At 66.2% G+C, this 115,343-nt stretch carries 97 protein-coding genes and 1 riboswitch (2 of these 98 only partly in view); of the genes, 54 read left to right on the plus strand and 43 right to left on the minus strand.

Features of this window, described 5'->3' with window-relative positions; translation table 11 throughout:
- The 7 genes from AB4Z16_RS00485 to AB4Z16_RS00515 form a co-directional block, all read left to right on the plus strand.
- Positions 1–217, plus strand: the end of a protein-coding gene (locus AB4Z16_RS00485; protein ID WP_441509359.1) for an NAD(P)H-dependent oxidoreductase subunit E. It extends 257 nt beyond the left edge of the window; 217 of the gene's 474 nt are visible here — the last part of the coding sequence; its start codon lies off the left edge, out of view; the stop codon is at positions 215–217.
- On the plus strand, positions 214–1,782 hold the full coding sequence (locus AB4Z16_RS00490) for a formate dehydrogenase beta subunit (RefSeq protein WP_441509360.1): 1,569 nt from the start codon (positions 214–216) through the stop codon (positions 1,780–1,782). The genes AB4Z16_RS00485 and AB4Z16_RS00490 overlap by 4 nt, the downstream gene beginning before the upstream one ends.
- Positions 1,783–1,792: 10 nt before the next feature.
- Positions 1,793–4,675: a formate dehydrogenase subunit alpha gene (gene fdhF, locus AB4Z16_RS00495; protein WP_441509361.1), complete on the plus strand. Its 2,883-nt coding sequence runs from the start codon at positions 1,793–1,795 to the stop codon at positions 4,673–4,675.
- Positions 4,662–5,516, plus strand: a complete 855-nt coding sequence (fdhD, locus tag AB4Z16_RS00500) for a formate dehydrogenase accessory sulfurtransferase FdhD (RefSeq protein WP_441509362.1) — start codon at positions 4,662–4,664, stop codon at positions 5,514–5,516. Before fdhF ends, fdhD begins: the two co-directional genes overlap by 14 nt.
- Positions 5,513–5,785, plus strand: a complete 273-nt coding sequence (locus AB4Z16_RS00505; RefSeq protein WP_441509363.1) for a formate dehydrogenase subunit delta — start codon at positions 5,513–5,515, stop codon at positions 5,783–5,785. Before fdhD ends, AB4Z16_RS00505 begins: the two co-directional genes overlap by 4 nt.
- 96 nt (positions 5,786–5,881) lie before the next feature.
- Positions 5,882–7,540 (plus strand): OFA family MFS transporter, encoded by a 1,659-nt coding sequence (locus AB4Z16_RS00510; RefSeq protein WP_441509364.1) that lies wholly within the window; start codon positions 5,882–5,884, stop codon positions 7,538–7,540.
- Between the two features lie 582 nt (positions 7,541–8,122).
- The gene (locus AB4Z16_RS00515) at positions 8,123–8,554 is read left to right on the plus strand and encodes an OsmC family protein (RefSeq protein WP_441509365.1); all 432 of its coding nucleotides are present in this window, start codon (positions 8,123–8,125) and stop codon (positions 8,552–8,554) included.
- Between the two features lie 158 nt (positions 8,555–8,712).
- Here the strand turns inward: AB4Z16_RS00515 and AB4Z16_RS00520 are convergent, their stop codons facing one another.
- The 7 genes from AB4Z16_RS00520 to AB4Z16_RS00550 form a co-directional block, all read right to left on the minus strand.
- Complete coding sequence (locus tag AB4Z16_RS00520; protein ID WP_441509366.1) at positions 8,713–9,834, minus strand: ABC transporter ATP-binding protein; 1,122 nt, start codon at positions 9,832–9,834, stop codon at positions 8,713–8,715.
- Entirely contained in the window at positions 9,827–10,816 is a 990-nt protein-coding gene (locus tag AB4Z16_RS00525) for an ABC transporter ATP-binding protein (protein WP_441509367.1), read from the minus strand. Before AB4Z16_RS00525 ends, AB4Z16_RS00520 begins: the two co-directional genes overlap by 8 nt.
- Positions 10,813–12,276, minus strand: coding sequence for an amidohydrolase family protein (locus AB4Z16_RS00530; RefSeq protein WP_441510093.1), 1,464 nt, complete (start codon positions 12,274–12,276; stop codon positions 10,813–10,815). The genes AB4Z16_RS00525 and AB4Z16_RS00530 overlap by 4 nt, the downstream gene beginning before the upstream one ends.
- A gap of 38 nt (positions 12,277–12,314) precedes the next feature.
- The gene (locus AB4Z16_RS00535; protein ID WP_441509368.1) at positions 12,315–13,514 is read right to left on the minus strand and encodes an amidohydrolase family protein; all 1,200 of its coding nucleotides are present in this window, start codon (positions 13,512–13,514) and stop codon (positions 12,315–12,317) included.
- 26 nt (positions 13,515–13,540) lie between these two features.
- Complete coding sequence (locus AB4Z16_RS00540) at positions 13,541–14,494, minus strand: ABC transporter permease (protein WP_441509369.1); 954 nt, start codon at positions 14,492–14,494, stop codon at positions 13,541–13,543.
- Positions 14,484–15,476 (minus strand): ABC transporter permease, encoded by a 993-nt coding sequence (locus AB4Z16_RS00545; protein WP_441509370.1) that lies wholly within the window; start codon positions 15,474–15,476, stop codon positions 14,484–14,486. Before AB4Z16_RS00545 ends, AB4Z16_RS00540 begins: the two co-directional genes overlap by 11 nt.
- A 126-nt stretch (positions 15,477–15,602) precedes the next feature.
- Positions 15,603–17,171, minus strand: coding sequence for an ABC transporter substrate-binding protein (locus tag AB4Z16_RS00550; protein ID WP_441509371.1), 1,569 nt, complete (start codon positions 17,169–17,171; stop codon positions 15,603–15,605).
- A 238-nt stretch (positions 17,172–17,409) separates the two neighbouring features.
- Between AB4Z16_RS00550 and AB4Z16_RS00555 the strand changes: the two genes are divergently transcribed.
- The 9 genes from AB4Z16_RS00555 (at position 17,410) to AB4Z16_RS00595 (ending at position 26,546) form a co-directional block, all read left to right on the plus strand.
- A complete protein-coding gene (locus AB4Z16_RS00555; RefSeq protein ID WP_441509372.1) occupies positions 17,410–18,117 on the plus strand; it encodes a GntR family transcriptional regulator in 708 nt (235 codons plus the stop codon).
- Positions 18,114–18,812 carry a flavin reductase family protein gene (locus AB4Z16_RS00560; protein ID WP_441509373.1) on the plus strand — a complete coding sequence of 233 codons (699 nt, stop codon included), beginning with the start codon at positions 18,114–18,116 and terminating at the stop codon, positions 18,810–18,812. Before AB4Z16_RS00555 ends, AB4Z16_RS00560 begins: the two co-directional genes overlap by 4 nt.
- A gap of 310 nt (positions 18,813–19,122) precedes the next feature.
- The gene (locus tag AB4Z16_RS00565) at positions 19,123–19,938 is read left to right on the plus strand and encodes an alpha/beta fold hydrolase (protein WP_441509374.1); all 816 of its coding nucleotides are present in this window, start codon (positions 19,123–19,125) and stop codon (positions 19,936–19,938) included.
- Between the two features lie 95 nt (positions 19,939–20,033).
- The gene (locus tag AB4Z16_RS00570) at positions 20,034–20,420 is read left to right on the plus strand and encodes a c-type cytochrome (protein WP_441509375.1); all 387 of its coding nucleotides are present in this window, start codon (positions 20,034–20,036) and stop codon (positions 20,418–20,420) included.
- Positions 20,421–20,502: 82 nt separating this feature from the next.
- On the plus strand, positions 20,503–21,699 hold the full coding sequence (gene nhaA, locus AB4Z16_RS00575) for a Na+/H+ antiporter NhaA (protein ID WP_441509376.1): 1,197 nt from the start codon (positions 20,503–20,505) through the stop codon (positions 21,697–21,699).
- A gap of 128 nt (positions 21,700–21,827) precedes the next feature.
- Complete coding sequence (locus tag AB4Z16_RS00580) at positions 21,828–22,277, plus strand: NUDIX hydrolase (protein ID WP_441509377.1); 450 nt, start codon at positions 21,828–21,830, stop codon at positions 22,275–22,277.
- Between the two features lie 219 nt (positions 22,278–22,496).
- A complete protein-coding gene (locus AB4Z16_RS00585; RefSeq protein ID WP_441509378.1) occupies positions 22,497–23,303 on the plus strand; it encodes a class I SAM-dependent methyltransferase in 807 nt (268 codons plus the stop codon).
- Between the two features lie 1,645 nt (positions 23,304–24,948).
- Complete coding sequence (locus tag AB4Z16_RS00590; protein WP_441509379.1) at positions 24,949–25,974, plus strand: DUF262 domain-containing protein; 1,026 nt, start codon at positions 24,949–24,951, stop codon at positions 25,972–25,974.
- A 62-nt stretch (positions 25,975–26,036) separates the two neighbouring features.
- A complete protein-coding gene (locus AB4Z16_RS00595) occupies positions 26,037–26,546 on the plus strand; it encodes a hypothetical protein (RefSeq protein ID WP_441509380.1) in 510 nt (169 codons plus the stop codon).
- A 1-nt stretch (position 26,547) separates the two neighbouring features.
- On the opposite strand, the gene uvrB is transcribed toward AB4Z16_RS00595, so the two are convergent.
- On the minus strand, positions 26,548–29,217 hold the full coding sequence (uvrB, locus tag AB4Z16_RS00600) for an excinuclease ABC subunit UvrB (RefSeq protein ID WP_441509381.1): 2,670 nt from the start codon (positions 29,215–29,217) through the stop codon (positions 26,548–26,550).
- 159 nt (positions 29,218–29,376) lie between these two features.
- On the opposite strand from uvrB, the gene AB4Z16_RS00605 reads away from it, so the two are divergent.
- Positions 29,377–32,772, plus strand: a complete 3,396-nt coding sequence (locus AB4Z16_RS00605) for a class I SAM-dependent DNA methyltransferase (RefSeq protein ID WP_441509382.1) — start codon at positions 29,377–29,379, stop codon at positions 32,770–32,772.
- Positions 32,773–32,778: 6 nt separating this feature from the next.
- Here AB4Z16_RS00605 and AB4Z16_RS00610 read toward each other — a convergent pair whose 3' ends face one another.
- Both AB4Z16_RS00610 and AB4Z16_RS00615 read right to left on the minus strand, forming a co-directional pair.
- Positions 32,779–33,147 carry a hypothetical protein gene (locus AB4Z16_RS00610; protein WP_441509383.1) on the minus strand — a complete coding sequence of 123 codons (369 nt, stop codon included), beginning with the start codon at positions 33,145–33,147 and terminating at the stop codon, positions 32,779–32,781.
- Positions 33,148–33,202: 55 nt separating this feature from the next.
- The gene (locus tag AB4Z16_RS00615; protein ID WP_441509384.1) at positions 33,203–34,426 is read right to left on the minus strand and encodes a TIGR03862 family flavoprotein; all 1,224 of its coding nucleotides are present in this window, start codon (positions 34,424–34,426) and stop codon (positions 33,203–33,205) included.
- A 124-nt stretch (positions 34,427–34,550) separates the two neighbouring features.
- On the opposite strand from AB4Z16_RS00615, the gene AB4Z16_RS00620 reads away from it, so the two are divergent.
- On the plus strand, positions 34,551–34,871 hold the full coding sequence (locus AB4Z16_RS00620; protein WP_441509385.1) for a YnfA family protein: 321 nt from the start codon (positions 34,551–34,553) through the stop codon (positions 34,869–34,871).
- 9 nt (positions 34,872–34,880) lie between these two features.
- Here the strand turns inward: AB4Z16_RS00620 and AB4Z16_RS00625 are convergent, their stop codons facing one another.
- From AB4Z16_RS00625 to AB4Z16_RS00655, 7 genes are all read right to left on the minus strand, one after another.
- On the minus strand, positions 34,881–36,608 hold the full coding sequence (locus AB4Z16_RS00625; protein WP_441509386.1) for a Na/Pi cotransporter family protein: 1,728 nt from the start codon (positions 36,606–36,608) through the stop codon (positions 34,881–34,883).
- A gap of 152 nt (positions 36,609–36,760) precedes the next feature.
- Complete coding sequence (locus tag AB4Z16_RS00630) at positions 36,761–37,828, minus strand: ABC transporter ATP-binding protein (RefSeq protein ID WP_441510094.1); 1,068 nt, start codon at positions 37,826–37,828, stop codon at positions 36,761–36,763.
- The gene (locus AB4Z16_RS00635) at positions 37,822–40,041 is read right to left on the minus strand and encodes an ABC transporter permease (RefSeq protein ID WP_441509387.1); all 2,220 of its coding nucleotides are present in this window, start codon (positions 40,039–40,041) and stop codon (positions 37,822–37,824) included. The genes AB4Z16_RS00630 and AB4Z16_RS00635 overlap by 7 nt, the downstream gene beginning before the upstream one ends.
- A 230-nt stretch (positions 40,042–40,271) precedes the next feature.
- A complete protein-coding gene (locus tag AB4Z16_RS00640; RefSeq protein ID WP_441509388.1) occupies positions 40,272–41,309 on the minus strand; it encodes an ABC transporter substrate-binding protein in 1,038 nt (345 codons plus the stop codon).
- A 103-nt stretch (positions 41,310–41,412) separates the two neighbouring features.
- Positions 41,413–42,210 carry an inositol monophosphatase family protein gene (locus AB4Z16_RS00645; protein WP_441509389.1) on the minus strand — a complete coding sequence of 266 codons (798 nt, stop codon included), beginning with the start codon at positions 42,208–42,210 and terminating at the stop codon, positions 41,413–41,415.
- A complete protein-coding gene (gene iolG, locus AB4Z16_RS00650) occupies positions 42,210–43,232 on the minus strand; it encodes an inositol 2-dehydrogenase (RefSeq protein ID WP_441509390.1) in 1,023 nt (340 codons plus the stop codon). Before iolG ends, AB4Z16_RS00645 begins: the two co-directional genes overlap by 1 nt.
- Positions 43,233–43,267: 35 nt before the next feature.
- A complete protein-coding gene (locus AB4Z16_RS00655; RefSeq protein WP_441509391.1) occupies positions 43,268–44,068 on the minus strand; it encodes an SDR family oxidoreductase in 801 nt (266 codons plus the stop codon).
- 349 nt (positions 44,069–44,417) lie between these two features.
- On the opposite strand from AB4Z16_RS00655, the gene purU reads away from it, so the two are divergent.
- From purU to AB4Z16_RS00680, 5 genes are all read left to right on the plus strand, one after another.
- Positions 44,418–45,281: a formyltetrahydrofolate deformylase gene (gene purU / locus AB4Z16_RS00660; protein WP_441509392.1), complete on the plus strand. Its 864-nt coding sequence runs from the start codon at positions 44,418–44,420 to the stop codon at positions 45,279–45,281.
- 209 nt (positions 45,282–45,490) lie between these two features.
- Positions 45,491–47,278 (plus strand): peptide ABC transporter substrate-binding protein, encoded by a 1,788-nt coding sequence (locus tag AB4Z16_RS00665; protein ID WP_441509393.1) that lies wholly within the window; start codon positions 45,491–45,493, stop codon positions 47,276–47,278.
- A gap of 153 nt (positions 47,279–47,431) precedes the next feature.
- Complete coding sequence (locus tag AB4Z16_RS00670) at positions 47,432–48,391, plus strand: ABC transporter permease (RefSeq protein WP_441509394.1); 960 nt, start codon at positions 47,432–47,434, stop codon at positions 48,389–48,391.
- A complete protein-coding gene (locus AB4Z16_RS00675) occupies positions 48,357–49,298 on the plus strand; it encodes an ABC transporter permease (protein ID WP_441509395.1) in 942 nt (313 codons plus the stop codon). The genes AB4Z16_RS00670 and AB4Z16_RS00675 overlap by 35 nt, the downstream gene beginning before the upstream one ends.
- Before the next feature lie 18 nt (positions 49,299–49,316).
- Positions 49,317–51,167 (plus strand): ABC transporter ATP-binding protein, encoded by a 1,851-nt coding sequence (locus AB4Z16_RS00680; RefSeq protein ID WP_441509396.1) that lies wholly within the window; start codon positions 49,317–49,319, stop codon positions 51,165–51,167.
- A gap of 201 nt (positions 51,168–51,368) precedes the next feature.
- On the opposite strand, the gene AB4Z16_RS00685 is transcribed toward AB4Z16_RS00680, so the two are convergent.
- The 9 genes from AB4Z16_RS00685 to AB4Z16_RS00725 form a co-directional block, all read right to left on the minus strand.
- Positions 51,369–52,676, minus strand: a complete 1,308-nt coding sequence (locus AB4Z16_RS00685; RefSeq protein WP_441509397.1) for a TAXI family TRAP transporter solute-binding subunit — start codon at positions 52,674–52,676, stop codon at positions 51,369–51,371.
- Positions 52,677–53,060: 384 nt separating this feature from the next.
- Positions 53,061–55,100, minus strand: coding sequence for an NAD(+) synthase (locus AB4Z16_RS00690; RefSeq protein WP_441509398.1), 2,040 nt, complete (start codon positions 55,098–55,100; stop codon positions 53,061–53,063).
- Positions 55,101–55,348: 248 nt separating this feature from the next.
- The gene (locus tag AB4Z16_RS00695; protein ID WP_441509399.1) at positions 55,349–55,966 is read right to left on the minus strand and encodes a glutathione S-transferase; all 618 of its coding nucleotides are present in this window, start codon (positions 55,964–55,966) and stop codon (positions 55,349–55,351) included.
- Complete coding sequence (locus AB4Z16_RS00700) at positions 55,963–56,874, minus strand: glycosyltransferase family 2 protein (protein ID WP_441509400.1); 912 nt, start codon at positions 56,872–56,874, stop codon at positions 55,963–55,965. The genes AB4Z16_RS00695 and AB4Z16_RS00700 overlap by 4 nt, the downstream gene beginning before the upstream one ends.
- Positions 56,871–57,887 carry a glycosyltransferase gene (locus tag AB4Z16_RS00705; protein WP_441509401.1) on the minus strand — a complete coding sequence of 339 codons (1,017 nt, stop codon included), beginning with the start codon at positions 57,885–57,887 and terminating at the stop codon, positions 56,871–56,873. Before AB4Z16_RS00705 ends, AB4Z16_RS00700 begins: the two co-directional genes overlap by 4 nt.
- Positions 57,884–59,017, minus strand: coding sequence for a glycosyltransferase (locus AB4Z16_RS00710; protein ID WP_441509402.1), 1,134 nt, complete (start codon positions 59,015–59,017; stop codon positions 57,884–57,886). Before AB4Z16_RS00710 ends, AB4Z16_RS00705 begins: the two co-directional genes overlap by 4 nt.
- Positions 59,018–59,033: 16 nt before the next feature.
- A complete protein-coding gene (gene wecB, locus AB4Z16_RS00715; protein ID WP_441509403.1) occupies positions 59,034–60,158 on the minus strand; it encodes a non-hydrolyzing UDP-N-acetylglucosamine 2-epimerase in 1,125 nt (374 codons plus the stop codon).
- A gap of 2 nt (positions 60,159–60,160) precedes the next feature.
- Entirely contained in the window at positions 60,161–61,174 is a 1,014-nt protein-coding gene (locus tag AB4Z16_RS00720; protein ID WP_441510095.1) for a polysaccharide biosynthesis protein, read from the minus strand.
- A gap of 29 nt (positions 61,175–61,203) precedes the next feature.
- Positions 61,204–62,061, minus strand: coding sequence for a dTDP-4-dehydrorhamnose reductase family protein (locus AB4Z16_RS00725; protein ID WP_441509404.1), 858 nt, complete (start codon positions 62,059–62,061; stop codon positions 61,204–61,206).
- Here AB4Z16_RS00725 and AB4Z16_RS00730 point away from each other — a divergent pair.
- From AB4Z16_RS00730 to AB4Z16_RS00740, 3 genes are all read left to right on the plus strand, one after another.
- The gene (locus tag AB4Z16_RS00730) at positions 62,054–63,067 is read left to right on the plus strand and encodes an ABC transporter permease (protein ID WP_441509405.1); all 1,014 of its coding nucleotides are present in this window, start codon (positions 62,054–62,056) and stop codon (positions 63,065–63,067) included. The two genes, AB4Z16_RS00725 and AB4Z16_RS00730, sit on opposite strands and share 8 nt — an antisense overlap.
- On the plus strand, positions 63,057–64,505 hold the full coding sequence (locus AB4Z16_RS00735; RefSeq protein ID WP_441509406.1) for an ABC transporter ATP-binding protein: 1,449 nt from the start codon (positions 63,057–63,059) through the stop codon (positions 64,503–64,505). The genes AB4Z16_RS00730 and AB4Z16_RS00735 overlap by 11 nt, the downstream gene beginning before the upstream one ends.
- Before the next feature lie 236 nt (positions 64,506–64,741).
- Entirely contained in the window at positions 64,742–65,848 is a 1,107-nt protein-coding gene (locus AB4Z16_RS00740; RefSeq protein ID WP_441509407.1) for a TylF/MycF family methyltransferase, read from the plus strand.
- Between the two features lie 175 nt (positions 65,849–66,023).
- Here the strand turns inward: AB4Z16_RS00740 and AB4Z16_RS00745 are convergent, their stop codons facing one another.
- The 6 genes from AB4Z16_RS00745 to AB4Z16_RS00770 all read right to left on the minus strand — a co-directional run bounded on the left by AB4Z16_RS00745 (position 66,024) and on the right by AB4Z16_RS00770 (position 74,034).
- Positions 66,024–67,130 (minus strand): class I SAM-dependent methyltransferase, encoded by a 1,107-nt coding sequence (locus tag AB4Z16_RS00745; RefSeq protein ID WP_441509408.1) that lies wholly within the window; start codon positions 67,128–67,130, stop codon positions 66,024–66,026.
- Positions 67,131–67,441: 311 nt separating this feature from the next.
- A complete protein-coding gene (locus AB4Z16_RS00750) occupies positions 67,442–68,485 on the minus strand; it encodes a glycosyltransferase family protein (protein ID WP_441509409.1) in 1,044 nt (347 codons plus the stop codon).
- Positions 68,486–68,706: 221 nt separating this feature from the next.
- On the minus strand, positions 68,707–69,825 hold the full coding sequence (locus AB4Z16_RS00755; protein ID WP_441509410.1) for a glycosyltransferase: 1,119 nt from the start codon (positions 69,823–69,825) through the stop codon (positions 68,707–68,709).
- A gap of 101 nt (positions 69,826–69,926) precedes the next feature.
- Positions 69,927–71,279: a glycosyltransferase gene (locus tag AB4Z16_RS00760; RefSeq protein WP_441510096.1), complete on the minus strand. Its 1,353-nt coding sequence runs from the start codon at positions 71,277–71,279 to the stop codon at positions 69,927–69,929.
- 49 nt (positions 71,280–71,328) lie between these two features.
- The gene (locus tag AB4Z16_RS00765) at positions 71,329–72,567 is read right to left on the minus strand and encodes a glycosyltransferase (protein WP_441509411.1); all 1,239 of its coding nucleotides are present in this window, start codon (positions 72,565–72,567) and stop codon (positions 71,329–71,331) included.
- A 117-nt stretch (positions 72,568–72,684) separates the two neighbouring features.
- On the minus strand, positions 72,685–74,034 hold the full coding sequence (locus tag AB4Z16_RS00770; protein WP_441509412.1) for a nucleotide sugar dehydrogenase: 1,350 nt from the start codon (positions 74,032–74,034) through the stop codon (positions 72,685–72,687).
- A gap of 686 nt (positions 74,035–74,720) precedes the next feature.
- Here AB4Z16_RS00770 and AB4Z16_RS00775 point away from each other — a divergent pair.
- Positions 74,721–75,530 carry a hypothetical protein gene (locus AB4Z16_RS00775; RefSeq protein ID WP_441509413.1) on the plus strand — a complete coding sequence of 270 codons (810 nt, stop codon included), beginning with the start codon at positions 74,721–74,723 and terminating at the stop codon, positions 75,528–75,530.
- A 264-nt stretch (positions 75,531–75,794) separates the two neighbouring features.
- Here AB4Z16_RS00775 and AB4Z16_RS00780 read toward each other — a convergent pair whose 3' ends face one another.
- Entirely contained in the window at positions 75,795–76,298 is a 504-nt protein-coding gene (locus AB4Z16_RS00780; protein WP_441509414.1) for a class I SAM-dependent methyltransferase, read from the minus strand.
- Positions 76,299–77,255: 957 nt separating this feature from the next.
- Between AB4Z16_RS00780 and AB4Z16_RS00785 the strand changes: the two genes are divergently transcribed.
- Positions 77,256–78,920: a GMC family oxidoreductase gene (locus AB4Z16_RS00785; RefSeq protein WP_441509415.1), complete on the plus strand. Its 1,665-nt coding sequence runs from the start codon at positions 77,256–77,258 to the stop codon at positions 78,918–78,920.
- Positions 78,921–79,079: 159 nt separating this feature from the next.
- Complete coding sequence (locus AB4Z16_RS00790; protein ID WP_441509416.1) at positions 79,080–79,607, plus strand: hypothetical protein; 528 nt, start codon at positions 79,080–79,082, stop codon at positions 79,605–79,607.
- Positions 79,608–79,614: 7 nt separating this feature from the next.
- Here AB4Z16_RS00790 and AB4Z16_RS00795 read toward each other — a convergent pair whose 3' ends face one another.
- From AB4Z16_RS00795 to cobD, 3 genes are all read right to left on the minus strand, one after another.
- Positions 79,615–80,832: an MFS transporter gene (locus AB4Z16_RS00795; protein ID WP_441509417.1), complete on the minus strand. Its 1,218-nt coding sequence runs from the start codon at positions 80,830–80,832 to the stop codon at positions 79,615–79,617.
- Positions 80,833–80,851: 19 nt separating this feature from the next.
- A complete protein-coding gene (locus AB4Z16_RS00800; RefSeq protein ID WP_441509418.1) occupies positions 80,852–81,823 on the minus strand; it encodes a D-2-hydroxyacid dehydrogenase in 972 nt (323 codons plus the stop codon).
- An 81-nt stretch (positions 81,824–81,904) separates the two neighbouring features.
- The gene (gene cobD, locus AB4Z16_RS00805) at positions 81,905–82,936 is read right to left on the minus strand and encodes a threonine-phosphate decarboxylase CobD (protein WP_441509419.1); all 1,032 of its coding nucleotides are present in this window, start codon (positions 82,934–82,936) and stop codon (positions 81,905–81,907) included.
- Here cobD and cbiB point away from each other — a divergent pair.
- Entirely contained in the window at positions 82,935–83,909 is a 975-nt protein-coding gene (cbiB, locus tag AB4Z16_RS00810; protein WP_441509420.1) for an adenosylcobinamide-phosphate synthase CbiB, read from the plus strand. The two genes, cobD and cbiB, sit on opposite strands and share 2 nt — an antisense overlap.
- A 139-nt stretch (positions 83,910–84,048) precedes the next feature.
- Here cbiB and AB4Z16_RS00815 read toward each other — a convergent pair whose 3' ends face one another.
- The 3 genes from AB4Z16_RS00815 to AB4Z16_RS00825 form a co-directional block, all read right to left on the minus strand.
- Positions 84,049–85,704: an acyl-CoA dehydrogenase family protein gene (locus tag AB4Z16_RS00815; protein ID WP_441509421.1), complete on the minus strand. Its 1,656-nt coding sequence runs from the start codon at positions 85,702–85,704 to the stop codon at positions 84,049–84,051.
- Entirely contained in the window at positions 85,701–86,321 is a 621-nt protein-coding gene (locus AB4Z16_RS00820; protein WP_441509422.1) for a TetR/AcrR family transcriptional regulator, read from the minus strand. Before AB4Z16_RS00820 ends, AB4Z16_RS00815 begins: the two co-directional genes overlap by 4 nt.
- Before the next feature lie 365 nt (positions 86,322–86,686).
- Positions 86,687–87,571: a LysR family transcriptional regulator gene (locus AB4Z16_RS00825; RefSeq protein ID WP_441509423.1), complete on the minus strand. Its 885-nt coding sequence runs from the start codon at positions 87,569–87,571 to the stop codon at positions 86,687–86,689.
- Positions 87,572–87,730: 159 nt separating this feature from the next.
- On the opposite strand from AB4Z16_RS00825, the gene AB4Z16_RS00830 reads away from it, so the two are divergent.
- The 10 genes from AB4Z16_RS00830 to AB4Z16_RS00875 all read left to right on the plus strand — a co-directional run bounded on the left by AB4Z16_RS00830 (position 87,731) and on the right by AB4Z16_RS00875 (position 97,132).
- Complete coding sequence (locus tag AB4Z16_RS00830; protein WP_441509424.1) at positions 87,731–88,888, plus strand: NAD(P)/FAD-dependent oxidoreductase; 1,158 nt, start codon at positions 87,731–87,733, stop codon at positions 88,886–88,888.
- A complete protein-coding gene (locus tag AB4Z16_RS00835) occupies positions 88,885–89,148 on the plus strand; it encodes a 2Fe-2S iron-sulfur cluster-binding protein (RefSeq protein WP_441509425.1) in 264 nt (87 codons plus the stop codon). Before AB4Z16_RS00830 ends, AB4Z16_RS00835 begins: the two co-directional genes overlap by 4 nt.
- Positions 89,141–90,424, plus strand: a complete 1,284-nt coding sequence (locus AB4Z16_RS00840) for an FAD-dependent oxidoreductase (RefSeq protein ID WP_441509426.1) — start codon at positions 89,141–89,143, stop codon at positions 90,422–90,424. The genes AB4Z16_RS00835 and AB4Z16_RS00840 overlap by 8 nt, the downstream gene beginning before the upstream one ends.
- A gap of 13 nt (positions 90,425–90,437) precedes the next feature.
- Positions 90,438–91,835: an aldehyde dehydrogenase family protein gene (locus AB4Z16_RS00845; protein ID WP_441510097.1), complete on the plus strand. Its 1,398-nt coding sequence runs from the start codon at positions 90,438–90,440 to the stop codon at positions 91,833–91,835.
- Positions 91,836–91,855: 20 nt separating this feature from the next.
- Positions 91,856–92,764 (plus strand): 4-hydroxy-tetrahydrodipicolinate synthase, encoded by a 909-nt coding sequence (gene dapA, locus AB4Z16_RS00850; RefSeq protein ID WP_441509427.1) that lies wholly within the window; start codon positions 91,856–91,858, stop codon positions 92,762–92,764.
- A 124-nt stretch (positions 92,765–92,888) separates the two neighbouring features.
- Positions 92,889–93,716: a transporter substrate-binding domain-containing protein gene (locus AB4Z16_RS00855; RefSeq protein WP_441509428.1), complete on the plus strand. Its 828-nt coding sequence runs from the start codon at positions 92,889–92,891 to the stop codon at positions 93,714–93,716.
- Positions 93,717–93,812: 96 nt separating this feature from the next.
- Complete coding sequence (locus tag AB4Z16_RS00860; RefSeq protein ID WP_441509429.1) at positions 93,813–94,475, plus strand: amino acid ABC transporter permease; 663 nt, start codon at positions 93,813–93,815, stop codon at positions 94,473–94,475.
- Between the two features lie 14 nt (positions 94,476–94,489).
- Positions 94,490–95,269, plus strand: a complete 780-nt coding sequence (locus tag AB4Z16_RS00865; RefSeq protein WP_441509430.1) for an amino acid ABC transporter ATP-binding protein — start codon at positions 94,490–94,492, stop codon at positions 95,267–95,269.
- Positions 95,262–96,410 carry a saccharopine dehydrogenase family protein gene (locus AB4Z16_RS00870; protein WP_441509431.1) on the plus strand — a complete coding sequence of 383 codons (1,149 nt, stop codon included), beginning with the start codon at positions 95,262–95,264 and terminating at the stop codon, positions 96,408–96,410. Before AB4Z16_RS00865 ends, AB4Z16_RS00870 begins: the two co-directional genes overlap by 8 nt.
- Positions 96,407–97,132, plus strand: coding sequence for an aspartate/glutamate racemase family protein (locus tag AB4Z16_RS00875; RefSeq protein WP_441509432.1), 726 nt, complete (start codon positions 96,407–96,409; stop codon positions 97,130–97,132). The genes AB4Z16_RS00870 and AB4Z16_RS00875 overlap by 4 nt, the downstream gene beginning before the upstream one ends.
- 289 nt (positions 97,133–97,421) lie before the next feature.
- Here AB4Z16_RS00875 and cobO read toward each other — a convergent pair whose 3' ends face one another.
- Both cobO and cobU read right to left on the minus strand, forming a co-directional pair.
- Complete coding sequence (gene cobO, locus AB4Z16_RS00880) at positions 97,422–98,030, minus strand: cob(I)yrinic acid a,c-diamide adenosyltransferase (RefSeq protein WP_441509433.1); 609 nt, start codon at positions 98,028–98,030, stop codon at positions 97,422–97,424.
- Positions 98,030–98,542 carry a bifunctional adenosylcobinamide kinase/adenosylcobinamide-phosphate guanylyltransferase gene (gene cobU, locus AB4Z16_RS00885; protein WP_441509434.1) on the minus strand — a complete coding sequence of 171 codons (513 nt, stop codon included), beginning with the start codon at positions 98,540–98,542 and terminating at the stop codon, positions 98,030–98,032. The genes cobO and cobU overlap by 1 nt, the downstream gene beginning before the upstream one ends.
- Positions 98,543–98,689: 147 nt before the next feature.
- A riboswitch (cobalamin riboswitch) is annotated at positions 98,690–98,875 on the plus strand.
- 36 nt (positions 98,876–98,911) lie between these two features.
- Here cobU and AB4Z16_RS00890 point away from each other — a divergent pair.
- The 9 genes from AB4Z16_RS00890 to cobJ are packed head-to-tail and all read left to right on the plus strand — an operon-like array spanning position 98,912 to position 108,323.
- On the plus strand, positions 98,912–99,088 hold the full coding sequence (locus AB4Z16_RS00890) for a CbtB domain-containing protein (protein ID WP_441509435.1): 177 nt from the start codon (positions 98,912–98,914) through the stop codon (positions 99,086–99,088).
- A gap of 12 nt (positions 99,089–99,100) precedes the next feature.
- The gene (locus AB4Z16_RS00895) at positions 99,101–99,844 is read left to right on the plus strand and encodes a CbtA family protein (RefSeq protein WP_441509436.1); all 744 of its coding nucleotides are present in this window, start codon (positions 99,101–99,103) and stop codon (positions 99,842–99,844) included.
- Between the two features lie 39 nt (positions 99,845–99,883).
- Positions 99,884–100,273, plus strand: coding sequence for a DUF1636 family protein (locus AB4Z16_RS00900; RefSeq protein ID WP_441509437.1), 390 nt, complete (start codon positions 99,884–99,886; stop codon positions 100,271–100,273).
- Between the two features lie 4 nt (positions 100,274–100,277).
- Positions 100,278–101,333 (plus strand): cobalamin biosynthesis protein CobW, encoded by a 1,056-nt coding sequence (gene cobW, locus AB4Z16_RS00905; protein ID WP_441509438.1) that lies wholly within the window; start codon positions 100,278–100,280, stop codon positions 101,331–101,333.
- A 9-nt stretch (positions 101,334–101,342) separates the two neighbouring features.
- Complete coding sequence (cobN, locus tag AB4Z16_RS00910) at positions 101,343–104,855, plus strand: cobaltochelatase subunit CobN (RefSeq protein ID WP_441509439.1); 3,513 nt, start codon at positions 101,343–101,345, stop codon at positions 104,853–104,855.
- Positions 104,852–106,162, plus strand: coding sequence for a precorrin-3B synthase (gene cobG, locus AB4Z16_RS00915; RefSeq protein ID WP_441509440.1), 1,311 nt, complete (start codon positions 104,852–104,854; stop codon positions 106,160–106,162). The genes cobN and cobG overlap by 4 nt, the downstream gene beginning before the upstream one ends.
- Positions 106,159–106,791, plus strand: a complete 633-nt coding sequence (locus AB4Z16_RS00920) for a precorrin-8X methylmutase (RefSeq protein WP_441509441.1) — start codon at positions 106,159–106,161, stop codon at positions 106,789–106,791. Before cobG ends, AB4Z16_RS00920 begins: the two co-directional genes overlap by 4 nt.
- 3 nt (positions 106,792–106,794) lie before the next feature.
- Positions 106,795–107,535: a precorrin-2 C(20)-methyltransferase gene (locus tag AB4Z16_RS00925; RefSeq protein WP_441509442.1), complete on the plus strand. Its 741-nt coding sequence runs from the start codon at positions 106,795–106,797 to the stop codon at positions 107,533–107,535.
- A complete protein-coding gene (gene cobJ, locus AB4Z16_RS00930) occupies positions 107,532–108,323 on the plus strand; it encodes a precorrin-3B C(17)-methyltransferase (RefSeq protein WP_441509443.1) in 792 nt (263 codons plus the stop codon). The genes AB4Z16_RS00925 and cobJ overlap by 4 nt, the downstream gene beginning before the upstream one ends.
- On the opposite strand, the gene AB4Z16_RS00935 is transcribed toward cobJ, so the two are convergent.
- Positions 108,266–109,030, minus strand: coding sequence for a cobalt-precorrin-6A reductase (locus AB4Z16_RS00935; RefSeq protein ID WP_441509444.1), 765 nt, complete (start codon positions 109,028–109,030; stop codon positions 108,266–108,268). The two genes, cobJ and AB4Z16_RS00935, sit on opposite strands and share 58 nt — an antisense overlap.
- Here AB4Z16_RS00935 and cbiE point away from each other — a divergent pair.
- The 5 genes from cbiE to bluB all read left to right on the plus strand — a co-directional run bounded on the left by cbiE (position 109,029) and on the right by bluB (position 113,562).
- Positions 109,029–110,279 carry a precorrin-6y C5,15-methyltransferase (decarboxylating) subunit CbiE gene (gene cbiE / locus AB4Z16_RS00940; RefSeq protein ID WP_441509445.1) on the plus strand — a complete coding sequence of 417 codons (1,251 nt, stop codon included), beginning with the start codon at positions 109,029–109,031 and terminating at the stop codon, positions 110,277–110,279. The two genes, AB4Z16_RS00935 and cbiE, sit on opposite strands and share 2 nt — an antisense overlap.
- The gene (locus AB4Z16_RS00945; protein WP_441509446.1) at positions 110,276–110,668 is read left to right on the plus strand and encodes a cobalamin biosynthesis protein; all 393 of its coding nucleotides are present in this window, start codon (positions 110,276–110,278) and stop codon (positions 110,666–110,668) included. Before cbiE ends, AB4Z16_RS00945 begins: the two co-directional genes overlap by 4 nt.
- A gap of 196 nt (positions 110,669–110,864) precedes the next feature.
- The gene (gene cobM, locus AB4Z16_RS00950) at positions 110,865–111,629 is read left to right on the plus strand and encodes a precorrin-4 C(11)-methyltransferase (protein ID WP_441509447.1); all 765 of its coding nucleotides are present in this window, start codon (positions 110,865–110,867) and stop codon (positions 111,627–111,629) included.
- Positions 111,626–112,954: a cobyrinate a,c-diamide synthase gene (locus AB4Z16_RS00955; RefSeq protein WP_441509448.1), complete on the plus strand. Its 1,329-nt coding sequence runs from the start codon at positions 111,626–111,628 to the stop codon at positions 112,952–112,954. Before cobM ends, AB4Z16_RS00955 begins: the two co-directional genes overlap by 4 nt.
- Positions 112,951–113,562, plus strand: coding sequence for a 5,6-dimethylbenzimidazole synthase (gene bluB / locus AB4Z16_RS00960; RefSeq protein WP_441509449.1), 612 nt, complete (start codon positions 112,951–112,953; stop codon positions 113,560–113,562). Before AB4Z16_RS00955 ends, bluB begins: the two co-directional genes overlap by 4 nt.
- A gap of 145 nt (positions 113,563–113,707) precedes the next feature.
- Here the strand turns inward: bluB and AB4Z16_RS00965 are convergent, their stop codons facing one another.
- On the minus strand, positions 113,708–115,343 hold the 3' portion of the coding sequence (locus tag AB4Z16_RS00965) for a caspase family protein (RefSeq protein WP_441509450.1). It continues 11 nt past the right edge of the window; 1,636 of the gene's 1,647 nt are visible here — the last part of the coding sequence; its start codon lies off the right edge, out of view — the gene reads right to left on this strand; its stop codon occupies positions 113,708–113,710.

Genomic DNA, 115,343 nt, shown 5'->3' on the forward strand with positions numbered 1-115,343 from the left:
CTGCCAGTCGCTCGGCTGCGAAAAGATCGTCGCCGAGCTCGCCGCCGAGCACGGCATCACGGTCGACGACCACCACACCGGCGACGCCGTGGTCGAAACGGTCTATTGTCTCGGCAATTGCGCGCTCGGGCCTTCGGCCCTGGTCGATGGCGAACTGATCGGGCGCATCGACGCTGCCCGCATCGCCGGGCTCTGCCAGCACGGAAAGGCGCAATGATGAGCGCCGCCCCGGTTCGCATCTTCATCCCCGTCGACGCCGCCGCCCTTTCGGTCGGCGCAGAAGCCGTCGCGCAGGCGGCTGCCAGCGAAGCGGCCGCGCGCGGGCTTTCCGTCGAGATCATCCGCAACGGCTCGCGCGGCATGCTCTGGCTGGAGCCGCTGGTCGAGGTCGAGACGCCGGAAGGGCGTATCGCTTACGGGCCGGTCGCGGCCAAGGATGTGCCTTCGCTCTTCGATGCCGGCTTGATCGCCGGCGGGGCGCATGCACTGCGCCTCGGCAAGACCGAAGAGCTCGACTGGATGAAGCGCCAGCAGCGGCTGACTTTCGAGCGCGTCGGTGTCATCGACCCGCTGTCGATTGCGGATTATCGCGCCCATGGCGGCCTCATCGGGCTGAAGAAGGCGCTCGCCATGACCGGCGGCGAGATCGTCGAGGCCGTGAAAGCCTCTGGACTGCGCGGACGCGGCGGGGCGGGGTTCCCGACCGGCATCAAGTGGAAGACGGTGCACGACGCCAAGGCCGAGGAGAAATATATCGTCTGCAATGCCGACGAGGGCGACAGCGGCACTTTCGCAGACCGCATGCTGTTCGAAGGCGACCCCTATCTCACGATCGAGGGGATGGCGATCGCGGCCATCGCGGTCGGTGCGACACGCGGCTACATCTATCTGCGCTCGGAATATCCGCACGCCCATCGCATGCTCCAGCGCGCGATCCTCAAGGCGGAAGCGGCGGGGTTGATCGGCGCCTCGGTGCTTGGTTCGGAGCACGCCTTCCATCTCGAGGTACGGCTCGGCGCAGGCGCCTATATCTGCGGCGAGGAGACCTCGCTGCTCGAAAGCCTGGAAGGCAAGCGCGCCATCGTCCGCGCCAAGCCCCCACTGCCGGCCTTACAGGGTCTGTTCGGCAAACCGACCGTCGTCAACAATGTGCTGTCCTTCGCGGCCGTGCCGTGGATCATGAACCATGGCGCGCAGGCCTATGCGGATTACGGCATGGGCCGCTCGCGCGGCACGCTGCCGATCCAGCTTGGCGGCAACGTCAAGCGCGGCGGGCTGATCGAGCTCGCCTTCGGCATCAGCCTGCGCGAGATCATCGAGGATATGGGCGGCGGCACGCTGTCGGGCAGGCCGATCCGCGCGGTGCAGGTCGGCGGGCCGCTCGGCGCCTATCTCACGGCCGAACAGCTCGACGTGCAGATGGATTACGAGGCGCTCGCCTCCATGCGCGCCATGCTCGGCCATGGCGGCATCGTCGTCTTCGACGACAGCGTCGACATGGCCAGGCAGGCGCGCTTCGCCTTCGAATTCTGCGCCAAGGAATCCTGCGGCAAGTGCACGCCCTGCCGCATCGGCGCGACGCGCGGCGTCGAGACGATGGACCGCATTATCTCCGGCACAGAAGTGCCGAAGAACATCGCCGTGCTGCGCGATCTCTCGAAGCTGATGACCGACGCCTCGCTCTGCGCCATGGGCGGGCTGACGCCCATGCCGGTGCTCAGCGCGCTCAACCATTTCCCCGAGGATTTCGACCGTCCTCCGCTGCCTTTGGCGGCCGAGTGAGGAGGCTGAGATGAGCCTGATCAAGGAAATCGACTACGGCACGCCGATCCGGCTCTCCGAGAAGACGGTGACGCTGAGCATCGACGGCCAGAGCGTCACGGTGCCGGCCGGCACCTCGGTGATGGCGGCGGCGATGAGCCTCGGCACCAAGATCCCCAAGCTCTGCGCCACCGACTCGCTCGAACCCTTCGGCTCCTGTCGGCTCTGCCTCGTCGAGATCGAGGGGCGGCGCGGCACGCCGGCTTCCTGCACCACGCCGGCCGAAGAGGGCATGGTCGTGCGTACCCAATCGGAGAACCTCTCCGGCCTGCGCAAAGGCGTGATGGAGCTCTACATCTCCGACCATCCGCTGGACTGCCTGACCTGCTCGGCCAATGGCGATTGCGAATTGCAGGACATGGCCGGCGCGGTCGGCCTGCGCGAGGTGCGCTACGGCTACGAGGGCGAGAACCACATCTTCGCCAAAGGCAAGGACGGCGCAGTCAACGAGAACTGGCTCGCGAAGGACATCTCTAACCCGTATTTCACCTACGACCCCTCGAAATGCATCGTCTGCAATCGCTGCGTGCGCGCCTGCGAGGAGGTGCAGGGCACCTTCGCGCTGACGATCACGGGCCGGGGCTTCGAGTCTCGCGTCGCGGCGGGACCGACTGATTTCCTCGGCTCGGAATGCGTTTCTTGCGGCGCCTGCGTGCAGGCCTGCCCGACGGCGACGCTGATCGAGAACAAGGTCATCGAGCACGGCCAGCCGGAGCACTCCGTGGTCACGACCTGCGCCTATTGCGGCGTCGGCTGCTCGTTCAAGGCGGAGATGCAAGGCGACCGTGTCATCCGCATGGTGCCCTACAAGGACGGCAAGGCTAACGAGGGCCATTCCTGCGTGAAGGGCCGCTTCGCCTGGGGCTATGCGACCCATACCGACCGCATGACCAAGCCGATGATCCGGGCAGAGATCACCGACCCATGGCGCGAAGTGTCATGGGAAGAGGCGATCAACTACGCGGCCTCGGAATTCAAGCGCATCCAGGCGAAGTATGGCCGTGAATCGGTCGGCGCCATCACCTCGTCGCGCTGCACCAATGAGGAGGTCTTCCTCGTCCAGAAGCTGGTGCGCGCCGCCTTCCGCAACAATAATGTCGATACCTGCGCCCGCGTCTGCCATTCGCCGACCGGCTACGGTCTGCGGACGACGCTCGGCACCTCGGCCGGCACGCAGGATTTCAAGTCGGTCGCCAAATCCGACGTCATCCTCGTCATCGGCGCCAACCCGACCGACGGCCACCCGGTCTTCGCCTCGCGGATGAAGAAGCGCATTCGGGAGGGCGCCCGCCTGATCGTCGCCGATCCCCGCCGGATCGACATGGTGCAGTCGCCCCACATCAAGGCGGATTATCACCTGCCCCTGCGCCCCGGCACCAATGTCGCGCTGCTCAACGCGCTCAGCCATGTCGTCGTCACCGAGGGGCTGATCGACGAGGCCTATGTGCGCGAGCGCTGCGACCTCGGCGATTTCGAGCACTGGGCCCGCTTCGTCGCCCGCGAGGAGAACTCGCCCGAGGCGAGCGAGCAATATACCGGCGTGCCCGCGGCCGATGTCCGCGCCGCGGCGCGTCTCTACGCCACCGGCGGCAATGGCGCGATCTATTACGGGCTCGGCGTCACCGAGCACAGCCAGGGCTCGACCACGGTGATGGCGATGGCGAATTTGGCCATGGCGACCGGCAATATCGGGCGCGACGGCGTCGGCATCAATCCGCTGCGCGGGCAGAACAACGTCCAGGGTTCCTGCGACATGGGCTCGTTCCCGCACGAATTCTCGGGCTATCGCCACGTCTCCGACGATTCGACCCGCCAGGTCTTCGAGATGCTCTGGGGCGTGCCGCTCGATCCCGAGCAGGGCCTGCGCATCACCAACATGCTGGACGAGGCGGTCGGCGGCACGTTCAAGGGCCTCTATGTGCAGGGCGAGGACATCGCCCAGTCCGACCCCAACACCAAGCATGTCACGGCGGGGCTCGCCGCGATGGAGTGCGTCGTCATCCAGGACATCTTCCTGAACGAGACGGCGAAATACGCCCATGTCTTCCTGCCCGGCGCCTCCTTCCTGGAGAAGGACGGCACCTTCACCAATGCCGAGCGGCGCATCAACCGCGTGCGGCAGGTGATGGCGCCGCTTTCCGGCAAGGACGAGTGGCAAGTCACGATCGATCTTGCGCGGGCACTCGGCTACGAGATGGGCTACAGCCATCCGAGCGAGATCATGGACGAGATCGCGCGGCTGACGCCAAGCTTCGCCGGCGTCTCCTATGACAAGCTGGAGAAACTCGGCTCGGTGCAGTGGCCCTGTAACGACAAGGCGCCGACCGGCACGCCCTTGATGCATGTCGACCGCTTCGTGCGCGGCAAGGGCAAGTTCATGATCACGGAATATGTCCCGACCGAGGAACGGACCGGCCCGCGCTTCCCCCTGTTGCTCACCACCGGGCGCATCCTCTCGCAATACAATGTCGGCGCGCAGACGCGGCGCACCGAGAACGGCGCCTGGCATGACGAGGACGTGCTGGAAATCCACCCCTTCGACGCCGAGAGCCGCGGCATCCGCGACGGCGATCTCGTCGCGCTCGCCAGCCGCTCGGGCGACATCGCGCTGAGAGCCGAAATCTCCGAGCGCATGCAGCCGGGCGTGGTCTATACCACCTTCCACCACGCCAAGACCGGCGCCAACGTCATCACCACCGACTTCTCGGACTGGGCGACGAACTGCCCGGAATACAAGGTCACCGCCGTCGAGGTGCGCCGCACCAACGCCTGGTCGGCCTGGCAGGAGAAGAACTTCGAGGAGGACGTGACCCTGCGCCGGATCGCGGAGCGCCTGCCCGATGCCGCAGAATAACCCGCCCGATAACCCGCCCGCCCAGCCGCCGGCCTCGGCTGCCGTGAAGGCGCAGCCGCTGCGCTTCGGCGCGGCGCCGGAGTGTGGGCGCGAGATCGAGGTCGCGGTCGAGACTCCCATCAACATCGTCTACGGCAACATGCCCTATGCGGTGATGATGGCGAGCCCGTCCGATCTCGAGGATTTCGTCACCGGCTTCAGCCTGACCGAGGGCGTCGTCCGGGAGGCCTCCGAGATCCGCGGCATCGCCGTCGAGGCGAAAGACGAGGGCGTCGTCGTCACGGTCGAGCTCGCGCCCGGGCGCTTCCGCGAGCATCTGGCGCGGCGGCGCAATCTCTCGGGCCGCACCTCCTGCGGACTCTGCGGCGTCGAGACCATCGAGGAGATTCCGATGGCCGATGCCGCGACGCGAGCCTCGCGCGCCGTACCCGCCTCGGCGGTCGAAGCTGCGCTGGCCGCGCTCGACCGCCGTCAGCCGCTGAACCAGCTCACCCACGCCGTCCATGCCGCAGCCTGGTGCGATCTCCACGGCGCGATCCTCGCTGTTCGCGAGGATGTCGGCCGCCACAACGCGCTCGACAAGCTGATCGGCGCGCGGCTGCGCGCCGGGGCGGATGCCAGCGACGGCTTCCTGCTCGTCACCAGCCGCGCCTCCTTCGAAATGGTCGAGAAGGCCGCGATCTTCGGCGCGGCAACGCTGGTCGCGATCTCCGCGCCGACCTCGCTCGCGATCGAGCGTGCCCGGCATCTCGGCCTGACGCTCGCCGCTGTCGCACGGCGCGACGGCTGCATCGTCTTCACCGGGGCGCTCGCGCCCGAGCCCGAGACCATCGCCCAATGATGGAGGCTGCGCTGACGACCGGGCACGCCCCAGGCGACCATCACGACGAGAACATCGCGAAGCTCCGGCGCATGGCCGGGCAGATCGCGGATTTCTTCAAGGCCTATCCGGAAGAGGAGGCGGCCGCCTCCGTCGCCGATCACATCAACCAGTTCTGGACCGGGCGCATGCGCGGGGACTTCCTCGCCGCCTTCGCCACTTGTCCGGAGGACCTCCCGCCCCTGCTGCGGCGCGCCCTGCCGCGGATCAGGCCGGGGCGCGGCGGTTAGCAAGCAAGGCGCCGCCAGAGCGGTGCGCGGAGCAATTCAACGAGCCGGGAACCTACCCGGCCCGAACGGCGAAGCCATGGGGAAAGGAAACGGGGAATGAGCGTCGCACAGGATATCGGACAGATCGGGGGCGGCATCGGCCTGCTCGACCGCGAACGAACCATCGCCAAACCGGGCTTCAACCGCTGGCTCGTGCCGCCGGCCGCCCTGTGCATCCATCTTTGCATCGGCATGGCCTATGGCTTCTCGGTGTTCTGGCTGCCGCTCAGCCAGGCGATCGGCATCACCAAGCCGGTGGCCTGCGCCGCCGATGTCGGCCTCGTCGCCTCGCTGTTCACCACGGCCTGCGATTGGAAGGTCGCCGATCTCGGCTGGATGTACACGCTGTTCTTCGTCTTCCTCGGCTCCTCCGCCGCGATCTGGGGCGGGTGGCTCGAGCGCGTCGGCCCGCGCAAGGCGGCCTTCGTCTCGACCCTGTGCTGGTGCGGCGGCCTCATGATCTCGGCGCTCGGCGTCTACTGGCACCAGCTCTGGATGATGTGGCTCGGCTCGGGCGTCATCGGCGGCATCGGCCTGGGCCTCGGCTACATCTCGCCGGTCTCGACGCTGGTGAAGTGGTTCCCGGACCGGCGCGGCATGGCGACCGGCATGGCGATCATGGGCTTCGGCGGCGGCGCGATGATCGGCTCGCCGCTGGCGGACATGCTGATGAATTATTTCAAGACGCCCGCCTCGGTCGGCGTCTGGCAGACCTTCGTCGCGATGGCAGCGATCTACTTCGTCTTCATGATGGCCGGCACCTTCGGCTACCGTGTGCCGCCGTCGAACTGGCGCCCGGAAGGCTGGACGCCGCCCGCGACCCAGAACGCCATGATCACCTCGGGCCATGTCCATCTGAAGAACGCGCATAAGACGCCGCAGTTCTGGCTGATCTGGGCCGTGCTCTGCCTCAACGTCTCCGCCGGCATCGGCGTGCTCGGCATGGCTTCGCCGATGCTGCAGGAGATCTTCGCGGGCAAACTCATCGGGAAGCCGGAGATCGGCTTCGCCGCCCTCGACGCCGGGCAGAAGACGCAGATCGCCACAATCGCGGCGGCCTTCGTCGGGCTGCTCTCGCTGTTCAACATCGTCGGGCGCTTCTTCTGGGCCTCGCTGTCGGACAAGCTCGGCCGCAAGCTGACCTATGCCACCTTCTTCGGGCTCGGCATCCTGCTCTACGCGCTTTCGCCCTGGGCGGCGCATGCCGGGTCGCTGGCGCTCTTCGTCGGCTTCTTCTGCATCATCCTGTCGATGTATGGCGGCGGCTTCGCGACGGTGCCGGCCTATCTCGCCGACATGTTCGGCACGCAGTTCGTCGGCGCGATCCATGGCCGCCTGCTGACGGCGTGGTCGACCGCCGGCATCATCGGCCCGGTCGTCGTGAACTATATCCGCGAGGCGCAGATCAATGCCGGCGTGCCGCGCGCGCAGGTCTATGACCGCACCATGTACATCCTCGCCGGCATGCTGGTGCTCGGCTTCATATGCAACCTGCTGATCCGCCCCGTCGCGGCGAAGTGGTTCATGAAGGATGCCGAGGTCGCCTCCTTGCAGGCGAAGACCGCCAATGCCACCGCGACCACGCATTACGGCTCCTACGGCATCGGCAAGGGCGGCTTCGACGGCACGGCCCTGCTCGCCTGGGCAGTGGTCGGCCTGCCGATCGCCTGGGGCGTCTGGATCACGCTGTCGAAATCGCTGGCTCTGTTCCGCTGAGCGCACCGCAAACACCTGGCCCGCATCGAGCGATCGGTGCGGGCTTCCCTATTGGATGACAGGCGGCTCATCCGCGGAGACACGATCCACGCGCACGCCGGTTCCAGCGCCCGATCGGCGCCTAATAGTGGCTAAGATAAGGGTCTGAGGACGAATAGAACGACTGGCAGTCAAGCCAGTATGCGGATTGGATGGTTCGATTGACCGGAACGGCACAGACGGAAGCAAGCTCCGGGCTCCGATATTCTGTCACCGCGCAGCCCGACAGCAACATCCCGATGGCGATAAACAGGCATGCCCGTTGAATCGTTCTCATCTTCCTGTCTCCCGTTGCGAACTATGTTCAATCGTTTCGCTGCGAAGCCGCATTTGCGGATTTGACCCAGGCCGATGTCCGGGATGGGCTGGAAGCCGACTTACCTATCCTGCCTTTCCCGCTATGATCATCCCATTCGAACACATTTTTCGCCGCCTTCGAGTGCCGGTCACCAGCAAGTGAACCCGAGGCGCCCCGAAACCGTTATCGAAGGGTAGCTTTCCAGCCGCAGCATATCCACCCCAACCAGAACAGGAGATAGCGTCATGGCGATCAACAGGACCGGCTCGGCCCATTGGGAAGGTGGCATCAAGGACGGCAAGGGCACGATCTCGACCGAGAGCGGCGCGCTCAGCGCCTACCCTTACGGTTTCTCCAGCCGCTTCGAAGGCAAGCCCGGCAGCAACCCAGAGGAGATCATCGGCGCAGCGCATGCGGCCTGCTTCACGATGGCGCTCTCGCTCATTCTGGGCGAAGCCAATCTCAAGGCCGATGCGCTCGACACGAGCGCGCGCGTGACGCTGGACAAGCTCGACGACGGCTATGCGATCACCGCGATCCACCTGACGCTCAAGGGTAAGGTGCCGGGTGCCGACCAGGCGACGTTCGAGTCGCTGGCCGGCAAGGCCAAGGCCGGCTGCCCGGTCTCGAAGCTGTTCAAGGCGCCGATCACGCTGGAAGCGACGCTGGTCGGCTGAGTTTCACGAGCCGTGCTGTCATGCTCGCCCTTGTGGCGAGCATCCACGTCTTGAACACTGCCCTCGACCAGCGAAGACGTGGATGGTCGGGACAAGCCCGACCATGACGGGTGTTGCGTTCATGGGTTCCGCGGTGCCCGGGAACAACGCCTGGCCGGTCAGGCATAATGGCAGGCGACGCGGACGTCGCCCAGCATCCGCAACTCCGGCCGCTCGGCCCGGCAGCGCTCGGCTACACGCGAGCAGCGCGGGTTGAAGCTGCAGCCCGGCGGCGGGGCGATTGGGCTCGGCACCTCGCCGGACATCGGCCGGCGCTCCCGGTTCGGCCGCTCGACATCGGGAATCGTGTCGAGCAGCAGCCGCGTATAGGGGTGGCGCGGGTTGGTGAAAACGTCCTCAGCCGGCCCCGCCTCGACGAAGCGGCCGAGATACATGATGGCGAGATCGTCCGACATGTGCCGGACGACCGAGAGATTGTGGCTGATGAAGAGATAGGTCAGCCCGAACTGCTTCTGCAGCCGGACCATCAAATTGAGGATCTGCGCCTGCACGGAAACGTCGAGCGCCGAGGTCGGCTCGTCGCAGACGAGGAAATCCGCCTCGGTGGCGAGCGCGCGTGCGATTGAGATGCGCTGGCGCTGGCCTCCGGAGAAGGCATGCGGGTAGCGGCTCGCATCGGTGCGGGAGAGGCCAACGACCTCCAGTAGATCGCCGACACGCTGCTGGACCGCCGTCTCGTCGGGCCTGAGCTTCAGCTCCCGGATCGGCTCGGCGATGATGTCCCCGACCCGCCAGCGCGGGTTGAGCGAGGCATAAGGGTCCTGGAAGATCATCTGCACGCGCGGCGGGCCGAACGAGCCATCGCCGCGGCGGATGTCGCGGAAGCTGAGCTTGCCCTCGGTCGGACGCTGCAGCCCCACGACCATGCGCGCCAGCGTCGACTTTCCGCAGCCGGACTCGCCGACGATGCTGAAGGTGGTGCCACGCCTCACCGTGAAGGAGATGTTCTCGACCGCGCGCAGGATGCGGCGCGGCTCCTTCGAGAACAGCCGGGACAGGGCCGGCGCCGAGACATTGAAGCGGCAGGACGCCGCGGCGACGTCGAGAATGATATCGCTGCCTCCCCCAGACGATCGGCCAACTGAGCCCTCGTCCTGAGGCGCACGCGCAGCTTGCGTCTCGAAGGATGCCTCAGAGCGCACCGGAACATCCTTCGAGACGCCGCCGCGCGGCTCCTCAGGATGAGGGCTCGCGATAGGGGCTTCCATATGCTCACGCATGCGCCGCCTCCTTCAGCGGGAAATGGCAGGCTGCGGCATGGCCCATCACCGGCAGGCCCGGCTTGTGGTCCCGGCAGAAGGCCTCGGCCCGGCCGCAGCGCGGATTGAACGCGCAGCCGGGCGGGATGGCGTTGAGGCGCGGCATCGCGCCGTCGATCTGGTTGAGATGCTCGTGGCGGGCGTGGACGCTGGGGATCGAGGCCATCAGCCCGGCGGTGTACGGGTGGCGCGGGCGGCGCACGACCTCCTCGACCGGCCCCATCTCGACGATGCGGCCGGCATACATCACGGCGACCCGGTCGGCCGTCTCGGCGATCACGCCCATGTCGTGGGTGACCAGCATGATCGACGTGCCGTGCTCGCGGCAGAGCCGCTTCAGCAGCGTGGTGATCTGCGCCTGAATGGAGACATCGAGCGCGGTCGTCGGCTCGTCGGCGATGATCAGCGAGGGCTCGGCGCAAAGCGCGAACGCAATGACGACGCGCTGGCGCATGCCGCCCGAGAATTGGTGTGGGTAGGCGTCGATACGCGACTCGGCGGCGGGGATACCGACCTCCTTGAGCAGATCGAGCGCCCGCTTGCGGGCCTGCGCCCGGCTCACCGGCAGATGGGTCATGATCGTCTCGACGATCTGGTCGCCGACCCTGAGCAGCGGATGCAACGAGGTCAGCGGGTCCTGGAAGATCGCGCCGATGCGCCGCCCGCGCAGCTTGCGCATCGCTTCTGCCGGCAGGTTGTCGATGCGCTGGCCCGAGAGATGGATCTCGCCGCCGGCGACGCGCCCGGGCGGATCGAGCAGACCGATCACCGCGGTGCCCGTCAGCGACTTGCCCGCACCGGACTCGCCGACCATGCCGAGGATCTCCCCGGGCGCGATGTCGAAGCTGATGCCGTCCAGCGCCGTCAACGGGCCGTGGCGGCCGTCGAAGACGATGCGCAGGTCGCGCACGGACAGGAGAGGCGCGGCGGCGGAAGCGGTCATGCGATGGCCTCGCTGCGTTCGATCGCGTAGCTCGACGAGAAGATCTCGCTCATCGGCGGGTGGCCGAGCGTGCGCTCGGGATAACGCGCCATGACGCCCTCGAACTGCTTCTGGGCGCGGGCGTTGTCCGCAGCCTCGTCCTGGCCAGCGATTGCCCGGTTTTCCATGACGAAGCGCCCGTCGATCACCACCGTCGCGAAATCGCGGCCATGGCCGGTGAGCATCATCGTCTGGATGGGGTCGATGACCTGGCCGCTATGGGGCCGGTCGAGCTCGAAGACGGTGATGTCGGCCCGCGCACCCGGCTTGAGCCGCCCGAGATCGGGGCGCTGCAGCGCATCCGCGCCGCCGATGGTCGCTGCGTCGTAATAGTCCTCCGAGCGCACGGCGGCGACATTTCCCGCCATGGTGCGGGCGAGGATCATGCCGGTCTGAAGGTTCATCACCATGTCCGGCGGGCTGGTATCCGTGCCCATGGCGATGTTCAGCCCCATGGCGCGGTAGCGGCCGAAATGGTCGATGGCATTGCCGTGCCGGCCAGAGACCAGGGGGCAGTGGACGATGCTCGCGCCGGAATCCCGGATGATCTCAAGATCGCGGCCGGGCCGATCGATCAGCCTGCTGCCGGAGACGACCGTGCCGTGCGGCAGGAGGCAGCGCTCGCTGAGGAAGCCGAGGCTCTCCAGCCATTCCGGCGGGCTCATGCCGTGCTGGGCGAGGACGAGGTCGTATTCGATCTTCGACTGGCAGCAATGCAGCCGCAAGGGCACGTCGAGCTCGCGCGAGGCGGCAGCGGTGCGGCGCAGCAGCTCGGCGGTCGAGGTCTCGACCCGGTCGGGCGCGAACATGGCGCGGATGAGGCCTCCGGCCGCGCCTTCATGGCGCTTGGCGAAGTCGATGGCGGCGTCGAGCTCGGCGAGGCCGCGCGCCTCGTCATAGTGGGTGACGACGCGCCCATCGGTCTCGACGATCTGGTTGCCGGTGCGATAGGCCGGGCCGAGATAGGCGCGCAGGCCGAGATCGGCGGCAGCCTGCGCGGCATCCTCGAACTCCTGCACCGTCTCGCCCCAGGCGCGGTAGAACAGCGAGGCGATCGGCAGGGCGGTCGTGATGCCGTTGCGGATCAGCGAGGCGAAGGCATAGCGCTTTTGGAAGGCCAGCTCCTCGCGGGTATACATCTCGTAGGGGCCGGCCTCGAGATAGCTGCGCGGCCAGACCCGGCCCTTCTTCCAGGCCGGCTGATTGTCATAGGCGATGATCGTCGTATCGAGGTCCGAGAGTGCGTCGCAATCGACGAAGCCCGGCCCGATCAGGGCATTGCCATAGTCGATGCGCCTGCCGATCTCTCCGGGGAAGCCGTGGCCGACGAAGACGATTGCGCCGTTCTCGAACACGACCTCGCCGTTCTCGTAGAGACGATGGCGCCCGTCCTTGTGGCCGACGACCCAGCGCGCGGTCATCAGGACGCGGCCCTGCGGCCGTTTGGCTGCCTGCAGGCTCACGGGGCGGCCCTCACCGATACGCCGTCGCGGGCGACGACGCGGCCGCGCTTGACGACGCGGCGCTTCGGCGAACGGGTGACGATCAGCTCCGCCAGCGTCTCGCCGGGCATGATGACGAAATCGGCGGCCTTGCCCTCGGCGAGACCGTAATCGGCGATCTCCATGACCTTGGCGCCTTCGGTCGTGCAGACGTCGAAGGCGAGCTTCAGCTCGTCGTCACGGCGGAAGTTGTTGCGCAGGCCGACGAACATCGCGCGCTCGACCATGTCTGCATTGCCATAGGGGCCCCAGGTGTCGCGGATGCCATCCGAGCCGGAGCAGACGCGCACGCCGGCCTCGAGCAGCTTCCTGACCGGCGGCGCGGCGCTGCGGGATGGAGCCGTCGTCATGATCGCGATGTCCAGCTCGGCAAGCTGCTCGATCAGCGGATCGACCAGGGCCATGTCGGGCGAGCCGAGGCAGAAGGCGTGGCTGACCGTGACCTTGCCCTTCATGCCGAGCGCGCGGGTGCGCTCGATGATCAGGTCCATCGAGAAGGCGCCCATCTCGCCGGGCTCGTGCAGGTGGATGTCGAGCGGCTTGCCATAGGTCTGGCAGAGGCCGAAGACCGCATCGAGATGCCCCTTCGGGTCGCGGTCGATGCCACAGGGATCGAGTCCGCCGACGATCTCGCAACCGGCCTTCATCGCCTGGTCCATCAGCTCCAGCGTGCCGGGGCGGCGCAGCAGGCCCGATTGCGGGAAGGCGACGAGCTCGATGTCGACGATGTCGCGATAGCCGTCGCGGGTCTTCATCACGCCCTCGACGCCCCACTGCCCGTGCTCGGTGTCGATGTCGACATGGCTGCGGATATGGGTCGTGCCCATCAGCGAGGACTGGATCGCCTGCCGGGCCGACTGGCGCGCGGGATCGATGTCGAGGCGCTTCTTGCTCTCCCGCTCATTGTCGATCTTGTCGAGGAGCTTGGGGCCGACTTCGTTGACGTACCAGGACTGGCCCCAGAGGCTCTTGTCGAGATGGGTGTGCGCCTCGACGAGGCCGGGAATGACGATCTCGCCGCGACCATCCTCGACCGGCACACCTGCGGGCGCGGCGATATCCTTCGCCAGGCGGCTGATGCGGCCGTTCTCGACCAGGATGTCGACCGCCGCTCCGGCGTTCGGGCGGAGATTGCGGATCAGGAGGGAGGCAGTCATCGCGGGCGTATCCTCGTGGTTTCTTGTCAGCGGAGTTTCGGGTTGAGCGCATCGCGCAGCCAGTCGCCGAGCAGGTTGACCGAGAGCACGATCAGGCCGAGCTGCAGCGAGGGGAAAACGACGAGCCACCAGGAACCGGAGAACAGGTACTGGTTGCCGATGCGGATCAGCGTACCCAGCGAAGGCTGGGTGATCGGCATGCCGACCCCCAGGAAGGACAAAGTCGCCTCCGAGAGGATGGCGAGGCCGAGATTGAGTGTGGCCGAGACGAGCACCGGGGTCATGGTGTTGGGCAGGATATGGCGGCCCATGATCCGCGCCGCCGGCACGCGGATGATCCGGGCTGCCAGCACATATTCCTTGCGACGCTCGACCATGGTCAGCGCACGCACGGTGCGGGCGTATTGCACCCAGCTCGTCAGCGCGATCGAGAGCACCAGCACCACGGCGGCGAAGGGTTCGCGCAAAGCCGGCGGCAGCATCTCGCGGAAGATCGCCGAGACCAGGATCGCCATCAGCAGCGTCGGGATCGACAGTACGGTATCGCCGAGGCGCATCAGCAGGTTGTCGACGCGCCCGCCATAGAAGCCGGCGCAAAGCCCGATCGAGACGCCGATCAGCATCGAGACGACGACGGCGGAGAAACCGATGATCAGCGAGATGCGCGAGCCGTAGAGGATGGCGGAGAGCACGTCGCGGCCCTGCGGATCGGTGCCGAGCAGGAAGGGCCACTCGCCGCCCTCCTGCCAGATCGGCGGAATCTCCGCCTTGTCGATGAAGATCTGGGTGAGGTCGTAGGGGTTCTGCGGCGCGATCAGCGGCGCGAAGAGCGCGCTGAGCACGAGCAGCGCCAGCACCAGTGCCGAGAGCCAGGCGACCGGGGTGTGGCAGAAGCTCCAACCGATGTCGCTGTCGAGGAAGCGGCGCAGGCGGCCGGGTTTCCTGGCGGTGTCAGCGGGCCGGGTCTTCTCAACGAGCATTGGCGCCTCCCGTGAGGGCGTCTTCGCGCAGGCGCGGATCGACCCAGGCATAGGTGAGGTCGACCAGCGTGTTGAGCGTGACGAAGATGAGGGAGACGACGATCAGATAGGCCGCCATCACCGGGATATCGACGAAGGTGACGGCCTGGACGAAGAGCATGCCCATGCCCGGCCACTGGAACACCGTCTCCGTCACCAGCGCGAAGGCGATGAGATTGCCGATCTGCAGGCCGGTGACGGTGATCACCGGCATCAGGCAGTTGCGCAGCGCGTGGCCGAAATGGATGGCGCGCGACGGCAGGCCGCGGGCCCGGGCGAAGCGGATGAAATCGGTGCGCATGGTCTCGAGCATCTCGGCGCGGACGAGACGCATCACCAGCGTGATCTGGAAGAGCGAGAGCGTGATGCCGGGCAGGATCAGCGCCTTGCGGCCGGAAGCGGTGAGGAAGCCGGTGCTCCACCAGCCGAGCTGAACGACCTCGCCGCGGCCGAAGGCCGGCAGCCATTGCAGCGAGACCGAGAAGACCAGGATGAAGAGGATGCCGAGCGCGAAGCTCGGCAGCGAAACGCCGAGCACCGAGACGAACTCCAGCGCCCTGGCGAGAATGCTGTTTCGCCGGATGGCGGTATAGACGCCGAGCGGGATGCCGATGGCGAGCGACAGGAAGGTCGCGACGAGGACGAGCTCGAAGGTCGCCGGGAAGCGCTCCGATATCAGCGTGAAGACGTCCTGCTGGTTGCGGTAGGAGATGCCGAAATCGCCGCGCGCGGCATTGCCGACAAAGGTCGCGAACTGCATCGCGAAGCCCTTGTCGAGGCCGAGCCGGACGCGCAGCTCGTCGCGCTGCTGCTGGCTCGCCTGCTCGTTCAGCATCAGCTCGACGGGATCGCCGACGAAGCGGAAGATCAGGAAGGCGAGGAAGGCCACCGCCAGCATGACGCCGGCGGCGTTGAGCAGTCGCTTGAAGAGAAAGGCCGGCATGGAAAGCTCCTGCGTTCCGGCGTCATTCCCGGGCTTCGCAGAGCGAAGACCCCGGGAATCTCAGGACGAGAGGGCGCTGGTTTCCGAGATGGCCGGGTCAAGCCCGGCCATGACGTCGCGCCTGCCTCACTTCATCATGGTCAGCCAGAGGCGCGGCTTGTTGTCCGAGGCCTGCACGGTCGAGGCCACGGTCGAACGCATCGCCCAGGCCATCGGTTGCTGGTGCAGCGGGATGAAGAGGTGCTCGGCCTTGGCGATCTTGAGCGCTTCCTTCATCAGCTCGATGCGCTTGGGCGTGTCGAGTTCGACACCGGCCTTGTCGATCAGCGCGTCGATGCGCGGATCGCCCCAATTGCCCCAGTTGAAGACGCCGCCCGTGCCGCTCTTCGAGCGCATCACCTGCACCAGCAGCGAATAGGCGTCGATCATCGGCTCGTTGGCCCAGCCGAAGGAAATGACGTCGAAATCGCCCTTGACGCGCTTCGGCGCCTGCTGGCTGCGCGGGGCCATGCTGAGATTGGGTTTCAGGCCCGCGCGCGCCCACATCGAGGCGACCGCCTGACAGAACTCCTCCTCGTTGACGAGGGAGTCGCTCTGGCAGTTCAGCTGGAAGGAGAAGCCGTTGGGATAGCCGGCATCCGCCAGGAGTTTCTTGGCGCCGTTCAGGTCGAAGGGCAGGCGTTCGTCCTGCGAGGGCTCGTAGCCGGGGATTGCGGGGGCGACGAGCGCGCCGGTGTTGCGCGAGAGACCGCGCATCGCCCGCTTCTGGACGGCATCGATGTCGATGGCGCGGTAGAGCGCCTCGCGCACCTTGATGTCCTTGAAGGGGTTCTTGTCCTTCACGTCGCTCTCGAAGAGCTTGTCGGTCAGGTTGAAGGCGAAGAAGACCGAGCGCAGCTCGTTGGTCTGCAGCACCTTGACATCCGGGGAGGCGGACAGGCGCGGCAGGTCCTGCAGCGGGGCGACGTTGGTGAAGTCGATCTCGCCGGACAGCAGGGCCGCGACCCGCGTCGAGGACGAGGTGATCGGCGTGAACTCGATCTTATCGATGTTGTGCTTCGGCTTGTCCCACCAGTTCGGGTTCTTTGCGAAGACGGTCTTGGAGTCGGCGCGGCGGCTTTCGACGAAGAACGGGCCGGTGCCGTTGGCGTTGTCGGTGGCATAGCCCTTCACGCCCTTGCCGGAATCGGTGGGGAGCAGCGAGTTGTTGGCCTCCATCCACTCCTTGTCGAAGATGAAGATGTTGGTGAGGTCGTTGAGGAGCAGCGGATAGGGGCCGTTGACCTCGATCTCGACGGTGTAGTCGTCGATCTTCTTCGAGGATTTATAGGCCGGCAAATTGCCCTTGAGCGGGGAGTCGGGATGGGTGACGCGCGCCAGCGAGGCGATGACGTCATCGGCCGTGAAGGGATTGCCGTTGTGGAACTTGACGCCCTGGCGCAGCTTGAAGCGCCAGATCGTCGGCGACACCGTCTCCCACGACTCCGCCAGCGCCGGCTCGATCTTGAGGTCGCCGGTGTAGCGCACCAACCCCTCATAAACATGGTTCAGCACCGACAGGGTGAAGGTCTCACCGAAGGAGTAGGGATCGAGCGAGGCGATTTCGCGCGCCGACCCCCATTTCAGCGTCCTCGCCTCGGCGGCTCCCGTCAGGGCGAAAGCGGCAACGGCCGCCAGTAACCAGGCCTTCTTCATCCAACTCTCCCCTTTTGTGTTCGACCCCGCCGTAGCGGGCCCGGATCGTCGTTGCCGCCTGTTTGGGCACCGTGGCGTTTTGATCGCCATCTCGTGTGCGATTATTGAACAAACTTGCATACGATGAAAATATCGTATTGTATGCAATTATTGAACACAAGCAGAAACTGGATCGGAGCCCGCGATCGTGACATTGACGCCCCCGCAAATGGTCAGATCAGGACGAGGGAAAGCGGAGATGGGCGAGCGTCGTACGCCGGTTCTGCGGGCGGAATCCGTATACAGGGCGCTCCGGCGCGCGATCATCGAGCAGGCATTGAAGCCCGGCGTGAAGCTGCCGGAGGATTCGATCGGGGAGCAGCTCGGGGTCAGCCGCACGCTGGTGCGCGAGGCCTTCGGGCGCCTCGCCGTCGAAGGGCTGGTGGAACTCAAGCCCAATCGCGGCGCCTCCGTCGCCTATCCGACTCTGGAAGAAGCGCGCGACGTCTTCGAGGTCCGGCGCGGGCTGGAGCGGCTGGTCGCGGAGAACTTGGCCGGGCGCCTGACGGCGTCCCAGGCGGCCGAGCTCGAAGCCCATGTCGAGCAGGAAGAGAAGGCGCATGAACAGGACGGGCCGGAATCGATCCGCCTCTCCGGCGAGTTCCACATCAAGCTCGCAACGATGACCGGCAATGCGCTGCTGCTGCGCTATGTCCAGGAAGCATCGTCGCGCTGCTCGCTGATCCTGGCCATCTACGGCCGCCCGCACTCCAGCGAATGCGCGGTCTCCGAGCACCGCCAGTTGATCGAGGCCCTGCGCTCCGGCGATGCCGCCCGCGCCGCCGATCTCATGGACCACCATCTGCGCGCCGTCGTGACCCGCGCCTTGCTGACGCCACGCGTCGAGCGGGACATCCGCGACGTGCTCGCCCCCTACGCCCGCAGCGAAGGATTGACCCCATCGTGACCGCCCACCCGACCGGACAGCCGCGCGCCGAAACTGCCCCCGGCATCGTCACCTTCGACTTCGCAGCGCTGACCCCGCGCGAGCGCTACAAGCTGCTGATCGGCGCCGTCGTGCCGCGCCCGATCGCGCTGGTGACCACGGTCGACGAGCACGGCACGGTCAATGCTGCCCCCTTCTCCTTCTTCAACTGCCTGTCCGCCGACCCGGCCATCCTCGCGCTCGGGGTCGAATACCGACCGACCGGGGCGCAGAAGGACACCGGCCGCAATGTCAGGCAGACCCTGGCCTTCACCGTCAACATCGTCTCGGACGCGCTCCTGGAAGGCATGAATGTCTGCGCGGTGCCCTTCGAGCCCGGCGCCGACGAACTGGCCGAAGCCGGATTGACCGCGATGCCCGGCGTCAAGGTGCCCTGCCCGTGGATCGGACAGGCGCCGGCAGCCTTCGAATGCCGGCACCACACGACGCTCGGCATCGGCAATTCGCGCGAAATCATTCTCGGCGAGGTCGTCTACGCCCATTTCCGCGCCGACGCGGTCGATCCGCAGAAGCTCTATGTCGACCCGGCCGCGCTCGATGCCGTCGGCCGCATGGGCGGACATGGCTACGCGACCACGCGCGACTATTTCGACCTGCCGACCATGTCCGTGACGACCTGGCGCGAGGATCCGGCAGCGGCGAACCGGCGTCGCTGACACCTGTACGCCAAGCCTCTTCCCTGCTCGGCAGAATGGCTTGCGGCGATAAGGCACAAAGCCATGCACTAGACGCAGGCCAATTAGTCTTTGGTCTATTCGACCTGCGCCAGGAACATCCCGCCCCCTGCGCTCAAGCCATGGCAGGTGCGGCCCTGATGCGCCATCCTCGCACGAACCGGTCCTATCGGCCAGATCAAGGCCGAACGACCGGCGGGTGGGCGACCTAAGCTTTCAGGGAGGATGGGGCCATGTCCGGGATCCTGCGCGCCAGGCGCAACAACGCATGCCGCCTTTCGCGAGGTGACGCATGACAGCCACCACCGAGATCACCGATTTCAAGGTCGAAACGCCCGACGGCGCGACGCTGCACGCCTTCAAGGAAGGACATGGGCAGCCGCTTCTTCTGGTCAGCGGCCTCAGCGGCACAGCCGCGTTCTGGAAAGACATCGCGACGACGCTGTCGCGCTCCTTTCAGGTCATCCGCTTCGATCAGCGCGGCATCGGCGCCAGCACGCGCGGCGATGCTCCCTGCGACATGGAACTCCTGGCCCGCGACAGCCTTGCCGTGCTCGACGCAGCCGGCGTGGGGCGCGCCGTGGTGCTCGGCCATTCCACCGGCGGCTGCATCGCCCAGATGATCGCCAAACTCGCGCCGGAGCGCGTGGACGGACTCATCCTCAGCGCAAGCTGGCTTGCCCCCAGCCGTTTCCTGAGCGCGCTGTTCGGGGCGCGCCTCGCAATCCTCGAGGCGGACCCCTACGCCTATGCCGCCATTTCGGTGCTCAGCGGCTATCAGCCACGCTGGATCGAGCAGAATTGGCACGTCTATGACGATGCGCTGGAAGCGGCCCCGGTCAGCGAGCACGCGAAGATCGTGACCCGCGAGCGGCTCAACGCCCTCCTCGCCTTCGACGGCTCGGCCGATATCGGCTCGCTGCCGATGCCGATCCTGATCCTCGGCACGCGCGACGACATCGTCGTCCCCGTCTACCATCAGGAAGCGCTCGCTGCCGCTCTGCCCGGCTGCCGCCGGGCGATCATGGAGACCGGCGGGCATTTGTTCCCGGTGTCGCGGCCGGACGCCTTCACGGCGACCGTGGCGGAGTGGATCGGCGAACTCTGAGGCCGAACCTGGAGCAACGGCGCGGCGAAATGGCCCATGCGGCGCCGCGCGGCTTCGGGCTAAATGAGAACGCCTCCAAGTCGAAAGACCTGCCCATGCGCGTGATTCTCCCGAGCCTCCTCCTCATCCTGCCCTTTTTCGCGCAGCCTGCCGCAGCGCAGGACGCCGCTGCCGGCGAGCGATCCTTCAACAAATGCCGCGCCTGCCACCAGATCGGCGAAGGCGCGCGCAACCTCGTCGGCCCCGAGCTCAACGGCCTCATCGGCCGGCATTCGGGCGCGGTCGAAGCCTACAGCTATTCGACCGCCAACAAGACTTCCGGCCTGACCTGGGACGAGGCCACCTTCACCGACTACATCAAGGATCCCAGGGCCAAGATCCCCGGCACCAAGATGATCTTCGCGGGCATCAAGAGCGAGAAGGAGATCAAGGATCTGATCGTCTTCCTCAAGCAATTCGACAAGGACGGCCGGAAGCTCTGAACCGCGCTGCGACGACAGCGAATTTGGCCTTCGGCGCCGGCCTGTCGTATCTCCTTCTGCCTGATCGACAGAGGAGAGCCCGATGGCCGGCCCCGCCCCCCGGACGAGACCCCTTTCCGCATTGCGGGACTTCCTGCGCAGCGAGGCCGCCGGCGGCATCATCCTGATGGCGGTAGCGGCGCTTGCGCTCGTCATCGCCAACTCGCCAGCGGCGCCGCTCTATTTCGGCGCGCTGAAGAGCTATATGCTCGGCCTCTCCGTCCTGCACTGGATCAACGACGCGCTGATGGCGGTGTTCTTCTTGCTCGTCGGCCTCGAAATCAAGCGCGAGATGCTGGACGGCCAGCTTTCCAGCTGGGGGCGGCGGGTGCTGCCCGGCTTCGCCGCGCTCGGCGGCATGATCGCGCCGGCGCTGTTCTACCTCGCCTTCAACCTCGGCTCACCGGAAAGCCTGCGGGGCTGGGCGATCCCGACGGCGACCGACATCGCCTTCGCGCTCGGCGTGCTCTCGCTGCTCGGGCCGCGCGTGCCGGCCTCTCTCAAGGTCTTCCTGACGGCACTCGCCATCCTCGACGACCTCGGCGCGGTGATCATCATCGCGATCTTCTACACTGCCGAGCTGTCGGGCCTGTATCTCGGCCTCGCCGCGGCGACGCTTGTCGTCCTGACGGCGCTGAACCGCTTCGGCGTGACGCGGCTGGTGCCCTATCTCCTGCTCGGCGCGGCGCTCTGGTACTTCACCCTGAAGTCCGGCGTGCATGCGACGCTGGCGGGTGTCGCGCTGGCCTTGACCATCCCGCTGAAGCCTTCCCCGGCCCGGCCCGATGACGCCGCATCGCCGCTGCACAAGCTCGAACACGGGCTCCACCCTTATGTCGCCTTCCTGGTCATCCCCGTCTTCGGCTTCGCCAATGCGGGCGTCTCCTTCAGCGGCCTCGGGCTCGCGACGCTCGCCGCGCCGGTGCCGCTCGGCATCATGCTCGGCCTGTTCCTCGGCAAGCAGGTCGGCGTCTTCGGCTTCGGCTGGCTAGCGATCCGCGCCGGCCTCGCCGATCTGCCGGCTCGCGCCTCCTGGCCGCAGTTCTATGGCATCGCCCTGCTCTGCGGCATCGGCTTCACCATGAGCCTCTTCATCGGCCTGCTCGCCTTCCCGGATTCCGAGGCGCTCCAAAACCAGACCAAGATCGGTGTCCTGGCCGGCTCGCTGCTCTCCGGCATCGGCGGCTGGCTGCTGCTAAGGCTTTGTCCGGGCGAGGTTATGCACAAGAAGCAAGGCTGATCTGTTCACCTTTTTGGCAGAACGCCTCTTCCATTTTCGCGCAGCGATGCAATATTTATTCGGTCCGGCAGCCATTCCCGATTCGTAGCCGGAGCGAGCCCGCAAGCAGCGAGGAGCGTCCAGAGCCGATGAAGAAGGCCAAGCGGAAACCGGGGGAGAAGCGGTCGCAGATCGCCGCCATGCCGATCCGCCACGCTGCCGACGGCTCGCGGGAGATCCTGCTCGTCACCTCGCGCACGACGCGCCGGTGGATCGTGCCTAAGGGCTGGCCCATGAAGGGCCTGAAGGATCATGACGCGGCCGCCCGCGAGGCCTTCGAGGAGGCCGGCGTCGTCGGCCGCATCAGCAGCGAGCCGGCGGGGCGCTACAATTACTGGAAGCGCATGAGCGACCATTTCGTGCTCTGCGAGGTCAATCTCTATCTGCTCGAGGTCGAGGAGCAGTTCGAGAACTTCTCCGAGCAGCATCAGCGCGACCTGCACTGGTTCAAACTGGCCGACGCCGCCGATCTCGTCGACGAGCCGGAGCTCAGCACGGCCATCCGCAAGCTGGAACGCCTGCCCGCTTTGGCGGCGTGAGGCCGCCTCTCGATGCATGAGCGCAGCCGCGTCCACCTCGAATACGGCATATCGTTCTGATGGCACGGCTCGCGAATAAGTTGAAGCCAATAAAAAACGGAAACGAATTCGTGTAGATTCCGCCGAGGCATCGCCGCTTGCGCGCTGCAACACATCTTCAACTGGCAGAATCTGCCCAAATGACGTAAAGTCAGCCTTTCCGGACCAAAGGGCCAAAGAATGCCCGACCAGACTCGCCATGACGCATGGCAGGCCGGCGAGAATTACGATCGCTATATGGGGCGCTGGAGCCGCGAGCTCGCGCCTCTTTTCGTCGACTGGCTCAATCCCCTGCCCGGCTTCGAATGGCTCGATGTCGGCTGCGGCACCGGCGCGCTGACCGAGGCGCTGCTCGGCGGCGCCGTGCCGGTCAGCATCATCGGGATCGACCCTTCGGAGGGGCTCCTGGCACTGGCGCGCGAGCGCATCACCAACTGGCGCGTCAGCTTCCGGCAGGGCAGCGCCGAGGCGCTGCCGGTCGAGACCGCGAGTTGCGACGCCGTCGGCTCGGGGCTGATGCTCAACTTCGTGCCTGACCGGGGCAAGGCGCTGGCCGAGATGCGCCGCGCCGTGCGGCCGGGCGGGCTCGTCAGCTTCTATGTCTGGGACTATCCGGGCGGAGCCCCACAATTCGTGCACGCCTTCTGGACCGCGGCGACGGCGCTCGACCCGCAGGCGACGGACCTGGCCGTGGACAGGCGCTTTCCCTTCTGCACGCCTGAGGGGCTGACGGAACTCGCCGCCGCCGCCGGGCTGATCGACATCGCCTGCGAGCCGATCTCCGTGCCGACGCTGTTCCGCAGCTTCGACGATTTCTGGCAACCCTTCACGCTCGGCACCGGCCCGGCGCCCGGCTATTGCGCGAATCTGTCACTGGCCGCGCGCGAACTGCTGCGGCAGCGGCTGCGCGAAAGCCTGTGCTTCGCCTCCGACGGCACGATCCCGCTGGAGGCGCGCGCCTGGGCGGTGCAGGGCATCTCCCCCTGAGAGGGACCGCGCGTGGATCACCATGCGCCCGACCGGACGCGCTGGCGGCGATCGATGTATTTGTTGTCGCATCACACCCGGGCCTCCCTCCCGTCTCACGCCCGGGCTTGCCGCTCGCGTCATGCCCGGCCTTGACCCGGGCATCTCCGGGCAAGGAGTCTCCCGCAGGCTGTTCCGGCCTGAGATTCCCGGGTCTCCCGCCGGTCGCCCGAGAATGACGCGCGTGTTTTCACCCGCCCACGCTTCCGCGCGGGCGTTCGCGATCGAGGGGCAGCGGAGCGCCGCGAGGCGCGAGGTATCGGGCCGCTTCCGTTGAGCCAGGACGCGGCGCGGAAGGATTGAGCCACCTTCCGCACGCCCCGTGGCGCTCCGCTTGCCGGCGATTTGAAAGCCACGGGCCGCGCTTATCCGGCCGGGGTCTCCTCGTGCCCGACGCTTCGCGGATCAGTTCGGCTCATCGCCTCGTCATCCGCTCCGCGTCAAAGCTGGACGCCCCCAACCTTCCAGCGAGCTCCTCGCACAGGGGCCGTAGTACCCCCAGGGCGGTGCCCCGCAGCCTCCCGAGTCCGGGGTGCAAACCCGGCCGCAGGGCGCCGCCCCCACCCCGCCATGCAGCATGCCTCCGGATGGCCGCCCCTCGGGGTGAGGTGGGCCGAGGATAGGGCGATTTGGCAAGGCGGGGACAAGTTTCGTGCGGGGGACCGCGACGCCGGAGGGGACGGTCATCGCCGGAGGATGGGCGACGGGGCCTCCGCCGTCATGGTCGGGCTCGTCCCGACCTTCCACGTCTTTGCCCTGGCTGAGCGAGGCATTCCCGATGGGGCCGCCCGTCATCAGCGTCGCAAGACGTGGATGCTCGGCACAAGGCCGAGCATGACGGCAGAGCACATGAACCGCGACGCTATCCTTCTCCCGGATGGGAGAAGGTGGCGCGGAGCGCCGGATGAGGGTGTGCCGTATCCATAGAAGGCGCAGCGGCTCCGTTGCGCTCTGGTAGTCAGCGGCGGCCCCTCACCCCTGCCCCTCTCACTGACCTCGGGGTTGCCCGAGATCAACACTTCAAGTGGCGTAGTCGGCAACAGCCGACTACGCTGCGGGAGAGGGGTTCCCCGCGCCTCAACTCATCGCGTGCAGCGAGGTCGTTCGAGATCGCGTGAGGCGTAGACGAAGGTGGAGGGGATGTCATGGCGGGAGGATAAGCGATGGCGCCTCCTCCGCCATGGTCGGGCTCGTCCCGACCATCCACGTCTTTGCCCTGGCCGAGCGACGCATTCCCGATGGGGGCGCCCGTCATCAACGCCGCAAGACGTGGATGCTCGGCACAAGGCCGAGCATGACGGCAGAGCGCATGCACCGCGACGCTATCCTTCTCCCGCAGGAGAGAAGGTGATGCGGAGCGCCGGATGAGGGCGCGCCCTATCCGTAGAAGGCGCAGCGGCTCCGTTGCGGCTTGACGATCAGCGGCAGTCCCTCACCCCTGCCCCGCCCCCATCCGGGAGAGGGGTTCTCCGCGCTTCATTGCATCGCGCAGCGAGGTTGTTCGAGATCGCGCGAGGCGTAGACGAAGGTGGAGGTGGAGGTGCAGGGGACGGTCATGCGGGAGCCTCTTGACGGCCTTCACCCCACAACCTCCAATTGAGCGGAAATGCATTTCGAATCAGCGGGGCGATTAGTGGCTCATCTCTTTATTGAGGACATTGTTGGAAAACTGAAAAGGGGCGAACTTCGCATACCCGCGTTTCAACGTGGGTTTGTCTGGACGCCGGACGATGTAGCCTTTCTTATGGACAGCATCTATAAAGATTATCCATTCGGGAGCGTCCTACTCTGGCGAACAAAAATAAAACTCACGCAAGAGAGGAACTTAGGGCCCTTTGAGATACCGAAGCCAGAAGCTGATTACCCTATTGATTATGTCCTCGACGGGCAGCAAAGGCTAACGTCGATTTTGGGTGTTTTCGCAAATGACCTTCCAAGAACCAACATCATAGATTGGAAGGATATTTATTTTGATATGCAAGCGCCCGAGAACGCGCAGAACTCTCAGTTTATCGCGCTCGATCCTCCCGAAGTCGACCCTGAGAGGCACTTTCCGCTCAAGATTATCTTCGATTCAACTTCTTATAGAAGAACAACGCGAAATTTTAGCGATGAATTGAGCGCTCGTTTAGACGATCTACAGAAACGCTTCCAGCAGGCGCAATTTCCGTATTTTCTGATGGAAACGGAAGAAAAGCAAAAAATCGCAATCGTATTTGAACGCATCAATCGCAAAGGAATTCCGCTCGATACGTTTCAGCTTCTCACAGCTTGGACATGGAGTGAAGATTTCGAGCTTAAACAGCAGTTCGAAGAACTCGCCGACGAGCTTGAGCCTTTTGGATTTGAGTCAATCGGAGACGATACCGATTTGCTCCTTAGATGCGCAGCGGCAGTATTGCTAGGCAAGGAAAGCCCGGAAAGCCTTCTACTCGTCGATGGAGCAACCGTTAGAGACACATTGCCTCGAATAAAGAAAGGCATCAAAGCGTCTATCGATTTTCTTAAGCAAAACTTCGGAATCCAGCGACTAGGCAACCTGCCTTATCCAACAATGCTGATTCCTCTTACGGCCTTCTTTGAAGGGCCGGAAGGAGAGCAACTTTCGCTTACCGCAAGCAATCCGACGTAATTAAGCAATGGTTTTGGCGATCGGCATTCTCTCGGCGGTACAGCAGCGCGACCAAACGCAATTTGGAAGCCGACATCAGCGGAGCGAAAACCCTTCGTGCGGAAGGAGATAGCACGCTCGGAAATTTCGACGCGCCTATAAGCGAGAGCTACTTCAAGGATCGTCGATTCATTATCGGAACGGTCGATACACGCGTTTTTGTTTTGCTCCTTAGCCATCAAAACCCAAAATCTATTGTAAATGGCAATAGTATTAATATCTCAAAAGTCCTCACTGCCGGAAATCGAGCAGAGTTTCACCATCTTTATCCTCAGGCCTTCCTGCGATCAAAGGGAATCGACTCCGTAAGAATAAATGCTCTTGCAAATTTTTGCATCTTATCTGCTGCTGACAACAAAAAGGTCGGCAGCCTTCAACCATCTCAATACAAGCCAAGGCTCGCCGACAACGTTGAAAAAACACTCCCTGGAAATCTCATACCTATATCTATATTCGATGACGACTTTGAAAAATTCATCGACGAGCGCGCAAAGATCCTAGCTTCGGCGGCGAATAAGCTGATGGCGAAGTAGCCTACCTCCTCCGCCTCTCTCCCGCGCCCTTCGGCCGCGATTCCGGCACCGGGCCCATTTCGTCCAGGGTCGGCTTGCGGGCGCGTGAGGCGAGCGGGTCGCTCTTCGGCTTGCCCTCGCCACCGCCGAAATTATGGGGGCCCATATCGGCGTCGGTCGGTTTCCGCGCGCGGGTCGGCGGCAGGTTGGCGCTGGAGCCGTAAGAGCGCTCGCCCTTGTACTTGCCGGCGGAGGCCTCGACATCGCTCTGGCGGGCGAGCGGGTCGTCCGAGATCGCCAGCTCCGTCGCCTGCAGGCGCTTGATCTCGTCGCGCAGACGCGCGGCGGTCTCGAATTCGAGATCGGCCGCGGCCTCGCGCATGCGCTTCTCGAGATCGGCGATCGCGGCCTTGAGGTTGTGGCCCGAGGCCGGCGCCACCAGCCCCTTGTCGACCGTGACATGGTCGCGCTCATAGACCGAGCCGAGGATGTCGCCGATGGCGCGCTTGATCGTCTGCGGCGTGATGCCGTTGGCCTCGTTATAGGCGACCTGCTTCTCGCGGCGGCGATTGGTCTCCGCCATCGCCCGCTCCATCGAGCCGGTGATGTGATCGGCATAGAGGATGACCTTGCCGTCGACATTGCGCGCGGCGCGGCCGATGGTCTGGATCAGCGAGGTCTCAGAGCGCAGGAAGCCCTCCTTGTCGGCGTCCAAGATGGCGACGAAGCCGCATTCGGGGATGTCGAGGCCCTCGCGCAGCAGGTTGATGCCGACGAGGACATCGAACGCGCCCAGCCTGAGATCGCGGAGAATCTCGATGCGCTCGATCGTGTCGATGTCCGAGTGCATGTAGCGCACGCGAATACCGTTCTCGTGCAGGTATTCGGTCAGGTCCTCGGCCATGCGCTTGGTCAGCACGGTGACGAGGGTGCGGTAGCCGCTCGAAGTGACCTCCTTGACCTCGTCGAGGAGGTCCGCGACCTGATGCTTGGCCGGGCGGATCTCGACCGGCGGATCGATCAAACCTGTCGGGCGGATGACCTGCTCGGTGAAGACGCCGCCGGTCTGGTCCATCTCCCAGCCGCCGGGCGTGGCCGAGACATGCACCGACTGGGGCCGCATCGCGTCCCATTCCTCGAAGCGCAGCGGCCGGTTGTCCATGCAGGAGGGCAGGCGGAAGCCGTATTCGGCCAGCGTCGCCTTGCGGCGGAAGTCGCCCTTGTACATCGCGCCGATCTGCGGGACCGAGACATGGCTCTCATCGGTGAAGACCAGCGCGTTGTCGGGCAGGTATTCGAACAAAGTCGGCGGCGGCTCGCCCGGCTTGCGGCCGGTGAGATAGCGCGAATAGTTCTCGATGCCGTTGCAGGAGCCGGTGGCCTCGATCATCTCGATGTCGAAGGTGCAGCGCTGGTCGAGCCGCTGCGCCTCGAGATAGCGGCCCATGCGGTTGAGCTCGTCGAGGCGGGCCTTCAGCTCCTGCTTGATCGACTTGACGGCCTGGGTCAGCGTCGGGCGCGGCGTGGTGTAGTGCGAATTGCCGTAGACCTTGATGAACTCCAGCTCGCCGGTCTTCTGGCCGGTGAGCGGGTCGAACTCGCTGATGCTCTCGACCTCGTCGCCGAACAAGCCGATGCGCCAGGCGCGGTCTTCATAGTGCGCCGGGAACAGCTCGATGACATCGCCGCGCACGCGGAAGGTGCCGCGGGCGAAATCGCCGAGCGTGCGCTTGTATTGCAGGGCGACGAGATCGGCGATGAGCTGGCGCTGCTCGATGCGCTCGCCGAGCTTCACCGAGAAGGTCATCGCCGTATAGGTCTCGACCGAGCCGATACCGTAGATGCAGGAGACGGAGGCGACGATGATCACGTCGTCGCGTTCGAGCAGGGAGCGCGTCGCGGCGTGGCGCATCCGGTCGATCTGCTCGTTGATCGAGGATTCCTTCTCGATATAGGTGTCCGAGCGCGGAACATAGGCCTCCGGCTGGTAATAATCGTAGTAGGAGACGAAGTACTCGACCGCGTTGTCGGGGAAGAAGCTTTTGAATTCCCCGTAAAGCTGGGCCGCCAGCGTCTTGTTCGGCGCGAGCACCAGCGCCGGGCGCTGCGTCTCCTCGATCACCTTGGCCATGGTGAAGGTCTTGCCGGAGCCGGTGACGCCGAGCAGCACCTGGTCGCGCTCCTGACGGCGGATGCCGTCGACGAGATCGGCGATGGCGGTCGGCTGGTCGCCGGATGGGGAGAACTCCGATTTCATCGTGAAGGCGATGCCGCCTTCCGATTTCTCGGGGCGCGGCGGGCGATGCGGCGTCCAGGCCTTGCCCGGATCGATGAAGGGGCTGCCGGTTTCGAGGAGGTGCTGCAGCGAAGTCGCGGTCGCGGCCGCCGCCCCCTCGGCGCCGGCGAAAGCGGAATCGGCCTTCTTCGACAGCTTCTTCTTCGGCCGGGTGTCGCCATCGCCGGGGCGGGCCTCGGCCTCGGCCTCGTAGCCGGCCTGCGGCTGGTCACTGAAGCCCGAGGCGCCGCCCGGAACCGCCGTGCCGCGGTTGATCGCGGGGTTCAGCAGATCGGCGAGATAGCCTTCGAGCGGCTTCAGCTCCGGCTTCGACGCCTTCGAGTTCGGCGTGCGGGCGCTCGACGGCTTCTTCGCGGCCTTCGGCTTGGTGGTCGTGCTGTCGGGGCTTTTCGGCATGGCCGCAATATGGGGCGGAACGGCTGCGGATGCGAGAGGGCGCGGCGCCTCGCCAGCGCGATTGGTGACAGGAGTTGACAGGGGATCGTCTTGCTATTTTAAGTTGTATATAATCGATTCCAACAACCTGAAGGACGGGCCATATTGAGGAGTAGGTCCGTGCCGGCGGGCGATGAAATCGAGACCTTCATCGCCCGCTGGCGGGTTTCGGAGGGAGCGGAGCGCGCCGCCTATGCGCAGTTCCTCAGCGAGCTCTGCCGGCTGATCGGCGTCGAGCCGCCGCAGCCGCCGACCAGCGACTCCGACGCTGTGACCTATCGCTTCGAGTATCCCGTGCGCTTTCCCGATGGGCAGGGCGGCCACAGCACGGGGCGCATCGATCTTTACCGAAAGGGCGCCTTCGTCCTCGAAGCCAAGCAGAGCCGGCTGAAGGGGCAGGCGAAGGAGATATTGCCGGCACAGGGCGCCCTGCCCTTCGCGGAGCCGGCGGGACCGCGCGGCCGGCGCGGGGCCGATCGCGCCTGGGACGTGCTGATGCTCAACGCCAGGCGCCAGGCGGAGGACTATGCCAAGGACCTGCCGGCCCCGCATGGCTGGCCGCCCTTCCTGATCGTCTGCGACGTCGGCCACTGCTTCGAGTTCTACGCCGACTTCACCGGGCATGGTAAGAACTACGTCCAGTTCCCGGACCGGCAGCGCTACCGCGTCTATCTCGACGATCTGCGCGACGAGGCTGTGCGTCGCCGCCTCGCGATGGTCTGGACCGACCCGCTCTCGCTCGACCCGACCCGCCATGCGGCGCGCGTTACCCGCGCCATCGCCGAGAGGCTGGCGGCCGTCTCCAAGGCATTGGAGCGCGAGCACGACCCCGAGGAGGTCGCGCTCTTCCTGATGCGCTGCCTGTTCACGATGTTCGCCGAGGATGTCGGGCTGATCCGCAAGGACGCCTTCAAGACATTGCTGCGGGATTGTCGCGACGACCCCGCCTCCTTCCTGCCGCTGGTATCGGAGCTGTGGCAGGCGATGGACAAGGGCTCCTACTCGACCTCGGTGCGAGAGCGGATGAAGCGCTTCAACGGCAAGCTTTACGAGGACGCCAAGGTCTACCCGCTCGGGCGCGAGGAGATCGGCGAATTGCTCGCCGCCGCCGAGCATGACTGGAAGGAAGTCGAGCCCGCGATCTTCGGCACGCTGCTGGAGCAGGCGCTCGACGAGAAGGAGCGCGCCCGGCTGGGCGCGCATTACACGCCGCGGGCCTATGTCGAGCGGCTTGTCGTCGAGACGGTGATCGGCCCATTGCGGGACGATTGGCGGGCGGTGCTCGCCGCCGCCCAGCAGGCGCGCGATGGCGGCGACGCGAACAAGGCGCTGGCGCTGGTCGAAAGTTTTCACGAAGCCCTGTGCCGAACGCGCGTGCTCGATCCGGCCTGCGGAACCGGGAACTTCCTGCACGTTGCTCAGGAGCTGATGAAGAAGCTCGAAGGCGAGGTGCTCGACGCCGCAAGTGAGCTCGGCAGTGCCGAATCGCTCGGCGGCTTTGCGCGACATGCGGTAGGTCCGCACCAGTTCCTCGGCATGGAGATCAATCGCCGCGCTGTCGCCATTGCCGATCTCGTGCTCTGGATCGGTCATCTGCAATGGCATTTCCGCACGCGCGGCTTCGCTCCCAAGGAACCGATCCTCGAAAAGCTCAATCACATCCACAAGCGCGACGCCGTTCTGTCGTGGGACGACTGGCCGATCCCGGGCTGGCGCAATGGCAAGGAATTCCTGCCGAATCCGCGCCTTCCGGAATGGCCGGAGAGCGAGTTCATCGTCGGCAACCCGCCCTTCATCGGCGGCAAGGACCTGCGCGGCCGACTCACCGACGTCTATGCGGAGGCGCTGTGGGCGGTGCATCCGCAGATGAACGAGAGCGCCGATTTCGTGATGTATTGGTGGGACCGGGCCGCCGAGCTGCTGACGCGGCCGGACACCAAACTGCGGCGTTTCGGCTTCGTCACCACCAACTCGATCACGCAGCTCTTCCAGCGCCGCACGATCGAGCGGCATCTGGCGGCGCGACGGCCGCTCTCGCTGGTCATGGCGATCCCCGACCACCCCTGGACCAAGGCCGGCAAGGACACCGCCGCGGTGCGGATCGCGATGACGGTGGCGCAGGCGGGGCGGCGTGATGGAAGGCTTTGCGAGGTCACGTCCGAGGCGGCGCTCGACACCGACCAGCCTCATATCGAATTGCGCGCATGCGAGGGGCGGATCAACGCCGATCTGACGGTCGGCACCGATACCAGCCAGGCCATGGGCCTGCAGGCCAATGCAGGGCTGAGCTCACGCGGGATGATGCTGTTCGGCAAGGGGTTCATCGTGTCGCCTCAACAGGCGGAAGCGCTCGGCCTCGGACGCAGGGCAGGCCTGGAGGAGCACATCCGCCTCTATCGCAACGGCCGCGACCTGATGGCTCGCCCGCGAGGCGCGATGGCCATCGATCTCTATGGGCTGCGGCCCGACCATGTCCGGGAACAATACCCGGAGGTCTATCAGCATCTGCTCCGGACCGTGAAGGTCGAGCGTGACCGCAACAGGGATGCCGATATCAGGGCACGATGGTGGCTCTTCGGACGGACGCGCGATGAAATCCGCCCCGTCCTCGCGCCGCTTCAGCGCTATATCGCCACGGTCGAGACCGCCAAGCACCGGGTCTTCCAGTTCCTCGACGCGTCGATCCTGCCCGACAACATGCTGGTCGCGGTGGCGCTATCCGACGCGTTCCATCTCGGCGTGCTATCCTCGCGCATCCACGTCACCTGGTGCCTGGCGCAGGGCGCGACTCTGGAAGATCGCCCGCGCTACTCGAAATCCCGCTGCTTCGACCCCTTCCCTCTTCCCGATGCGGCGGAGCTTCAGAAGGAAGCCATCCGCCGACCCACGGAGAAACTGGACGCGCTGCGCAAACAGGTGCTGGCCGATCACCCCGATCTCACCCTGACCAAGCTCTACAATGTGCGCGAGGCGATCCGCGCCGGCCGCGCCCTGACGACGGCCGAAGCCGATATCCGCGACCGCGGGCTTGTTCTGATCCTCGACGAGCATCACGACGCCATCGATGCCGCGGTCGCCGCCGCCTATGGCTGGCCGGTCGATCTGGCCGCCGAGGAGATGCTGACGCGGCTCGTCGCCCTGAACCGGCAGCGCCTTCAGGAAGAGGCGCGCGGCATGGTGCGCTGGCTGAGACCGGACTATCAGCGCCCGCGCTTCGGCGATGCCGGCCGGGGCGGCGAGCAGATCGAGGCGGAAGGGCTGGCTGCTGCGCTGCCGGCTGGCACGCAGCGGCCGCTCTTCCCGCTCGATCCGGTGGAGAGGGTCGCCCGCGTGCTGTCGGTTCTCGTCTATGCTCCGACAGCGCTCGACGCTGCCGCAATCGCCGCGCGCTTCCGGCAGGGCCGCAAGGTCGAGCGCGCAATCCGCGGCATCCTGGTGTCGCTGGCCCGCGTCGGCGAAATCTCGACTGCCGATGGCGGGCGCCGCTTCGCGCGCCGCTTGAGCGCCACGGGATGAGCGGGCTCAGGCTGGCTTCTGCCCGTGTCCTTCGGCCCGGTCGAGTTCCGCCTGCTTGCGCTCGCACCAGACGCGGCCCTCGTCGCCGCCCCAGAGCAGCCAGGCGATCCAGCCAGCAGAGGGATTGTCCTTGTCGCCGAAGCCCTTGGCCTGGCAGTCGACAGCGTGGCGAGCGAAATAGCTCACCATGCGACGCACGGTTTCCTCGCTCAGGGGCCTGCGATGACTGAGATCGCGGGCGCGCGCGACGCCGATCTGCGTGCCGCCGCGGTTAAACTTCTGGCGCAATCTCAGACCTTTCGCAGCCGCCTTGGCGACGGTTTCAGGCGGCGTGAGGTCGAAATGCTGCATCGCAGCCGCTCCCCTCATGATCATCGCACGACACTCCCCTCCTTCGGTCTGGAAACAACGCCCAGGGGCAGGCAGAGGTTCAACCGGTGCGGCCTTCCTCCTGTAGCCAAGTTGCGATTCCGGCGGCAGCAGCGACGCCGGTCGCAAAGCTCGCCTGCAGCAGATAGCCGCCGGTCGGTGCCTCCCAGTCGAGCATCTCGCCGGCGGCGAAGACGCCCGGCAGGCGCTTCAGCATGAAGCCGGCATCGAGCTCGTTATGAACGATGCCGCCGGCCGTCGAGATGGCGCGTGCGATCGGCATCGGCGCGTCGAGGCGCAGCGGCACGGCCTTGATCAGCGATGCCAAACCCTCCGGTTCAGTCGGCAGTGCGTTACCAGTCGACTCGCGCAGGAGCGCGGCGGCGACGGGCGAAAGCCCCCCGGCCTTGCGCAGGTGGTTGCTCAGCGTCTCGCCCTTGCGGCGCTTCGCCAGGCGCATGGCAAGATCGCCCATCGCAAGATCCGGCCGCAGGTCGATCGCGATCCCAGCGGCGCCATCGCGCAGGATCGCCTCGCGGATCGGCGCCGAGAGCGCGTAGATCGCGCCGCCCTCAATGCCATCAGCATCGATCATCGCCTCGCCAGAGGCTGCCTCGCCGCCGAAACGGATCACGATGCGCTTGAGGGGGTGGCCGGCGAAGCGCTCCTTCATCAATGGCGACCAGGCGACCGCGAAGCCGCCATTTGCCAGCCGGAGCGGCGAGACAGCGACGCCGCGCTCGGCCAGCAAAGGCACCCAGCCGCCATCGGAGCCGAGCCGCGGCCAGCTCGCGCCGCCCAGCGCCAGCAACGCCGCATCGGGGCGGACAAGCTCCATGTCGCCGCTCGCAAGGCGAAAGTTCAGGGCGCCATCCACGTCCCAGCCGGTCCAGAGCCGGCCCGACGCGAGCGTCACGCCCAACCCTTCGAGACGCCGCAGCCAGGCGCGCAGCAGCGGCGAGGCCTTCATCGCGCGCGGAAAGACGCGGCCGCTCGAACCGATGAAGGTCTCGGCGCCGAGCGCATCGGCCCAGTCGCGCAAGGCCTGTGGCGGGAAGGCCCGCAGCGCCGGCTCCAGCCAGCCCTGCGCCTCGCGATAACGGCTGAGAAAGGCGTCGAACGGCTCGGAATGGGTGAGGTTCAGGCCGCCGCGCCCGGCGAGCAGGAGCTTGCGGGCCGGGGAGGCCATGCGCTCATAAATCGTGACGCGATGCCCGGCCTCTGCCAGCCGCTCGGCGGCGATCAGTCCGGCGGGGCCGGCGCCGATGATGGCGATGTCGGGCATGGGCTCTCGCATCCTGAGGCATCATCCCGGACGGAGCGAAGCGGAGATCCAGGACAGCGTTGTTTCCGCAAGGCTTGGCTTTAGACTGGCGCTCCCGCCGCGAGAAGCCCCACCAGGACGCTCCATGCCCACTATAGCCGCTTATATCGGCGCCGCGTTCTTCGAGATCGCCGGCTGCTTCGCCTTCTGGGGCTGGCTCAGGCTCGGCAAGCCGGTCTGGTGGCTGCTGCCGGGGCTGGTGTCGCTCGGGCTCTTCGCCTGGCTGCTGACGCTGGTGGAGAGCGCGGCGGCAGGGCGCGCCTTCGCCGCCTATGGCGGGGTCTACATTGCCGCCTCGCTGGGCTGGCTCTGGGCCGTCGAGGGCGTCAGGCCGGATCGTTGGGACCTGACCGGCGGCGCCATCTGCCTCGCCGGCGCCGCGATTATCCTGGCAGCGCCGCGGTAGGGCGGTGGATCACCTGCCCGAATGCGGGGCGGGGACGAGCACGGCCGGCGTCTCACGGTTGCGCGCCGCTTCCTTGTTCTCGCGCAGGCGGCTTTCGCGCAATTCGTTGGCGCTCTCGAGGATCGGATAGGCGATCGAGACGACATGGCCGTGGATGCGCTTGAGGTCCCGGATGATGTCGAGATGGATCGCGCTGGTCTCGATCGATTCCGGCCGGCCCGAACGCAGGCGCTGGAAATGGCTGTCAGCGGCATGCCGCTCGGCCTCGCGCATCGCCGCCTTGTCGGCGAAGAGCTGGCGGGCGAGCACGATGTCGCGGGTGGCGAAGACGTTGAGCGCCAGCGCCAGCGCCGAGGCGACGCGCTGATGGAAATCGCGGATCTCGGCCAGCCCCTCAGGCGAGAAGCTGTAGCGTTTGCGGATCTTCTTCTCGGCGAGCTCGCGCAGGTTCTTGTCGATGATGTCGCCGATATGCTCGAGATTGGTGATCAGGGTGATGATCTCGAACAAGCGGCGGCTCTCCTCCTCGGTCAGCTCGTTGCGCGAGACCTTGACCAGATAGAGCTTGATGGACTCGTGGATGGTGTCGACGCCGTCATCGGCCTGGGCGATGGCGCGGGAGAGCTTGAGCTCGTCCTTCTCCAGCAGGGTCATCGTGTCGCGCAGCATGGCCTCGACGCGGTCGCCCAGCCGCAGCGCCTCGCGCATCGCGCCGGCGAGCGCCTCGGTCGGGCTGTCGAGGGCGTTGGGGTCGAGATAGCGCGGCGTCACCGCCTCGGATTTCTCCTGCTTGCCGGGCATGAAACGCTCGACCAGGGCGGCGATCGGCCCGACGAAGGGCAGGAAGATCAGCGCGCCGACCAGATTCAGCCCGACATGGAACTCGATGGCGAAACGCTGGCCGGTGATCGGCAGGCTGGTGAGCCAGGCCGAGAGCGGGCCGACGAAGGGGATGACGGCCAGCGCCAGCAGGAGGCGCGTCAGCAGGTTGCCGACGGCGGCGCGGCGCTGGGCTGCGGGCGCGCCGAGCTGGTCGAGCACCGGGATCAGCGCATTGCCGAGATTGGCGCCGATGACCAGCGTCAGCGCGGTGGCCGGCGGGAACAGGCCCGACGCCGCGAAGGTCGCGACCAGCAGGATGATCGCGATGCTGGAATGCACCATCCAGGTCGCCGCGATGGCGACGAGGACGGCGAGCAGCGGCTCGCTGCCGAGAGCGCCGAGGACAACCCGGAAGGTCGGCGATTGGGCGAGCGGGGCCGCCGCCGTATTCAGCTCGATCAGCGAGAGCAGAATCAGGCCGATGCCGACGAGGACGCGGCCGATATTGCGCGGCCGCTCCATCGCCTCGCTCGAAAGATACATGGCGACGCCGATGGCGATGCAGAGGCCCCAGAGCCAGCCGAGATCCATCGAGATGACGAAGGCGGCGAGCGCCGTGCCGAGATTGGCGCCGAGCAGCACGGCGAGCGCCATGGCCGAGCCGATCAGCGCCTGACCGGCGAAGGAGGAGACCAGGAGCGTCGTTGCCGTCGAGCTCTGCAGCACCATGGTCACGACGACGCCGCTGCCAAAGGCGGCGAAGCGATTCCGTGTGAAACTCTGCAGGGCGTGCCTGAGCTGCGAGCCGAAGGCGCGCATCGCGCCGGTTCGCACCAATCTGACCGCCCAGATCAGCAGCGCGACGCCGCCCGCCAGATGGATCAGGATATTGGTTGCGCTCTCGCCCGTGGCCATTTTTGTGCGGTCTTTTCCCGATTCAGGTGACGATGACAGGCCGAATCTAACAGTTTTTGATTAGCCAACTCAACAGATATAAGCAGTGAAAGTGCTGAGAATGCGGCAGTTTCCTGCCGCATATGTGAGCGATTTCCTGTCTCTGGCGGCCTTCAGGCCGGCGGAATCAGCGTCACGCCCGATTTCGCGAAGGAAACCGCGACCGGAGCACCCTGCTCCAGCAAATCGCGAGCACCATACTGCACCACGAAAAGCTCGCCGACCTCGGTCTCGACCATGATGTCGAGGTGATTGCCGAGATAGGCGCATTTGCGGATCGTGCCCGGCAGCGAGCCAGCCAGACCGGTCTCGCCGAGCAGCAGGGATTCCGGCCGGATCGCGACCTTGGCCGGGCCGGGACCGAGCCCGCGCGCCGGCAGCGACACGGTCGCCGAACCGATGCCGACATCGGCGCGGCCGTCCGCCACCGCCTTCACGGTGACATCCACCAGATTGGCATCGCCGATGAAGTCCGCGACGAAGGCGTTGGAGGGCTGCTCATAGAGGTCGCGGGGGGCGCCCTCCTGCGCGATCCGCGAATTCGACATCACGATGATGCGGTCGGAGACGGCGAGCGCCTCCTCCTGGTCGTGGGTGACATAGGCGACGGTCAGGTTGAGATCCTGCTGCAATTCGCGGATCTCCTCGCGCACGCGGCGACGGAGTTTCGCATCGAGGTTGGAGAGCGGCTCGTCGAAGAGCAGCACTTGCGGCTCCAGCACGAGGGCGCGCGCCACTGCGACGCGCTGCTGCTGGCCGCCGGACAGCTCGGACGGGTAGCGGTTCTCGAAGCCCTTGAGGCCGACGAGCGCCAGCTTCTCCAGCGCCATCTGCTTCGCCTGCTCCTTGCCGAGACCCTTCACGGTCGGGCCGTAGGCCGCGTTCTCCAGCACGCTCATATGCGGAAAGAGTGCGTAGGACTGGAAGACCATGGAGACGTCGCGGTCAGCGGCGGAGAGCTTCGTCACGTCCTTGCCGCCGATCAGGATCTGGCCTTCGCTGGCGATCTCGAGCCCGGCGATCATGCGCAAAGTCGTGGTCTTGCCGCAGCCGGAGGGGCCAAGCAGCGTGACGAGCTTGCCGGCCTCGATGGTGAAATTGACGTTGTCGACCGCCGTCACCGCGCCGTAGCGCATGGAGACGTTGCGGAATTCGACGGAAGCGGGCCCGGCCTTCACGATGCGGCTACTCCTGGCTTGAGCGGCTCGGCGGCCGAACTCGACAGCGGGATGAGCTTGCGGCGGCCGAGCTTACGCTCGCCGACGCCGAGCTGGATGAGGCCGATGCCGAGCGCCATGAAGACGATCAGCACCGAGGAATAGGCGATGGCGAGACCGAACTCGCCGGCTTCCACACGCCCGACGATATAGGCCGTCGAGAGGTTGTACTCGGCCGAGACCAGGAAGATCACGGCGCTGACCGCCGTCATCGAGCGCACGAAGGAATAGACCAGCGCCGAGACCAGCGCGGGCTTCAGCAGCGGCAGCACGACGCGCCAGAGCGTGGTGAAGCTGCGAGCGCGCAGCGTGGTCGAAGCCTCGTCCAGGCTCTTGTCGATCTGCGACAGGCCGGCGATGCCCGAGCGGACGCCGACCGGCATGTTGCGGAAGACGAAGGCGATGATGAGGATCAACCCCGTGCCGGTGATCTCGATCGGCGGCACGTTGAAGGCGAGGATATAGGCGACGCCGAGCACTGTGCCGGGAATGGCGAAGGAGAGCATCGTCGCGAATTCGAGCGCGCCGCGGCCGCGGAAGCGCTGGCGCGTCAGCAGATAGGCGGTCAGCAGGCCGATGATCGCGGTCAGCGGCGCCGAGATGGCCGCGACCTTGATCGTGGTGAAGAAGGACGGCCAGGCGGAGCCCTGGAAATAGATGCCGTTGCTGAAATCGATGGCGAAACCGGTGAGATAATGCTGCAGCGTCGGCGTGAAGTCGCGGCCCATGTTGCGGACGAAGCCGCCGATGAGGATGACGATGTAGATCACCAGCGTCAGCGCGACCCAGGGCACGATCACAGCGACGGAGAGCCAGGTGATGCGGCGCGGCAAGGGCGTCGGCAGGCCGGCGTCACCCTTGCCGGTCACGGTGGTATAGGATTTGCCGCCGAGCCAGCGCTGCTGCACCCAGAAGGCGCCGAGCGTGAAGGCAAGCAGCACGATGGCGAGCACCGCCGCCTGCCCCTGATTGTAGGAAGCGCCGACCACCGCGAAGAAGATCTTGGTCGAAAGCACCTCGAAATTGCCGCCGAGCACCAGCGGATTGCCGAAATCGGCCATGCTCTCGACGAAGCCGAGCAGGAAGGCATTGGCGATGCCGGGCTTGAGCAGCGGCCAGGTCACGGTGCGGAAGGTCTGCCAGCGCTTGGCGCCGAGCGTCTGCGAGGCTTCCTCCAGGCTGGGCGAAATGCCCTGCACCACGCCGATCAGCACGAGGAAGGCGATCGGCGCGAAGGCGAGCACCTGCGCCAGAAGGACACCCGGCAGGCCGTAGAGCCAGCGCGAGCGCGGAATGTCGAACCACTCATACAGCAGCGTCGAGAAGGCGCCGGCGCGGCCGAAAAGCAGGATCAGCGCGAGGCCGATGACGAAGGGCGGGGTGATGATCGGCAGCACGGTGAGCGCGCGCATGATGCGCTTGCCCGGCATGCCGGTGCGCAGGATCAGCAGCGCGCAGGCGAGGCCGAGCAGCGTGGTGATGACGCCGCAGAGCACGGCCAGGACCAGCGTGTTCCAGGCGACGCCGCAATTGGTGTTGCTGGTGACGCAGCCAAGACCCCAGATCGAGGAATCCAGGAAGCGCGCGACGAAGGCCGAGAGGGCAAAGGCGCCGCTCTGGTCGACCAGCGCGCTCCTCAGGATGATCGCGACCGGGAAGAAGATGAAGACGCCGATCAGCAGGATGATCAGGCCGATCGTCGAGGTGGTGAAGAGATCGCCCCGGCAGACACCGCGATAGGCGAGGCCGTGACAGAGCAGGAAGAGCAGCGAGAGCAGCGTGACGAAGGCGCCGCCGCCAATGCCGCGCTGCGCGGCGCCGGCGCCGCCGAGCAAGGCGGCGAGCCAGCCGATGCCCTGATCCTTCAGCACGATGGCGAAGGCCTGGGCGAAGAACAGCAGCAGGCCGAGCGCGCCGGCCCAGATCAGCACGGCGGCCGTGCGCTGACGGTCCTGACTGCCCCAGAAGAACGTCGCCGCCGCGAGCGCGACGCCGACCGGCAGGAGCCAGGGCGTCTGACCGGAGAGGGCGAGCGCCAGCGCGCTACCGGCCTTGCCGAACGGATATTCCGCCAGCCAGCCCCAGCTCGTCAGGCTCATGCCTTCGACGAGATACCAGGGCATCAGCGCATAGCCGAGCCAGCCGATCAGCAGCACGAATCGCGTCGCCGGTGCCATGCTTGCCCTGCCCTCACAGTTTCCGTTGGCCCGAACCGGTTGCCCCGGCTTTCAGAGCCCAGCCCTTGTCCTGCGCCCGAATCTCCAGCGTCATACCGGACGCAGCGAAGCGGAGATCCGGGATCCATGCCGGAGCGCATCCGGCGGAGGTTCAGGCATGGATCCCGGGTCAAGCCCGGGATGACGACGTGTTTCCGCGATCATCCGGAAACACGCCGGAGAGACGCGCCTTACTTCGGCAGCGCCTTGACTTCCTTGTCCCACTTGGCGAGCAGGCGGTTGCGCTCGGCCGAGGAGCCGTATTTCACGAAGTCGTAGTTGATCAGCTTCATCTGATCCATCTTGGGCGACTGCGCCGGCACCGGCGCCGCCTTGTTCGACGGCACCTGATAGGACTTGGCCGGGGCGGCAAGCGCCTGGGCCGCCGGGGTCAGGGCCCAGTCGTAGAACTTCTTGGCGTTGTCGAGATTGCGCGCGCCCTTGACGATCGACATCGAGCCGATCTCGTAGCCCGTGCCCTCGCAGGGTGCGACCGGCTTGATCGGGTCGCCCTGCACGGCGAAGACCACCGCGTCATGGATGAAGACGATCCCGACCGCGGTCTCGCCGAGGCTCGCCGCCTTGGCCGGTGCCGCACCCGACTTGGTGTACTGGCTGACGTTCTTGTGGAGCTGCTTCAGATAGTCGAAGCCCTTCTCCTCGCCCATCAACTGCACGACGGTGGCGAGCAGGTTGTAGGCGGTGCCCGACGAATTGGGATCGGCGACCTGGACGTCGTCCTTGAGCTTGGGATTGAGCAGATCGGCCCAGCATTTCGGCTCCGGAATGCCCTTCGCCTTGATCTGCTCGGTGTTGTAGCCGAAGCCGAGCGCGCCGGCGTAGATGCCGATGGAGCGCTGCTTGGCCGCCTTCCACTGATCGAGCGCCCAGCTATGCAGCTCGGCGTTCTTCGGCGACTCGTATTCGAGGGTCAGCCCCTCTTCAGCCGCCTGCAGATGCGGATCGCCCGTGCCGCCCCACCAGATGTCGCCGCGCGGGTTGGAGGACTCGGCCTTGAGCTGGGCATAGATCTCGCCCGCCGATTTGCGGGTCATGGCGACCTTGATGCCGGTGTCCTTCTCGAAGGCCGTCGACATGGCGCGGCACCATTCCTCCTGGACACCGCAATACATGACGAGCGACCCTTGCGCGCGGGCCGGGGTGGCGGCGAAGGCCGCTGTGGCAAGCGCGGCGAAAAGCCCCGCCTTGAGCCAGGATTTCGATGACATGCTAACCTCCCTGATCGAAGAACCCGGCTTCTATGTCCGGTTCTTGTGACTGATGTGAAACTGAGACGAATGGTTGCGAAAGATCAACGAAATACAGCGCCGGCTAAGCGATTCCTGTGATCTCCTGGAGTGTCGGAGCCAGTTTCGGCGTGCAGCACAGGATCGGGTTGCCCTTCGCGATCCCCTCGCCCGCGAAGAAATCGTTGATGGAGGCACCCGCCTCGCTGGCGATGACGATGCCGGCCGCAACGTCCCAAGCGTTGATGTGCAGCTCGGCATAGGCATCGCTGCTGCCGTTGGCGACATGGCAGAGACCGAGCGTGCCCGAACCGCCGCGCTTCATCGCCGCGCCCGCGGTATAGCCACGCTCGATCACCTTGAGATAGTTCGCCGCGGGCACGCGGGTCGACCATCCCAGTTCCACCGAGGCGCGGGCGATGTCGGTGGCGCCGGAAACCTTGATCGGATCGCCGTTCAGGGTCGCGTCGGCACCGCGCCGGGCAGCATAGACCTCGCCCAGCGCCGGCGCCGCCACGACACCGATCTCGGGCGTGCGGTTCGCGAGGAAGCCGATCGAGATGCACCAGTTGCGGTCGCCATGGGCGAAGTTGGCGGTGCCGTCGATGGGATCGAGGATCCAGACCGCGTCCGAAGCCTGGCCCCCGCCCTCCTCGCCGATGACGGAGTCGTTCGGGAACAGCGTGGACAGGCGCTGGCGCAGGAAGTCCTCGACCTTGCCGTCGGCGACGGTGAGCCAGTCCTGCGCGCCTTTCATGGTGATGCCGAGCGACTCGCGCTTGTTGAAGTAGCCCAGCGCCAGATGGCTCGCCTCGGCCGCAAGGCCGAGCGCCGCATAGTAGCGCAGATCGCGTTCCGCCGGGGTCATCGAACCACCAGCCATCACTTGGCCCCCAGGTCGACGCGGACGGGCTTGCCGGTCTGCGCGGATTCGGTCGCGGCATCGGCGAGGATCTGCGCCTTCAGGCCATCGAGGCCGGTCGGCGAGGCCGCGGCCTTGCCGTGGCAGGCGGCGATGAAGGCGTCGAGCTCGGCGCGGTAGGCCGCAGCGTACCGCTCGAGGAAGAAATTCTGCACGGGATCGGCGCGGAAGCCGGAGGCGGTGGCAATTTCCACGGTCGTCTCGTGGATATTGCCGGCGCGCAGCATGCCCTGCGAGCCGTGGACCTCGATGCGCTGGTCGTAGCCATAGGTCGCGCGGCGGGAATTGGAGATCTGGGCGATCTTGCCGCTGGCCGTCTTCATCACCACCGCGGCGGTATCGACGTCGCCGGCCTCGCCGATCGCCTTGTCGACGAGGGCCGAGCCCAGCGCGAAGACCTCGATGGGATCCTCGGCCAAGAGGAAGCGGGCCATGTCGAAATCATGGATCATCATGTCGCGGAAGAGGCCGCCCGAGCGCTTGACGTAATCGACCGGCGGCGGCGACGGATCGCGCGAGATCACGGTGACGACCTCGATCGCGCCGGCCTCGCCCGCGCGCAGCCGCTTCTCCAGCGCGGCGAAGTTCGGGTCGAAGCGGCGGTTGAAGCCGATCATCAGCGGCTTGCCGGACTTCTCGACGGTGGCGAGGCAGCGGCGGATGCGGGCGGCGTCGAGATCGACCGGTTTCTCGCAGAAGACGGCCTTGCCGGCGGAAACCGCCTGCTCGATGAGATCGGCATGGGTGTCGGTCGGCGTGCAGATCAGCACGGCGTCAATCGCGGCATCCGCAAGGATCGCCTCGGTCGTCATCGCCTTGGCACCGGCAGCGGCGGCGAGCGAGGCGGCGGCCCCCGGCATCGCGTCGGTGACGGCGACCAACTCGGCATCGCCACGCGCGGCAACGTTCAGCCCGTGGATGCGCCCGATGCGGCCGGCGCCCAGCAATCCGATCTTCATGGTCGTCTTCAGTCCCGTGGTCATGTCAGGCGGCGCTCCTGCCGCGATTGGGGCCGGCGCTAGTCGTGCGCGCCGAGAATGTTCTGGTCGAAGTCGATATTGGCGCCGGTCATCAGCCCGGACTCGGCCGATGCGAGATAAGCGACGGCCTTGGCGACCTCGCGCGGATCGATCAGCCGGCCGAAGGGCTGACCGGCCTCGGCCTCCTCCAGCCACCCGTCCTTGGCGTCGTGGCGCAGCTTCATGATGGCATCCTCGCCCGGCGTCGCCATCCAGCCGATATTCAGGCCGTTGACGCGGATGCGGTGCTTGATCAGGCCGTAGGCGACGTTCTTCGTCAGCACCGCGAGCGCGCCCTTCGAGACGCTGTAGGCGGCGAGGAAGGGCTGGCCGCCATGGGCCGACATGGACTGGATATTGACGATGGCGCCCGCGATCTCCTGCCGGCGCATCAGCTCGGCCGCATCCTGAATCAGGAAGAAGGGCGCGCGCAGATTCACCGCCATGATGCGTTCGTAGAGCGCGGGCGAGGTGTCGAAGATCGTGCCGCGATCGGTGTCTCCCGCCGCGTTGACGAGGATGTCGAGCCGGCCGAAGGCTTTCTCGGCTGCCGGGACGATCTGCCTGACGGCATCGAGGTCGGCGAGATCGACCTGATGGAAGCGGGCATCGCAGCCCTCTGTGCGCAGGCTTTCCGCCACCGCCTCGCCGCGCGCGGCATTGCGCCCGGTCAGCAGCACCGCCTTGAGGCCGCGGCCGACGAATTCGCGCGCGATTGCCTCGCCGAGGCCCTGGCTGGCACCGGTGATGACGGCCGCCTTGCCATGAAGGTCACGGCTGAACGAACTGGCTTGCGGCAAGGTAGCTGTCTCCCGGAAACGGCAGGAATTTTTTAGGCTTCCCGCTCGATGGAATAAACATTCCATTTCCGGCATAGGCAAGTCAAGACGATCCGGACGCTCGCGTTGACAAAAAGCGGCGAAGGCGGTGTTTGGTCCGGCATGGTCCCCGACCAGCGAGCCCGTGCAAACCATACGATCATGACGACCGCGAGACCGAAGGCCCTTTCCCGGCCACAGCGTAGCTCAGAACCGGTCGCCTTCCGGCGCGCGACCGGACGAGGTTGACCGCAGCGCGCCGCGCGCAGCCGTCTTCGTTCCGCGTCGTTGTCGTTTCCTTGAAAGGGCCGCCCCCTCGGCGGCGTCAGCCATGCTCGATCTCAGCTCGACCCTCACCCTCGCCTGCCCGAACCGCCCGGGCATCGTTGCCGCCGTCTCGACCCTGCTGTTCGAAGCCGGCTGCAACATCCTCGACGCCCAGCAGTTCGACGACACCGAGTCCGACCGGTTCTTCATGCGCGTCGTGTTCAACCGGCTCGAAGGCAGCCAGCCGCACGAGGCCATCGCCGAAGCGCTCGCCGAACTCGGCCGGCGCTTCGGCATGGAGCTCAGCCTGCATGAGGCCAGCCGCCGGAAGCGCGTCATGCTGCTGGTCTCGAAATTCGACCATTGCCTCGCGGATCTGATCTATCGCTGGCGCATCGGCGAATTGCCGATGGACATCGCCGGCGTCGTCTCAAACCACGCGCGCGAGCACATCGCCTCGACCGATCTCGGCGACCTGCCCTTCTACCATCTGCCGGTCACCCGCCAGACCAAGATGGAGCAGGAAGGGCAGATCTGGCAGTTGATCCAAGAGACGCAGACCGACCTCGTCGTTCTCGCACGCTACATGCAGGTCCTGTCGGACGGGCTTTCGGCCAAGCTCGCCGGGCGCTGCATCAATATTCATCATTCCTTCCTGCCCGGCTTCAAAGGCGCCAAGCCCTATCATCAGGCGCATGAGCGCGGGGTGAAGCTGATCGGCGCCACCGCGCACTACGTGACCTCCGATCTCGACGAGGGTCCGATCATCGAGCAGGACGTCGAGCGGATTTCGCATCGCGACACGCCCGACGACCTCGTCCGCAAGGGCCGCGACATCGAGCGGCGGGTCCTGGCGGGTGCCGTCCTCCATCATCTGGAGGACCGCATCATTCTCAACGGAAAGAAAACTGTCGTCTTTACGGGGTGACCCGCATAAAATTGCGACATCGCGTGAATGGAAGGCACATTCATGCAAAGCTTACCGCTTCAAACCGCCCAAAGCCCTCACCGGGACCGAACGGTCCCGCGCCGCACAGTTGACGCTTTCGTTGGCACATGCCTTGCTGAGACCATCAACGAGAAAACGGCGCGAAAGCGCTGGGGATGACTTATTGTTTATATGGTGGAGGCAGTTCGATGAATGAGCAGGAAATCCGCGGCATGGTCGCGGATGTGAAGGGTGGCGCGCTGTCGCGACGATCCTTCATCCAGAAGATGGCGGCGGTGGGTATTGCCGCGCCGATCGCGAGCCAGATCCTCGTCTGGAACGGCGTTGCGATGGCGGATGCCACGCTGCCCTACAAGCCGACCAAGGCCGGTGGCGGCGGGCCGCTGAAGATCCTGCTCTGGCAGGCCCCGACCCTGCTCAACCCCCACTTCGCCTCCGGCACCAAGGATCAGATCGCCTCGCGCATCTTCTTCGAGCCGCTCGCCGGCTGGGACAAGGAAGGCAACCTCATTCCGCAGCTCGCGGCTGAAGTTCCGACCCGCGCCAATGGCGGCCTCTCGGAGGACGGCAAGTCCGTCACCTGGAAGCTGAAGCCGGGCGTGAAGTGGCATGACGGCAAGCCGCTCACCGCCGACGACGTCGTCTTCACCTGGGAATATGCCAAGGATCCGGCGACAGCCGCCTACACCACGGGCGCCTACAAGGACATCAAGGTCGAGAAGGTCAACGACCTCACCGTCAAGGTGATCTTCCCCGAGGCGACGCCGTTCTGGGCCGACGCCTTCGTCGGCGTGACAGGCCAGATCCTGCCGAAGCATCAGTTCGGCGATTACATCGGCGCCAAGTCGCGCGAGGCTCCAGGCAACCTGAAGCCCATCGGCACCGGCCCCTACAAGTTCGTCGAGTTCAAGCCGGGCGACATCATCACCGCCGAGCGCAATCCCGACTACCACGTCAAGAACCAGCCGCATTTCGACACGCTTGAGGTCAAGGGCGGCGGTGACGCGGTCTCGGCGGCGCGCGCCGTCCTCCAGACCGGCGAATACGACTACGCCTGGAACCTGCAGGTCGAGGACGAGGTCCTCAAGCGCATGGAGACCGGTGGACGCGGCAAGGTCAGCGCCGTGCCCTCGGGCGACATCGAGTTCATCATCCTGAACCCGACCGATCCGTGGACCGAGGTCGATGGCGAGCGCTCCAGCGTCAAGACCAAGCACCCGACGCTGTCCGACCCCAAGGTTCGCGAAGCGATCAACCTGCTGATCGACCGCGATTCGGTGCAGAAGTTCATCTATGGCCGCGGCGGCACCGCGACGGCGAGCTTCGTCAACGAGCCCAAGCAGTTCAAGTCGCAGAAGCTCAAATACGAGTTCAACATCGACAAGGCCAACAAGATCCTCGACGAGGCCGGCTGGAAGAAGGGTGCCGACGGCATCCGCGAAAAGGACGGCAAGAAGCTCAAATACGTCTTCCAGACCTCGATCAACGCCCCCCGCCAGAAGACCCAGGCCATCATCAAGCAGGCCTGCCAGCGCGCCGGCATTGACCTCGAGCTCAAGTCGGTCACGGCGTCGGTGTTCTTCTCGTCGGACGTCGCCAACCCCGACACCTACACCAAGCTCTATGTCGACATGGAGATGTATACGACGACGCAGCCGCAGCCTGACCCGGAGCGCTTCCTCAACCAGTTCACCTCCTGGGAGATCGCGACCAAGGAGAACAAGTGGCTCGGCCGCAACGTCTCGCGCTACTCGGACCCTGAGGCCGACAAGGCCTACAAGGCCGCGCAGAAGGAACTCGACCCGGCCAAGCGCGCAGCGCTCCTGATCAAGGTCAACGAGATCTTCTGCGAGGCCAACATCATCCTGCCGCTGCTCTCGCGCACCCGCGTGGCTGCAGCCTTGAACAATATCTCCCACGACCACTCCGGTTGGGACGTCGATACCTGGAACCTCGCGGCCTGGTATCGCAGCTAAGTGCCGATTAGCCCCTCGCGGAGAGGTGATCTTCGCGAGGGGCGCTTTTGCACCCGCTCATCCCCTCGGCTTTCGGTAGCTGCAAGGGGTGAGTAGGTTGCAATCGGCGTTCGGTCCGCGGCGACGCCGCGCACGCAAAGAGAAAAACACTACATGGCGACCTATCTCATACGGCGGCTTCTGATCGCCATTCCCAGCCTTCTCGGAATCAGCCTGATCCTGTTCACGGTGCTTGCATTGGCGCCGGGCGATCCCTTTTCCGAGATGGCGACGAATCCCAACGTGCCGCCCGAGGTGCGTGAAGCCATCCGTGCCAGCTTTGGCCTGAACGACCCGATCATGGTGCGCTATCTGCGCTGGCTCGGCGCGATGGTGCAGGGTGATTGGGGCTTCTCCTTCGCCAGCCGCATCAATGTCGACCAGCTCATTCTGCAGCGCGTGCCGACGACGCTGTTCGTGGTCGGTTCCTCGCAGATCCTGGCGCTATGCATCGCCCTGCCGGTCGGCATCTACGCGGCGACGCGGCCCTATTCGGTCTTCGACCAGATCGCCAACACGCTCGCCTTCGTCGGCTTCTCGCTGCCGACCTTCTTCACCGGCCTGCTCTTCATCCTGCTCTTCTCGGTGACGCTGGACTGGTTCCCCTTCGTCTATCGCTCCGACGTCGCCGCCACCGGCTGGCGCTGGTACTGGGAGATGTTCCGCCAGGCGATCATGCCGATCATGGTGCTCGGCCTGTTCCAGGCGGCTTCCTATACGCGCTATGTGCGCTCGGCCGTGCTCGACGTCATCCGGCTCGACTACGTCACCACGGCGCGCGCCAAGGGCCTCAGCGAACGCAAGGTCACGCTGCGGCACATCACGCGCAACGCGCTGATCCCGGTCGTGACGCTGGTCGCGCTGCAGATGCCCGCCGTCTTCGGCGGCGCCATCGTGACCGAGCAAATCTTCCGAATCCCCGGCATCGGTTCGCTTCTGATCGACGCGATCCTCGCCAACGACACACCTGTGATCATGGCCGTGACTTTCGTCTTCGCCTGCCTGGTGGTCCTGTTCAATCTCATCGCGGATGTCCTTTATGGCTGGCTCGACCCTCGCATCTCCTTCAGCTGATCCGATGGCAACCGCAGCAGCCACCACCGCCGTGGTCTCGCCGGGGCGCGAGACGTGGCGCCGGTTCCGCCGGCACAAGCTCGCCATGGCCAGCACCTTCGTGCTCGCCTTCCTGATCCTCGCTGTCGTCGTCGGGCCCTGGTTCTGGACCATCCCGATCAACGATATCGACTTCTCGGCACAGCTCCAGGGGCCGTCCTGGTCGCACCCGCTCGGCACGGACGACCTCGGCCAGGATATCCTGGCGCGGATGATGTATGGCGGGCGCATCTCGCTCGCCGTCGGCCTCGCCGCGATGATCGTGGCGACCATCGTCGGCGTCATCGTCGGCGCCTTCGCCGGCATGTCCCGCAAGGTCGCCGACCCCGTCCTGATGTGGGTGACCGACCTGTTCCTGTCGCTGCCGCAGCTGCCGCTGCTGCTGCTGATCATCTACCTGTTCCGCGAGCAGCTGAAGGCGGTGTTCGGCGTCGAGGGCGGTGTCTTCGTGCTGATCGTCGTCGTCATCGGCGGGCTGCGCTGGATGCCGGTGGCGCGGCTGGTGCGCGCGCAGTTCCTTTCGCTGCGCGAGAAGGAGTTCGTCGAGGCAGCCCGCGCCCAGGGCGCGACCAAGTTCCGCCAGATGACGCGCCACATCCTGCCCAACGCGCTCGGTCCGGTCATCGTCGCCTCGACGATCGAGGTGTCATCGGCGATCATCGCGGAATCGACGCTCTCCTTCCTTGGCCTCGGCTTCCCGCCGGACATCCCGACCTGGGGGCGTCTGCTGTTCGACGCCAAGGACCACCTCGACTCGGCGCCGCACTGGGCGCTGTTCCCCGGCGCCGCGATCTTCCTGACCGTGTTGTCGATCAACTTCATCGGCGACGGCCTGCGCGATGCGCTCGACCCGCGCCGCGTGATCTGATCCAGAGAAGGACCCGAAATGACCTCCCCGATCCTGTCGGTTTCGAACCTCTCGACCTCCTTCCGCGTGGAAGGCCAATGGAAATCCGTCGTCCGCAACATCTCCTTCGACATCAAGCCGAAGGAGACGCTGGCGGTCGTCGGTGAATCCGGCTCCGGCAAGAGCGTGACCGCGCTCTCGATCATGCGCCTCACCCCGCCCCAGTCGAGCAAGATCGAAGGCTCGATCAAGCTCAACGGGAAGGAGCTGTTGACGCTGCCGGATTCCGACATGCGCCACATCCGCGGCAACGAGATCGCGATGATCTTCCAGGAGCCGATGACCTCGCTGAACCCGGTGCTGACCATCGGCTTCCAGATCGCCGAGGCGCTGATCCTGCATCGCGGCCTGTCGCGCTCGGAGGCCGAGGCCGAGACGGTCCGCCTGCTCGAGAAGGTCCGCATTCCCGCGGCGAAGTCGCGCTTCCACGAATATCCGCACCGCTTCTCGGGCGGCATGCGCCAGCGCGTGATGATCGCGATGGCGCTGGCCTGCAAGCCGAAGCTCCTGATCGCCGACGAGCCGACCACCGCGCTCGACGTCACCATCCAGGCGCAGATCCTCGAGCTCATCAAGCAGTTGCAGGACGAAGAGGGCATGTCCGTCCTCTTCATCACCCATGACATGGGCGTCGTCGCCGAGATCGCCGACCGCACCGTCGTGATGTACAACGGCGACGAGATCGAGACGGGCAACACCGACGACATCTTCCGCAATCCGCAGAAGCCCTACACCAAGGCGCTGCTCTCGGCCGTGCCGAAGCTGGGCTCGATGGAGGGCCGCCGGCGGCCGATGCGCTTTCCGGTCGTCGACCGCGCGACCGGTCTCTCGGACGTGCCGACCGAGGTGCCCGATACCGTCCAGGCGGCCGAGCGCCCCGTGCTCGAGGTCGCCGGCCTCACCACCCGCTTCGAAATCCGCGGCGGCCTGCTCTCCTCGGTCAAGGGCCGGGTTCACGCGGTCGAGAACGTCTCCTTCAGCCTGAAGGCCGGCGAGACCCTGGCGCTGGTCGGCGAATCCGGCTGCGGCAAGTCGACCACCGGCCGCTCGGTGATGCGTCTGATCGAGCCGCTCGCCGGCTCGGTGCTGCTCGACGGCGTCGACGTCCTCAAGCTCAACCAGCATGACCTGCGCGAGCAGCGCAAGCGCATGCAGATGATCTTCCAGGACCCGTTCGCCTCGCTCAATCCGCGCATGAATGTCGGCACGGCCGTCGCCGAACCGCTGCTGATCAACAACCTCGCCACCCGCTCGGAAGCGCGCGACAAGGTCGCCGACCTGCTCAAGCGCGTCGGGCTGCTGCCTGAGATGGCCAACCGCTTCCCGCACGAATTCTCGGGCGGCCAGCGCCAACGCATCTGCATCGCGCGTGCGCTCGCGGTGGAGCCGCGCCTGATCGTGGCGGACGAGGCGGTCTCGGCGCTCGACGTCTCGGTGAAGGCGCAGGTCGTCAACCTGATGCTCGATCTGCAGGCCCGCATGGGTCTGGGTTATCTCTTCATCTCGCACGACATGGCGGTGGTGGAGCGCGTCAGCCACCGCGTCGCGGTGATGTATCTCGGCGAGATCGTCGAGATCGGCCCGCGCGAGGCGATCTTCCAGAACCCGCAGCATCCCTACACCAAGCGCCTGCTGGCGGCGGTGCCGATTGCCGACCCGGCCCGGCGCCTGGAAAAGCGCCCTGTCTCGAACGACGAGATCAAGAGCCCGGTGCGAGCGCCCGATTATGTCGTGCCCGTGCGCCAGTACCGCGAGGTCTCGCCCGGCCATGCCGTGATGATCTGGGGCGAGGAATGGGAAAAGAAGGAGCCCGCCGCCGTCGCGGCCTAAGTCCTTCGAAACTCGAAACGATCAGCCCGCGGCGCCAGCCGCGGGCTTTTTACTGGGCGGCGGGAATGTCCCAGTCGGGTGGGACGCGGAAGCTCGTTGGGCGCCGTCCCTGGGCCGGGTGGCGCCATGCGCCGACCTTGGCCTCGGGACCGTAAGCGGGCGCTCATGCGATCCTCCTGCCTGGGCCGGAGGCCCAGCCTTCTAGATCGACACCGAAGAATGCCCGGAGGCTCGCATGCCCCGGGAACTCAGCAGTGCCCGGCGCTCCCTGACGGAATAACGGGCGTGGTTGATCGCGAGGGCCATCGTGGAATCATTGCCAGAGCGGCCAGCGGAGGCAACGGCCTCGGCGATCAGGTGATGAAGTGAGCGATCAAGCGCCTCCAGTGCCTCGGCATCAGCGCTCTGCGCCTGGTCGGCGATCTGGATCAACTGCCCGATCCGCCCCTGTTCCTGATGCATGCGCCTCGACTTCACACTCCCCATGATAATCGTCGCAAGCGAAGCCAGGAGGCTGAACAGGGCCGCCGCAAGGTAGAAATAGCCCTGAAACTCATCGAAAAAGCTCTGTTCGCCGTTGTTGAGGTAATTGGCGACGCCGGGATGGATCGGCAGGATGGGGTTCTTCGCGTCGGGGTCTGGCGCTTCGATTTGGCTCGCCAGGGGGGTCAGCGCAGTCAGCTTTGACTTGGAGGTGAAGAGGGTCCGGCCTATGGCCCCGGCGACAAGATCGAGCATCGTGTCAGGCGCGACGAGCCGGTATGTCACGGCGAGCGTCGTGACCGTGTCGTCGGGCGTCGCCGGGCGAGACTTGAAGGCACCTTCCGGCACATCATACGACTCGAACGCCGGAAAGCGCCGATTGAAGGCATCCGCATCAGAGAACGCCAGGATCGTCGGTGTCCCCGCGGCCCCCTTGGCCATCGCCGTAACGGCGCCCACCACCTCCCCCGGCCCGATGGGCCCCACGGCAAGGATGGCGGCAACGTGCCGTAGGTGAACCGCCGCGACCAGCTCGTCGGGCGAGAGGAACAGGCGCTTCACCTCTTGAGGCGCGACATTGTAGTAGCTCAGGATCACGTCGAGCAGCACGGAGTTGGTGTCCTGCAGACGCCCTTGCGGAATTGCGATCGTCTTGCCGGCGAGTTTGCCGATGCTGTCGATGGCCGATTTCGGCGGGAGCACGAAAGCGACGACGTCTCGGCGCAGGATCGCGATCGTCTGGCCATTGGTCGGAGGCGAGACGTCACTGCGGATCAGCGCGAGGTCGACATCGCCGTTTTCGATCGCTTTTGAACTGGCAGCCAGATCGTTGACCTGAACGGGTTGGAGCCTGATGCGGGGGTGATCCTTGGCCGTCTCGGTGATGAGAGCGCCGATAAAGCGCTGAGCGTCGGTGCCGAAGGCCCCCGTTGTCACCCGCAAGGTCGCGTGCGGGGACCAGTAATGGATTGCCGCCGCGAGGGCGGCGACGATGAGGAGAGCCCCTGTCCATAGGACAAATCGCATCGACCTGTTCCCCCGTCTTCGGCTGGCTCAGCCGCTCTGTCCGGCGAGTAAGGCGCTCCCCTATTCTTGGACAGATCGGTGGGCTTTGCCCAGCTTGGTCGCGATCCCCGTCGTCGTCGTAGCCGCCTCCGGCGCCTGACCGCCCAAGGTGAATGTAGCCTCGATCAGCAACTCGGTAATCACCTTCGTTGAACGATGATCTCGACAAGGTGCCGCCGGGAGCCGATCAAGGCGCCGTCAGGAGGCCCGGCCGGGTTCGGATAGGTTGCCCGGCGCCTTGGGGAGATCGTTCCGAGCAAACGCGCGCCACGCAGGGTCGACCGCCGACGTGACGGGTTTCGCCGTTTGGGCTGGGATAGAGGCCGCCGGCCCCGGCTCCCTCCCTCAATCCGGAATCCGCTCCCAGTCCTTGAGCCATGGTGCTGCCGACGCATCGCTCGGCGCGCGCCAGTCGCCGCGCGGCGAGAGCGAGCCGCCGGACGAGACCTTCGGGCCGTTCGGCACGGCCGAACGCTTGAACTGGCTGGTCTCGAAGAAGCGGCGGATGAAGACACCGAGCCAGCGCTTGATCACCGGCAAATCGTAGGCGACGCGCTTGCCCGCTTCCATGTTCGGCGGCCAGTCGCCTGCTCCGGCATCGCGCCAGGCATGCTCGGACAGGAAAGCGATCTTGCTCGGGCGGAAGCCGTAGCGCGTCGTGTAGAACAGGTTGAAGTCCTGCAGCGCGTAGGGGCCGACGAAATCCTCGGTCTTCTGGGCGGGCTTGTCGCCATCGCCCGGCACCAGCTCCGGCGAGATCTCGGTGGCGAGGATATCGAGCATCACATCCGACGCCTCCGCTCCGAAGCGGCCGGACTGCGCCACCCAGCGGATCAGATGCTGGATCAACGTCTTCGGCACCGAGCCGTTGACGTTGTAATGCGACATGTGATCGCCGACGCCATAGGTGCACCAGCCGAGCGCGAGCTCCGAGAGGTCGCCGGTGCCCATCACCAGGCCATTGTGCCGGTTGGCGAGGCGGAACAGCACGGAGGTGCGCGCGCCGGCCTGCACGTTCTCGAAGGTGATGTCGTAGACCGGCTCGCCCTGCGCGAAGGGATGGCCGATATCGACCAGCATCTGCCGGCAGGCCGGCGTCATGTCGATCTCCTCGGCGCTGACGCCAAGCGCCCGCATCAGCCGCCAGGCATTGTCCTTGGTGTCCTTGCTGGTGGCGAAGGCCGGCAAGGTATAGGCGAGGATGTTCTCGCGGGGCAGGCCCAGCGCATCGAAGGTGTGGGCCGCAACGATCAGCGCCTGCGTCGAATCGAGACCGCCGGAAACGCCGATGACGACCTTGTCGAGCCGCGTGCTCTCCAGCCGCTTGCGCAGGCCGTGCGACTGGATGTTGTAGGCCTCGAAGCACAGTTCGTTCAGCCTGGCATCGTCGCTCGGCACGAAGGGGAAGCGCTCGACGGTGCGGGCGAGGCCGAGATCGTTCTCGCGGTCTGGTTCCAACGTGAAGTCGATGCGGCGGAAGCCGAGCCGGTCGCGGTTCACATCGGCGCTGTCGCCGAAGGTGTTCTGGCGGATGCGGTCCATGGCCAGCCGTTCGAGATCGATATCGGCGAGGGTGAGCTGCGGCTCGGCGGCGAAGCGCTCGGCTTCGGCCAGCAGCGCACCATTTTCGTAGATCATCGCCTGCCCGTCCCAGGCGAGGTCGGTGGTCGATTCGCCGGTGCCGGCAGCGGAATAGGCGTAAGCCGCGATGCAGCGGCCGGAATGGGCCTTGCAGAGCGCATGGCGCCAGTCCGACTTGCCGATGGTGACGTTGGATGCCGAGAGATTCAGCAGGACGGTCGCGCCCGCGAGCGCCGCAAAGGACGAGGGCGGGATCGGCGTCCAGACGTCCTCGCAGATCTCCATATGGACGACGAAATCCGGGATATCGGCCGCAGCCAGCAGGATATCGGTGCCGAACGGCACGTCCTGGCCGCAAAGATCGATATAGAGCGCGCTCGCCCGCTCGCCCGAGGCAAACTGCCGGCGCTCGTAGAATTCGCGATAGTTCGGCAGATAGGTCTTGGGCACAGCGGCGAGGATGCGCCCGCGATGAACAGCGACGGCGCAGTTGAACAGCCGCCCCTCGACCCGCAGCGGCGCCCCGACGACGACGACGCCACGCAGCGCGCGGCTCTCCTCGACGAGGCGACCCAAGGCGTCGCGCACGGCATCCAGCAATGCATTCTGCTGCAGCAGATCGTCGATCGCATAGGCGCTGATGCCGAGTTCGGGAAACAGGGTCAGCGACGCCCCGCTCTCATCCGCCCGCCGCAGCATCGCGATCGTCTCGGCCACGTTGAAGGCCGGATCAGCCACCTTGAGGCGCGGCGCGGCGCAAGCGATCCGGACGAGACCGTGCGAATGGATGTTGCGGAAACTCATGGAGACTCCGTTAGGCTCGGACGCCGACAACACGGCCACTGCTTATCGCGCAGACGATAATCCCAGAGCAATGCTGCTCCTGCATCCCGGCCCGGCTGACGGATCAAGAAACCCAAGGCAGGTCAATCCAGCCGCTAGCCGCTATTCCGCCAGTGTTGAGGCGATAGGCATCCGCCTGCCCAGATATCTCGACGGAAGCTTCGTCGCCGAGCAATACACATCCCGGCCACCTTCCAGGCAAGGACCGCTCAGCGCGAGGCTGCGGCAGGATCGCGATAGCGCGTCGCCTCGAAAGCAGGCACCTGTGCCGCGAAACGATCGAGCCAGCCCGTCAGCATAGGAAACTCCGTCCGCCAGGCGCCTTCAAAGCGCAGGTCGAGATAACCAAGCGCCGAGGCAAGGGCGAAATCACCGATCTGGAGCCCGTGATCAGGTCGGGAAACAATCTGAGCGGCGCGCGCCAGGCCGCGTGACATCTTGCCCTGCTGATGCGCTACCCAGCGCGGTTCGCGCTTTGCTTCTTCGCGCCAGCGCCGTTCGTAGACAACGAGGACGATCGCCTCCATCACGCCGTCGGCCAAAGCCTCGTAGGCTCGAGCGACGAAGCCGGCCTCCCCCTGCGGTGTCAGTGGGCTGCCGGCGCGGACGTCAAGATAGGCGGCGATCACGGCGGAATCGAAGAGTGCCTCACCCTGTGGCGTGACCAGCGTGGGAATTTTGGCGAGTGGATTGGCAGCAAGGAAGGCAGCGTCGGGCGCGCCCGTATCGACGAAACGCTCCTCGACCTGCCCATCCAATCCTAGATGGCGCGTCAGCATGCGCACCTTGCGGGCGAAGGGCGAAATCGGCGCGCAGTAGAGGATCATCCGCCGCGTCCTTTCATAGCACGCACCAGCCGCCCGCGAGCCACCGCCCCGGCCCCGGCCGCGAGGCGACCGAGCGTGTGCACGGGCCGCTGGGCGAAGGCTCCTGCCGCCGGGCGCAGGATGGCGCCGAGCTTGCCCTCGAAGGCATAGGTGCCGACCGCCTGCAACCAAACGTCGGCCACCGCCTTGCGGCGGTCGGCCGGTGCAAGGGCCGCGAAGACATCGCGATGCTTCGCGAGCAGCAGCTCGGCCGAACGCTCCACAACCTCCCCTAGTCGCGCGCGGCGATTATAGACGCGCGCCAGCGGTTCGCGAACCGCGACGATCGTGCCCTTGCGCGTATAGCGGATCAGCCAGTCCCAGTCCTCGAAACGGGGCAAGGTCTCATCAAGCGGGCCGATGGTGTCGAAAACCGCACGGCGCGTGAGCTGTGTCGTGCCGGGGCTCAGGTCGCAATCCATCGCCAGCCGCCGCGCCCAATCGGGGCTGTCCTCCAGTGGCTGCATTCGCGTGACCGCATGGTCGAGCAGATGCATCTCGACGCCGGTGCAGGAGACGGCGGCCTCGGCGGGCGCGGCTTCGAGCGCCGCAACCTGGATTTCGAGCTTGCGCGGGAACCATTCGTCGTCGGAGTCGAGAAAGGCGATCAAAGCTCCGCGCGCGTTGGCCACGCCGACATTGCGCGCGGCAGAGGCGCCGCCATTGCGCTCGCGGCGCAGCAGCCGCACACGCGGATCGTCGATAGCGGCGACGGTCGCGACGGAATCGTCACTCGAAGCGTCGTCGACGACGATCACCTCGATGTCGCGGAAGCTCTGCGTCAGGGCACTCTCCACCGCCCGCCGGATGGTGGCGGCGCGGTTGAACATCGGGATCACGACGCTGACATGCGGTGTCGATGCCGTCATGTCTCCTCCTTCCGCGGGATGGGATCGAGACCGAATGTCTGGTCGAGGACCGCTTGCCTGTTGAATCGGGCAGGCAGCAAGGGCGACGCGAGCGCGTGCAGCCAACCCGACAGAGGCTGCGCCGCAGCGTAGGCGAGATGGCCTGCCGCCCGGCGCTGCGTGGCCTCGACCGGCTCGGCCCAGCGCCATTTCAGAAGATAGGATTGCACGGCATAGCGCAGAGCCGGTGTGTCGGGCGCGCGAAGCCCGACGAGCGCAGCATGATAATAGGCGGCGCTGAGCGCCTGCGGCCCCAGCCTCCGCACATGTTGGGGAAGATCAGATCGGCCCAGGAGGCGCTTGATCGTTTCAATTTTCTGGAGCGCCAGCCGCGGACCTTGGCCGCGGCGGGTCGCGCCACCGGCGTGCAACCGCCAGGTAGCAAGCACGTGTGGGAGTCGCCTGACCTTGGCGCCACGCGAGCCGAAACGCAGCCAGAAGTCGTAATCGGAGATCAGTGAGGCGCGAGCGTCGCGGACAGGCTCGCCGGCGAGAACACTGACCCGAAAGAAGGCGCCCGGGCCGGGAATGCAGAAATGCTGGCCGAGCAGCACATCGTAGTCGTATTCGCGCGTCGCGATGCGCGCGAGTTGCCGCCCGTCCGCCTCGATCTTGAGCCAGTCGGGATACACAGCATCGAGGGTGGGATCGTCGTGGAAGGCGGCCCGCACCGCATCGAGGAGGCCAGGCAGGATCGGGTCGTCGGCGTTCACGATCCCGACGATGTCGCAGGCCGCATGTGCGATCCCGGCATTGACGGCCTGTGCCTCGCCTGCATTGGCCTGTGCGACGAGCTCGATCGGCAGATCGGCAGCGACGAGGCGCGCCCGCGTGTCATCGGTCGAACCGTCGTCGACCACGACGTAACGGTCGCCGGGACGCAGTTGCTCTGTGACGGAGCGCGCCGTCTCGACAATGTAGTCGGCGCCGTTGAAGACCGGCGTGACGACGGCGAGCCGAGGACCCGACGTCATGACACCTGCTCCTGCGCGGCAAGGCGGCGATAGAGCGCTTCATAGGCGCGCGTCATCGTGTCGAGCCCGTAATGCGTGCGGGCTTCGGCAAAGGACGCTGCCCAGCGCGGATCTCCGGCCCGCGCGAAGGACAAGGCAGAAGCCAGCGATCGCGGGTCGGCGGGCGGTGCCAGCGCCTCGGGCGGACAAGGCAGCCGCCCGACATCACCGATGCGGGTCGCGGCGATCGGCTTGCCCATCGCCAGCGCCTCGAGCAACGCCATGGGCATGGCCTCGCCATAGCGCGAGCCGAGCAGAACGGCGTCGGCGGCGTCGAGGAGGCCGGGCATGTCGGCGACTGCCCCGAGTGTCAGGACAGCGGCCTCAAGTCCGCGCGCGGCGATCATGGCGCCCAGCCCCACATCTGAACCGTCCATGCCGCGCCCCGCCAGCAGCAGCCGTGCCTGCGGCGCCTTGCTCCGGAATAGAGCGAAGGCGTCGAGGCAATTGGGCAAGTCCTTCTGTGGATCGTTACGGGCACTCAACAGTACGGCAAAGGCGTCGTCGGAAAGGCCCAAACCGGCGCGGCGCGCCACGCGCCGCGCCGCGTCAGGGCGGAAAAGAGCGAGATCGACACCGTTCTCGATGACGAGGCCGCGTTTCGCCGCATAGCCGCGCGCCTCGTGGAAGGCTCGCGCGGACGACGCGCAATAGACGATCGCATCGGGCGCCGCGCGTGAGCGCGTGGCGAGCGCGCGATCGACCAGATGCAGCAGAGGATTGGCGAGAAGCCGTGGAAAGGTGGTGTTGTGGATCGACCAGACGAGCGGCGCGCGTGCGCCGACGGCAAGGCTGAGGAACGCGCCGTAATAGAGCCAGCCCTGCACGACGTCGGGCTTGAGCCGTTCGATCAGGGCGCGCAGACGCCGACGTGACGCCGGCAGATGGGTCAAGGCCCCGAAGCGGTGCCCCAGGTCGAAGCCGAGATCCTCGACATGTAGGCTGGCCCGGTCGAAGAAGACCTCGTCCTGCATGAGCGCAACATGGTGGGTTACGCCGTCAGAAGGATGCGTCGCGAGCTCGAACAGCAGCCGTTCAGCACCGCCCTGGCGCAGATGGGGCGCAACATGCAGGATTTTCAGCCCGGCCATGCCGCGCCCTCTCGCCTCACGGTTTGCGCCACACCGTGCGATTTATGTAGTCGATATAGCTCAAAACGATAGCAACGACCTTGCGCGACACGGGGCCGGCGACATAGTCGGCGACCGGCCGCGGCGTGAGTCCGGCCACGTCGGCGTGCATGACGAAGCGCACGGAATCGAGAACCGACTCGCGCGTGAGGCCGCACATCACGAGCGTGCCCTCATCCATGCCCTCGGGACGCTCATGCGCCTGGCGGATGGTCACGGCCGGGAAACCCAAAAGCGAGCTTTCCTCGGTGATCGTGCCGCTGTCGGAAACGACACAGGCGGCTGTCATCTGCAGCTTGATGTAGTCGTGGAAGCCGAAGGGCGGCAGAAACCGGATGCGAGGATCGAGATCGGTCTCGCCCAGCGCCTCCAGCCGCTTGCGCGTCCGCGGGTGGGTCGAAACGATCACCGGCCAATCATAGGTTTCGGCGAGGCCCTTGAGCGAATCGAGCAGGTCGGCGAGATTCCGCTCGCTGTCGACATTTTCCTCGCGGTGGCTGGAGACGACGAAGAAGCGACGCTCGGTCAGACCGAGGCGATCGAGGACGTCGGAGGCCTCGTAGCGGGGGCGGAAATGCTCGAGCACCTCATGCATGTGCGAGCCAACATTGAACGTGAGCTCGGGCGGCAGCCCCTCGGCAACCAGATAGCGCCGCGCATGCTCCGTGAGCGTCATGTTGACGTCGGAGAGGTGGTCGATGACCTTGCGGTTGAGCTCCTCGGGAACACGCTGATCGAAGCAGCGATTGCCGGCCTCCATGTGGAAGACGGGAATCTTGCGCCGCTTCGCCGCGATCACCGCCAAGCCCGAATTGGTGTCGCCATAGATCATCAAGGCGTCGGGCTTCTCCTGCTCCATCACCGCGTCGGAGCGCTTGAGCACCTCAGCGATGGTGTCGATCGCCGAGCCGCCCGCCGCCTCTAGGAAATGATCGGGCTTGCGGATGTCGAGATCCTCGAAGAACACCTGATTGAGGCCATAGTCGTAATTCTGGCCGGTGTGGACGAGGACGTGCTGCGTCTGCTCGTCGAGCAGGGCGATGACGCGGCACATCTTGATCAGCTCGGGGCGGGTGCCCACGATCGACATTACCTTGCGCATGTCTAGCCTTGCAGCTCAGCCTGGATGTAATCGAGGCCGAGGAGCAACTTCTTCACCCCCTCGACGTCGAGAATCTCGGTGTTGTCGGAGGTATAGTCCTCCGCCATCGAGATCGCGCTTTCGCCTTCGACGAAATATTTGGCGTAGTTGAGATCGCGATCGTCCTGCGGCACGCGGTAATAGCCGCCATGATCGATGGAGCGCGCCATCTCCTCGCGCGAGACGAGCGACTCATAGCGCTTCTCGCCGTGGCGGGTGCCGATCACCTTGACTGGAACGCGCTTGTCGAAGATCTGCATCACCGCCTCGGCGAGATGGCCGATGGTCGAGGCGGGCGCCTTCTTGATGAAGATGTCGCCCTGCTCGGCGTTGCGATAAGCATAGATGACCAAATCGACCGATTCCTCGAGCGACATCAGGAAGCGGGTCATGTTCGGATCGGTGATGGTGATCGGCTGGCCCGCCTTCACCTGCGAGACGAAGAGCGGGATCACCGAGCCGCGCGAAGCCATGACGTTGCCATAGCGGGTGGCGCACAGCGTGGTATCGCTCTTGGAGAGCAGGCGGGCCCGAGCGACCGTGATCTTCTCCATCATCGCCTTGCTGATGCCCATGGCGTTGATCGGATAGACCGCCTTGTCGGTGGAGAGCACGACGACACGCCGAGCGCCGGCGTCGATGGCGGCTTCGAGCACGTTGCCCGCACCGAGGACGTTCGTGCGCACCGCCTCCATCGGATAGAACTCACAGGAGGGCACCTGCTTCAGCGCCGCAGCGTGAAAGACGAAATCGACGCCGCGCATCGGGGCGCGCAAGCTGCCGGGCTCGCGCACGTCGCCGATATAGAACTTGACGCGATCGTTCTTCAGCTCGAGGCGCATATCCTCCTGCTTCTTCTCGTCACGGCTGAAGACACGAATCTCGCCGATGCCCTCGCGCAGAAAGCGGCGCAGAACAACGTTACCGAAGGATCCGGTTCCGCCCGTGATGAGCAGGGTCTTGCCCTTGATATCCATGGGATAGGTCACTTTCTCCTAGCGTGCGCTCAGCGTGCGGCGTGCATGCGTGCGATCAGCTCCGGCCAGGCCGGGGCCACGTATCCCGTTGCCGCCTGGAAGCGCGAGCCGTCCATCGAACGGTCGATCGCGACCGCATCGTCGGGGATGATGTCGATCGTCTTCCCGTATTCCTGCGCCACCAGCTTCAGCAGCTCGAATTTATCGATCTTGCCAGCGGCGACATGCCAGAGGCCGCGCAGCTCCGGGCGCGGAATGACGACATCCCGAATGACGCGCGCGAGTTCGACCGTCGGCAGGCCGGTATAGATCGCCTTGCGATACCCCTTCACCGCGGGACCGGGCTGACTCAGGAACCAGTCAACCAGCGAATGGGCAGAATTGAGCTCATGCCCGATGATCGACGTGCGCAGCGTGATCGCGTTGGGATAGTCGACCTCGCCGAGAAACTTGCTCTTGCCATAGAGATCTTCGGCGTTCGAAAGGTCCGTTTCCTTGTAGTCACCCTTGCGGCCGTCGAAAACGCAATCCGTCGAGATATGCACGAAACGCGCCCCGGCCGCCGCACAGAGTTCAGCGAGACGGTGCGGCAGCAGCGAATTCAACGAGATGGAGACAAGCGGGTCCTTGGCGGCAGAAAGTTGCTTGACCACGCCGATGCAGTTGACCACCACGTCGGGCCGCGTCTCGCCAATCATCCGGACAAGGCCGTCCTGATCGGCCGCATTGACCCCTCCTAGCAGGCGGGCCGTCGCACTCTGCGGGAGCCCGACCGGCGCACCGCCACGGATCGTGCCGACGACGTCGAAGCCCGGCGACGCGGCAAAGAACCGGTAGGCGGCGTTGCCGAGCATGCCCGCCGCGCCGAGAATGAGGATTTTGGTCAAGGGCATCTCCGCTCAAACGGTGAAACGGCGTCTTTCCGTCGCAATCGCGTCCGCCGAGGCGAGCAGGATTTACTCAACCGATCCGGGATTGTCGAGCCGCCCGACCCGCACCACGACAGAACGCGTTTGCGGGACGCGGATACGAGGTGCTAAAGGGGCGCCGCGGCCGACCACCCGGTGCGGCTGGAGTCCAAGGATTAAAGCGTTGACGAGTTGGGGCGACCATCTGCGCCAAACGACAGAACTGACCCTGCGCCTAACAATGCGTGACTTCGAAGCGCGCTATCGTGGCAGTGTATTGGGCGTCGGCTGGGCTTTCCTGACGCCACTGCTGACGGCGCTGATCTTCACCTTCGTCTTCTCCGCCGTGTTTCGGGCTCGCTGGGGAACCGGGCAAGACGGGACCGATGCCAACTTCACCTTGATTCTGCTCGTCGGCGTTCTGCTGCACTCGATGCTCGCGGAGACGTTGAACCGGGCTGCGGGATTGATCCTCGCCCATAGCAGCTACGTCAAGAAGGTCGTCTTCCCGCTCGGCATCCTGCCCATCGTCGTCGTATTGGGGGCCCTGATCACCGCAGCCTTCGGCCTGCTGATCGTCGTGCTGGGCCATTTCCTGCATAGCGGTCACGTCGAGGCGACCGCGCCGCTCTTTATTCTGATCGTCATCCCCTATCTGCTGCTGCTGCTCGCGACGGCCTATGTGCTTTCAGCCCTGGGCGTCTATCTCCGCGATATCGGACAGATCGTGGCTTTCATCGTCACGGCCTCGATGTTCCTGACGCCGATCTTCTATCCGATCTCCTCGGTTCCTCCTGGTTTCCGGGCCGTGATGCAGCTCAATCCCCTGACCATCGTGGTCGAGGAGTCCCGCAATGTGCTACTGTTCGGCAGAGCTCCGGACTGGCAGGCCCTGGCATTTCTGTGGCTGGGAGCGCTGGTGAGCCTGCCCGCCGCGTTCTGGGTCTTCAATCGCCTGCGCGCGGGTTTCGCCGATGTCCTCTGAGATCGCGATCGAGGCCACACGGCTCGAAAAAGCCTATCACATCTATCAGAGCCCATCCGACCGGCTCGCCCAGGCCGTGATGCCGCGTCTGCGGCGGGCGATGGCGCCAGCCCTGCGCGCGTTCGGCGTGAAATGGCCGGAGAAGAACTACTACACCAATCACTGGGCTCTCAAATCCATCACCTTCGAGGTTCCGCGCGGCGACAGCATGGCGATCATCGGCCGCAACGGCTCCGGGAAATCCACGCTGCTGCAGCTCGTATGCGGGACCCTGGCCCCCACTGCGGGCGAGGCGCGCGTCAAGGGGCGCGTCGCTGCGCTGCTGGAACTGGGATCGGGTTTCAACCCGGAATTCACTGGCCGCGAGAACGTCTATCTCAATGCCTCAATCCTTGGCATGAGCCGCGAGGAAACGCAGGCCCGCTTCGACGACATCCTCGCCTTCGCCGATATCGGCGACTTCATCGAAAGACCGGTGAAGACCTATTCGACTGGCATGGCGATGCGCCTGGCCTTCGCGGTGATTGCCCATGTCGACGCCGACGTGCTGATCATCGACGAGGCGCTCGCGGTCGGCGACGCCTATTTCCAGCAGAAATGCTTGCGCTGGCTCCGGCAGTTCCGCGAACGCGGAACAGTCTTGTTCTGCGGCCATGACACCGGCGCGGTGATGAGCCTGTGCGACAGCGCGATCTGGATCGACAAGGGCGATCTGGTGATGCAGGGCTCCGCGAAGGATGTCTGCGAAGCTTATTCAGCGGCCATCATGAGCCAGGCGCAAGGATTGTCGGATCGGCCGGCCCCGCGGCCTCGCGTCAAGGCGAATGCGGGCCCGGCCGATGCGCCGGCGACGGCGGGCGAGGAGACTCCGCCCGCAGCGAAGCCGAAACGCGCTTCGCTCCCCGAGCCGCCCAGGCCGGACCGTCCGGCCATCTTCGACACCATGGCAGATAGCGCCGATTTCGGGAGCGGCAAGGCGCGCATCCAGCGCGTGAGCCTCACCCATGCCGACGGCTCACCGCTGCATTGGATAGAGGGTGGGGAGGACGTGCAGCTTGTCATAGACATCGCCGTCCTCGAGGATTTCGAGGCGCCGATCGTGGGCTTCCACGTCAAGGACCGTCTCGGCCAGCCGATCCTCGGCGACAACACCTTCCTCAAGACTCTCGCCAACCCGCTCACAGCTCGTGCCGGCCAGACACTCGAAACAACCTTCGCGTTCCGATTGCCCGCGCTCGCGTCCGGACGCTATTCGGTGACCGCCGCCTGCGCTTCCGGAACGTTGGAGAACCACGTGCAGCATCAATGGATGCACGACGCGTTGATGTTCGACGTCCATTCGCCGTTCCGGAACGGTGTTCTGCTCGCGATCGATATGGACCGCGTCGAGATCGCTCCTGTCGAGCCGCACCAGCCGAAGGAAACGACCGATGCTTGACGCCGATGAATGTCTAGCCGGGGCCACCACGGGTCGACACGGGCCGCCACCAAGGTCGTCGGTTCATTAATTAGCCAGTGCCGCTCCTGGATTCAGGATCTCGGCAATGGGTTGTATGGAACTGACAATATTTTGTAATCCACGAGTGGCGTCGAAAGTTTGGTCTTTCTCCGCCGGGTTGATGATGCGAGCGCTCGATTTTCCGCAGGGTTGGGTGCGCAGCGATGGGTAGTCCAGTGACGCAATCTTCTTTCACCAGCAGCCTTTTGCGCCGTCTTCCAATTTTGCGCGAGGAAGCGCGCAAGCGCGACGATTTGCGCGAGGCAGCTCGCAAGGCCGCCGAAGAGCGCGACGCCTGGCGCGAGACCGCGCGCAAGTCTGCAGAGGAGCGTAACGCCCTGGTCGAGCAGTTGGCCGCGAAGGCGACGCTGGAGGACCAAGTCAACCATTTGCTCCAGCGGATCGGCGCCTATCACGATTCCACATATCTGAAGCTGGACAATGTCTCCGCCCAGATCCTCGGCGTGAGTGCGCGTCAGGAGGAAGCTGTCGCTCGCCTCGGGCGCCGGCTGCGCGGCGACGGCGCCAGCCTTGGCGGCGATGGGCGCGCCGCGGAGCTCTACCTCGACCTGCTGGAAGCGTCGCTGACCGGCCTGCTGATCGAGGATGCTTCGCAGGCACCCTGGACGGAGCGGAAGTTCGACCCGTCGCTGCGCGCCATCGGCCGCGACTGGCCCGAGCAGGCGATCACGATGATCGGAACCGCGCGCATGCGCAATCTGCGGATGCTGGCGACACGGGCGTTGGAAGAAGGCGTTCCCGGCGATTTCATCGAGACCGGCGTATGGCGGGGTGGCGCCTGCATCTACGCTAAGGGAATCTTCGAGGCTTATGGCGCAAAGGATCGCAAGGTCTTCGTCGCCGATAGTTTCCGCGGCCTGCCCGAACCCGACTCAGCTCACAATCCGGCCGATACTGGCGACACCCACCACACCTATGGGCAGCTCGCTATTTCCCGTGAGGCCGTCTCCGGCAATTTCCGCCGCTACGGGTTGCTCGACGAGCAAGTCGTCTTTCTTGAAGGCTGGTTCAAGGACACGCTTCCCGCCGCGCCGATAGACCGGCTGGCGGTGCTGCGCCTCGACGGCGACATGTATGAGAGCACGATGGATGCGCTCAACGCGCTCTATCACAAAGTATCGCCGGGAGGCTTCGTCATCGTGGACGATTATGTGCTCGAGCCCTGTGCCAAGGCGATCCATGATTTTCGTGGTCAGCATGGCATCGAAGCGCCAATGGAGCCCGTGGACGGCGCTGCGGTCTGGTGGCGTGTTCCCCTATGAAGCATGACGCGGTTTCACAGCGCGAGGCGAGCATTCGACGCTGACCGTGCCTTTTAGCATCGGATTGAAAAGTGGAAGCCGCTTTTCGATCCGATGCCGAGTCCTCTTTGGGCACCAAGCGTTTGGCACCAGCGCCCTCGCCATTTCCCTTAGGCAGGCGACAGCATGACGCCTCTCAGGAAATCGTCGCGAAAAAGGCTCCCCCTTTGTGGTTTGCGCCATCAAGATTCGGATGGCGCCACATGGATGAGAAGATCGCGTGAAGCTCTGGCGTCTCGCCAATAAAATAGGCGGCGAAATCGGGCCTCAACTTATCACCGGCAAGCAGCCAGCAGGCCAGTAGATATTGTTCATTGAAATACCATTCCAACCACGCAGCCGGGTAGTCGTCCGGCAGGAATACGTCATGTATTCCAAATACGGTTCCGCTCTTGAGACGGGGGAGTATTTCGTTAAAAAATACGGTTACATCGCTATTCTGAAAAGACCGGTGACTACCGTCGAAAAATATCATATCGCTTGACGTAGCTTTCTCGAAAAATTCGATAGGAACATCCTCAAGCGGCGCTCGAATTACTTCATCGCAAATTGCGTCGATTTCGGTACGCGGCTCCGGATCAATTGATATCAGTTGCGTGTCAAGGCGATGATCGCGGATCGCGCGCCTGGCAAATTTGGTGGAAAAGCCCGAACCAATCTCGATCAGGCGCCGCGGCTTGTGGAGCGCTATCATTCCATAGAGCGCCATCGCGTCCAGGGCAGGGAAAGCCGGATTAACCCAATTCGGTTCAGTTGCATCCGCAACAGGATTGCTCGGGATCGTCAGCATCGGCTCCAGCAAAGGGAGCATCGTGCGCATTTGCGAAGCAAATTGATGCGAGCAAGCCTTTAGCCGAGCCAGCATGAGCGGCTCAGGTGGCTGACCATAGCCATGGCGCACTTTTGGAGTAACCGGAAAGTCCAGTTCAATGAGCTGACGGCGGTTCTTGAGATATAGCCAATGCGCGTTGCGGTCGCTTTCTTCGGCCGAGACCCCGGGACCAGAGCCGATTGCATCCTGCTTTGAATGCAACCCGTAGTGTGCAGTTGCGCTCGTCCGCCCTTCCGCATCCGACTGCGCAAGCAACGCGTTTAGCTCCGCAGCCAACCTGTCCGCTTCCTGCCTCGCTGCTATTCTCCCTGTCTCGGCCTGCAGGGCAAAATCATGCAGGCGACGAAAGGGCGGAAAGAGGCGGGCAGTGTCGCGAGCGATCCGACGCAATACCATCACAATTACTCGCATCCTGTTATCGAAGGCCGAAGCAACTGTCGTACGCAGGAGAAATTCAAGCTTCGTCGCTCGGAGAGCTCAGAGTTCCACAAAGCTGGATCAAAAGGCAAGGCGATTGCCGCTCTGATGAAGTGCAGCCTGGCTCAGGGCTTCGACGGCATTGAGCCTGGAGCTTCTTCAACAAGCTCAAGAAGGTCAGGGCTATCGCAGTCGGGTACGGCGCGTTTCTCGCGTACCCGTGAGCTTCGCAAAACTCGCCGCTTTGGTCACTTAACCCGGATAGCAAACTATCGCCGCCGCCTCAACATCAGCGCCGCCCATCGTCAGACGCCTCGGTCCCCGATGCTTGGGCCTGCTTCCGCCTCGCCATCTTTGTAACCAAGAAACCGGCGCACCACACGCTCCATCTGCGGCAGGGTGAAATCGGCGAGAAATGCCCGTCTCGCGGCCAACGCCGTCGCCTCATACAGCGCGCGATCCTCGACCAGATGGGCGAGGCCGTTATAGACCGCCGACGGCAGAAGGTCACGGCAGAGATAGGCTGCGCGCCGTTCCTTCAAATAGGCGTAAGGCGCCGAGTAAGACGGGCCGTGAAACAGGATCGGCCGCCCCGCCGCCAGATAGGTGGGAACCTTCGACGGAAAGCTGAGACGCGAGACCTCCGCCATCCTTTCCGCGAAAGGATAGGGGCAATAGGCGATGTCGCAATGCCGGGCGATCGTTCGGATCACGTCAGGTTGATCCATCCAGCCCATGAACCTGAGATGCTCATCAGGAACGTCGTTTGGCGGTCGCTCGTGGCCGAACGTCATTAAAACGACCTTCCGTTCACCGACCCGCCACTTTGCGATCTTGAGGGCTGCGACCAGTTGTGCCCACTCCTCGCTGGCATAGAACTGGCCGACCATGCCGATGACGACGCTGTCGTCGCTGACAAGCTTCGGCGGCGGCGCTTGGGCGAGCGCCGGGTCGATCGAGGCGATGACCGCTGTCGAGGGGACGCCATAGGTCTCCTCATAGTGCCGCGCCATCGGGTCCGATGCCGCGGCACAGCTCGCCGCCTGCCGCAAGGTGCGATCGAACATCGCGAGATCGAGCTGGCGATTGACCGGGTCGACCCCGTGGGCGTCGAGCCACCAGCGCAGCGGGTCCCAGACGTGAACGCGCAACGGCACGCCGAGCCCCCGCGCCACAGGCGCGGCGATACGCACCATCGTCTGCCCCTGGAGAATCGCCCACAGATCGGTCGCACCTACCACCCGGCCGTAGTCGATCGCTTGGCGGATGAGGCGGCGGGGCAAGGCTATGCGCCTCATCGCCTCGATCGCCGCCGCACCCGCTCTCCCCACCCTGATGCCGCGCAGCACCCGGCTCTGCAATTCGGTGGGCTTGCGGACAGTCTTCATCTCGATGCCCGCTAGATCGTCGTAGCGCTTCGGCTGAAGATGCGGATTCATGACGCAGAAGATCGCAAGCTCATCTTTCGGCAGGAAGCGGCACATCTGCGCCGTCACGATCCCCGCAGTTAGATTGCTGCATGGTGGGATGTCGGTCAGGAGAAGGATACGCTTCTTCGGAGCCTCCCGCGTCATCCCTGCACAACCTTTCGATAGAGCGCCGACATCTTGCGCGTGAAATCGACGTCGCTGTAATGCGCTTCGGCCCAGCGTCTGCCCGCAGCGCCCCGCCGCTCGCGCTCGTCGGGCGACCCGACGAGGCGTTCAATCGCTGCAGCTAGCGAGGCCGCATCCCGCATCGGGGTGGCGATCGCAACATCCGGCGCTCCCGCAACCTCGGGCAGCGAAGTGCCCTCAAAGACAATGATCGGCTTGGCGAAGGCGAGTGCCTCGATCGCCATCATGCCGAAGGCTTCGGCCGTCGAGGGCATCAGGAAAATATCCGTCGCAGCGAAGGTATCCATTATGGTCGCATTGTCATTGACCCAGCCGAGATCGATGATCTGATGACGCCCGATAAACTCGTTGAGGTGCCCTTTGCCGTGGGTCGTCAGAATGGTCAGAGGGACGCCCGTGTCGGGTAGCTGCCGCAACGCCTCGACGACATATTCGAACCCCTTGAACGGGCTGTCGGCAAAAGCACGCACGCCGAGCACCAGCCTGCCGGGCAGGACTCCCAGACGGGACCGCGCCGGTTCTGGATCGACGGGTCGGAAGCGTGTGAGATCGATGCCGAACGGAATAACCTCGATGTTTTTGCCCGCGGCGATAGGGGACCGTGCAGCCATGTCGCGCATGTAGCGTGAGGCGACGACGATCTGCGCGCGGCTTTTGGCGACGATGCGCTTCTTCCAGGCAAACTGCTCGGCCGTGCGATCCTTGCGCATAGCGAAGGGCAGGTCGAGCGACGGGCACCGCCCGCAACCATCCAGCCACCGCTCGCATTCCAGGGAGTAGATGCAATGGCCGGTCATCGGCCAGGGATCGTGCCAGGTCCATACGCTCGGCTTGCCGCGCGTTAGCCAAGGCAGGGCGTCCAGGCTGAAATAGCCGTCATGGACGATGTGGAAATGGACCAGATCGGCCTCGCGATAGGCTTTCGACAACGCCAGCGTATAAGCCTGCCATTGCAGCCGCGAATGGATCGACAGTCTGGATTCGATCCGGTTGATGGCCCTGTTGGCCAGGCGCGCGCCGGGCACGTCGAAGAAGAGCCGGGAGTCCGGGCTGTCGCTCAGCTTGCTCCACACAAGATGCGTCGAATCGATGCCTTCCGCGGCGAGCAGATGGCGAATGTCGAAATTATTGAAACGACTGCCGACGACATCGCTTGCGTTGACCTGGAGGACTTTCAGCGGGGTTCACTCCCCTCGTGACGGGACGGCATGCCGAGCGCTTGACGATAGAAGTCTCGGATGGCCGGTGTCATGACAGTCTGATCGAGGCGGGACCGTATGATATCGAGATTGCGTATCGCCGCTTCGTCGACCAGGGCGTCGTCCGTTAGCGCGCGTTCGAACTGCGTACAAATCTCATCGAAATCGTCGGGAGAAACGGCGAAACCGGTCTCCCCCTGCACGAACCATTCCTCACAACAAGACGTATTGGTCTGAATTGGAAAGGCACCCATCAGCATCGCCTCGAGCACCGAGGTCGAGATTCCGTCGGATATGCTAACGGCCAGATATGCTCGAGCACGTCCGAAGCATTCCAAAATCTCGTCATGCGTGGCGATATCGATGACGCGGATATTGAGGATACCGGCGGCCTTCAATTCGAGTGCACGGACGCGAGGACGGGAACCGACCGAAAACATGACGATCTCATAGTCTTTCAAGCGGTCGGCGAAACGCTCGAGCACGGCAAGAGAGACCATGGCGCGGCCGGCAAAGTGGTCGTAGCCCTTGACCATGATGAGCTTGCGCTGCGATGGGGGGACTTGGCTGCGCAGGCGCTGGGCGGCGTCGACATCGATGCCACCGGAATTGGCCAGAACCGGCAATTCCGGGCCCTGATAGCCGAAGCTGCGCCCAAGCGCGAGATCGCGCCGACATTCGCACGAATAGAGGTCGACCGCCTCGCATACCCGCCGAATCTGGCGCGCATGCGCTTCGTCCCGACCGAAGTAATAGATGTCACTGCCCCAGTTCGTCGCCAGCCAACGCGGGAAGCCACGGGACGGATCTGCCGCGAGCATGAGATCGCGCGCTGCCAGCACAAGGTAGGCGTTGTGCTGGAATTCCAGCGAGTGGATGAGGTCCGGCTGCACCTCGGCGATCACTTTGGCCAGCATCTGCGGACCGTGAAGCGCCATAATGGCTTCCTCGCTTTCGTCGGGGCGACCGAGCCGCACCCGTGCCTGCGGATCGTCGCCATCGAACGGAACCGGGCGAACGCGAAGAGGGTCTCCAGCGCGCGGCCGCGGCTCCGGCGCGGGCGTCGAGGCCGCATGGCGGGCGAGTTTCTCGCGCAGCAGGCGGATCGCGTCCAACGGATCCTGGAGAACATGCCGAAGAAAGCGTGCCACCCGCCGGCTGATCGAAACCGACGGTGCGGCGACAGGGGATGCCGGCGTCGGTCGATGTAGAGTCAGGCCGCGGATGTAAGCGTGTGGGGGAGCGGGGTCGACCGGATACAAGTGCAAGTCGAAGTCCGCGTCCAGAAGAGCTTCGATCCAACGTGCCGCATGCACGGAATGATGCATCGCCACGAATAGGATGCGGGGGCGTCTTCCGCCCGACAAAGGCTTCATTCTATGCGACCTCGCCAAGCGCGGCCGAAAAGGCCGCACGGGCGCGATCGACACCAAATTCCTTCGCCGCGACCCGCGCGTTGGCGACGAGATTGGCCCGCAGGGTCGCATCTTCGCTCAACCGAGTCAGGGCCTGTGCGAGTGTCTCGACATCCGGTTGATCGATCACCAGCCCCGCCTCGCGCTCCGTGAAAAACGACGATACGAACGACCCTCGCGGCGCGTGAACCACGACAGGCCGTCCCGAGGCGAGATATTCCGCGACTTTGGCGGGTGCCGATGAACGTACGACCTCAGGGATCGGAGATTCGAAAGCAAGCGGCAAAAACAAAATGTCGGCCTCGCGCTGCCGCACGAGCGCCTGCTCCTGCGGCAAGTGGTCAAAACGGCGAACGAAGGGGCCAACAAGACCGTTGTACCGAAGCTGCACTTCGCTCTGCGCCGTGTGGACATGAAGATGAAAGCGCCCCTCGGCCCGCTCCAGCGCACCGATCAGATTCCGGAACGCGCTCGCCTGCGCGCTATAAACTGAACCGGTGTACAGCACCGTCCAGGGAGATTGCGCACTCGGCAGGGGGACTTCCTGCGCCGCGCTGTCCGGACCGATCTCCCCATGCTCGATCCGCGCCAGATCCACCGGATTGCGGACGATGGCAATGGAGGCTTTAGGAACGCGGGCGCGCACATCCTGGGCCAGCACCTCATTCGGAACGATCACCTTCGCCGCAGCCACGGCCCACCGCCTTTCCCAGAACCGGGCCAGACTGCGGTAGGGACCCTCCTCCCATTGATAGACCGGATCATCGAACAGATAGGCTACAAAGGGGAGATGCAAACGCCTTGCAGCGATGGCAGCAGCCGGCAGATCGAAGGGGTTGCCGCTGCATCCAACGATCATCTGCACCGGGTGCCTCTTGACGGCAGCCACGATTTCGCCCGCGCGTGCCCAAACGTCCCGCACCAGCCCGGCGAAATTATTGAACCGCTGGATATGTTCATTTCCGAGAGTCCGCATGATCTGGAATCTCGGCGGCGACAAGGCGACGTAAACCCCAAATCCAGCTTCGCCTGCGTCGCGCGCATGAAGCTGATCGGATAGAAAAAGATGGCGTGACTCGCCGCGCTCTTGTGCCAGAAGCGCGCCCAGCACCCGCGCCTGACCGCTGGCGGAGGGCGGCACCGCAGTTGTGACAATCGCTAAGCGCTTCATTATACTGCGTACTACATCCTGAAAGGCCAAGACGCCTCAACCCAACCGGCGCAGCGAGCGCATAGCACCCGCCCGACAGCACGGTCAACGGCAGGAACCTCGCATGCCGAAGTCGACAATCAGTCAGACCTCGCGTGGCAGAACTCGTCAGGCTTTGATCACGTTAGCAGCCAAGACGCCGTGCCGCTCGCAAGCATTACGCGTGTCTATAACCAGACGAGCTTCCGTGACGAGTCTTTTGTAATCGACGGCGTCGTGGTCTGTCGCGATGAGAACGGCATCGAAATCGCCTATCGTACCGGGGGCGAGGTCAATGGATCGGCGCCCGGCTAGGCCCCCGTGCTCCCTGGTCTGCGGAATGATCGGAACATGCGGATCGTGATAGGACGTCTGGGCGCCGCGTTGCTCGATCAGCTCGATCAGGCGCAATGACGGGCTTTCGCGCATGTCATCGACGTTCTTCTTGTAGGAGGCGCCGAAGACGAGAATCCGCGCTCCGTTCAGTCCGCGCGCGAAACGCTGATCCAGCCCCTGCGCGAGCCGTTCGACCACAAGGTGCGGCATGGCCGTGTTGATTTCGCCCGCCAGTTCGATGAAGCGGGCCGTGATCCCGTATTCTCGGGCCTTCCATGAAAGATAGAATGGATCGATCGGGATGCAGTGCCCGCCCAACCCAGGGCCGGGATAGAACGGCATGAAGCCGAATGGTTTGGTTTTGGCGGCCTCAATAACCTCCCAAATATCGATGCCCATCGCCGCGTAGATCAATTTCAGCTCATTGACGAGCGCGATATTGACCGAGCGAAAGATGTTCTCCGTCAGCTTCACGGCTTCTGCAACGGAGGTCGACGAGACCGGCACGGTCTGAACGACGAATTCGCCATACAACGCCTGCGCTATCGCGAGCGCCTCGGGACCATCGCCGCCGACGACCTTGGGTATCGAGGCGGTTCCAAAGCGCAGGTTGCCCGGATCTTCCCGCTCGGGCGAGAAGGCCAGGTAGAAATCCTTCTGGCTTTTTAACCCGGTTCGTTCGAGAATCGGCTTGAGGATTTCCTCGGTCGTCCCCGGATACGTCGTGGACTCCAGCGCGATGAACTGCCCCTTTCGCAAACGTCCCGCGATGGCTTCCGCGGTCTGGACGACGAAGCTGAGATCCGGCTCGCGGTGGCGCGTGAGCGGTGTCGGCACGCAGATAATAAGGCCATCCGGCTCATCCAGCCGCGAAAAATCGTCCGTGGCGAGAAAGCGCCCTGCCCTCGCGGCCATGGCGAGATCGTCGGCTTGAATATGCTTGATCCCGGTTCTGCCCGCGTTGAGCTCGGACACCCTTGCAGGGTTGATATCGAAACCGAGTACGTCGAATCCGGCACGGAGAGCAGCCAAGGCGAGCGGGACGCCGACATACCCCAGGCCGATGACACCAACTCGAAAGCTACGGTCGCGCACGCGCTGCAGCAGCCTCTTCGCCGCCTCATCCGGCAGAATTTCATTCATAGCGATCATTCTCAGACGGACACAGCAGGAGTTTCGATGCTGGGCACCCGTTGCTGCTCCTCGCGAAATGGATGCATGCGAACGCCTAGCAACCCACTTTCGGCCACATCCTCGCGGCCATGACAAGTATGCTGGGTCCGTAACTTGCTTCCGGCGCGGCGACTCGCGATTGGCTTTCGAGCAAAGATGAACCGTAGGCAAGCCGTCCGGATGTGCGGCCCCACGCGCTGAGACACCGTTCCGACCTATGCCATACAAGATTGAGGGCAACGGCCAAATTGGTCATGCGCACGGTATCGGCTGAAAATGACGGATCGCTGCTGGCGAAAGTTCGCCAAGCCTGCCAAGCAGGCGGTACGAGCGAAATCAATAGGATTGCGCAGACGTAGGCACAGCGCCTTCCTTCGTTTGGGGTTCCACGGTAAAAAATGTTCGATCGAGGAGCGCAGTCTCCGAACTAGGAATGCCGGCCCCGAACGTCCGGTGGTCGAACAGTTGGGGGCCAGTTGGGCCGATCGAGTATGGTACGAATGCAACAATCTTGGAGCCGCTTCTCGGCGACTATACTTGTAACTATTGCCGTTGCGGTCGCAGCCACATGGCTTTTCACCTTGATGGCGGATCCGTATGATACGGGTCGCTTCGCGACCTTCGGTAAGCGACCGCTGTCGTCGATATCAACGCGGATGGCAATCGCCAGCCTCGGCCGAAATGATCGGTTCGATGCAGCGATCATCGGTAACTCCCATGTTGCTCCTCTATCGCCCCATCGGCTCTCCACCAAGACCAGGCTGGAGTTCGTATCTCTGACTCTTCCAGGAGCGTCGGTTCAACCCGAGTTGCAACTGCTGAAGTGGTTCCTCACCCATCGAAAAGCGCCGCCAAGGCTGATCGTCGTCGGCATCGACGATGTTTGGTGCCGACAATCGCCAAAATATGTGGAGGAGCCTGCGCTTCCCACTTGGCTCATCAGCGACAGTTCATTGTCGTATGCGGCAAAGCTGTTTCGCTACGACAGTGTGGAGCAGGCGGTACAGCGCTTCACCAACTCCGAGAGATCCGTCGCGCGGCCGCCTGATCCTCGCGGTTTTTGGGATCTCGAACTGGACTATAAATGGGACGAAGAGAAGATTCGCTCCGAGCTTTCCAAGCCTTGGATTCACTCGACCAACTTGTCCGGAACTTATCCCGCCTTGGGATTACTTCAGCAAACTCTATCGCTGGCACCACCCGATGTGGCCGTCGCGCTGATTATGCTCCCCGTTTGGGCCGAAACGCTGCCACAAGGAGGCGCCGAGCTGATCTCCGAGGGACTGTGCAAGCGCGCCTTCAAGAACTTCGCCGAGTCTCTTCACCGCGGAATATTCATTGACCGCAGAAAGGCGGATGCCCTCACGAAAACCCCCAAGAACTTTTTCGATAGAACCCATTATCGAGCGCCGATTGCCGAGCAGGTCGAAGCAGAGCTAATCCAGGAATTGCAGCGTCTCTTGTGAGCTTGCTCACTAGAAGGGCGTTCTAGCGCGCGACCGTAGGCCCGGCCATCGGGCTTTCCGAAGCTATGATCGCAATAGTTGTAGATCGTAGCGCGCGAGGACGCCGCGCCGCGCGCCGTGCTCAGCCATGCGCCGTAAGCCAGCTCTTCATTTGACGGGCAGTTGCTCGGAAGCCTCGGTGCTGGAGCGGCCCGCAAGCATGATCCCGCCAATACGGAGATCACGTTCTGCGTAATTCGCGAACACTGCATCAAGAACGCTCGGCTATGGGGCGTCTTCGCGTACGGCATCCCACAGAACCTCGACCTGCGCAGCCGGCATCGATCGGAAGATTCGTAGCCAATCTGATGCACGTAGCCGATTTCCGCGTGCATCCGCATCGCTTTCCCGCCAGTCGGTGTCGACTGCAAGAAAGGCATGCGGATTATGTCGGTAATCGAGATGGTCTTCAAGATGGATGGCATGCAAGGCAACCCCACCCGGGCGTAGCGCGGCCTGCGTGTTGGCGACGATGGCTCTGACATCGGCGAGCGGCAGATGCTCCAACACCGTGGCGGAGTGAATGAGATCGAAGGTGCCGGCGAATTCCGTCTCCCGGCCAAAATCAGCCGGGGCCAGGTAGTCGATCCCCTGCTCTGTGATGCGTTCCGCAACGGTCGCCCCCGACGCCGCCGGCGCCAAAGCGGCCAGCAACACATCGCGGTCGGCAGACGTAAACGCGCGGCGCGCGAAATGCAGGTGCAAGAGGGAGAAATAGTCGACAGCCACGACTCACGCGCCCCCCCGCGAGCCAGAAGACCAGCGCCTCCGAGCGCAAGTGCCCACGGCCGAATTCAAGGCAGGAACGGCCTTCAACGGAGCCACATGTGTCTCTAATCGAGGCGGCGAGCCCAGGGCCAATTCGGTCGATGCGCTTTTCGCCTCGGGCCCGGTGCCAAGCCCAGAGAGTGTGCGTCCAGTGTTGAGCATGGCCTTCGCCGCCGATGGCCCGCCGCAACGACCTGCGCAGCGGCGTAGGCAAGTGGCCTACCAAGTGAGCCAGAGTTTGCACTGGCACGAGCGAAAGCCTCCAAATAAGACTAAACGGCGCCCAAATCCGTTCGGCGGGGCGCGCGACAACCGTTCAATATCCGAGGCAAATGTCCAGAAGTAGTTGTAGCGTAGTATGCGTTTCTCAGTGAGGAACTTTGCGATTGCGCGGTTTCGAGCGATAGGCGGGATTAAAAAAGGGCGACCAGGTGTGTTTCGGCACGCAAGTTTTGGACGCCGTAAGTCGGCAAATGGAGTACCCACTGAGTTGGACAATATGCCTGCCAGCAATTGGTAGGAGCGCCGTGCTTTCGCAAGCAGACTGCACTCCGCGCTCAGCTATTTTGGGATCAACGCCCGGCTCACGACAAAAACGCGGCGTGATGCTGTCTAGCCGCGGAGTCGCGCATCAAAACGGATCGGCATGAAAACGACGCGGTCGCAATTGCAAGCAAGACCCCGTAATTCTCCACCGCATCTGGGTCGACGGACCTACCTTCGAACGGGAGAATGCGACGACCCTAATCTGTCCTAAGCAATCGCCTCGGAGAACGCCCGCGAGCACGCAAATCGATAGCGCCTCAATCGCCGCCAACGAGCTGTGCGTTTTCACCGACTGACACCGCACTCCGACCTATGCCAGATTGCTCCCGACTGCCGACAAAACGGGCAGGTAGCGAAGCCCCTGGACACGCCATGCCTGACGTCGCCTCCACCGCCCGCCGCCTGATCGGCACCTTCGACTACGTCGTCATCGGTGCGGGCTCGGCCGGCTGCGTGGTGGCGAACCGGCTCGCGGCCGATCCGGAGGCCAAGGTTCTGGTGCTGGAAGCCGGCGGCATGGACGACTGGATCTGGCTCCACATTCCGGTCGGCTATCTCTTCGCCATCGGCAGCCCCCGCGCCGACTGGCTGTTCCAGACCGAGCCCCAGCCCGGCCTCGGCGGGCGGGCGCTGGCCTATCCGCGCGGCAAGGTCGTCGGCGGCTCCTCGGCCATCAACGCCATGGTCTATATGCGCGGCCAGGCCGCCGATTATGACGGCTGGCGCCAGCGCGGCCTGACCGGCTGGGGCTGGGACGACGTGCTGCCGTACTTCCTGAAACACGAGGATCATATCGCGCCGTCGCCCGGCGGGATGCACAAGGCCGGCGGGGAATGGCGCGTCGAGCATCCGCGCGTGCGCTGGGCGATCCTCGACGCCATCCGCGATGCGGCGGAGGCAGCGGGCATCGCCAAGATTCCGGATTTCAACACCGGCGATAATGAAGGCTCCTCCTATTTCCAGGTGAACCAGCGGCGTGGACGCCGCCTCAGCGCCTATCGCGCCTTCCTGAAGCCGCTGCTCGACCAGCGCGAGCGCACCAATCTCCGGCTGGAGACGCGCGTCCATGTCGAGCGCATCGTCTTCGAGGACGGCCGGGCGAAAGCGGTCGAGTTCACCCATGGCCTGGGCACCCCCAGCGAAGAGAAGCTGCGGGTCGAGGTGGGCGGCGAGGTCGTGCTCTCGGCCGGCGCGGTCGCCTCCCCGCTTCTGCTCGAACGCTCCGGCATCGGCGCCGGTGCGCGGCTGCAGGGCCTCGGCATCGACACGCTGGTCGACGCCCCCGGCGTCGGTGAGAATCTGCAGGACCATCTCCAGATCCGGCCGGTCTACAAAGTCCACGGCGTCAAGACGCTGAACAGCGACTACGCCAGGATCTGGCGCCGGCCGCTGATGGCGCTGCAATGGGCAGCCCTGCGTTCCGGGCCGCTGACGATGGCGCCCTCGCAGGTCGGCGCCTTCGCCAAATCGTCACCGCGCTATGAGACAGCCAATCTGCAATATCATTTCCAGCCGCTCTCGCTCGACAGCTGGGGTTCCGGCCTGCACCCGTTCGATGCCTTCACCGCCAGCGTCTGCAATCTCCGGCCGACGAGCCGGGGCAGCATCCATCTGCGGTCCGCCGGTCCGTTCGACAACCCGGTGATCTCGCCGAACTACTTCGATACCGAGGAAGACCGGCAGGTCGCGATCGACGCGCTGAAACTGACGCGCCGAATCGTGGCGCAGCAGCCGCTGGCGCGCTTCCTGCCTGAGGAATATCTGCCGGGCGACACGGCTCAGTCCGACGAAGCGCTGCTGGAGGCGGCCGCCAAGCTCGGCACCACGATCTTCCATCCGGTCGGCACGGCGAAGATGGGTGCCGACGACGATCCGGGCGCCGTGCTGGACGAGCGGCTGCGCGTGCGCGGCGTCTCGGGCCTTCGCGTCATCGACGCCTCGGTGATGCCGACCATCACCTCCGGCAATACCGCCAACCCGACCATGATGATCGCCGAGAAGGGCGTGGCGATGCTGAAAGAGGATGCGCGCGGTTAGAGCGGGCAACTGAACCGTCATTTGCGAGCGGAGCGAAGCGATCCGGGCGAGAACCTTTCACCCTGCCCTCCTGGATCGCTTCTCAGCTGGAGCTCCTCGCGATGCGAGCAGCGCGCTGCATCGAAATGCCATAAATTCGGGCCAATGAGTCTGGCAGCAATGTCCAACAAAATCCCGCCCCCGCCCGCCCCGGAGCGCGGCCCGCTGAAGCGCGGGCTGCTTGCGGCACTGCGCGCGGTCCTCACCGTCTTCATCGTCCTCGACGAGTTGCTGCGGCCGCTCTACCGGCCGCTGATCCGCAGGCTCGCGGGCCTGCGTGTCATGCGCAGGCTTGAGGAGATTGTCGCCGGGCTGCCGCGTCCACTCGTCCTTCTGGCGTTGGCGATCCCCTTCGCCATCGCCGAGCCGCTGAAGCTCGTCGGCCTGCTGCTGTTCGCGCGCGGGCAGTTCTGGGCCGGGCTCGTGGTGACGGCCTTCGCGCATCTGATGAGCTTCGTCTTCGTCGAGCGCATCTACCATGCCGGCCGCGAGAAGCTGTTGAGCTATCGCTGGTTCGCCTGGATCATGGGGCAGGTGGTGCGCGTGCGCGATCAGGTGCTTGGCTGGGTTCGCGCCTCGGCCGCCTATGGCTTCGCCATCCGCACACGCAACGCCGCCCGGCGGTGGTGGCAGGGGCTCGTCGCCTGAGAGCGCGCTAGCGCCGGCTGCGCGCCAGCAGGACGAGCGCTGTCGCCGCAAGAGCGGAGAAGGCGATCAGCAGCAACGTCGAGACCGTGACGCCGCCGCGCTGCAGCGAAACGGCGAAGACGAGCGGCGCCGCCGCCTTGATCACGAGGCCGGGCGCCGAGAGCTTGCCCATCGTGGCGCCGAAGCCGACCGGGCCGAAGAGCTGGAGCGGAACGGTGCCGCGCACGATCGAGCTCAGCCCCATGCTGATGCCGAAGGCGATGGCGAAGAGGCCCGCGACCACCGGGAGCGAGCCGCCGACCAGGAGAAGCCCAAGGCCCAAGGGCATCAGCCAGGCCGAGACCCAGGCGGTGGTGACCGGCGAGAGCGCGCGGCCGAACAGCATCTCGGCGAGGCGCCCGGCGACCTGAGACGGCCCGAGCATGGCGCCGAGGCCGACCGCGACGGCGGCACTGAGCCCGAAGCCCTGGAGCAGGGCCAGCATGTGCACGGCCATGGCCGAGACCACGAAGCCCTGCAGCGAAAAGGTCAGCGCCAGCAGCAGAAAGGCGCGGCGACGGGCATCGCCCGTCAGATAGGCCGCTTCCGGCTCCTGCGGGGCTGTCGCCGCGGCATGAGCCGCCGGCGCCAAGAGCGGCCGTTTCACCCGCCCAGGCAGAAAGACGAGATGCAGCGGCATGCAGACCAGGATCTGCGCGAGGCCATAGAGCCGGTAGACACCGCGCCAGTCGAGAATGGCGAGCAGGCTGCTGGTGAGCGGCCAAAACAGCGTCGAGGCGAAGCCGCCGATCAGAGTGAGCTGGCTGATGGCGCGGCGCGCCTGGCTGCCGCGCGCCTGCGTCAGCGCGGCGAAGGCGGCATCGTAGAAGACCGCGGTGGTGACCGCCTGCAGAGCCACCATGGCGAGGACATAGCTGACGATGCCGCGCGCCTCGGCCAGCGCCAGCAGTGCGAGACCGGCCAGCGCGGAGCCCACGGTCATCACCAGCCGCGTGCCGTAGCGATCGATCAGGCTGCCGGTGACGGGCGCGACGGCACCACCGAGAAAAAGACCGGCCGCAAGACCACCATAGGTCCATTCCGGCGCCCAGCCGAAGCTTGCGGTGATGCGCGGCGCCAGCACCGTGAAGGCGTAGTACAGCGCGCCGTAGCCGAAGACCTGGGTGATGCCGAGCGCGAGAATGAGCGACGGCCCGCCGGGCCGCCCGAATTTGGGCCAGGGCATGGCCGCCCCCTGTTCCCGGTCAGACGATCTGGTTGCGCAACGCCGTCTCGCCACGGGCGAGGCGAGCGAGATTGTCGAATAGGATGTCGACCACATTGCCTTCATAGGCACGGGTCTCTCCGGCGCTGTGCGGCGTAACGATGACCTGCGGCAGGCGCCAGAGCGGTGAGGCGGCCGGCAGCGGCTCCTCATGGACGCAGTCGAGCCCGGCGCCGGCAATCCGGCCGTTGCCGAGGGCATCGAGCAGCGCCGCCTCGTCGACGACGCGGCCGCGCGCGACATTGACCAGGAAGGCGGAGGGCTTCATCGCCGCGAGGATGCGGGCATCGACCAACCCTTCGGTCTCGGGCGTCAGCGGGCAGGTCAGCGCGACGAAATCCGCGTTTGCCACGGCTTCTTCGAGCTTTTCGGGATGGACGACCGCCTCGACATGAGGCTGAGGCTCGGAGCTGCGCCGCACGCCGATGACGCGCATGTCGAAGGCATCTGCCAGCTTCGCCAGCCTCTGGCCGATGCGGCCGAGCCCGACGACGACCAATGTCTTGCCGCCGAGCTCGTCCTCGCGGCGAGCACGCTCTCCGATCATCGGGCGCCAGTGCTGCTTCGCCTGATTGTCGCGAGCGAGATGGATCTGACGGGCGAGCGCAAGGATCAGCGACATCGCATGCTCCGCCACCGCCCGTTCATTGCTCCCCTGCGCGCTGGCAAGGCGGACGCCGGCCGCGGCGATCGCCGCCTTGTCGAACTGGTCGGTACCGGCGCTGATCGACTGGATGAAACGCAGCTTCGGCAGGCGCGGCAGCAGCTCGTTGCGCCACAGGCCGGAAACGACGAGCACATCGGCCTCCGGCGCACGCTCGCGCAATTCGTCGAGGGTGCGGACCTCGAAGCTGCCGGCCGAATGGCCGCGCGTCGCGAACTCGTCACCCAGCTGATAGGCGGCGTGGGCGAAGCCGATCGTCAGTTCGCCTTCCGGCGGCAGGAGTGCCATGCGTTGTCTCTCCCCGAATCCTTTTCGGTGGACGTTAGCTGGCGCGCCGGCTCCCGTCCCCGCATCCGCCGCATGCAAGCTTCACGCTGGAGGCGATGCCTCCCGCGCATCGGCGGCCAGCGCCGCCCGCAAGCGCGACCAGCCGGCCTCGTCGCCCGGCAGGCCGAAGCGCAGACGAACCGGCGCGTTCTGGAAACGACGGACATAGATGCCGTGGCGACCGAGGCGGGCGAAGAGCGCCGGCGCCGCGGGCGTCTCGAGCAGCCGGAACAGGCTGGTGCCGCCGACGATGCGGCCATGCGGCGCGAGCAGCGCGTCGAGACGAGAGGCATCATGCGTCCGCGCTTCACCGGCCCTGGCAAGCCAGTCGGCATCCGCCAGAGCCTGGGCGCCGACATGAAGGGCTGGACCGGCCACCGACCAGGGGCCGAGCGCCGCCTTGAGCCTTGCCATCATGTCGGCGGCGCCGATGGCGAAGCCGAGACGCAGGCCCGCGAGCCCATAAGTCTTGCCGAAGGAGCGCAGCACGATCGCGCCTTCGGGCAAATCCGGCACGACGCTGGTCTCGGGCGTGAAATCGGCGAACGCCTCATCGATGACGAGCAGGCCGCCGCGCCTGGCGCAACGCGCGGCGAGGCTCACCAGTTCGGTGCGGGAGAGCTGCCGCCCATCGGGGTTGTTGGGATTGACCACGACGATGGTCGCGGCTGTCTCTTCAGGCGGCCCCGCCTCGGCGACCGAGAAGCCCGCCTTGCGCCAGGCATGGCCGTGCTCGGCATAGGTCGGGCCGAGGATGGCGACGGGACCAGACGGCGCAAGGCGCGGCAGCAGCTCGATCAGGATCTGCGTGCCGGGCGCTGCGACGATGCCGGCATGATCGGGCACGCGATAGGCCGCACGGGCAGCGGCGATCAGCGCCGCCTCGTCATCGGCACCGGGCAGGCGCGTCCAGAGGCTTAACGGCAGCGCCGGAAGCGGATAGGGGATCGGGTTGATCCCGGTGGAGAGATCGACCCAGGGCTGCGGCGCATCCGGAAAGAGCGCGCGGGCCCTGGCGAGATCGCCGCCATGCCAGATACCGTCCTCAGCCACGACCCTGCCCGCGCCCCGCATGAACCTCTCCGCCAGCCTGCCGCTGCTCGTGCTCGCGCTTACGATCGAGGCAGCCCTCGGCTATCCCGAGCGCTTCTATGCCGCAATCGGCCATCCCGTCACCTGGATCGGGCGCGTGATCGGCATGCTCGACCGGGCCCTCAACCGCGACGCTTCGTCCTTCATCACCCGCAGGGCCATGGGCGTGCTGGCGCTGGCGCTGTTGCTCGCCGTCACCATCGCATTGTCGGCATTGGTCCAGCGCCTGTGCCTATTCTTCGGACCGCTCGGTCTCATCCCGCTCGCGCTGATCGCCTCGACGCTGATCGCGCAGCGCAGCCTCTACGAGCATGTCGCGCGCGTTGCCGAAGGGCTGGAGCGGGATGGGCTGGAGGGCGGCCGCACGGCTGTGTCGATGATCGTCGGGCGCAATCCGCAGAGTTTGCACGAGGCGGGGGTGGCCCGCGCCGCGATCGAGAGCCTGGCGGAGAATTTCTCGGACGGCATCGTCGCGCCGGCCTTCTGGCTCGGCGTTGGCGGGCTACCGGGCATCACCGCCTACAAGGCGATCAATACCGCCGATTCGATGATCGGCCACCGCACGCCGCGCCATATCGCCTTCGGCTGGGCCGCTGCGCGCCTCGACGACCTCGTCAATCTCCCGGCTTCGCGGCTGACCGCGTTGCTGCTGGTTGCCTCGGCGGCGCTCGATCGGTCGGCGGATGCCGGCGGTGCCTGGCGGGCTGTGGGGCGCGATGCCGGCAGGCACCGCTCGCCCAATGCCGGCTGGCCGGAGGCGGCCATGGCGGGGGCGCTGGGCCTGCGTCTCGCCGGGCCGCGTGTCTACGGCCAGACCCGCATCGACGATCATTGGATGGGCGATGGCCGGGCCGAGGCAACGGCGGCCGATATCAGGCGCGCGCTTGCGCTCTACCGGCGCGCTTGCGGCCTGCTTTGGGTGCTGGCGGCGCTGCTGGCTGCCGCGCTGCTCTGACGCCCGCCCGTCATTCTCGGGCGGAGCGGCGCGCAGACCCGAGAATCTCTTGCAAATAAGGCACCGAAGCCCCTTTAGGCATGAGATGCTCGGGTCAAGCCCGAGCATGACGCGTGGCATGCATCTCGGTTTTTCGGCCTCAATCCGGAACCGGCACGGCGCGACGCGCGATCGCCTGGAGATCGGCTCCCGCAGGCAGCGAGCCGAAATGGCCGGACCAGCCACCGGCCAGCCGCGAGGCGACGAAAGCATCGGCGACCGCATGGGGCGCATGGCGGATCAGCAGCGCGGCCGACAAGGCCAGCGCCATGCGCTCGACGAAGCGGCGCGCCAGATGCTCATGCTTGAGCACGTCGACGAGATCGGTCTCCAACTCTGCGAGGAAAGCATCGTAGCGCGGATCGTTGCCGCGCGCGGCGCGCAACTCGTCGAGCAGGGCTGCCACGCAATCCGGATAGCGGCGGATCGAGCGGAGCACGTCGAGGCAGACGACATTGCCCGTGCCCTCCCAAATGCCGTTGAGCGGCGCCTCGCGATAGAGCCGCGCCATCAGATGGTCCTCGATGAAGCCGTTGCCGCCATGGCATTCGAGCGCCTCGGTGACGACCGGCGTGGCGCGCTTGCAGTTCCAGTATTTCGCGATCGGCGCGCCGATGCGGCCGATGAGCTTCTCGGCCTCGCTCTCGCCTTCGCGATCGAGCGCGTGGACAAAGCGGAAGGCGAGCCAGGCGGAGGCCTCTGCTTCCAGCGCGAGATCGGCGATGACATTCGTCATGATCGGCTGGTCGATCAGCGCCTTCTGGAACGCACGGCGATGCGCGGTGTGATGCGCCGCCTGCGCCACGGCGTGACGCATCAGCCCGGCCGAGCCGACGGCGAAATCGAGCCGCGTATAGTGGTTCATCTCCAGCCCGGCGCGGATGCCGTGACCGGGCTCGCCGATGAGATGGGCGATGACGCCACGGAATTCGACCTCGGAGGAGGCGTTCGACTTGTTGCCGCACTTGTCCTTGAGCCGCTGGATCTGCAGCCGGTTGCGCGAGCCGTCCGGCAGCCAGCCCGGCACGACGAAGCAGGAGACGCCTTCCTCCGTCCGCGCCAGTGTCAGGAACACATCCGAATGCGGGACCGAGAAGAACCATTTGTGGCCGGTGAGCGCATAGGTGCCGTCGGCATTGCGCGTCGCCACGGTCTGGGTCTGGCGGAGATCCGAGCCGCCCTGCTTCTCGGTCATCGCCATGCCGACCGTGCCGCCGCGCTTCTGCGCCGCCGGCAGCGGGCGCGGATCGTAGTCTGACGAGGTGACCAGCCGGCCGAACTCCGCCCAGCGCTCGGGATCGCGCTGCAGGACCGGGATTGCCGAATAGGTCATGCCGAGCGGGCAGCAGATGCCGTTCTCGCCCTGGTTCCAGAGATAGGAAACCGCGGCACGCGCCACCTGCGCGCCGGGCCGGGGCTTCGTCCAGCACAGCGAATGGAACTCGTCGCGCATCGCGAGCCCCATCAATTCGTGCCAGGCGGGATGAAACTCGATCTGGTCGACGCGCCGGCCCCAGCGGTCATGGGTGCGCAATTCCGGCAGGCTGCGATTGGCCTGCCGCGCCAGATCCTGCACGCGCTGCGAACCGACATGGCCGCCGACGACACTCGCCTGCTCGCGGAACCAGCCCGCGCCGAAGGCATTGAGGATGCGTCCGAGCGCGGGGTCCGCCGCGAAGGCATCGTAATCCGCCAGCGCCGGCGCCTGGTTCAGCACTTCATGGGTGTCGTAGCCGTAAGGGTCGAGAGCGGTCATGCAGCTTGTCCTTCACGGCTGATGAGGGCGGCAAGGGAGAGATCTGCCAGAGCCGCCGCGATCTCGCGGCCGCGCTCCGAGGTGATGGCACGCTCCGGCGAAAGCGGGCCGATCAGCGCCTCCATGAACCCGCCGACGATCATCGCCGCGGCGGCGTCGGGGTCGACGGGGCGGAAAGCGCCCTGTTCGCCGCCTTCGAGGACGAGTGCCCGGAAGATGCCGGCGATCTCGCGGCGATAGTCGAGCCGCGTCGCGTCGACCGCCGGATCGGCGGGCTCGGCAATCATCGACCATGCCAGGCGGCGATTGGCGAAGGCGCGCCGGGCGAAAGCCTCGACCGCGGCGGTCAGGCGTTCGGCAACGGGCGCATCGCTGGCGGCGATCTCGCGCAGCACGGCGAGTTCGCGCGCCGAAACGATGGCGACGATCTCAGCCATCAGCTCAGCCTTGGACGAGAAATAGGAATAGACGCTGCCTGTGGATACGCCGCTGGCGGCAGCGACGGCTGCGATTGATGTCTCCTGGAAGCCAACCTCCGAGACGATGCCCCGCGCGGCGGAGAGGATCGCCTCGCGCTTCCCGACCTTGCGCGGTTGTCTCGGTGTGGCAACAGGCATGGCCCGCCTCGAGTTTTGAATCTGAATTCAAATTCAATCTGAGAGCAAATCCAGCACCCGTCAAGCGGCGCGAAGCGTGCGGGCTCTGGGAGGGGTCCATTGAACCTGGCCTATTGCTGGCGCGGCCGGAGCGGACCTGAAAATAACGGGATGCGCTGTCGCATCAGCGAGTTCGACCGTGAGCCTGTGCGCTGCAGCCGCTATGCCATCCGACTGAAGCAGCCGCATTCGAGCCGCGAGCGCATCCGCGGCATCGCCGCCACGGCTGCACGGCAAGCTGCTGCGGTGCCGCCTTCCGATCTCGCAAGGCGCAGCAGCGGTTCGACGAGCCGGATCGGATCGCAGCGAGCCTAGGTGGCGCGTTGCTAGCCCATCGCGGATGTGAAACCGACGCAAAGTCGACGCAGCGCGACGACGTAGGGGTTTCGCGCCAAAAAGCTGGCTTCGCCGAAATAGATCGGAATTTCAGGCAGTTCCGGCAAATCGATCACGGTGATCGTGGTTTCGCTGCCATCCATGCACCAGGCGGGAATGATCGCGTAGCCGAGACCGGCTTCGACGCAGCGTTTCACGCTTGAGCTGCCCGATGTCGAGATCGCGATCTCCATCTCGGTATCGTCCGGCTGCAGATAATCGATGGCGAGGTTGCGCAGCAGTTGGCCGGGCTCATAGGTCACGAAGGGGCGCCCCTGCACCCATTGCCTGATCTCCCCCCGCGGCGGCGTCCCCCATTCGCGCGGCAGGACGAGCGCCGGCCGGTATGTGCAGACAAGGTGCTGCGGCACGTTGGGGTCGCCGAAATAGCGCTCCGTAATGCACAGGTCGAGGCTGCCGTCCCGGATCATCTCCGGAAGAGCGGTATCGCGCTCGAAGGCGATGATCTCGACCTGCGGGAAAAGCGTGCGGAACTGCGCCAGGATCGGCGGCATCAGATAGAAGAAGATCGCCTGCGGCAGGCCGATGCGCAGCACGGGACGCTCCTTCTGGAGCGTGCGGTCGAGCCGGGTCAGCACAGTATCGAGCTCGGGCAGCAACAGCTTGTAGAGGCTGCGCCCACGCGGCGTCAGGGTCACCGTCTTGGCGCCCTGCTCGGAGACGACCAGTCGCTCCGCCAGCAACTGCTCAAGGCGCCGCACATGGTTGGCGGCCGATTGGTAGCTCATGCCGAGCTTGCGCGCCGCGGCGGAATAGGAGCCGTCGCGCGCAACGATGAAGAACGTCTGGATGAGCGTCAGATTGGCTTCGCGCATGGTCCCTTCCGCCGGCCGGCCCGTCATTCCTTCCTACAACAGCTCTCCTTCCGCCACTTGCAAACAATGAGGCAAGTCGGCCCGGATCATTTGCATCGACCCGGCAGGAGAAGCGAACGAGGTTCTGGCCATCGCGTTACGGGACGAACCGCTCCGGGCATGGCCTCTTCTTCATCCATTCATGTCGCCGTGATCGGCGCCGGGATCGTGGGCGCAGCGGCCGCCCATTTTCTGGCTGCCGCCGGTGCGCGGGTGACGCTGCTCGACGCCTCTGGGCCAGCTGCGGGCGCGACCGGCGCGTCGGATGGCGCCGTCTCGGTCGCCAGCAAACGGCCGGGTCCGATGATGGATCTGGCCCGCCACGCCCGGGCCTTCTATGTCCGCAGCGAGCGGGATGGCCTGTTTCGCGGCCTGTTCCATCGCCGCTCGACTTTCCTCGTCGCACGAACGGCGATCGAGGCCGATCTCGTCGCCCAGCATGGCGCCGACCTCGCCGCGGTGGGCGAGCGCGTCGTCGAAATCAGCCGCACGGCTTTGCTGGATCGCATTCCGGGGCTGGGTGCCAGCGTCTGCGCAGCGCTCGAAATCCCCGATGACGGGCATGCGCTGGGCTATGAGATCACCGAGCGCCTCCTGCACAAGAGCGGCGTCAGCATCCGCCGCAATGCGCCCGTGTCCGAGATCGTCATGCGGGCTGGGCGCGTCGGCGGCGTCGCGATCCGGAACGAGCTGCTCGCAGCCGATGCCGTGCTCGTCGCCGCGGGGATCGGCTCGGCTCCGCTGCTCGGCCTTGGCGAGATTCTGATCCCGCGCAAGGGGCAGATGGTCGTCACCGACCGTGCCAGCACGGCAGGACCTGCGATCGACGGCCATCTGATGGCGGCTTCGTATCTCGCCGCCAAACGCGGCATCGTCCGCGACAACGCCCATATCGGCTTGGTGATCGACCCGCTGATGACGGGCCAGTTCCTGATCGGCGGCAGCCGCGAAGACCATCGCAGCGACCACGCCACCGATGCCGTGACCATCGCGGCGATCCTGCGTGAGGCGCTCGATCTCTACCCGCCGCTCGCCGGTCGCCGCGTCCTGCGCAGCTTCGCCGGGGTTAGGACCGCCTCCCGCGACGGCCTGCCGATCGTCGGCCTGCACCCGTATCGCGAAGGCGTCGTCATTGCGACTGGCTTCGAGGGCGACGGCATCTGCCTCGGACCGTTCATGGGTGCCTGCGCTGCCCGCCTGCTGCTGGGCGAGAAGCCGGAAACCGACCTGTCCGCTCTGTCGCCGCAACGCTTCGCTCGCGTCGAGGCCCACGCATGACCAGCCATTTTCTCTGGAACGGCGCGCCGGTGGCTTTCCAGCCGGGCGAGACGATCGCCGCAGCGCTGCTCCGGGTCGGGATCACCGATCTCGGCCAGTCCAACGACGCGCCCGGCGGACGGATGTTCTGCGGGATCGGCGCCTGCCAGGGCTGCGTCGTCGCGGTCGCAGGTGCGGCGCCGGTCGAGGCCTGCCTGACGCTCGCTAGCGAAGGCCTCCGGCTCGGCGCGCTACCTGCGGTCGGAGCCGATCATGCATAAGGGCCCTGTCCTCGTCGTGGGCGGCGGTCCGGCCGGCGCCAGCGCGGCTGCCGCCATCGCGGAGGCCGGCCTGCCCGTCATGCTGGTCGAGCAGCGGGATCAGCTCGGCGGCGCCATCCATCGCCAGCCGGCTGCCGGCGAAAACCATGTCTGGCGGCCCGCTCGTCACCGCCGCAACTGGACGGAGCTGACGGCGCGACTCCGGGGCTCCGCCGAGCGGATCGAGGTTCGGACGCAAACAGTGTTCCTCGGCGTCGACGGCGAGGGTCGCTTTTTGTTCGACGATCGTCGTGCCGGCCACGTCTTTGCGCACCGCCCCCGGGGAGCGATCATCGCGGTCGGTGCCGTCGAGACGATCTGTCCGTTCCCGGGCTGGGAACTGCCCGGCGTCATGACGGCCGGCGGTGCGCAGGTCCTGCTCAAGGAAACGGGCCGCCCTCCGGAGGGCCCGATCCTGGTGGCCGGCAGCGGACCGCTGCTGCCCGCCCTCGCGGCCCAGCTCGCAAAGGCCGGCAATCCCCCGGTCGCCGTGCTGGAGCGCGGCCGGCCATGGCGCGCCGCAAGGGCTCTGGCCCGCCTCGCCGCGTCATGGGCGCCGATGGCCGAGGCGGCTGCCTATGCAGCGACGCTTGCCATCAGCCGCGTGCCCTACCGCTGCGGAGCCGTCGTGACACGGGCTGAGCCTGATGGCCCAGGCCTCAAGGTCGGCATCCGCGTTGGGGAGACGCAGGACACCCTGCGCGTGCGGCATTTGCTCATCCATGACGGCATCGCCCCGAACCGCACCGGGATTCCGTTGCCGGCCCCCGACGCGGCCGTGCCCGTCCTGCTCGCCGGGGATGGGCGGGAAGCGCTCGGCGCCGATGCCGCGCTGCTCGACGGTCGACGCGCGGCGATGCAGATGCTTGCCCGCCTCGGCCTGGCAGGCACAGACGCTTCGCAAGTGCAACGCGGCCTGCAGCGTGCACGGGGCTTTCAGGCCGCTCTCGGACAAGCGCTCCACAGCGAGCCGGTGGTGCCTGCGCCCGAGACCGTGATCTGCCGTTGCGAAGGACGCAGCTGCGCGGATCTGGCCGCCCTGGCAGACGACGCTTCGCCGCGCGAGATCCGGCTGATGGGGCGCTTCGGCCTCGGTGCCTGCCAGGGCCGCTTCTGCGGCCCGATGATCGCAGCCCTGCGAGACCGGCCATTGCCGGCCGCAACTCCCCCGCGCTGGCCCTTGCGACCGGTTTCGGTCGCGGCGCTCGCCCGCCTGACAGATGATGAAACGGAGTGATCTGACCGTGACGATGTCCCTCGCCAAGCCTGCCCGGGCTATCGCCGCCTCCATGGTCGAGGTGACCAATCCGTTCGACGGCGCCCTCGTCGGCAAGGTCCGCGGAGCGGACGAGGTCGCGGTGGCCGAGGCCCTGCGCCGGGCGCGCAAGGCCTGGTCCAGCTTCCGCTTCAGCACGCCCGCGGAACGCAAGGAACTGCTCTATCGCCTGGCCGGCCGCCTCGAGGACGAGGCGGAGGCGATGGCCCGGACGATCTGCGCGGAGGTCGGCAAGACGATCGCCGAGGCACGCAACGAAGTCCGCCGCGCCCGCAACACGCTCCGGCTGAGCGGCGACGCCGTCACCGTCCTGCATGGCGAGGTCCTGCCCACTGCCATCGTGCCGGGAGCGCCGGACAAGCAGGCCGTGATCACGCATGAGCCTGCCGGGGTCCTGGGAGCGATCACGCCGTTCAACTATCCGCTCAACCTGCTCTGTCACAAACTCGGCCCCGCCATCGCGGCCGGCAATGCCGTCGTCGCCAAACCCTCGCCGAAGGCTCCGCTCGCTGCGCAGCGCCTCGCAGAGCTGGCCGAGGAGGCGGGCTTCCCGGACGGCCTGTTCGGTATCGTCCATGGCGGCGCCGATGTCGCGGCGATGATCGCGAGCGGCGACATCGATCTGCTCAGCTTCACGGGTGGGCCGACGGCGGGATTGGCGCTGAAGAACGCCTCTGGCCTTGTCCGCTGCCTGATGGAGCTTGGCGGCAACGACCCTCTGATCGTCATGCCGGACGCCGATCTCGACCGCGCCGCCGACGTCGCGATCGCGCACCGCTTCGAAATCGCCGGCCAGAGCTGCGCCGCCGTGAAGCGGCTCTATCTGCACGACGCCATCCGCGAGACGATGATCGAGCGCATCGCGGCGCGCGTCGCGAAGGTCACCACCGGCGATCCGGCCGATGCCGAGACTGCCATGGGCACCGTCATCGACGAGCCGGCGGCAGCGGAAGTCGAACGACGTGTGAAACTCGCCGTCGCGGACGGCGCCCGGATCGTCGCGGGCGGAAACCGCCGCGGCACGCTGTTCGCGCCGACCTTGCTCGACGCCGTTCCGGCCCAGACGGAACTCGTTCGTTCCGAGACGTTTGGGCCGGTGCTCGCCGTGCGCCGCTTCGACGATCCCGACGCTGTGATCGCCGAGATCAGTGGCGGCGCCTACGGGCTGCAGGCCGGGCTCTTCACCAACGACCATGCGCTCGTGAAGCGGGTCTCCCGCCGGCTCCGCGTCGGCGGCGTCATGATCAATGAAGGGCCGGATTTCCGCGCCGAGAATGTGCCGTTCGGCGGCATCAAGTCGAGCGGACTGGGCCGCGAGGGCATCCACATGACCCTGCGCGAGATGAGCGAAACCAAGGTCGTCATCGACTGATGATGCAAGGAGCCAACAAGATGATCGATCCCGAACTGCGCCGGCGCCTGACTGGCGTCTTCACCGCGCTGGTCACGCCCTTCCGCGACGGAGCGCTCGATATTCCCGCGCTCGAGAAGCTCGTCGCTGCGCAGATCGCGGCCGGTGTGTCCGGGCTCGTCCCGGTCGGCACGACAGGCGAAGCCGCGACGCTGAGCGAGGATGAGGCCGACGCTGTGATCCGCACCACGGTGAAGGCGGCTGCCGGACGCGTCTTCGTCATGGCCGGCGCCGGCTCGAACGCGACGCGGCTCGCCATCGGCAAGGCCGAGCGTGCCCAGGCGGCGGGCGCCGACGGCCTCCTGCTCGTGACCCCCTATTACAACAAGCCCTCGCAAGAGGGGCTGTTCGACCATTTCTCCGCCATCGCCGGCGCGGTTAGCCTGCCCATCATGCTCTACAGCGTGCCGGGACGCGCCGGCGTCGAGATCGCGCCGGAGACCGCAGCGCGGCTTGCGGCGGCGCATTCCAATGTCGTCGCCATCAAGGAGGCAGGGGGCAAGGCGGAACGGATCACGGAGCTGCGGCTGGCACTCGGCGAGGATTTCGTCATCCATTCCGGCGACGACGGCCTGACGCTGCCTTTCCTCGCGCTCGGCGCCGACGGCGTGACGAGCGTCGCCTCGAACCTGCTGCCCGCCGAGGTCGTCGCGCTGTGCCGGGCCTGGTACGCCGGAGACCCGCGCGAGGCGCGCCGCATCCACAACGCCTTGTTCGACCTCGTCGGCCATCTCTTCATCGAGAGCAACCCGGTGCCGGTGAAGACGGCACTCGCGCGCGCCGGCCTGATCGGCCCGGAGCTGCGGGCGCCGCTCGCAGCGCTGCGCCCGGAAAGCCGCAAGGCGCTGGAAGCAAGCCTGCAATCGTTCGAGAGCCGAGCGAACATATAAGAAAGCCGGTAGGACGACGACCTACTCTCGCATTGTCCACGCAAGTGCGTCGCCTAGGCTCTCGTCGTCCTAACCACCAGCGCAAGACCGAAAAACATCGGCAAGGGAACGGAGTGGAAAGCTCATGAAATCGATCATTCGCGCCATCTGCGCAGCCAGCCTGGGATTGCTGGCACTTCAAGCCTCGGCCCGGGCCGAAGACACCATCGACGCCATACGCTCGCGCGGCGTGCTGCGCATACCGGGGATCATCAACGAGGATCCCTACTTCAACAAGGACCCGCGGTCCGGCGAATGGCGCGGTTTCGCCATCGAGATGGCCCGCGACATCGCCACCACCCTCGGCGTCAAGCTGGAGGTCGTCGAGTCGAGCTGGCCGAATTCCATCCTCGACGTGCAGAGCGGCAAGGTCGATCTGGCGCTTGGCGTCACGGCGACGCCGCAGCGCTCCCTCTCCGTCGCGTTCTCGAACCCGACCTACTTCAACAGCTTCGTCATCGTCTCGCCCAAGGCGGAGCTCTCGAAGCTGAGCTGGGCCGAGCTCAACGACCCGAAATACACCTTCGCGGTCGACCTGGGCTCCTCGCAGGACCTGATCGCCCAGCAATACCTGCCGAAGGCCAAGATGCTGCGCTTCAAGTCCCGCGACGAGGCGATCGTGGCGGTGGTCACAGGCAAGGCAGACGGTCTCGTCAACACCATGTTGAACGGCCTCGTCATGAGCAAGAAGGCGAGCGGCATCGGCAAGGTGATGGTGCCGTCTCCGGTTCTGTCGACGCCCTCCGTGGTCGCCATGAACTGGAAGGCCGACGAGAAGTCGCGCGCCTTCATCTCGGCCTGGGCCGAATACAACCGCCGCATCGGCAACAACCAGACCTGGATCGTGAAGAGCCTCGCGCCCTTCGGCATCACGCTCGACGACATGCCCGAAGGCTTCGGCTTCGGCGGTTAAGGCAGGAGCAGCCCCCAGAGCAGGATATTCGCGAAAACCGGCTTCCGGCTTTTCGCATCCTGCTCGAGGGCTGCCTTCACAAAAGGCTGGCATGATATGTACACGTGGAGCTTCGCCCCGATCTTCCAGGCGAGTGATCTGTTCCTCTGGGGCGCGTGGATCACCATCGTCTACACCGTGGCCTCCATCGCCATCGGGCTGGTCCTCGGGCTGCTCCTCTGCTTCGCGCGGCTTTCCGGCATCGGGCCGCTGAGCTGGCTGGCGCAGGGCTTCCAGGAGCTGTTCCGCTGCACGCCGCTGCTGGTGCAGCTGCTATGGATCTACTACGCCCTGCCGCTGCTGCTCGGCTTCGATCTCGCGAATTGGGCGGCGGCGCTGATCACGCTCTCGCTCTATGCCGCGGCCTTCTACGCCGAGGTCTTCCGCGGCGGCATCGTCTCGATCGACAAGGGGCAATCCGAGGCGGGCGCCGCCATCGGCATGTCGGGCTGGCAGGTCATGCGGCGCATCGTGCTGCCGCAGGCCATCCGCCGGATGATGCCGGCCTTCATCAACCAGTCGGTGACGCAGTTCAAGAACACCTCGCTCATCTCCGTGATCTCGGTGGCGGAACTCACCTACATGGCCAGCATCGTCAACGGGCAGACCTATCGCCCGCTGGAATCCTACACCATCCTCGCGCTGCTCTACTTCGCCATCCTGTTCCCGATCACGAAGTTCGCCGACATCGTCGAGAGCCGGACGCGCGGCAGCCATTGAGCGAGAGCCATTCCATGAACTCCGTTGCCATGCCCGGCCTGCGCGAGACCGTTCTCGAAGCGCGCGGCATCACCAAGCGCTTCGGCGCGCTCACCGTCCTTCACGGGATCGATCTCTCGCTGACCAGCGGTGAGGTCGTCTCGATCATCGGGCCCTCCGGCTCCGGCAAATCGACCTTCATTCGCTGCATGAACATGCTGGAGGTGCCGGACACCGGCGAGGTCCTGTTCCGCGGCCGCCGCGTCGGCCCGACATTCCGCGGCACGGGCCAGCTTCTCGGTCTTGGCGAATTGCGGCGCCATGTCGGCATGGTGTTCCAGCACTTCAACCTGTTCCCGCACATGACCGTGCTGGAGAACGTGATCGAAGGCCCCATGACCGTGCAGCGCAAGCCGCGCGGCGAGGCCATCGACATCGCGATGGACTACATCGCCAAGGTCGGCCTCGCCGATAAGCGCGACGCGCGGCCGGACCAGCTCTCGGGCGGGCAGAAGCAGCGCGTGGCCATCGCCAGGGCCCTCGCGATGCAGCCGGACGCTCTGTTGCTCGACGAGATCACCAGCGCGCTCGATCCTGAGCTCGTAGGAGAGGTTCTGGGCGTCGTGCGCAACCTTGCCGAACAGGGCATGACCATGGTCCTCGTCACCCATGAGATCTCGTTTGCGGCCGGGGTTTCCGATCGTGTCGTCTTCATGGAAACCGGGCGCATCGCCGAGCAGGGCAGCCCGGACCGCATCCTGCACAACCCGGACAACGAGCGTCTCAAGACCTTTCTCGCGCGCTTCCATGGCTGATCCGCAGGCAAGCAACGCCCGGCCCTTCAAGGTCGTCATCGTCGGTGCAGGCCGGATCGGCACGGCGCTGGCGCTCCTCCTGCGCGGAAAGCCGGAATTCGAGTTCCTGCTCGCGGACCCGACCGAGCCCGGCCGCAGGCGAGCCAAGGACCTTGCGCTGCCGCTGACGGAAGCCGATCCGGCCAACGCAGCCCAGCTCGACCGGCTCTTGACCGGGGCCGATGCCGTGGTCGCGGCATTGCCGTCCTCGGCGACGCCCATGGTGGCCGCGGCCGCCCGCCGCAGCGGAAGCAACTATCTCGACCTTGGCGATGACGGAGCCGCGCTCGAAGCCGTCCAGCACGAGGCCAACGCCGCCGCAGGCTGCTTCATCGCGCAATGCGGCATCTCGCCGGGGCTCGTCTCGGGCCTGGTTCTCGATCTCGCCTCGCGCTGCCCGGGCCTGCCGGATATCGACGTCCGGATCGGCGCTCTGCCGCGAACGGCCGCCGGGCGCCTGGGCTACGGGCTGGTCTGGGATGTCGACGCCACCCTGCGCGAATATACGCGCGCCTCGCTTGCGCTCGTCGACGGCCGCGAGTCCGGGCTGGCGCCGCTGTCCCGCTGCAGCCCCTTGCATCTCGGATCGCGCGACTACGAGGTTTTCGTCTCAGGCGCGATCCCGGCTACGCTTCGCGAGCGCCTGGCCGGCAAGGTCGGGAATCTGATCTCGCATACCATCCGCTATCCCGGGCACGCCGAACAGATGGCGTTCCTGCTGGACGAGTTGAAATTGCGCGACCGCGTCTATCTGCTGCGCAATCTCTTCCTCAACGCGCTGCCCGAGATCACCGATGATCGTCTGCTGATCTCGATCACCGCAGCGTCTCGTGACGCGGATGGTGCGCCCCACGAACACTTCCTGCGCGAGGTCGAGCCGCTAGAGATCGGCGACGCCGCGATCGGCGCCATGCGGCGCACCGCTGCCTCCCATGTCGCCGCGGTGCTCGATCTGTTGCGCCTCGGGCAAATAGGCCGCCAAGGCCTCCTTGCGCAGGAGGACATTCCTCTGGATCTCCTGCGCGAAAACCGTTTCCTTGCCTGGTTCTTCGAGACGCCGGCACCTGTCCCCGGTCGCGTTTTGCAGGGAGTGCATCCATGAACGGCTCTGGGTCCGGACGGCTGGGCGCGGTCGTGAACGATCTGAGCATCGGGGTCCTGATGCTCGACACCCATTTTCAACGCCTGCCGGGCGATATCGGCAACGGCCGCACCTGGCCTTTCCCGGTCCAGTTCCGGGTCGTCCGCGGCGCCGATCCCGCGGCCATCGTCCATGGTCGCCCGGAAGAATTCCTCGAGCCCTTCATCGCCGCCGCCCTCGATCTCGTCGCTTGCGGGGTGCGCGGCATCGCTACCAGCTGCGGTTTTCTGGCGCTGCTGCAGCGAGAGCTGGCCGCCGCACTCCCGGTTCCCGTGGCCACGAGCAGCCTGCTGCAGGCACCGTTGATCGAGGCCATGCTGCCCGCCGGCCAGCAAGTCGGCATCCTCACCTTCGCCGCGGAGGCGTTGACGGCGCGCCATCTGGCCGCCGTCGGGGTGCGTCCCGACACTCCCATCGAGGGGCTGCCTCCGGACAGCCTGTTCCGCCAGGTCTATGGCAATCGCGGCGGCGTGTCCGACGTCGCAAAGCTCGAGGAAGAAGTCGTGACAGCCGCCCGCGCGCTGGTCCGCCGCCATCCGAATGTCGGCGCGATCCTCTGCGAATGCACGAATCTTCCGCCGCATTCGGCGGCGGTCGCTGCTGCCACCGGGCGGCCGGTCTTCGACGTCATCGGGTTCGTTGAATGGTTCGGGCATGCGATCGCGCCGCCGCGCTTCCGCTAAGGTTTGACGAGGAGCGCCGCTGGCTTTTGGTCTCGCTATTGATTGAAGTGCTCGCAAGGCGGGACTAGGCATGTCCCTAGGCGCGAGACTGCAGCGGAGATGCGGGGGTCGCGCTCGGCCTTCAGCGATGGCGTCCATCTGCGGGACTACGCAAGTTTCGTGCGGGACCGGGAGGCGGAGATGTGCCGCAGCCTCGGCATCCAGGCTCCGCGGTAGCTTGCGCCACCCCGCGCCGTGTCCCGGCCCTCCGCTGCCATGGGCCAATCGGCGCGCGAGATGGGCCGAGTGACTAAAACTCGATGCCCTGCTGCGCCTTCACGCCGGCGGCGAAGTGGTGCTTCACCAACGTCATCTCGGTGACGAGGTCGGCCGCCTCGATCAACTCCGGCTTGGCGTTGCGGCCGGTGACGACGACGTGCAGGTCTGGGCGGCGAGCGACCAGCGTCGACACGACGTCGGCGAGCGGCAGATAGTCGTAGCGCAGGGCGATGTTGAGCTCATCGAGCACCAGGAGCCGGATTTCGGGGTCGGCCATCAGCTCCCTCGCCTTCGCGAAGGCGCGCTCGGCGGCAGCGATGTCACGGGCCTTGTCCTGCGTTTCCCAGGTGAAGCCCTCGCCCATGCTGTGCCAGGCGACCTGATCGCCGAAGGTTTCCAGCGCCTTGCGCTCGCCGGTCGACCAGGCGCCCTTGATGAATTGCACCACGCCGATGCGCCAGCCATGTCCGAGCGCGCGCAAGATCAGGCCGAAGGCCGCCGTTGACTTGCCCTTGCCGGGGCCGGTGTTGACGATGAGAAGGCCCTTCTCGACGGTCTTGGAAGCGACCTCGGCGTCCTGCACCGCCTTGCGCTTCTCCATCTTGGCCTTGTGGCGGGCGGTGTCTTCGGTGTCGGTCATCATTTCACTCGCATCGGCAATCCGGCGACCATGAAGACCACGCGGCCGGCGCGCGCCGCAAGCGCCTGATGCAGCCGCCCGGCCTCGTCGCGGAAGCGGCGGGCGAGCGCATTCTCCGGGACGATGCCGAGGCCGACCTCGTTGCCGACCAGCACGAGCGGCGCGGAGACGCTTTCGCAGGCGGCGATCAGGGCCTGGCGCGCCGCGGCCGTATCGCGCTCGGCGAGGATGAGGTTGGTCAGCCAGAGCGTCAGGCAATCGACAAGGATGGGCCGGCCGGCCGGACGGACGGCGATGGCCTCGGCGAGATCGAGCGGCGCATCGACGGTCTGCCAGCCCTCCGGGCGGCGTGCGCGATGCTCGGCGATGCGCTCGCGCATCTCGTCGTCATAGGCCTGGGCGGTGGCGATGTAGCTCCAGGGGGCCGGGCAAGCCTCGATCAGCGCCTCGGCATGGCGGCTCTTGCCGGAGCGGGCGCCGCCGAGGACGAGGGTGAGGTGGGGCAATTCCATCGAAAAGTCCTATGCCGTCATGCTCGGGCTCGACCCGAGCATCTCCATCCGAAAGGGCGAGCCTCTTCCTGTACGAGATTCTCGGGTCAAGCCCGAGAATGACGTTTCTGCCACGGCGCACTGCATTGCACAGCGGCACGCCGATAGCTAATGATGGTCCATGACGGTGCCTCCGCAAGGAGGTGAAAAGGGAACGCGGTGAGATACCGCGGCTGCCCCCGCAACTGTAAGCGGGTGTTTCCCGCCATCGGCCACTGGAGCGCTCGCTCCGGGAAGGCGGTGGGGAACATCAGACCCGCGAGCCAGGAGACCTGCCGTCGACCCGCAACGATCCAACCGGCTGCCGGCGGGGCGGCCACGGAGAGCCCCATGAACACCGCTTCGGTTTCCACCACTCAACTCAGCGTCTCGGAACGCGTCAAGGCAGCCGCCGCCGCGCTCGTGATCGGCGTCGCGCTGATCTACACGACCGGCTTCGCGGCCTCGACGAACGTTCACAACGCCGGGCACGATACCCGCCACGGTCTCGCCTTCCCCTGCCACTGAGGGAAAGCATCCATGGTTACGCGTGTTCTCACGGTCAGCATTCTGGCCGGGCTTCTGGCTGGGCTGATCGTCGCCGCCCTCCAGCATGTCACCACCACCCCGCTGATCCTCAAGGCCGAGACCTATGAGGCGGCGTTGCGCCTGCAGGCGCCGACGCTCGCCGCCTTCGACGGCGAGGCGAAGATCATCCTCGCGCATGGCCCCGCTGGCGATGCGCCCGGCCACGACCATGCCGAATGGAAGCCGCAGGACGGCCTCCAGCGCACGCTCTTCACCAGCGCAGTGACGATCGCGACCGCAATCGGCTTCGCCGCGCTGCTGCTCGCGGGAATGATCGCGGCCGGCGATACGATCGACCAACGTAGCGCCCTGGTCTGGGGCGCCTGCGGCTTCCTGGCGCTCGGGCTCGCCCCCGCGATGGGGCTCGCGCCGGAATTGCCGGGCGCGGCTTCCGCAGCGCTGGAGCAGCGGCAGTTCTGGTGGCTGGTCACCGCTATCGCCACGGCGCTTGGGCTCTTCCTGTTCCTGCGCTTCGAGCAGCCCTGGCTCAAGCTGCTGGCCGTCGTCGTGATCCTGCTCCCGCATGTGATCGGCGCCCCGCATCCGGCTGCGCCGGAGAGCAAGGTGCCGGCCGAGGTTGCGGCGCATTTCGCGGCTCTGTCACTCGGCATCCAGGCTGCGCTCTGGCTCGCCACCGCCTTCATGGTCGGCGTGCTCTGGCCCTGGGCCAGCCGGCGCGCCGCGCTCGCGCGCTGAAGGCAGCGGAGCCTCCGGGCTCCGCGCGAAAGGCAAGTCATGTCCGAGGGCGACCTCACTATCCATGTCTGCACCGCCTGCAGGCGGGCGCGCGCCGATCTCCCGGAGGGTTACGACCAGCCGGGGCTGGCGCTCGCGGAGCGTCTCACCGCTCAACTCGCAGCAAAGGGCAGCACCATCCCGGTGCTGCCTGTCGAATGCCTCGCCGTCTGCAAGCGGCCCTGCACCATCGCGCTCAGCGCCGATGGCAAATGGACCTATCTGATCGGCGACCTCGACACCGACACCCATCTCGACGAGATCGTCGGCGCGGCGGAGGCCTATGCCGCCAGCGCCAACGGCATCGTTCCCTGGAAAGAGCGGCCGCAGTCCTTCCGCAAGGGCGTGGTCGCACGCGTGCCGCCTTTGCCGGCGCGCCAGCAAGGATGACATCATGAACGCTCCGCAAACCACGAACCTGGGCAAGACGCCCTGCACGATCATCACCGGCTTCCTCGGCGCCGGTAAGACGACGCTGGTGCGCCATCTCCTCGAGAATGCGCAGGGCAAGAAGCTCGCCGTGCTCGTCAACGAGTTCGGCGATCTCGGCTTCGACGGCGAGTTCCTGAAGGGCTGCGGCATCGCCGGCTGCAGCGACGAGGACGTGGTCGAGCTGCCGAATGGCTGCATCTGCTGCACCGTCGCCGATGATTTCGTGCCGGCGCTGGAGAAGCTCCTGAACCGGCCGAACCCGCCCGAGCATATCCTGATCGAGACCTCCGGCCTCGCCTTGCCGAAGCCGCTGGTGCAGGCCTTCAACTGGCCTGCAATCCGCGCCCGCGTCACCGTCGACGGCGTCATCGCCGTGGTCGACGGACCGGCCGTGGCCGATGGCCAGTTCGCCGATGATCCCGAGGCGCTCGCGGCGCAGAAGGCGGCCGATGTCTCCGTCGAGCACGACAACCCTCTGGAGGAGGTATTCGAGGACCAGATCCTCTGCGCCGACCTTATCCTGCTCAACAAGAGCGACCTCGTCGACGAGGCCGGCCGCGCACGGGTCAAGGCCGAGATCGCCGAGCACCTGCCCAAGGCGATCAAAATCGTCGAGACCGCCCATGGCAAGGTCGAGCCGGCGCTGATCGTGGGCTTGGGTGCCGCGGCCGAAAGCGATCTCGCCGCCCGCCCCTCGCATCATGGCGAGGGCGAGCATGATCACGACCATGACGATTTCGACTCGGTCGCCGTGCCGCTGCCGGCGGGGCTTTCACCGGAGGAGCTGACGGCGCGTGTCGCCAAGGCCGCCGAAGCCGAGGGCGTGCTGCGGCTGAAGGGCTTCAGCGCCGTGCCGGGCAAGCCGATGCGCCTCGTCGTGCAGGGCGTGGGCCGGCGCGTCGGGCATCATTTCGACCGCCCCTGGGGCGCGAGCGAGCCGCGCGACGGGCGCCTCACCGTGATCGGCCTCAAGGGCTTCGACCTCACGGCCGTGGAAGCGGCTCTCGCGGGGGCGTAAACCGGACCGATGCATCTTCTCCCGACCAGCGAGATCAGGCTCGACGACGGCGAGGACGCCGTCGATCTCGCCTTGCCGCCGGGAGACGTGCTCATGCTCTCCTTCACCGACAGCGACCTCTCCGCGCTGGCGGTGGCGGCCCGCGTCGACGCGGAACCGCCCTCGTCATGGTCGGGCTTGTCCCGACCATCCACGCCTTCCCCTATCGAAGGTCGTGTTAAAGACGTGGATCCTCGCCACAAGGGCGAGCATGACGGACAGAGCCTGTCGGTGCGGCTCGCTCCGCTCAGGCGGCTGAGACATCCGCTCTCGGTCGATTTGTTGATCGAGAAGACGGCGGCGCAATGCCGCTTCGTGCTGGTGCGCTGCCTCGGCGGGCTCGACTACTGGCGCTATGGCATCGAGCAGCTCGGCATCGCCTGCCGCGCGCGCGGCATTCCGCTCGCGATCCTCCCCGGCGACGAGCGCGACGATCCGAGACTGGGCGAGCAGGCGACCGTCCCGGCTGAGTTCGCGGCGGAACTGCTAGCCTATTTCCAGGCGGGCGGCGGCGCCGAGAACATGCGGCGGCTGCTGGGGCGGATCGCAGGATATATCGCGCGGGCGCCAAGAGCATCCAACCTGACGCCACTCCCGCTGCCATCGTTCTTCGCGCTCGGCAGCGACGGCAAACCCCTGCCATGGCTCGACGCGCTCGCTACGATCCCGGCCGACAAACCACTCGTCCCGATCCTGCTTTACCGATCCGGCGTCGCGGCTGGCGACACGGCCATGGCCGAGGCCCTCGCCACCGCCCTCGCCGCGCGCGACCTCGCACCCCTCCCGCTCGCGGTGACCAGCCTGAAGGACCCCGCGGTCACCGCCGAACTCGCAGCGCTGATCGCAGTGCGAAAGCCGGCGCTGATCGTCACCAGCACCGCCTTCTCCGCTCGCGAAGGCGCGGATTTCGTGCTCGACGGCGCCGATTGCCCGATCCTGCAGGCCGTGCCGGTGGGCAGCCCGCGCGAAGCCTGGGAAGCCTCGCCGCGTGGCCTCTCCGCCGCCGATCTCGCCATGCAGGTGGCGCTGCCGGAATTCGACGGGCGCATCGGGGCAATTCCGGTGGCGTTCAAGGCCGAAGCAACCGACCCGGCGACCGGGCTCAGTATCCGCCGGCTCGTGCCGGATGCAGAGGGCATCTCTGCGCTTGCCGATTTGGCGAAGGGCTGGATCGCTCTCGCCCGGAGACCGGCGGCCGAGCGAAAGCTGGCACTGGTGATGTCGGACTATCCCGCGCGCGGCGGCCGGGCCGGCTTCGCCGTCGGGCTCGATACGCCTGCCAGCGTGACGGCGATCCGGGAATTGTTGGCGGGGGTGGGATACGCTGTTGCCGCTCTCAACCCTCATCCTGAGGAGCCGCGCAGCGGCGTCTCGAAGGATGATCCAGCGCGCTCTGGAGCATCCTTCGAGACGCTAGGCTCGCGCCTTGCTCCTCAGGATGAGGGCTCGCTCTTGATGGCCGCACTGACTGCCGGGCCAACCAATCTCTCCATGCCTCTCACGGCCTATCGCGAATGGCTCGCCACCATCCCCGCTGCGGCGCGCGAGTCCCTTCTTGCCAGCCACGGTGCGCCCGAAGCCGATCCCACCTGCCGCGAGAGCGCCTTCCGCTTCCGCGCCGTACGCTATGGATGCCTCACCGTAGCCCTGCAGCCGCCGCGCGATACCACGCCCGACCGCAAGGCGCGCTATCACGACCCCGACGCGCCACCCGGCCACACCTACCTCGCCTTCTACCTCGCGCTGCGCCAATCCGAGGCCATCGACGCGCTGATCCATCTCGGCACGCACGGCACCACGGAATGGCTGCCGGGCAAGGCCGTGGCGCTCTCGGCCGGCTGCTGGCCGCGCCTTGCCGTCGGCGGGCTGCCGGTGATCTACCCCTATGTCGTCGACGACCCCGGCGAGGCGGCGCCGGCCAAGCGACGGCTCTCGGCCGTCACCCTCGGCCACCTCCCGCCGCCGCTGGCCGAGACGGAGGACGCCGGCGAAACCGCCTTGCTGCGCGATCTCGTCGAGGAGTTCTCGCAGGCGCAGGTGCTCGATCCGCGCCGCGCCGACCTCGTCGCCAGCGAAATCCGGGCGCGGGCCGAGGCGAGCGGGCTCGCGGCCTCCTGCGGCGTCGCAGCCGACATGGAGATGAGCGAGGCCCTGACCCGGCTCGACGCCCATCTCTGCGACATCGCCGAATTGCCCTTCCGCGACGGGCTGCACGTCTTCGGTCGGTCCGACGCCGACCCGGCTTCCGCCCGCAACGAGCGCGAGAACCTCCTGCGCTCCCTAGATGGCCGCTTCGTTCCGCCGGGCCCGGCCGGCTCGCCGCATCGCGGCCGTCCTGACGTGCTGCCGACCGGGCGCAACCTCTCGACGCTCGATCCCCGCGCGATCCCGACACGCGCCGCCACACGGCTGGGCCAACTGGCGGCGCAGGCTGTGGTCTCGCGCCATCTGCAGGATCATGGCGACTATCCGCGCCGGATCATCATGGACCTCTGGGCCTCACCAACGCTGCGCTCCGGCGGCGAAGACATCTCCCATGCGCTGGCATTGATGGGCGTCGAGCCGCTCTGGGACAATGCCTCGACCCGCATCACTGGTTTCAGTATTCTGCCACAGCCGAAGCTCGCCTATCCGCGTCTCGACGTGACCGTGCGCATTTCCGGCACCTTCCGCGACACCTTTCCGGGGCAGATCGCGCTGATCGACCAGGCGGCGCGGGCTGTCGCCGCGCTGGACGAGCCCGACGACTGGAACGAGCCGGCCGCTGCCCGCCGCCGCGGCGGGCATGGCGCGCGCATTTTCGGTGCGGCTCCCGGCCGCTATGGCGCCGCCATGGCGGACCGAGCGCTCGACGGCGACTGGACCGAGCGCCAGGAGCTGGGGGCCGCCTATCTCGCCGCCTCCGACCATGCCTATGGCGGCCCGGAAGGCATGGCCACGGCCGACCCCGGCTTTATCGACCGCATCAAGGCTTCCGACGCTTTCATCCATGTCAGTGACACCGCCGGGCGTGACATTCTCGAAGCCAGCAGCGCCGCCGATGTGATCGGCGGGCTCGCGGCAGCTGCGAAGGCGCTCGGCGCCGATCCTGCCCTCTACAGCCTCGACAGCTCGAACCCCGAAGCGCCGAAGGCGCGGACGCTGGCCGAGGACATCGCTCGCATCGTGCACGGCCGGCTGACGCATCCGCGCTGGATCGCTTCCCAACTCGCCCATGGCTGGCGCGGGGCGGCGGAGCTGGCCGAGGCGGTCGATACGCTCTTCGTCTTCGCGGCGAGCACGGAGGCCGTCGCGGACGGGCTGTTCGAAGCGGTCTTCCAGGCCTATTGCGCCGATCCGCAGATCTGGTCCGCTCTCGAAAGCGCCAATGCGCCGGCCGCCGCTTCGATCCGCTCGCGACTGGCCGAGGCGGCGCGACGCGGCCTCTGGACCAGCCGGCGCAACTCGGTCGGCGCCTTCCTGGCGCGGGAGGCGGCGGAATGAGCGCGCTCCCGCAAAAAGCGCCGCAGGCCGGAAAGGAAGCGCTGCGACGCGGCTGGTGCCCGAGCACCCTCAGGCCGATGGAGACCGGCGACGGCTGGCTGGTGCGCCTCCATCCGCCCGGCGCGATGCTGACACCTTCACAACTGAGGCGGATCGCGGCTCTGGCAGCCGAGCACGGCAACGGACTCGTCGAAATCTCCGCCCGCGCCAATCTGCAAATCCGGGGGGTGACGCCCGCGAGCCATCCGGCGCTGGTCGAGCGCCTGCTGGCGGAGCATCTCGTCGATGAGCATGCGGGTGATGGACCACAGCGGCTGACGCTGGTCTCGCCGCTGGCGGGCAGCGATTCGAACGGCCTGATCGACGCAGCCGCATTGGCCGGGCAGATCGAGCTGCGCGCCCGCAGGATTCCCGGCCTGCCGGCCAAGCTCAGCGTTATCGTCGATGATGGCGGCACGCAGGCTCTGGACAGCCTTTCAGCCGACATCCGAATCGTCGGCGTCGGGGCCGGGGGTGTCACCCTGTGTCTGGCGGACCATCTGTGGCGTGGGCCAATCCCCGAAGCGGATGCCGCAGCGACGGTTGACACCATCCTGCGCGGCTTCGCAGCGCTGCGCAGCGCCGCTCCCGACCGTATCCGCCGCCTGCGCGACCTGCCATCCGAGAGGTTGACCGGCCTGAGCACGCTCCCGGAAGCGCCTGCACATGCCTACCGCCCCCGGGGGCTGCGCGCCGGGCTGCTCGCTCTGGGGGAGGACCGGTTCGCGGCGGTCATCGGCCTACCCTTCGGCCGGTGCGATGCGGCCACCCTCGACAAGCTCGGCGCCGATATTGAGACCAGCGCAGGCGACATCCGGCTTTCGCCCTGGCGAGGGCTTGCCTTCCGCAATCTCCGCCGCGCCGAAGCCGACAAGCTGATGACACGGGCGAACGGCCTCGGCCTGATCACGCGGGAAGAGGATCCGCGCCTTTCCGTGCAGGCCTGCGCCGGCAGCCCCGCCTGCTCGCGCGCCAAGGCACCGGCAACGGCGGATGCGGCTATCCTCGCCGACGCGGCCGCCGATCTGCTCGCGCGAGGCGTGACGCTGCATGTCTCCGGCTGTGTCAAATCCTGCGCCCATCCGGCGGCCACCGATCTCACTCTGGTCGGGCGTGACGGGCGCTACGACGTCGTGTTCGGCGGCACGGCGCGGGACAAGCCGGTCGCGACGCTTGACCTTTCGACGCTGCTGGCGCGATTGCAGCCGGGAGAAGAGTTTCACGCGCGGCTGGCCAATGTCGCGCGTTCAACGGGATCGCAGGGTTGAGCAGGGCATACGATTACATTCAGGACGGGGCGGCGATCTATGAGCGCTCCTTCGCAATCATCCGTGCGGAAGCTGATCTCGCCCGCTTCAACGGTGTGGCCGAGCGCGTCGTCGTGCGGATGATCCATGCCTGCGGCATGACCGACCTGCCCGGTGACGTCGAGATGTCGGCGGATTTCGCGAAAGCCGCACAGGCCGCGCTCAGGAGCGGCGCGCCGATCCTCTGCGATGCCAAGATGGTCGCCAATGGCGTGACGCGCGCGCGCCTGCCGGCCGGCAACGAGGTCATTTGCACGCTCGACGCCCCTCAGGTCCCCGCGCTCGCGGCTGAGATGGGCACGACCCGTTCCGCCGCCGCGATGGAGCTGTGGAAGTCCCGGCTTGCCGGCGCCATCGTCGTGATCGGCAATGCGCCGACCTCGCTCTTTCGCTTGCTTGAAATGCTCGATGCCGGCGCGCCCAAGCCGGCGGCCGTGATCGGCATCCCCGTGGGCTTCGTCGGCGCGGCGGAATCGAAGGCAGCGCTGGCGGAGGATGGGCGCGTGCCGTGCCTCGTCGTGCATGGACGGCGCGGCGGTTCGGCCATGGCGGCAGCGGCCGTCAATGCGCTCGCGCAGGACAAGGAATAGGCGATGAGCGGGACACAACGGCCCCTGCTCTACGGCGTCGGCCTCGGGCCCGGCGCCCCGGACCTGATGACGGTCAGGGCGCGCGAGATCATCCTTTCGGCCGATCGTCTCGTGCATTTCTGCAAGCGCGGCCGGCGCGGCAATGCCCGCAGCACGGCCGACGCCATCATCGCGCCCGATCCGGCCCGCGAGATCGAACTCGCCTTCCCCGTCACGACCGAGGCCAATGTCGGCGAGCCCGACTATGACGGGCCGATCGCGACATTCTACGAGGAGGCAGCGGAACGTCTGGCGGCGGAGATGCAGGCCGGGCGGTCGCTCGCCGTGCTCTGCGATGGCGACCCGTTCTTCTACGGCTCCTTCATGCATCTGTGGCGGCGGCTCTCCCAGCGCTTTCCGACCGAGGTGGTGCCCGGCGTCACCGGCATGACCGGCGCCTGGGGCGAAGCCGGGGCGCCGATCACCTGGGGCGACGACGTCATGACCGTGCTGCCGGGCACGCTGCCGGAGGCGGAGCTGGCGCGACGGCTGGCCGATACCGACGCCGCCGTCATCATGAAGCTCGGCCGCAATCTCCCGAAGGTGCGCCGTGCCTTGGCGGCCGCCGGGCTGGCGGGCCGAGCGATCTATGTCGAGCGGGCGACGATGGCGCGGCAAGTGGTGGCGCGCCTCGCCGACAAGGCCGATGACGAGGCGCCCTATTTCGCCATGGTGCTGGTGCCCGGCGAGGGACGGCGCCTGTGACGGGCTCGCTCACCATCGTCGGCCTGGGCCCGGGCACGCCGGAGTGGATCACGCCAGCGGCGCAGGCCTCTCTCGACTCCGCAACCGACATTGTCGGCTACGGCCCTTATGTCGACCGGGTGCCCGAGCGGGCCGGATTGACCAAGCACGCCTCGGACAACCGCGTCGAGGTCGAGCGCGCCTCGCACGCCCTGCGGCTGGCGGCGGAAGGCCGGACAGTCGCGGTGGTCTCGGGCGGGGATCCTGGCGTCTTCGCCATGGCGGCGGCGGTGTTCGAGGCGCTGGAAGCCGGCCCCGCGGCGTGGCTGGCCATTCCCATCGGGGTCGAACCCGGCATCACCGCGATGCTGGCGGCCGCCGCGAAGGCCGGCGCTCCTCTCGGCGGGGATTTCTGCGCGATCTCGCTCTCGGACAATCTCAAGCCCTGGGATGTGGTGACGGCGCGGCTCGACGCTGTGCTCGCCGCCGATCTGGTGATCTGCCTCTACAATCCGATCTCGAAGGCCCGGCCCTGGCAGCTCGGCAAGGCGCTGGAACTGGCGGCCAAGCAGCGCGAGGCCGGAACGCCGGTGCTCTTCGCCCGCGCCGTCGGGCGCCCTGACGAAAACCTGCGCGTGCTGACGCTGGCGGAGGCTGTTGCTGCCGCGAGCACGGCGGACATGGCGACGCTGGTGATGATCGGCGCGTCGAGCACGCGCCTGATCGCGCGCGAGGGCGCCGCGCCTTACGTCTACACGCCGCGCTCGGTCGCGAAGATGCCCTGCGCCACCAGCCAGGGCAGGACCTGATCGATATGATCGACGGTCTCGACATCGGGCTTGGGCGGGCGCTCCACCATCACCACCGGCAGGGAGAGCCGGCGCGCCGCCACGAGCTTGCCGACCGTCGCCGGCCCGCCCGAATTCTTGCTGACCAGGATCTCGACGCCCTCGCGGCGCATCAAATCTTCCTCGTCGTCGACGTCGAAGGGGCCGCGCTGCTGGATAACGTCGACATGCGGCACCGGCAGGCGATCGCCGATCGGCTCGATGGCGCGGACGAGATAGCGATGCTGGGGAGCGTCGGCGAAGGCCGGCAGTTCCAAGCGCCCCACGGTGAGGAAGACGCGCCGCGGCGCGTCGCCCAACGCCTGCGCGGCAGCCTCGATATCCTGCACGGATTTCCAGCGGTCGCCGGCGCGCGGCTTCCAGGACTCGCGGCGGATCGCCAGAAGCGGCACGCCTTCGGCCTTGCAGGCATGCTCGGCATGGAAGGGCATGATCGCGGCGAAGGGATGGGTCGCATCGACGACGGCGACGATGCCTTCCTCGACCAGATAGCGCCTCAAGCCCTCGACGCCGCCGAAGCCGCCAGTGCGGACCGGCAGATTGGTCGGGCGGGGATCGACGGTGTGCCCCGCCAGCGAGATAATGGCGCGAATATCGGGAGCCTGATCAGCCAAGTGCTGGTCAAGCGCAGCAGCTTCAGTCGTTCCGCCAAGGATGAGGACGGTCATGTCGACAGTTTTGCGTGAATCGGATGCTCTGTCGAGCGGCGAAGCGCCGGCGCCCTGGCTCTCGCTGATCGGCCTCGGCGAGGACGGTTCCGCAGGCCTCTGTCGTGAAGCGCTGGCAGCGTTGAACGAGGCCGAGATCGTCTTCGGCGGCGAGCGGCATATCGCGCTCGTCGGCTCCGTGCCGGGGGAGCTGCGCTCCTGGCCGCAACCCTTCCGCAACGCGCTGCCGCAGATCCTCAAGGAGCGCGGCCGCAAGGTCTGCGTGCTCGCGACCAGCGACCCGTTCCATTACGGCATCGGCAACAGCCTGAGCCGCGCGATCCCGGCCGAGGAGATGCGGATCATCCCGCAGCTCTCCTCTTTCTCGATGGCCTGCACGCGGATGCGCTGGCCGCAGGAGGAATGCGCGCTGGTGTCGCTGCACGGCCGCACGCTCTACCGCATCGTCCCGCACCTCCAGCCCGATGCGCGCATCCTTGCCCTCTCCTGGGACGAGAGCACACCGCGCGCCGTCGCCGAGCTGATGGTCGCACGCGGCCTCGGTGCGAGCCGTATCGTCGTGATGGAATCGCTCGGCGGGCCGCAAGAGCGCATCCGCGAGGCCCGCGCCGACGCCTTCGCCATCGATGATATCGTGCCGCTCAACCTGATCGCGGTCGAGGTTGCCGCGACCCACGACTCGCGCATCCTGCCGCTGACGCCCGGGCTCGACGAGGAATGGTTCGCCCATGACGGGCAAATCACCAAATCGGAGATCCGCGCCATCACGCTGTCGGCGCTGGCGCCGCGCGGCGGCGAGCTGCTCTGGGACGTCGGCGCGGGCTCCGGCTCGGTCGCCGTCGAATGGTGCCAGCGCCATGTCCGCAACCGGGCTGTCGCCTTCGAGGCTCGGGCCGACCGGGCCGAGCGGATCGCGCGCAACAAGCTCGAACTCGGCGGCCTCGACGTGACCGTCGTTGGTGCGGCGCCCGCCGGCTTCGTCGGGCGCGAGGCGCCGGATGCGGTCTTCATCGGCGGCGGGCTGACCGAGGAAGGCCTGTTCGTCGCGGCCTGGGCGGCGCTGAAGCCGGGCGGACGGCTCGTCGCCAATGTCGTCACCATCGAGGGCGAAGCGAAGCTCGCGGCGCTACACGCCGAACATGGTGGCTCGCTGCGCCGCATCTCGATCGATCGGCTCGCCCCCGTCGGCGGCAAGCATGGCTGGCGCCCGGCGATGCCGGTGACGCAATGGCGGGTCGAGAAGCCTTGAGCGCCGGCCGCCTGGTCGCCGGCATCGGCATCCGGCCCGGCACGGAAGCAGTCGACATCCTGGCCTGTCTGGACGAAGCGCTGGCGATTGCCGGCCTCAGCGGCACTGCGACGCCGCGCTTCGCCACGCTCGCGAGCCGTGTCGGGGAAGCCGGCATGATTGCCGCGGCGGCAGACCGCGCGGCCGAGCTCGTCGCCATACCCGACGAGGCGCTGAAGGGCTTCGAGGCCGCCTGCGCGACGCGTTCGACCCGCATCGCTTCCCTCTACGGCGTCGGCTCGGTGGCGGAGGCTGCGGCGCTGGCTGGAGCTGGCCCAGGCGGCCAGCTGGTGCAGCCGCGCATCGCGACGGGCCGCGTCACCTGCGCGCTGGCCAGGACGGTATCGTGATGCACCCGAACCTCCCCGTCATTCCGGGGCATGCCGCAGGCATGAGCCCGGAACCCATGAACTCGACATTGCCGCGTTTGCCGCACCGATCGCTGCCCGCGCCTCTTTGGTTCCGTGACGTGCTCATGGGTTCCGGGCTCGCAGCTTCGCTGCGTCCCGGAATGACGGCGGCGCAGAACCGCAAGGCATCGCCCTTATGACCGTCCATTTCATCGGTGCCGGCCCCGGCGCGCCCGATCTCATCACGCTGCGCGGGCGCGACCTCATCGCCGCCTGCCCGGTCTGCCTCTATGCGGGATCGCTGATCCCGACGGCTATGCTCGACTGGTGCCCGCCGGGCGCCCGCATCGTCGACACCGCCCCGCTCGATCTCGACGCGATCATCGCGGAGATGGAAGCCGCCCATCTCGCCGAACAGGACGTGGCGCGGCTGCATTCCGGCGATCTCTCGATCTGGAGCGCCTGTGGCGAGCAGATGCGCCGGCTCGACCGATCAGGCATTCCCTACACGGTGACGCCGGGCGTGCCGGCCTTCGCCGCCGCCGCCGCCGCGCTGAAGCGCGAGCTCACCCTGCCGGGCGTGGCGCAATCGCTGGTGCTGACGCGCACGTCCGGCCGCGCCTCGGCTATGCCGCCGAAGGAAAAGCTCGCGACCTTCGCCGCCTCCGGCGCGACCCTCGCCATCCATCTTTCGATCCACGTCATCGAGCAGGTCGTGGCGGAGTTGACCCCGTTCTATGGTGCCGACTGCCCCGTCGCGGTGGTGTTCCGCGCGACATGGCCGGACGAGACCGTGCTGCAAGGGGCGCTCGCCGACATCGCTGTCAAGGTCCGCGCCAGCGAACTCGAACGCTCCGCGCTGATCCTGGTGGGGCCGGCGCTCGCAGCCGATGATTTCGGCGAAAGCGCGCTCTATTCGATCGACTACGACCGCCGCTTCCGGCCGCGGGGCGGGCTGTGAGCGCGCGCGGCCTGCTCATCGCCGCGCCGCGCTCCGGCTCCGGCAAGACCACGATCACGCTCGGGCTGCAGCGTGCGCTGGCACGCCGCGGTCTGACCGTGCGCGGACTGAAATGCGGGCCCGATTACATCGACCCCGCCTTCCACGCCGCCGCGACCGGGGCGCCAAGCGCCAATCTCGACAGCTACGCGATGTCGGACCGCCTGCTCGGGCGGATCGCGGCCGAGGCGGCGCGCGCTACCGACATGGTCATCGCCGAAGGTTCCATGGGGCTGTTCGACGCCGTGCCGGGTCCTGAGGGCCATACAGGCGCCAGCGCGGACATCGCGGCACGGACCGGCTGGCCGGTCGTGCTCGTCATCGACGTCTCCGGGCAGGCGCAGTCGGCGGCGGCGGTCGCGCTCGGCTGCAAAGCCTACGATCCGCGCATCCGCATTGCCGGCGTCATCCTCAACAAAGTCGCGAGCGCCCGCCATGAGCGGCTGGTGCGGCAGGGCATGGAGCGCATTGGCCTCTCCGTGCTCGGCGCGCTGCCACGCGAGGCGAGCCTGATCCTGCCCGAGCGCCATCTCGGTCTGGTGCAGGCCGGCGAGACCGCCGACCTGCATGCCCGGCTCGACGCGCTGGCCGACGCCGTCGCGGCTGCTGTCGATCTCGATGCAATCGCAGCGGCAGCCGGCGACACCGTTCCCATGGCCGCAGCCGATGGCGATACCCCGCCGCTGCCCGCACCGGGACGGCGGATCGCAATCGCCCGCGACGCCGCGTTCTCGTTCGTCTATCCGCATGTCGAGGCCGGATGGCGTGCGGTGGGCGCCGAACTCGTGCCCTTCTCGCCGCTCGCGGACGAGGCCCCGCCGGAGGATTGCGACGCCTGCTGGCTGCCGGGGGGCTATCCCGAGCTCCATGCCGGCACGATAGCGGCAGCAAGCGGTTTCCTCGGCGGCCTGCGCAGCTTCGCCGAGACCCGGCCCGTGCATGGCGAGTGCGGAGGCTACATGGTTCTCGGGCGCAGCTTGATCGATACCGACGGCGTCGCTCATGCCATGGCCGGGCTGCTCTCGGTCGAGACCTCCTTCGCCAAGCGCAAGATGAATCTGGGCTATCGCCGCGCCATCCTGGAAGCGGACGGACCGCTCGGGCCGGCGGGTTCCGCGCTGACCGGGCACGAGTTCCACTATGCCAGCATCGCCGCTCAGGGAGAGGATCCGCCATTCGCTGTGGTGACGGACCCGCATGGCTCGGCTCCTGCCCCGGCCGGAAGCCGGCGCAGGCTGGTGACAGGTTCGTTCTTCCATGCCATCGCGGCGGCGGAAGCAAGATGAGCCGGGCTCCGGCCTTCGACGAGACCTTCGCCGGGCAATTCGAGGAATTGCTGCGCTGGCGGCGCGATGTCCGACGGTTCCGGCGCGATCCGGTCCCCGCCGATCTCATCGAACGTCTCATCGCCCAGACGCAGCTCTCGCCCTCCGTCGGGCATTCGCAACCCTGGCGCTGGCTCGCCGTCGAGGAGCCGGCTCAGCGCGAAGCTGCACAGGCCAGCTTCAGCCGCTGCAATGTCGAGGCTCTGGCGTCCTATGAGGGCGAGCGCGCCGCGCTCTATGCGCGCCTCAAGCTCGAAGGTCTGCGCGAGGCTCCGGTGCAACTCGCCGTGTTCTGCGACCATGGCACCGAGCGCGGCCATGGCCTCGGCCGTCGGACCATGCCGGAGATGCTCGACTACTCGGTCGTCGCGGCCATCACGCAGTTCTGGCTGGCAGCCCGCATTCACGGTCTCGGCGTCGGCTGGGTCTCGATCCTCGAGCCCGCCGAGATCACCGCAGCTCTCGACGCACCGCCCGACTGGAAGCTGATCGCCTATCTCTGCGTGGGCTGGCCCGAACAGGATTGCGACGTGCCGGATCTGGTCAGAGCCGGCTGGGAACAGGGCTGAGGGCTCAGGCACTTCCCCATCAGACGCCGCCCTGCCGCAGCCGCACGACGAGGCCGCGCAAGGCCATGGCCACCATGCTGCAACAGAAAGAAAAAGCCGGCCCGAGGGGCCGGCCTTCCGGATGATATAAGCGGGAGACGGCGCCTCAGCGGCGGAATCCGCCACCGATCACCCCGCCCAGAGCGCCGCCGACGATGCCGCCGAAGATCGCGGCACCCGTGCTGTCCCCGGTATCACTCTCACGCGTCCGGACGCGGCCCTGATAGCCGGTGCTGGTTGTGCCGCGCGGCTGCGTACCCGAGCTGGCGGTGCCACGCTCGCGAGCGAGATCGCGCCGGTACATTTCCTCGCCCTCATCGGCGACCTTGCGTGTGCTGCGGCTGCCTTGCGGTGTATCCGCGACAGCCTTCCGCGTCTTCTTTTCGGCGGCCGCCTTCTGCTCCTCGGCCAGGAGCTGTTGGTAGGCAAGCTCGCTCTGGGCGCGCAACGCCGTCGCCTGCATGGCCGTCAGGAAGCCGGTTTCCGGGATGCTGCGCGACTTCTGCCATTCCTGAATCGCCTTGCGCTGGCTCGGCCCGAAGGTTGCGGCGGCCTTGCCGGGCTGGAAGCCGGCGACGCGCAGACGGGCTTGCAATTCGCGGCGATCCTTCGCCTCGAGCTTCATCGCCGTCTCGGTCTGCACAGTGCCGACCTCCTTCTTGAGCGCCTCGTCAGTGACGCCGGGAGGCGCCTCCGTGGCGCTCGCAGCGGGCTTCGCCGCTTCGAGGCTGGCGAGGCGATTGCGCGCGAAGGTGGCAAACTGACCGGACGGGAAGGCATCGAGATAGGCGCGGTAATCGGCCGCGGAATTACCGCGCTCGGCGACTTCCCAGGTCTTCACGTCGAGCTGGGCGCGATCGAGGGAGGGCGCAGCCGGCATGGCCGGAACCGGCACGGCCGCATCGATGGTCTTGGTCGCGGCAGCCGAAGCATCGACCGAGGCGAGCTTCAGCGTCGGGTTCAGCCTGAATTCGCCGATGATCGAGGAATTCGTCCAGGGCTTCTGCTTCTTGCCCGTCGTTTCCCATACATCGGCGCGGACGCGGTCCATCACCGTGGTGATGGAAACCTCGGGCGTCTCGATGTGCTTGAGCAGCGCGGAGGTGAAGGGGCTGTTGCCATCACGCTCACCATCGAGCGCAGTCGCACGCGGATCGGTGGCGAAGGCGATCAGGATGCCCGAGGCCGACTGGGTCTCGATCGCGGTCAAGCCGCGGGAGACGGAGCGGGACTTTGCGGCGAGCTGGGTCGCGAAGGGGTTGTCGCGGCAGGCGTCGAGAATGACGATATTGACGCGCTCGTCGCGCTGCATCTGGCGCAGGACCAGCTGGACGTTGACCGCCCTGAAGTCGAGATCCGCCTCCGAACGCAGCGAAGCGTCGACCGGGATGAGATAGTTCTCGTCGCCGATGGCGATGCCGTGGCCGGCATAGTAGACGAGGCCAGCCTTGGCGCCGTCGAGCTTCTGCGCGAACTCGCGCACCATGCCCGTCATCTCCTCCATCTTGAGATCGTAGCCTTCGACAACCTCGAAGCCGAGGCGCTTCAGCGCCGCCGAGACGCCCTTGGCGTCCCGCATCGGATTGGCGAGAGGCGGCACCGCCGTATAGGCGCTGTTGCCGATCACCAATGCGACCCGCCGCTCCGGCGCGGCCGCAAGGCCAGGGGAAGCCAAGGCAATGGCCCAGAGCACCAGCGCAAAGGTCGAAGCCAAGCGGGCTTGGAACACCGAAACCAGAGAC

It is taken from the genome of Allobosea sp. TAF32, from assembly GCF_052113585.1.
Lineage (GTDB): Bacteria > Pseudomonadota > Alphaproteobacteria > Rhizobiales > Beijerinckiaceae > Allobosea.

Coding starts and splice junctions, on each gene's coding strand:
- AB4Z16_RS00490 (WP_441509360.1), top strand. CDS start 214: ATGATGAGCGCCGCCCCGGTTCGCATCTTCATCCCCGTCGACGCCGCC.
- fdhF (WP_441509361.1), top strand. CDS start 1,793: ATGAGCCTGATCAAGGAAATCGACTACGGCACGCCGATCCGGCTCTCC.
- fdhD (WP_441509362.1), top strand. CDS start 4,662: ATGCCGCAGAATAACCCGCCCGATAACCCGCCCGCCCAGCCGCCGGCC.
- AB4Z16_RS00505 (WP_441509363.1), top strand. CDS start 5,513: ATGATGGAGGCTGCGCTGACGACCGGGCACGCCCCAGGCGACCATCAC.
- AB4Z16_RS00510 (WP_441509364.1), top strand. CDS start 5,882: ATGAGCGTCGCACAGGATATCGGACAGATCGGGGGCGGCATCGGCCTG.
- AB4Z16_RS00515 (WP_441509365.1), top strand. CDS start 8,123: ATGGCGATCAACAGGACCGGCTCGGCCCATTGGGAAGGTGGCATCAAG.
- AB4Z16_RS00520 (WP_441509366.1), bottom strand. CDS start 9,834: ATGCGTGAGCATATGGAAGCCCCTATCGCGAGCCCTCATCCTGAGGAG.
- AB4Z16_RS00525 (WP_441509367.1), bottom strand. CDS start 10,816: ATGACCGCTTCCGCCGCCGCGCCTCTCCTGTCCGTGCGCGACCTGCGC.
- AB4Z16_RS00530 (WP_441510093.1), bottom strand. CDS start 12,276: ATGACCGCGCGCTGGGTCGTCGGCCACAAGGACGGGCGCCATCGTCTC.
- AB4Z16_RS00535 (WP_441509368.1), bottom strand. CDS start 13,514: ATGACTGCCTCCCTCCTGATCCGCAATCTCCGCCCGAACGCCGGAGCG.
- AB4Z16_RS00540 (WP_441509369.1), bottom strand. CDS start 14,494: ATGCTCGTTGAGAAGACCCGGCCCGCTGACACCGCCAGGAAACCCGGC.
- AB4Z16_RS00545 (WP_441509370.1), bottom strand. CDS start 15,476: ATGCCGGCCTTTCTCTTCAAGCGACTGCTCAACGCCGCCGGCGTCATG.
- AB4Z16_RS00550 (WP_441509371.1), bottom strand. CDS start 17,171: ATGAAGAAGGCCTGGTTACTGGCGGCCGTTGCCGCTTTCGCCCTGACG.
- AB4Z16_RS00555 (WP_441509372.1), top strand. CDS start 17,410: ATGGGCGAGCGTCGTACGCCGGTTCTGCGGGCGGAATCCGTATACAGG.
- AB4Z16_RS00565 (WP_441509374.1), top strand. CDS start 19,123: ATGACAGCCACCACCGAGATCACCGATTTCAAGGTCGAAACGCCCGAC.
- AB4Z16_RS00570 (WP_441509375.1), top strand. CDS start 20,034: ATGCGCGTGATTCTCCCGAGCCTCCTCCTCATCCTGCCCTTTTTCGCG.
- nhaA (WP_441509376.1), top strand. CDS start 20,503: ATGGCCGGCCCCGCCCCCCGGACGAGACCCCTTTCCGCATTGCGGGAC.
- AB4Z16_RS00580 (WP_441509377.1), top strand. CDS start 21,828: ATGAAGAAGGCCAAGCGGAAACCGGGGGAGAAGCGGTCGCAGATCGCC.
- AB4Z16_RS00585 (WP_441509378.1), top strand. CDS start 22,497: ATGCCCGACCAGACTCGCCATGACGCATGGCAGGCCGGCGAGAATTAC.
- AB4Z16_RS00590 (WP_441509379.1), top strand. CDS start 24,949: ATGCATTTCGAATCAGCGGGGCGATTAGTGGCTCATCTCTTTATTGAG.
- uvrB (WP_441509381.1), bottom strand. CDS start 29,217: ATGCCGAAAAGCCCCGACAGCACGACCACCAAGCCGAAGGCCGCGAAG.
- AB4Z16_RS00610 (WP_441509383.1), bottom strand. CDS start 33,147: ATGATCATGAGGGGAGCGGCTGCGATGCAGCATTTCGACCTCACGCCG.
- AB4Z16_RS00615 (WP_441509384.1), bottom strand. CDS start 34,426: ATGCCCGACATCGCCATCATCGGCGCCGGCCCCGCCGGACTGATCGCC.
- AB4Z16_RS00620 (WP_441509385.1), top strand. CDS start 34,551: ATGCCCACTATAGCCGCTTATATCGGCGCCGCGTTCTTCGAGATCGCC.
- AB4Z16_RS00625 (WP_441509386.1), bottom strand. CDS start 36,608: ATGGCCACGGGCGAGAGCGCAACCAATATCCTGATCCATCTGGCGGGC.
- AB4Z16_RS00635 (WP_441509387.1), bottom strand. CDS start 40,041: ATGGCACCGGCGACGCGATTCGTGCTGCTGATCGGCTGGCTCGGCTAT.
- AB4Z16_RS00640 (WP_441509388.1), bottom strand. CDS start 41,309: ATGTCATCGAAATCCTGGCTCAAGGCGGGGCTTTTCGCCGCGCTTGCC.
- AB4Z16_RS00645 (WP_441509389.1), bottom strand. CDS start 42,210: ATGGCTGGTGGTTCGATGACCCCGGCGGAACGCGATCTGCGCTACTAT.
- iolG (WP_441509390.1), bottom strand. CDS start 43,232: ATGACCACGGGACTGAAGACGACCATGAAGATCGGATTGCTGGGCGCC.
- purU (WP_441509392.1), top strand. CDS start 44,418: ATGCTCGATCTCAGCTCGACCCTCACCCTCGCCTGCCCGAACCGCCCG.
- AB4Z16_RS00665 (WP_441509393.1), top strand. CDS start 45,491: ATGAATGAGCAGGAAATCCGCGGCATGGTCGCGGATGTGAAGGGTGGC.
- AB4Z16_RS00670 (WP_441509394.1), top strand. CDS start 47,432: ATGGCGACCTATCTCATACGGCGGCTTCTGATCGCCATTCCCAGCCTT.
- AB4Z16_RS00675 (WP_441509395.1), top strand. CDS start 48,357: ATGGCTGGCTCGACCCTCGCATCTCCTTCAGCTGATCCGATGGCAACC.
- AB4Z16_RS00680 (WP_441509396.1), top strand. CDS start 49,317: ATGACCTCCCCGATCCTGTCGGTTTCGAACCTCTCGACCTCCTTCCGC.
- AB4Z16_RS00685 (WP_441509397.1), bottom strand. CDS start 52,676: ATGCGATTTGTCCTATGGACAGGGGCTCTCCTCATCGTCGCCGCCCTC.
- AB4Z16_RS00690 (WP_441509398.1), bottom strand. CDS start 55,100: ATGAGTTTCCGCAACATCCATTCGCACGGTCTCGTCCGGATCGCTTGC.
- AB4Z16_RS00695 (WP_441509399.1), bottom strand. CDS start 55,966: ATGATCCTCTACTGCGCGCCGATTTCGCCCTTCGCCCGCAAGGTGCGC.
- AB4Z16_RS00700 (WP_441509400.1), bottom strand. CDS start 56,874: ATGACGGCATCGACACCGCATGTCAGCGTCGTGATCCCGATGTTCAAC.
- AB4Z16_RS00705 (WP_441509401.1), bottom strand. CDS start 57,887: ATGACGTCGGGTCCTCGGCTCGCCGTCGTCACGCCGGTCTTCAACGGC.
- AB4Z16_RS00710 (WP_441509402.1), bottom strand. CDS start 59,017: ATGGCCGGGCTGAAAATCCTGCATGTTGCGCCCCATCTGCGCCAGGGC.
- wecB (WP_441509403.1), bottom strand. CDS start 60,158: ATGCGCAAGGTAATGTCGATCGTGGGCACCCGCCCCGAGCTGATCAAG.
- AB4Z16_RS00720 (WP_441510095.1), bottom strand. CDS start 61,174: ATGGATATCAAGGGCAAGACCCTGCTCATCACGGGCGGAACCGGATCC.
- AB4Z16_RS00735 (WP_441509406.1), top strand. CDS start 63,057: ATGTCCTCTGAGATCGCGATCGAGGCCACACGGCTCGAAAAAGCCTAT.
- AB4Z16_RS00745 (WP_441509408.1), bottom strand. CDS start 67,130: ATGCGAGTAATTGTGATGGTATTGCGTCGGATCGCTCGCGACACTGCC.
- AB4Z16_RS00760 (WP_441510096.1), bottom strand. CDS start 71,279: ATGCATCATTCCGTGCATGCGGCACGTTGGATCGAAGCTCTTCTGGAC.
- AB4Z16_RS00770 (WP_441509412.1), bottom strand. CDS start 74,034: ATGAATGAAATTCTGCCGGATGAGGCGGCGAAGAGGCTGCTGCAGCGC.
- AB4Z16_RS00775 (WP_441509413.1), top strand. CDS start 74,721: ATGGCAATCGCCAGCCTCGGCCGAAATGATCGGTTCGATGCAGCGATC.
- AB4Z16_RS00785 (WP_441509415.1), top strand. CDS start 77,256: ATGCCTGACGTCGCCTCCACCGCCCGCCGCCTGATCGGCACCTTCGAC.
- AB4Z16_RS00790 (WP_441509416.1), top strand. CDS start 79,080: ATGTCCAACAAAATCCCGCCCCCGCCCGCCCCGGAGCGCGGCCCGCTG.
- AB4Z16_RS00795 (WP_441509417.1), bottom strand. CDS start 80,832: ATGCCCTGGCCCAAATTCGGGCGGCCCGGCGGGCCGTCGCTCATTCTC.
- AB4Z16_RS00800 (WP_441509418.1), bottom strand. CDS start 81,823: ATGGCACTCCTGCCGCCGGAAGGCGAACTGACGATCGGCTTCGCCCAC.
- cbiB (WP_441509420.1), top strand. CDS start 82,935: ATGAACCTCTCCGCCAGCCTGCCGCTGCTCGTGCTCGCGCTTACGATC.
- cobD (WP_441509419.1), bottom strand. CDS start 82,936: ATGCGGGGCGCGGGCAGGGTCGTGGCTGAGGACGGTATCTGGCATGGC.
- AB4Z16_RS00815 (WP_441509421.1), bottom strand. CDS start 85,704: ATGACCGCTCTCGACCCTTACGGCTACGACACCCATGAAGTGCTGAAC.
- AB4Z16_RS00820 (WP_441509422.1), bottom strand. CDS start 86,321: ATGCCTGTTGCCACACCGAGACAACCGCGCAAGGTCGGGAAGCGCGAG.
- AB4Z16_RS00825 (WP_441509423.1), bottom strand. CDS start 87,571: ATGCGCGAAGCCAATCTGACGCTCATCCAGACGTTCTTCATCGTTGCG.
- AB4Z16_RS00830 (WP_441509424.1), top strand. CDS start 87,731: ATGGCCTCTTCTTCATCCATTCATGTCGCCGTGATCGGCGCCGGGATC.
- AB4Z16_RS00835 (WP_441509425.1), top strand. CDS start 88,885: ATGACCAGCCATTTTCTCTGGAACGGCGCGCCGGTGGCTTTCCAGCCG.
- AB4Z16_RS00840 (WP_441509426.1), top strand. CDS start 89,141: ATGCATAAGGGCCCTGTCCTCGTCGTGGGCGGCGGTCCGGCCGGCGCC.
- AB4Z16_RS00845 (WP_441510097.1), top strand. CDS start 90,438: ATGTCCCTCGCCAAGCCTGCCCGGGCTATCGCCGCCTCCATGGTCGAG.
- dapA (WP_441509427.1), top strand. CDS start 91,856: ATGATCGATCCCGAACTGCGCCGGCGCCTGACTGGCGTCTTCACCGCG.
- AB4Z16_RS00855 (WP_441509428.1), top strand. CDS start 92,889: ATGAAATCGATCATTCGCGCCATCTGCGCAGCCAGCCTGGGATTGCTG.
- AB4Z16_RS00860 (WP_441509429.1), top strand. CDS start 93,813: ATGTACACGTGGAGCTTCGCCCCGATCTTCCAGGCGAGTGATCTGTTC.
- AB4Z16_RS00865 (WP_441509430.1), top strand. CDS start 94,490: ATGAACTCCGTTGCCATGCCCGGCCTGCGCGAGACCGTTCTCGAAGCG.
- AB4Z16_RS00870 (WP_441509431.1), top strand. CDS start 95,262: ATGGCTGATCCGCAGGCAAGCAACGCCCGGCCCTTCAAGGTCGTCATC.
- AB4Z16_RS00875 (WP_441509432.1), top strand. CDS start 96,407: ATGAACGGCTCTGGGTCCGGACGGCTGGGCGCGGTCGTGAACGATCTG.
- cobO (WP_441509433.1), bottom strand. CDS start 98,030: ATGACCGACACCGAAGACACCGCCCGCCACAAGGCCAAGATGGAGAAG.
- cobU (WP_441509434.1), bottom strand. CDS start 98,542: ATGGAATTGCCCCACCTCACCCTCGTCCTCGGCGGCGCCCGCTCCGGC.
- AB4Z16_RS00890 (WP_441509435.1), top strand. CDS start 98,912: ATGAACACCGCTTCGGTTTCCACCACTCAACTCAGCGTCTCGGAACGC.
- AB4Z16_RS00895 (WP_441509436.1), top strand. CDS start 99,101: ATGGTTACGCGTGTTCTCACGGTCAGCATTCTGGCCGGGCTTCTGGCT.
- AB4Z16_RS00900 (WP_441509437.1), top strand. CDS start 99,884: ATGTCCGAGGGCGACCTCACTATCCATGTCTGCACCGCCTGCAGGCGG.
- cobW (WP_441509438.1), top strand. CDS start 100,278: ATGAACGCTCCGCAAACCACGAACCTGGGCAAGACGCCCTGCACGATC.
- cobN (WP_441509439.1), top strand. CDS start 101,343: ATGCATCTTCTCCCGACCAGCGAGATCAGGCTCGACGACGGCGAGGAC.
- cobG (WP_441509440.1), top strand. CDS start 104,852: ATGAGCGCGCTCCCGCAAAAAGCGCCGCAGGCCGGAAAGGAAGCGCTG.
- AB4Z16_RS00925 (WP_441509442.1), top strand. CDS start 106,795: ATGAGCGGGACACAACGGCCCCTGCTCTACGGCGTCGGCCTCGGGCCC.
- cbiE (WP_441509445.1), top strand. CDS start 109,029: ATGTCGACAGTTTTGCGTGAATCGGATGCTCTGTCGAGCGGCGAAGCG.
- AB4Z16_RS00935 (WP_441509444.1), bottom strand. CDS start 109,030: ATGACCGTCCTCATCCTTGGCGGAACGACTGAAGCTGCTGCGCTTGAC.
- cobM (WP_441509447.1), top strand. CDS start 110,865: ATGACCGTCCATTTCATCGGTGCCGGCCCCGGCGCGCCCGATCTCATC.
- bluB (WP_441509449.1), top strand. CDS start 112,951: ATGAGCCGGGCTCCGGCCTTCGACGAGACCTTCGCCGGGCAATTCGAG.